The organism is Rhizobium sp. 9140 (genome assembly GCF_900067135.1).
Taxonomy (GTDB): Bacteria; Pseudomonadota; Alphaproteobacteria; order Rhizobiales; family Rhizobiaceae; genus Ferranicluibacter.
This window is the reverse complement of the sequence record NZ_FJUR01000001.1, coordinates 3,450,001-3,561,308: the sequence shown is the minus strand read 5'-3', so window position 1 is coordinate 3,561,308 and position 111,308 is coordinate 3,450,001. Positions and strand designations below refer to the sequence as shown.

Sequence of the window (111,308 nt, the reverse complement as noted above, 5' to 3'; positions counted from 1 at the left end):
CAAGGAAGGCTATGCGCTTTCCATTCCCGACACGCTCGACTTCGCCGCCACCGCGCCACTGCTCTGCGCCGGCATTACACTCTATTCGCCGCTGATGCACTGGAAGGCCGGCCCCGGCAAGAAGGTCGCCATCGTGGGGATGGGCGGTCTCGGCCATATGGGCGTAAAGATCGGTGCCGCACTCGGCGCCGAAATTACCGTGCTCAGCCAGTCGCTTTCCAAGAAGGAAGACGGCCTGAAGCTCGGCGCAACGCATTACTACGCGACCAACGATCCGAAGACATTCGAAACGCTGGCTGGTACGTTCGACCTGATCATCAGCACCGTCGGCGTGACGATGGATCTGAACCCCTACTTAAGCCTTCTCAAGCTCGATAGCTCCATGGTTGTGGTCGGCGTACCGGAAAAGCCGTCGCCGATCCACGCTTTCTCGCTGATCGCAGGGCGTCGCTCGCTGTCCGGCTCCATGATCGGCTCGATCAAGGAAACGCAGGAAATGCTCGACTTCTGCGGCAAGCACGGCATCGTTTCCGAAATCGAACTGATCCGCATGGATCAGGTCAACGAGGCCTATGAGCGCGTGCTGAAAAGCGACGTGCGCTACCGCTTCGTTATCGACGCCGCGACGATCTAATCGACGCCGCGACGATTTGAGGATCGGTGCCGCTAAAGGCACTACGAAGAAGGGGCGGCCGGCAGCGGCGGCCCCTTTTTTCATGAGGTGCGGTCTTTCAGAGCGAAAGGCGCTGGCGGATGTCGGCTTCGCGCTCGGGCCGTTGGATGACGACGCCGCACCAGCCGAGGCCGTCGTAATCCTCGTAGCCGAGCGTGGGGGCGAAGGCGACCAGCGTTCTGTCGCTCATGTAGTAGCTGCCGCGTTTCATGCCTTCCGGCGGCGTCAGGACGAAGCTGGTATAGACAAGGGCCGGGCGCGAGGCGGCGATCACCATGCCCTGTCCGTCGAGCAGCAGCACGGTCGTGCGGTCCACGTCGGCCGGCGCGATGTTGGCTTCCTTGTGGACGATGGACTGGCCCTGGTTCGCCCAGTCGAAATAAACGCCGAGCGCGCCGAGCAGCGGTGCCGTGGAGACGCCGCCCTGACGGATGCCAGTGGCGTAGACGAGCGCATCGGTATTGCCGTGCAGGGGGCTCGGCTTGACCACATCGACGATATAATCGTCGCCAGATCCTGTCTTCATCGCCGCCTTGACCCAGGGTTCGCCGGAGAGGTCGCGGCCCATGATCGTCTTCTGGAAATTCGGATTGGCCGAGGCGACTGCGCGGCCGGCCTTGTCGACCATCACGAGATCGAGATAGACCGTGTAGAACCGGTTGATGACCCCCAAGCGCTTGGCGGCGAAGGCCTGCCGGTCGCGATCGGGGTTTTCGAGCGCCTCCCAGAGCGCGGTGTCCGTCGCCCACCAGCGCACGTCTGCCGTCCGCTCGAACAGGTTTCGCACGATCAGCTGGATGAGCGTCTGGGCGAGATCGACGAGACGCACGCCCTCCATCTCGTGTACCAGCGCGTCCGACAGGGAGCGCCCGAGGTTGACGCGCTCGAGCACGTCCTGCTGGAATTTCGCGGCGATGGCGGCCGAGGCGCCGGCCAGCCGCTGCACTTCGTTCGCGACGACGGCAAAGCCCTTGCCGATATCTCCGGCGCGGGCGGCTTCGATGCTGGCATTGATGCCGAGCAGGCGGATGTGGCGGACGATATCGTCGTTCTCCCGCCGGAAGCTTTCCAGGTCGTTGCCGATACGCACGGTGACGGCACGCATGGCGCGTGGGGTCGCGCGCACGGCAGGTGCATCCGTCCTCTCAGCTTCCATCATCGCTCTGGCCCTCTATCTGGAACCAACCATAGTTCCGCACTATTAGTCGATTCTCATATGTATGACCGTGAAACTTGTGCGGGTATTGCGCGATGGCGCCGGGCGGGCGGCAAAGGCCGCTAAAGAAGCGGTAGAGGGCCGTCGTTCTTGATTTCTTCCATGACGGCGTAGGTTCGGGTCTCCTTGACGCCCTGCAACGTCCAGAGGAACTGGCCGAGGAAATTGCGGTAGGCGCTCATGTCCTCGAAGCGGGTTTTGACGAGATAGTCGAAGCCGCCGGCGACCATGTGGCACTCGATGACGGATGGCGCCTTGCGGATGGCATCGGCGAAGGTGTCGAAAACTTCCGGCGTCGTCTTGTCCAGCATGACCTCGATGAAGACGAGCAGGCCGAAGCCGAGGCGCTGGGGATCGAGGCGCGCGCCGAAGCCCGAGACATAGCCCTCCTTCAGCAGCCGGCGCATGCGTTCGCTGGTGGCAGTCGGCGACAGGCCGACGCGCTCGGACAGTTCCAGATTGGTGATCCGCCCGTCGGCCTGGAGAATGCTGAGGATCTTGCGGTCGATCCTGTCGATACCGCTCATCAGGCGCCCAGGCGGCTCTCGGCAAGGCGCACCCAGTAGGAGATGCCGTGGGGGATCGCCTCGTCGTTGAAGTCGTAGCCGGGGTTGTGCAGGCCGGCGCTGTCGCCATTGCCCATGAACACGAAGGCGCCGGGACGGGCGAGCAGCATGTAGGAGAAATCTTCACCGCCCATCATCGGATCGACATTGCCCACGACCTGTGCGGCGCCTGCGACGTCCGTTGCGGCTTCGAGCACATGGCCGGTTTCCGTGGCGTGGTTGACGGTGACGGGATAGTTGCGGGCGTAGCGGACGCGGGCGGTCGCGCCATAGGCGGCGGCCAGATGTGTGCAGATCTCGTTGATGCGGCGCTCGGCCATATCCCGGTTCTCGGCCATCAGCGTGCGCACGGTGCCGGCCAGCAGCGCCTGTTCGGGGATGACGTTGTGGGCGAAGCCCGCATTGAACTTGGTGACCGAGACGACGACGGCCGACAGCGGATCCGCGGTGCGCGAGGCGATGGTCTGCAATGCGGTGACGATCTGTGCGCCAAGCACGATGGGGTCGATGGTCTTGTGCGGCTGGGCCGCATGGCCGCCGCGCCCTTCGAGGGTGATCGAGAATTCATCGGTCGAGGCCATGATGGGACCGACGCGGGAGGCGAAATGCCCGACCGGCATGCCGGGCATATTGTGCAGGCCGTAGACCTCGGAGATGCCGAAGCGCTCCATCATGCCGTCCTTGACCATCTCGTTGCCGCCGCCGCCGCCCTCTTCGGCCGGCTGGAAGATGACGGCGACCGCGCCCTTGAAGTTGCGCGTTTCGGCCAGATACTTGGCGGCGCCGAGCAGCATGGCGGTGTGGCCGTCATGGCCGCAGGCATGCATCTTGCCGGGTGTGGTGGAGGCATAGGGCTTGCCGGTCGATTCCGTCATGGGCAGCGCATCCATGTCGGCGCGCAGGCCGATGGTGGTGCCATTGCCCAGGCTGCCGCGGATGAGACCGACGACGCCGGTGCGGCCGATGCCGGTCACGATCTCGTCAACGCCGAATTCCCGGAGTTTGTTTTCCACGAAGGATGCCGTATTTTCCACGGCGAACAGAAGTTCGGGCCGGCTGTGAATATGGCGGCGCCATGCTGTGACTTCGTCCTGGAGTTCGGCTGCACGGTTGAGAATCGGCATGATCTATCCTGTCGGTCGTGGTGGCGGCACGCGGTCGCCGGGCGATCTCATGGCAAAGGTCTTTGCCTTGCCCCTGCCATATAGGTTAAATAGCGCCTCGACACGAGGCAATGCCCGAAAATTTCGAGGTTGAACTGTGGTGACTATGAAGATTCGCATGTCCGGTTCCCAGCTATTCGTTGGGGCCATCGCCGGCGCGCTGGCGCTTACGGCCGCGGCACCCGCGCTCGCCAATCCCAAGCTGGTGGTGGATGTCGCGACGCTGAAGGTCTACGAGCAGGAGGATATCTTCCAGCGCTGGTATCCGGCGTCGCTGACCAAGCTGATGACGGCCTATACGACGTTTCGTGCGCTGAAAGCCGGACGGATGACGCTGGAAACGCCGATCGTCATGTCCAAGCATGCGGCCTCCGAGCAGCCGAGCAAGATGTACCTGAAGCCGGGCGCGTCGATGACGCTCGACAGCGCGCTGAAGATGATGCTGATCAAATCGGCAAATGACATCGCGGTCGCCATCGGCGAGGCGGTCGGCGGCTCGGAGCCTGGTTTCGTCGCCATGATGAATGCCGAGGCGAAGCGGATCGGCATGACCAACTCGAACTTCGTCAATCCCAACGGTCTTCCCGAGCCCGGACAATACACGACGGCACGGGATCTCGCCGTGCTCGCCATCACGATCAAGCGCGAGTTTCCGGAATATGCGGCCTATTTCGCCTATGAGGGCTTCACGACGGGCAAGAAGAGCTATCCGAACTACAATATGCTGATCGGCCGCTTCGACGGTGCCGATGGCATGAAGACCGGCTTCATCTGCGCCTCGGGGTTCAATCAGGTGTCGTCCGCCACGCGTAACGGTCGCAGTGTCGTGTCCGTCGTGCTCGGCGCCGACAGCCTCGGGGGACGGGCGGACGAATCCGCGCGGCTGATGCAGATGGCGCTGACGGCGAATCCCGCCGGCAAGCCGGGGCTCGGACAGATCGCGGCCTATGGCGAAACGCGCGATGTGACGGCTGATATCTCAAAGCAGATCTGCTCGGCGCAGGCCGCCAAGGTGCGCAGCGAAGGTCGCGACGAGGCGGGACGCCAGAAGCTGCTCTCGCCCTTCATCCACGAGATCAACCGGCCGCTCAACTTCGTCTCGGCACAGTTGATCCCGGGGCAGGGCGCGAAGGCTGCGGATGTCGACGGGCAGCCGGCCAGCGCGCAGGGCGATGTGGCCAATGTGCCGGTACCCGTGCCGCGGCCGGTCTTCTAGAGCATTTCCAGCCGAAGCGGGATCGCTTCGGCGTCGGACAATGCAGAGAAAACAAGAGGTTAGAGCATTACCGGTGAACCCGTGTTCACCGGTAATGCTCTAGGACATCCAATTTCCTCATGCAGCCCGTTTTGCGGGCGTGCCCTCGAAAGCGAACCTTATGATCACCCGTTTCGATCCGGTGCCGGTCTCGATCCTCACCGGCTTTCTCGGTGCCGGCAAGACGACGCTTCTCAACCGGCTTCTCAAGGATCCCGATCTTTCAGATACGGCGGTCATCATCAACGAGTTCGGCGACGTGTCGCTCGATCATCTGCTGGTGGAATCCTCCGGCGACGGCGTGATCGAGCTTGCGGACGGGTGCCTCTGCTGCACGGTGCGGGGTGAGCTTGTCGATACGCTGGCGGATCTGATGGACCGGATGCAGACGGGCAAGATACGACCGCTGAAGCGCGTCGTCATCGAAACCACGGGCCTTGCCGATCCGGCACCCGTCATGCAGTCCGTCATGGGACACCCGACGCTGCAACAAAGCTACAGACTCGATGGCATGGTGACCGTGGTGGATGCGGTCAACGGCCTTTCGACGCTCGACCATCACGTCGAAGCGGTGAAGCAGGTGGCGGTGGCCGACAGGCTGGTGCTGACCAAGGCGACGCTTGCCTCTCCCGAGACCGTGGCGACGCTCAAGGCACGGCTCGCCGAACTCAATCCGCGCGCGCCGGTCCTCGATGGCGATCTTGAGGAAACGGGCCGGTCTTCGCTCTTCGCTTGCGGGCTTTACGATCCCGCGACCAAGATCGCCGACGTCTGCCGATGGCTGCAGGACGAAGCGAAGCACGATCACGATGCGCATGATGCTCATGAGGAGCACCATGATCATGGCCACCACGCCCATGATCATCACGGACATCACCATCATCACGATACCAACCGGCACGGGGATGATATCCGCTCGTTCAGCATCGTGCATGACAAGCCGATCTCCACGATGGCGCTTGATATGTTCGTGGATCTCATCCGCTCGGCGCATGGTGAGAAGTTGCTGCGCATGAAGGCGATCGTCTGCACCGCGGAGCGGCCGGAGCGGCCGCTGGTGCTGCACGGCGTCCAGCAGATCTTTCACCCGCCGGAGCGGCTGGCCGCCTGGCCGGAGCCTGCCGATCGGCGCACGCGCATGGTGCTGATCACCAAGGGGCTGGAGGAAAGCTTCGTGCGCGACCTGTTCGACGCCTTCACCGGTAAGCCTGCCATCGACCGGCCGGACCGGCAGGCGCTTTCGGACAACCCGCTGGCCGTGCCGGGTTTCCGCATGTGAGCCGGGTTCCCGGTCGCGGACCGGGACATTGCGTCAGATAGCAGTGCCCTTGCGGATCAGAAAGCTGTGGCCACGATCCGTCGCGGTCTGACGTTCGAGATGGTGGCCGTCCTCGTTGCAGAAATGCGGAATATCGATGACGGCAAGGGGATCGGTGGTTTCCACCAGCACCAATGCGCCGGGGCCAAGAGCCGCCAATCGCTTGCGGGTGCGGATGACGGGCAACGGGCACTTCAGGCCCTTGAGGTCGAGGGGGAGCGCCTGTTCTTCAGGATCGTCACATGGCGGTGTCGGGCTCGCATCCGAGATCATCGGCGCGGTCCGCCCTACCAGAGCTTCCAGAACGGCTTCTTCTTGCCCTCGGGCTGCTGCTCGGCAACCGCCTGCGGGATCTGCATTTCACCCGAAGCCTGTGCGCCGGTCGTCTGATCGGCGGGTGCTGCTTGCGTCACGGCCTTCGGCTCCGCGCCCTGTTGGCCCGGCTTTACGGTCACCTTGCGCGTTTCCACATGGACGGGAACACCAGCCGTGATGTCGCGGCTCGTCTTGACGGATGCGGTCTGGCTTGCTGTCTGGCTCTGGCCCGTCGTGTCCGCGCTGGCGGTCTGTGGTTCGCCGAGAAGAGGACCGGCAGCCGGATCGGTGGCTGTAATAGGTGCGGGCTTTTTAAATAGGTTGCCCCAGAAGCCGGCCTGGCCGGGCGCCGGCGATGCGGATGCGATCTGCGCGACCGGGCGGGGCAGCGGGTTTTCCTGCGGGATCGGCACGCTTTTGCCGTTGCGGGTGCTGTGCTCCAAGGCCGCCGTCTGTATTTCAATGGCTTTCTTGGCCTCTTCGAGCTCGGCGCGGTGCGCCTCCTGCTTTTCGAGGTCGGCGACCTTCATCAGCTTGCCGGCATCGAGCGAGGTGCCCGTCGGGGCATAGGCCAGTTCGCGGCCGGCGCGCTGCTTGGCGACCACGGCCTTGCGCTCGGCTTCGCTCGGCTCGTACCAGACGAGGCCGTCGAGCTTCTTCAGGGCCTTTTCGTAGTCGGCGTCGTATTTCTTGTTGTAGTTCGCCAGCGCCATTTCCATGGAGGGTGGCGTGGAGAGCGCCGGGCACTGGCCCGTCGGGTTCATCTTGCCGGCAACGCTTTTGTTGAAAACGTATTTACGGTCGCAGATCGCAAATTCCGGCGGGCGCTTCGTAATCTCGAACTGGTCGTACCCTTCTTTCAGGTTCTTCCAGAAATCGTAATGCGGGCTGTTGCGATGCCGCGCCATGTTTTCCGCGGTCATGCGGAAGGGCAGCGCCTGCAGCTGGATGGTCGACTGGCCGCCCTTGAAGGCGTCGCGGGCGAGCGCGAAGATTTCCTGCATCTGCTCGTCGGTCATCGAGTAGCAACCCGACGACGAGCACGCGCCATGGATCATCAGGTTGGTGCCGAACCGGCCATTGGCGCGGTCGAACTGGTTGGGGAAGCCTGTATTGATGGCCAGGTAATAGCTGGAATTCGGGTTCAGCTGGCCGGGGGCGAGCGGATAATAACCCTCGGGCGCCTGCCGGTCGCCTTCCTTCACCTTGGGGCCGAGCTTGCCGGACCAGGCGCAGATCTTGTATTCGCGCAGCTTTTCGAAGCGATTGGCCGTATTGGCCTTCCAGACTTCGAGCGCGCCTTCCTCCTTGAAGATGCGCAGCATGATCGGCGAGGTCTTCGCCATGCTCATCGCCTGCATCTTCTGCACGATCTTGCCGGAAAGTTCGTAACCGGTTTTGCTGGTAACTTTCTTCAGATCGACATCGACGCTATCGACGACTTCTTCCGTGGTGCAGCCTGCAAGAAACAGGCCCATGACGGCGGCGGCGAGGATATGTGTCAGACGCATCGGCAAGAGCCCATCGGTAATGAAAGTCGGACGCGACTCTTCCCTAGCGGCCGAGTCTGACAGAATCAATACGGTTTTATGCTTCACAAATTGTTAACCGCACCGCTCTCTGGAGATCGCGCGCAGATGGCACCACCAAGGCCCGACAATCATGGCCGAGATGCGGCAGGGCGCAATCGTCTCGCATCCTGCCCTCAAACGCGGGGAAAGCCAGGTCGTTCTTAGAGCGAGCGGCCGATGCTCAGATACTTCTCGCGGCGCTCCTTGCGCAGATCGTCGCCCTTGCGGCTGGAGAGATCCTTCAGGGCGTCGGCGATAACGCCACCGGTGCGGTCGATGACGAGATCGGCATCGCGATGCGCGCCGCCGACGGGCTCCTCGATGATGCCGTCGATGATACCGAAGGCCTTCAGGTCCTCGGCCGTGATCTTCATGTTGGTTGCGGCTTCCTTGGCACGCGTCGAATCGCGCCAGAGGATGGAGGCGGCGCCTTCCGGCGAGATGACCGAATAGATCGCATGCTCCAGCATGTAGACGCGGTTGCCGGTGGCGATCGCGATCGCGCCGCCGGATCCGCCTTCGCCCAGCACGACGGAGATGATCGGAACCTTGAGGTTCAGACACATCTCGGTGGAGCGGGCGATGGCTTCAGCCTGGCCGCGTTCCTCGGCACCGATACCGGGATAGGCGCCTGCCGTGTCGATCAGCGTGATCAGCGGCAGACCGAAGCGGTCGGCCATTTCCATGACGCGGATGGCCTTGCGGTAGCCTTCCGGGCGGGCGCTGCCGAAATTGTGCTTGATGCGCGACTTCGTGTCGTTGCCCTTTTCCTGGCCGATGACGGCCACCGGAATGCCGCGGAAGCGGGCAAGCCCCGCCTGAATGGCGGCGTCCTCGGCAAACTTCCGGTCACCGGCGAGCGGCGTGAAATCGGTGAACAGGCCGGCGGCATATTCTTGGAAGTGCGGGCGCTGCGGGTGGCGCGCGACCTGCGTCTTCTGCCAGGGTGTGAGCTTGGAGTAGATCTCGACGGTCGCCTCTTTGGCGCGGACTTCGAGCCGCTCGACTTCGTCGCTCGTATCGATGCTCTCGTCCTCGCCGGCGATCTTCTTCAGCTCGTGAATCTTGCCTTCGAGATCCGAGATCGGCTTTTCGAAATCGAGATAGTGATGCATGAGATGCGGTTCCGATCGTTTCGACGCGGGTCTCCCGTGGCATTCCAGAACGGGAGGCGAGCGTCCTAATCCTGTTTTTTGGCCTGTTTGGCAAGAGGGTGATGGTTTTGCACAAGGTCGTGCAGCCTTTCCTCCAGCACATGCGTGTAGATTTGTGTGGTCGAAATGTCCGAATGGCCGAGCAGTTCCTGCACGGCGCGAAGATCCGCGCCATTGGCCAGGAGGTGGCTGGCGAAGGCATGACGCAGCACATGCGGCGAAATCGAGGCGACGCGGACGCCGGCCCGTCCGGCCAGGCCCTTCAGGTCGCGCGCAAAGACCTGACGGGGGAGATAGCCGGATTCCGAGTTGGAGGGAAAGAGCCAGGGGCTGTCTTCCCCGCCCTTTGCCGCCGTTTCCGCCTGCATCCGCGCGCCATAGCGCTGGAGGCTCGCGATGGCGCTGCGCGACAAGGGTACCATGCGCTCCTTGTTGCCCTTGCCGCGCACGATGAGGAAGCGGCCATCGCGGGCGAGCACCGAAGCGGGGAGGGAGACGAGTTCGCTGACGCGCATGCCGGTCGCGTAGAGAAGCTCGATCAGGGCGGCCATGCGCAGCTTGTCGAGACCCGGCTCGGCCATCGACTCTGCTTCGGCCTGGGTGATGAGGCGCGTCACATCGTCGACGCTCATGGTCTTGGGCAGCGGGCGGCCCTTCTTCGGCGCATCCAGCACGCCGGTCGGGTCGTCGGTGCGGATCCCCTCGGCATAGAGGAATTTGTAGAACTGGCGGAGCGCCGACAGGCGGCGGGCCTGCGAGGACGCCTTGAAGCCCTGCGCGGCGAAGTCGGCGAAATAGGCACGAAAATCGTCCGGCCCGGCTTCGGTCGCCTTCACGCCGCGCGCTTTCAGAAAAGACAGGATGTCTTCGAGATCGCGCTGGTAGGAGGAGAGCGTGTTGACGGCCGCGCCGCGCTCGACGCTCATCATCTCCAGGAAGGACTCGAGGTGGGCGGACGACAGATCCATTATTTCGGAGCCAATCTTTCGGGATCAAGCCGCTCGGGTGGTATGCGGATCGTCACGTCGCGCTCGGCCGGATCGACGAAGGTAACGAGGGCCAGCATGGTTCCATAGACGGCGCCGGTGATGATGAGACAGATGAAGAGAAATCGGACAAGGGTGGGCATGATCGTCTCCGAGGCGTCGATCTATATGAGGCCGGCTCTGTCTGATCGCAAGCACGGGCATGTTTGCGCGGGGATAGGAAAGAGGCGAGCGACCCTTGCGCGACTTGACGCTTCCGCCCGTTTTGTCGATAGAACAGGGAAATGGGGAAAGTCTTGCGGTGATGAGCGACGTGGTCGAGCCGGTTTCGGAAACGCTGGTCAAGCGGGCGAGAGCCGTGCTCGGCCGGCGCAACCTCGTCTTCGTCGGGCTGATGGGCGCCGGCAAGTCGGCCATCGGGCGCCTGACGGCGCAGGCGCTGTCGCTGCCTTTCGTCGATTCGGATCACGAAATCGAGCGCGTCTCGCGCATGACCGTCGCCGAACTCTTTGCCGCCTATGGCGAAACGGAGTTCCGGGCGCTGGAAACGCGGGTGATTAAGCGGCTGCTGCAGTCGGGTGCCCGGATCGTCTCCACCGGCGGCGGTGCGTACATCAACCCGCAGACGCGCCGGAACATTCAGAAAAGCGGCGTTTCCGTGTGGCTGAACGCCGAACTCGACGTCCTGTGGGACCGTGTCAACAAGCGCGAGGGACGACCTCTCCTGAAGACCGACAATCCCAAGGGTACGCTCGAAAAGCTGATGATCGAGCGATATCCGATCTATGCCGAGGCGGATGTGAGCGTGCTCTCGCGCGACGTCAAGAAGGAGCGCATCGTGGAAGAGGTGCTGGAAGCCATCGCCGCCATCCCTCCGAAAAAATAGGGCAGCCGAAGAAATAGCGCCGCCGAAGAAAAGTCGTCAGAGACCAGCCATAGAGTGAGCCAAGCGATGAGCGAAACCCCGACCGTGCGCAAGATCCATGTTCCGCTCGGCGAACGTGCCTATGACATCCTGATCGGGCCCGGACTGATCGGCTCGGCCGCGCAGGAGATTGCGGCGCGGCTGACCGGGCGACGGATGGCGGTGGTGACGGACGAGAACGTCGCGCCGCTCTATCTCAAGCCGTTGATGGACAGCCTGGCGCAGGCAGGGATCGAGGCGGTGTCGGCCATTCTTCCTGCGGGGGAGAAGACAAAGAGCTTCGAGCACCTCATTCCCGTCTGCGAGACGATCCTCGGCGCGCGCATCGAGCGCAACGATGCGGTCATCGCGCTCGGTGGTGGCGTCATCGGCGACCTTACGGGGTTTGCTGCCGGCATCGCCCGGCGGGGCTCCCGCTTCATCCAGATCCCGACCTCGCTTCTCGCGCAGGTCGACAGTTCCGTCGGTGGCAAGACCGGCATCAACTCGCCGCATGGCAAGAACCTGATCGGCGTCTTTCACCAGCCGGATCTGGTGCTCGCCGATACCGACGTGCTCGACACGCTGTCGCCGCGCGAATTTCGCGCCGGCTATGCCGAAGTCGCGAAATACGGCCTGATCGACAAGCCGGACTTCTTCGCCTGGCTGGAGGCCAACTGGCAGGCGGTCTTTGCCGGCGGTGCGGCGCGCATCGAGGCGATTGCACTGAGTTGCCAGGCGAAGGCCGATGTGGTCGTGGCCGACGAACGCGAGAACGGCCGCCGGGCGCTGCTCAATCTCGGCCATACCTTCGGCCACGCGCTGGAAGCCGCCACCGCCTATGACGGTACCCGTCTCGTGCATGGCGAGGGTGTGGCGATCGGCATGGTGCTCGCGCACGCGTTTTCCGCCCGGATGAACCTTGCCAGCCCCGACGTCACGGCCCGGGTGGAGGCGCATCTGCGCACTGTCGGCCTGCCGACGCGGATGAGCGAGATCCCCGGGCAGCTGCCGCCGCCGGAGGTTCTGATGGATGCCATCGCGCAGGACAAGAAGGTGAAGGGCGGCAAGCTCACCTTCATCCTCACCCGCGGCCTTGGCGAAGCCTTCGTCGCCGACGACGTGCCGACCTCGGCCGTGCTGTCGTTCCTTGCCGAAAACCATCCCGATCGCGCGGCATGACCATGGAGGCGCTGACGGCCATCCTCATCGCGCACGGGCCGGCCGTGCTGGCGATCCTCCTGATGATCGCGCTCGCAGCTTTCCTCTCGGGCGCGGAAACGGCGCTCACGGCGGTGTCGCGCACGCGCCTGCACACGCTCGACGTTCAGGGCGAGGCGCGCGCCGGCGTGGTCGATCGGCTCATCGAGCGGCGCGACCGGGTCATCGGCGCGCTGCTGCTCGGTAGCAATCTGGCGCGCGTTCTCGCGACCTCGGTCGCCACGGGCCTGTTTCTCTCAGGCTTCGGCGCGCCGGGCGTTGCCTATGCGACCATCGCGATGACGATCCTGCTCGTGGTGCTGGCCGACGTGCTGCCGCGCAGCTGGGCGAATGCGGGGCCGGAGCGCTTCGCGATCGGCGTCGCTCGGCCGGTGCGGCTGGTCGTGGCGGTCGTCGGGCCGCTGTCGAGCCTCGTGAATGCCATGGTGCGGGCCATCATGAAGGCGTTCGGCTTCAACCTTTCGCATGAGGCGCCGATGCTGACGGCGCATGAAGAGCTGCGCGGGGCCGTCGATTTTCTTCATCGGGAAGGCGCGGTCGTCAAGGCGGACCGCGACCGCGTCAGCGGCGTGCTCGATCTCGACGAGCTTGAAGTGTCCGACATCATGGTGCACCGGATGGCGATGCGGGCGCTGAATGCGGATGACCCGCCGGCCGTCAACGTAAAAGCCGTGCTGGACAGCCCCTATACGCGCATGCCGGTGTGGCGCGGCTCGGCCGACAACATCATCGGTGTGCTCCACGCGAAGGATCTTCTGCGGGCTCTGGCGGAGCCGGATGTCCAGCCGGACACGGTCGATATCGTCAGAATCGCGCAGAAACCCTGGTACGTGCCGGATGCGACGAACCTTGCAAACCAGCTCAGCGCCTTCCTGCGCCGCAAGAGCCATTTCGCCATCGTCGTCGACGAATATGGCGAGGTGCGCGGGCTGGTAACGCTGGAAGATATTCTGGAGGAGATCGTCGGGGATATCGCCGACGAGCACGATCCCGATGTCCGCGGCGTCTATCCTCAGGCGGACGGGTCACTCGTGGTGGATGGCGGGGTGCCGATCCGCGACCTGAACCGGGCGCTCGACTGGTCGCTGCCGGACGGCGAGGCGACGACCATTGCCGGTCTCGTGATCCATGAGTCCCGAACGATACCGGACGAACGGCAGGCATTTACCTTCTACGGCAAGCGCTTCATCGTCATGAAGCGCGTCAAGAACCGCATCACCAAACTGCGCATCCGCCCGGCCGAGAATACCGCCCCTACCTGAACGTCTGCGTCAGCTACCAGCGCGTCTCTTCGCCGGGAGCCGCGGGCTCGACGGCAAGGGCGTGGAGGCCGGCGTCGAGTTCCGACTTCAGGAGATCGTTGATCGCCCGGTGGCGGGCGATGCGGGACATGCCGGTAAAGGCATCCGCGACGATGCGTACGCGCATGTGGGTCTCGCCGGTGCCGTTGAAATCGGCGTGGTGGCCGGCATGGAGGTGGCTTTCGTTGATCACGGCAAGCCGGGAAGGCTTGAAGGCCTCGGTGAGCCTTGTGGTGATCCGTTGCTCTAACGACATGGTTTTGCCTCGTTTTTCTGGCTTGCGATACGAGGTGGACGCGGCGGTCGGACCTCTGTCGCTCAACATGCCCTGCTCCTGGCAAATCACCATCAAAAAGCCTGCAACATTCGCGTTTGTCAATTCTTGTTGTGACCCCTCCATCACACCATAATGTGTGCCATGAAGCTCGACTCAAAATACTTCGATACCATCCGGACGAAGCGACGCGGGACCACCCGGAAACCGGAGCCCGTGGCCCCGACGTGCCAGTGGGACGGCTGCGAGGAAAATGGCGGGCATCGCGCTCCGGTCGGGCGCAATGCCGAAAACCAGTATTTCATGTTCTGCTTCGAGCACGTGAAGGAATACAACAAGGGCTACAACTACTTCTCCGGCCTGTCGGACAACGAGATCGCGCGCTACCAGAAGGAGGCGCTGACAGGGCATCGGCCGACCTGGACGCTGGGCGTGAACCGCAGCGCGAAGAACGCGCCGGAGCAGGGCCAGACACGGTCCGGTTCGGCGGGCTCCAAGGCGCGGATGAGCGACCCGTTCGGCTTCCTGCACGAGGCCAGGGCGCGCCGGGCGCAGCCGGAGCCGCGCCAGCGCAAGCTGAAGACGCTGGAGACAAAAGCCTTCGATACTCTCGGCCTGCCGGCCACGGCGACCGCCACGGACATCAAGGCCGCCTACAAGGATCTCGTGAAAAAGCACCATCCCGACGCCAATGGCGGAGATCGCGGATCGGAAGACCGTTTTCGCGAGGTCATTCAGGCCTACCAATTGTTAAAACAGGCGGGCTTCTGCTAGGAAGTACCCCGTCACACTGCAATGCGATATGAGGCCCAGCGCGAAGCGCGGCCCCCGGCGACTTAATGAGCGGAGACATGATGAGCAAGGTAGACCTCGATATTTCCAATCTTCCCGATACGACCGTATCCGTCCGCGAGGTCTTCGGAATCGACAGCGACCTGCGCGTGCCGGCCTATTCCAAGGCCGATGCCTATGTGCCGGACAGCGATCCCGACTATCTCTTCGACCGTGAAACCACGCTTGCGATCCTCGCCGGCTTTGCGCACAACCGCCGCGTCATGGTGTCGGGCTATCACGGCACGGGCAAATCCACCCATATCGAACAGGTGGCCGCGCGGCTGAACTGGCCCTGCGTGCGCGTCAACCTCGACAGCCATGTCAGCCGTATCGACCTCGTCGGCAAGGATGCGATCGTCGTCAAGGACGGCATGCAGATCACCGAATTCAAGGACGGCATCCTGCCCTGGGCCTACCAGCACAATGTCGCGCTGGTCTTCGACGAATACGATGCCGGCCGCCCGGACGTGATGTTCGTCATCCAGCGCGTGCTCGAATCCTCCGGCCGCCTGACCCTGCTCGACCAGAGCCGCGTCATCAGGCCGCACCCCGCTTTCCGCCTGTTTGCGACCGCCAATACGGTCGGCCTCGGCGATACCACCGGCCTCTATCACGGCACGCAGCAGATCAACCAGGCGCAGATGGACCGCTGGTCGATCGTCACCACGCTCAACTACCTGCCGCATGACAACGAAGTCGATATCGTCGCCGCCAAGGTCAAGGGCTTCACCGCGAAGCGCGGCCGCGACACGGTGTCGAAGATGGTACGCGTCGCCGACCTGACCCGTGCCGCCTTCATCAATGGCGACCTGTCGACCGTCATGAGCCCGCGGACCGTTATCACCTGGGCCGAGAACGCGCATATCTTCGGCGATATCGCCTTTGCATTCCGGGTGACCTTCCTCAACAAGTGCGACGAACTGGAGCGGGCGCTGGTGGCCGAACATTACCAGCGGGCCTTCGGCGTGGAGCTGAAGGAAAGCGCCGCCAACATCGTCCTCGAAGCGACGGCCTGATCGCATGGCAGGGCGCGGCGACAATACGAGACCGAAACCCGGCGTCCAGGTGGATGTCGAACCGTTCCGCCGCGCGCTGACCGGCTGCATCCGCTCGATCGCCGGTGACGCGGAGATCGAGGTCGTGTTCGCCAATGAGCGCCCCGGCCTCACCGGCGACCGTATGCGCCTGCCGGACATTTCCCGCCGCCCGACGCGGCAAGAACTGTCGGTGACGCGCGGCATCGGCGACAGCATGGCGCTGCGCAAGGCGTGCCATGACGACCGTATCCACGCGACCATGTCGCCGCAGGGTGCGGATGCCCGCGTCATCTTCGACGCCGTGGAGCAGGCGCGCTGCGAGGCCATCGGCTCGATGCGCATGGATGGCGTGGCGGAGAACATCTCCTCCATGCTGGACGAGAAATATGCCCGCGCCAATTTCGGCACCATCGAGCGGCAGGCCGATGCCCCGATCGAGGAGGCCGTGGCGCTGATCGTGCGCGAGCGGCTGACCGGGCGCAAGCCGCCGGAATCAGCCGGCAAGGTGCTCGATCTCTGGCGCTCCTTCATCGAGGAGAAGGCCGGCCGCGAGATGGAAAACCTCTCGGGCGCCGTCAACGATCAGCAGGCCTTCGCCCGCGTCGTGCGCAACATGCTCGCCTCCATGGACGTGGCCGAGAAGTACACGGACGAGGAAGCCGAGCCGGACGACCAGGAAACGCAGACGGACGAGGACCAGCCGCGCAGCCAGGAGCAGGACGAATCCACGTCCGAAGAGGATGCCGGCTCGGATGCCGCGCCGTCCGAAGAGAACGAATCTGCCGAAGAGCAGATGGACGACGGCGAGATGGACGGCGCCGAGATTTCCGACGAGGAAATGTCGGATGACGGCGACGAGGACAGCGAGACGCCCGGCGAGGTCAAGCGGCCGAACAGCCCGTTCGACGACTTCAACGAGAAGGTCGATTATTCCGTCTTCACCGAGGAGTTCGACGAGACCATCACCTCCGAAGAGCTCTGCGACGAGGCGGAGCTCGACCGGCTGCGCGCCTTCCTCGACAAGCAGCTCTCGCATCTGCAAGGCGCTGTCGGCCGCCTCGCCAACAGGCTTCAGCGCCGCCTGATGGCGCAGCAGAACCGCTCGTGGGAATTCGATCTCGAAGAGGGCTATCTCGATCCGGCGCGCCTGACGCGCCTCATCATCGATCCGATGCAGCCGCTGTCCTTCAAGCGGGAGAAGGACACGAATTTCCGCGACACCGTGGTGACGCTGCTGATCGACAATTCGGGCTCCATGCGAGGCCGGCCCATCACGGTCGCTGCCACTTGCGCCGACATTCTGGCGCGGACGCTGGAGCGCTGCGGCGTCAAGGTCGAAATCCTCGGCTTCACCACGAAGGCGTGGAAGGGCGGTTTGGCGCGCGAGAAATGGCTTGCCAGCGGCAAACCGCAGGCGCCGGGCCGGCTGAACGATCTGCGCCATATCATCTACAAATCGGCCGACGCGCCTTGGCGCCGGGCGCGGCGCAATCTCGGCCTGATGATGCGCGAAGGTCTGCTGAAGGAAAACATCGACGGGGAAGCGCTGATCTGGGCGCATAACCGTCTGCTGGCGCGGCCCGAGCAGCGGCGCATCCTGATGATGATCTCGGACGGCGCGCCGGTTGATGACTCGACCCTGTCGGTCAATCCGGGAAATTATCTCGAGCGTCACCTGCGGGCCGTGATCGAGCAGATCGAGACCCGGTCGCCGGTCGAACTGCTGGCCATCGGCATCGGTCACGACGTGACGCGCTATTATCGCCGCGCGGTCACCATCGTGGATGCCGACGAACTGGCCGGCGCGATGACCGAACAGCTTGCCTCGCTGTTTGACGACGAGAACGGACGCGGACGACGCGCAGCCCGGCGTGCGGGCTGAGCCAACCAAGCGGGGCAGGCCCGTAAGCGGCGCGTGGTGTCGGCTCGTGGTCCTCGCGGGCTTTTGGGCGTGCGCCTCGCTTGCGCCGGCGCAGGCGGCAAACCCTGAGCCTGATCAGCCGGCCACCGAGGCAATGACGATCTTTGCAAAGAAGATCGAGACGTTTCGGTTCGGTTCCGATCAGCGCTTGTTCGGCAGGCTGGAGTTCATCGGCGGTCTCGACCTCACCTCGAACAATGCCTTGTTCGGCGCTTTTTCATCGATCCGTTTTCGCGCCGATGGCGAACATTTCGTCGGCGTGCTCGATACGGCGCACTGGCTGGAAGGCCGCATCGAGCGGGATCCCGGCGGCCGACTGTCGGGCCTTGGCGACGTTACCGTGATGTCTATGAAGGACCGGCAGGGTCGCACCGAGAGCGCCAAGGCACTCATGGACTCGGAAGGTGTCGCATTGCGTGACGGGCAGGTGCTCGTCAGCTTCGAAGGCGACGCGCGGGTGGACATCTATCCCGATCCCGGCTTCACGCAGTCGCGGCCGCTCAGAACCTTGCCGATTCTGCTTCCACGCGACAGGCTGAAGCGCAATCGCAGCCTCGAAATGGTGGCGGTATCGCCAAAGGAGAGCCCGCTTGCAGGCGCCCCCGTTATCGTCGCCGAGCTTTCCTTCGACAAGAATGATCACCTTCTCGCTGCCGTGCTCGAAGGGCCGCGCAAAGGCGTGTTCGGCGTGGTGCAGAAGGATCCCTTCGCTGTGACGGACGGTGCCTTCCTGCCGAATGGGGATCTTCTGCTGCTGGAGCGCCGTTTCAGCTTCGCCGCGGGTCTCGGCATGGAAATCCGGCGCATCAAGGCTGACGACATCCGCGCCGGTGCCGTTGTCGATGGCGAGGTGCTGATCTCCGCCGATCTCGGCTACCAGATCGACAATATGGAAGGCCTCGATGTGGTCGTCCAACCCAGTGGCGACACCCACCTCATCCTCGTCTCCGACGACAACCACTCGATTCTCGAGCGATCGCTGATGCTGGAGTTCAAGCTTCTGCCGTGAGGGCGGGGGTGTGGGGTATGGCGCTGCGCGCTGCCCCTCATCTGCCTGCCGGCATCTTCTCCCCGCGTGGCGGGGAGAAGAGACTCGTGGCGCCTTCGTCGTTCCCACCCACAACTGTCACGAAGAAGCGAGCGCTTCCCGCATGTTCCTTCTCCCCGCAAGCGGGGAGAAGGTGGCGGCAGCCGGATGAGGGGCTGCGACGTCCGACCAACCTCAGACGCGCGCTCCCGGCGCTCCCGGCATCGGCTTCAGGACGTTCATCAAGGCGCCGTAAGGCAGCAGCAGCACCAGGCCGACGAGGATTTTGACGACGAGATCGCCGAGCGTCCAGGAGATCCAGCGGGGCGCTTCCGTCGTGAGAAGGCCGAGGATCGGAGAGGACGCGAGAGCAAAGGGATCGTTCGGGCCGATGAAGGCGAAGATCGGGGCGAAGGCGAGGGAGAAGAATATGGCCGTGTCGAGCGCCGAACCGAACAGGGAGCCGGCGAGCGGCGCGCGCCACCAGCGTTGACGGCGCAGGCGGTTGAAGACCGAGATATCCAGAAGCTGCCCGAAGAGGAAGGCCGAGCCGGAGGCGATGGCGATGCGCGGCGTGGCGACCATGATGGAGATCACGACGGCGACCGCAAAGCCGCAAATGACGACACGCCGGGCGATCTTCGGCCCGAACTGGCGGTTGGTGAGGTCGGTCACCAGAAAGGCGGCGGGGTAGGTGAAGGCGCCCCAGGTGAGAAGATCACCCAGCTGCATGCCGGCAATGGAGCCGGGCAAGGGGAACTGCACCAGAAAGTTTGAGGCGACGACCACGAGGGTCATCAAGGCAACGTACGTCGCGAACAGGCGTGTGTTCAGCATTTTTTTATCCTGGGTGATGCCACCAGTTGGAGGAGAGGATCTGCTGCCCGAATGATGGCAGGTCCCTATGAAACGTTAGATGCGAAACCGTATCACATGCGCATGGAAACGGCCCGCCGATGACGGCAGGCCATGATCCGGAATGCTCAGGCTTCGTTGCTTATCAGGCAGCAACGGCTTCTGCGGTCTTCTTGACGATCTGGCGGCGCAGCAGGCGTGCGCGCTGTGACAGGTCTACTTCGCTTGCCTTGAGCAGGAAAGCATCGAGACCGCCACGATGCTCGACCGTGCGGAGAGCTGCAGCCGAAACGCGAAGGCGGAAGCGCTGGTTCAGCGAGTCCGAGATCAGCGTGACCTGGCACAGGTTCGGCAGGAACCGGCGCTTGGTCTTGTTGTTCGCGTGGCTCACATTGTTGCCCGACTGGACGCCCTTGCCGGTCAATTCGCAACTACGGGACATGGAATCACCTATTTCTTTTCGCCTGCGTTCAATGCGTTTGCGGGCCACAAGCCCAAGCAGCATTCCCACCGGTCATGATTGGAAAGTTGCGGTTCTATAGTCAGAGCCGCGGCGCACGTCAAGACAAAACACCGGAATTTCCCGCAAAGTCGGGGCAGGGCGGTGGAAAAGACGGCCGTATGCCGGTCGGTGCAGGCTCGGTAACACGGGCGTAGAAATGCCGCAAACGCTTCCTATCTCTCCTTCTTTCTCCCGATCTCTTTCGGAAAGGTTCTCGGCATGGCCCTGCGTGTCGGTCTTGCGGCTCTTGCCGCAATGTCCCTGGTGACGGTTCCCACGAATGCGGCGCGGCCGGCGGATGTCGTGCACGATACCGACTACACCATCTCGCTCGCCGGCCTTCCGATCGCCAAGGCCTCGTTCCATACCAAGCTTGATGATCGACGCTACACGATCTCGGGAACGCTGAGTTCGGCCGGTCTTGCGGATATCCTGTCGAGCACGAGCGGGCGCACGGAGGTCTCCGGGACGATCGAGACCGACAAGCTCGTCGCCACCGACTATTCCGTGCGCTACCAGACCGGCAAGAAGAAGCGCGCGATCGACGTTGCCTTCGACAACGGCAACGTGACCTCGGCGACCCTGACGCCGCAGCGCAAGAAGCCGCCGAAGAACTGGGTTCCGGTGACGAAGGAGGACATGCGCGGCGTGGTCGATCCCCTGTCGGGCCTGATCTTTCCGGCCGGTGCCAAGGTGTGCCCGAAGACGCTGCCGGTGTTCGATGGCGAATCGCGCATGGATCTGAAATTGAGCGCCAAGGGCACGAAGCCGTTCAAGACCGAAGGCTTCAGTGGCGACGTCATCGTCTGCGGCATCCAGTTCGTGCCAAAATCGGGCTACCGCAAGGGCCGCGAGGATGTGGATTACCTTCGCAAGCTCGACAGCATGGAGATCTGGTTTGCCAAGTCGGATACCGTGCAGGTATATGCTCCGGTCTATGTCCGGATCCCGACGAAGTACGGTCCGGTGACCGTGTGGGCCACGCGCTTCAAGGGGTGATCCGCTCAGGATCTTATCCCGACGCTGCCTGCTGACAGCGGAGAGTGGGCGGATGCAGACCAGAGCGACGTTGATCGGATTTTCCGCCATTCTGATGTGGGCGCTGCTGGCGCTCTTCACGGCCGCCTCCGGCACGATGCCGCCTTTCCAGCTTTCGGCGATCTGCTTTGCCATCGGTAGCCTTCCCGGTCTCGTCGTGCTGGCGCTCAAGCCGGAGCGGCTGGCGCTGCTGCGGCAACCCGCCCGGGTCTGGCTGGTCGGCATCGTCGGGCTCTTCGGTTATCATGCGCTCTACTTCACGGCGCTGCGCAGCGCGCCGGCGGTGGAGGCCGGGCTGATCGCCTATCTCTGGCCGTTGCTGATCGTGGTTGGCTCGGCCCTCCTGCCGGGCGAGCGGCTGCGGTGGTATCATGTCGCCGGCGCGCTCTGCGGCCTTGCCGGCACGGCGATGATCGTCGCCCGCAACGGCGTCGCTTTCGACAGCGCCTATACGCTCGGCTATGGCTCGGCGCTCTGCTGTGCTTTCACCTGGGCGATCTATTCGTTGCTGACGCGGCGTTTCGAGGCTGTGTCCACCGATGTCGTCACGGGCTTCTGCCTCGCAACCTCGGTCCTGTCGCTGTTCTGCCATCTCGCCCTGGAAACGACCGTGTGGCCGGACACCGGCATGCAGTGGCTGGCGGTCGTGGGCCTCGGGCTGCTGCCGGTCGGTGCGGCCTTCTACGCCTGGGATTACGGCGTGAAGAACGGCAATATCCAGCTTCTCGGGGTCGCGAGTTACTCGGCGCCGGTGCTCTCCACGTTGACGCTCATGCTGTTCGGATTTGCCGAGCCGTCGCTGAACATCGCGCTGGCCTGCCTGCTCGTGACGGGCGGAGCGGTTCTTGCCGCGCGCGACGTGATCTTCCCGTCGCGCAAGGTTCCGGTTCCGGCCGAAGAGCAGGCTCAGCCGGCGGCGTGAGGCGCCGGCGGCTCCCATCCGGGCGGTGCCATTTCGAACACACTGAAATCGAAGTCCGGCGCGACGGTGCAGCCGACGAGCGTCCAGGCGCCGCGTGATTCGGCCGACTGCCAGGTGCCGGCGGGAACCACGCCTTGCGGGCGTTCGCCCTTTTCGAGATCCGTGCCGAGGACGACGGTCGTGGTGGGTTCGCCCGGTGCGGCAAGCCGGAGGGTAAGGGCCGCGCCGGCGTAATGGTGCCAGACTTCCGCGGCATCGAGAACGCGGTGCCAGTGCGATCTTTCGCCGGCTTCCAAAAGGTAGTAGATCGCCGTGGAATGCCCGCGCGGGCCACCGGTCTCGTCGCGAAAGGTCTCGACGTACCAGCCGCCTTCGGGATGCCTGATCATGCCAAGCGCGGCGACGATCGAACTGGCGTCCTGCGTCTCTCCTTGTGCCGTCATCACGTGCGCCGTCATTAAAAGCTGTCCTTGCGTTTGCGGATTTCGGCGAAGATCTCGCCATCGCTGGCGGAGGGCATGTCCAGATGGGCGCGGATGCCGGGGTCGGCCGGGCGCAGGAAAGGGTTGGTGCGCTTTTCCAGGCCCAGCGTCGTCGGCGCGGTAAAGCCCCCACGCTCGCGCAAGGCCTCGATCTCGGCGGCGCGGGCCTTCAGTTCCGCGTTGCCGGGATCGACCGTCACGGCGAAACGCGCGTTCGAAAGCGTGTATTCGTGGCCGAAATAGACCTGCGTTTCGTCCGGCAGCGCCATCAGCTTCTGGAGCGAGGACCACATATCGGCCGGCGATCCCTCGAACAGGCGACCGCAACCCAGCGCAAACAGCGTGTCGGCGGCAAAGAGCAGGCGGTCGTCCGGCAGGTGGTAGCAGATATGGCCGGCGGTGTGGCCGGGCGTGCCGATCACGTGGACCTTGTGTCCGGCGAAGGTGAAATCCCCGCCGTCGCCGATGGTCATGTCGATGCCGGGGATGCGCGAGGCCTCGCGATCCGGGCCGATGATGGTGGCGTCGTAGCGGGTCTTCAGAGCGAGGTTCGCGTCCACATGGTCGGTGTGGTGATGCGTGGTGAAGATGTGCGTCAGCGTCCAGCCGCGCCGCTCCAGCGCGTCGAGGATCGGCTGTTCCTCAGGCGCATCGATGGAGGCCGTCTCGCCGCTTTCGGGATCGTGCAGGAGGACGCCGAAATTGTCGGTCCGGCAGAGGAACAGGTCGAGATCGAACGCTGGCATGATGAGATCCTCGGGGAGAACTGGAACGGGGGAATCGTCAGGGGAATGTAAAGGCGGCGAAGGGGAAGTCCAGCGATAGCCAGCCATCGAGATGGCTGGCGCGAAAGCCCCGGCGTGAAAATCGGCGTTATCAAGGTTTCCTTTCTCCGGGCCGCGCACTACCCTCTCCCGCATGCACGCCGATATCGTCGATCTTCGCCAGTTTTATCATTCGCGGCTCGGGCGCTTCACCGAGCAGGCGATCTCCATGGCGCTTGCCTCCATCTGGGCGCGGTTGCCGGAGGAGCGACTGGTGGGGCTCGGCTATGTCCTGCCCTATCTGGAGCGCTTCCGTGCCGATACGGAGCGGACCTTTGCCTTCATGCCGGCAGGGCAGGGGGCTGTGAACTGGCCAGTCGCCGAGCTGTCCTCGACGGCGCTCGTCTTCGATGAGGAGCTGCCGCTGCCCGACAGCTCGATTGATCGTATTCTCATGGTGCACGCGCTGGAATTTGCCGAAAATCCGCGCGAGACCATGAAGGAGCTCTGGCGGGTGCTGGCGCCCGGCGGGCGGCTCGTCATTGTGGTTCCCAACCGGCAGGGCGTCTGGGCGCGGATGGACCACACGCCCTTCGGTTCCGGCCGTCCCTATTCGCGCGGGCAGCTGACGGCACTCCTCCGGGAGACGAATTTCACGCCGGGCGCTTCCTGCGAGGCGCTGTTCTTCCCGCCATCGACCACGAAGACCGTGCTGAAGCTCGGGCGTGCCTTCGAGAAGATGGGGCGGGCGCTCTGGCCGGTGTTCTCGGGCGTGATTGTCGTGGAGGCGCAGAAGCGGCTTTATCAGGGGCTGCCGGTGGCAGCGCGCGCATCGCGGCGCGTGTTCGTGCCCGTGCTGGCGCCGCAGGGTGTGCCGACCACGCGCGACGGGCCGCCGCCCACGCGGTGAGGGGCTCGCCTAAGCCCTCGACACGCCTAAACCCTCGACAAGGCGGCGATGGAGCGATAATGGCAGAGCCATCCGTGACACCAGCGAAAGCCAGACCATGAGCTCCTTCCCGAACGCTCCGACCCCGCGCCCCGGCATTCTCGACATCGCCGCCTATGTGCCGGGCAAGGAACACGCTCCGGGCGTGGCCAAGGTCTACAAGCTCTCCTCCAACGAGACGCCGCTGGGTGCGAGCCCGAAGGCATTGGAGGCCTTTCGCGAGGCTGCTGGCCAGCTGGAGCGCTACCCGGACGGGCAGGCGATCGAGCTTCGCAATGCCATTGCCGAGGTCTACGCGCTCAACCCTGCGAACCTGATGTGCGGCAACGGCTCGGACGAGCTTCTGGGGCTGCTCGCCCACACCTATCTCGCGCCGGGCGATGAGGCTGTTATCACCGAGCACGGCTTCCTCGTTTACAGGATCCAGATCATGGCGGCCGGCGGTACGCCGGTGACGGTGAAGGAGCGGGATTGCCGCGTCGATGTCGATGCGATCCTCGCCGCCGTGACCGACAAGACGAAACTGGTGTTCATCGCCAACCCCGGCAATCCCACGGGCACCTTCGTGCCCGTCGAAGAGGTGCGCCGATTGCAGGCCGGCCTGCCGAAGCATGTGCTGCTCGTGCTAGATGCAGCCTATGCCGAATATGTGCGGCGCAACGACTACGAGGCGGGGATCGAACTGGTCTCCTCCAACCAGAACGTCGTGATGACGCGCACCTTCTCCAAGGTCTATGGTCTCGCGGCGCTTCGCGTCGGCTGGATCTATGCGCCCGCCGCCATCATCGATGCGCTGAACCGCAGCCGTGGGCCGTTCAACCTGAATGCGCCGGCCATCGCGGCCGGTGCCGCTGCCGTGCGCGATCAGGCCTTCACGGCCGCTGCCGTCGATTTCAACGCGGAATGGGTCGCCAAGGTGAGCGAGAGACTGACGGCGCTCGGCCTCGAGGTCACGCCATCGGTTGCGAATTTCGTGCTGATGCACTTCCCCGATGTCGATGGTCAACGGGCGGCGGATGCGGATGCGTTCCTGACGAGCCGCGGCTTCATCCTGCGGGCCGTGCGTGGCTACGGCTTCCCCAATTCGCTGCGCCTGTCGATCGGCACGGAGGAGGCGAACGAAGGCGTCCTTGCTGCCCTGACCGAATTCCTCGGGAAGAACTGAGACCGATATGGCCAAGCTCTTCGAAAGGGTCGCGCTGATCGGCATCGGCCTCATCGGCTCCTCCATCGCGCGGGAAATCCGCGACAAGGGTCTTGCAGCCTCCGTGACGATCTCGACCCGCAGCCGCGAGACGCTCGACCGGGCGGCGGTGCTCTGCCTCGGCGACCGCTACGTCCTGTCGCCCGGCGAGGCCGTGGAGGATGCGGATCTCGTCATCGTCTCGGTTCCCGTCGGCGCGTCCGGCGCTGTGGCGCAGGCGATCGCGCCGCATCTCAAAGCCGGGGCCATCGTGACGGATGTCGGCTCCACCAAGGGCTCCGTCATTGCGCAGATGGCGCCGCACCTGCCGGCGAGCGTCCACTTCATTCCCGGTCACCCGATTGCGGGCACGGAATATTCCGGCCCGGATGCAGGCTTCGTCGGCCTTTTCAAAAGCCGCTGGTGCATCCTGACGCCGCCGGCCGGCACCGACGAGACGGCCAAGAATCAGCTGCGTGCCTTCTGGGAAGCGCTTGGTTCGGATGTCGAGGAGATGGACCCGGAACACCACGACAAGGTGCTCGCCATCGTGTCCCACCTGCCGCATATCATCGCCTACAATATCGTGGGGACGGCGGACGATCTGGAGACTGTGACGGAGTCCGAGGTCATCAAGTATTCGGCGTCCGGTTTTCGCGATTTCACCCGTCTCGCTGCGTCCGACCCGACCATGTGGCGCGATGTCTGCCTGCACAACAAGGACGCGATCCTCGAGATGCTGTCACGGTTTTCCGAGGATCTTGCTTATTTGCAGCGAGCGATCCGCTGGGGCGACGGGGACAAGCTGTTCGATCTCTTTACCCGCACCCGCGCCATCCGCCGCTCGATCATCCAGGCCGGCCAGGATACCGACATGGTGGACTTCGGCCGCCATGCACTGGACGCAAAGACCTAAAGTCATCCGCCTCAGAGCTGCGGCAGAACGCCGATGGGGATGAAGGCGAGGAAGGCGGTGCCGTCGCGCACATTGAGCGTGACGGTGGTGTCATTGCCGCCGGCCGCAAGCGCCGTAAGCATGTTGGCGGCGTTGTCGAGCATGTTCTCGCTCTCGGGAAAAGCTTTCGCTAGCGCCGTACGCCATGCTTGCACGTCCTGCATCGTCACCTTGAACGCGCCGGAAATCAGCCCCTGATCATCGACCGTGAACGGGCCGTTTGCCGTCGTCACCATGCCGTTGCCAAGATCGATCGTGAGATTGCGCACCTCGCCCGTGCTGTTGCGCAGGGCATGGCGCGAGAGGCCGCCGCGGTCGAGCACCGTGGCGCGGTCCTTGACCGTGAGATCGATGGCGGCGTTCATCAGCGGCAAGAGGCTTTCGCCGTTGTGGGGCTTCAGGTCGAGCCCGGTGATGGAGACGGCGGCATCGAGATCGGCCGTGTTCTGGCGAAGATGCAGTTCCGTATGAATGGTGGCAAAGCCGAGAGCATCTTCGCCCAGCGTGGGCACCAGCGTGCCGGTCAGGCGTTCGGAAACGACCGATGTGCGGCTGAGGCCCGATAACGTCGCCTGTATGCTCGCCTTCATCGCCTGCCAATCCATCGACGTCGCGATGCCGGGCGAAAAGCGTAACTCGGCCGGACCGTCCATTTCGATGACGGCATGGCCGGGCCAGTAGACCTGTGCTGCGGACCTGAGTGCACCCGCGGAGCCGGAAGCGCCGAGCTTGGTATCGTCCACCTTCACGGAATCGCAGAAGAGCCCGATGCGGAAAGGGAAGCCGCGAACGGTGAGGCCATCGCACCGGGCGCTGACGCTGCCGGAGCGGCTGGTGAGGAAGCTTGCGAGCCGTGTCTCGATCTGGTGCGCGGCCAGAAACCAGATGCCGCTATAGACCGCGAGGAAGATCACGATGCCGATGCCGAGACGCTTGATGCGTGTGCCTGCGGCCGGCGGTGCTGTCTGTGTCATGCGGGTCTCCGGTCGGCGGTCTGGATGCGATGCGGGATCGGCGCGGCGGACGGCGCTTGCGCGGGCCGCGGACACCCTCCGAAAAGGCTGCATCGTGCGGGTCTTCTAACGCATAACATCGGCGATCGGAATGCGTCTGGGAAAATCGGCCGAATGCGGGATTGCGCGCGTCTCGCAGCCTCTAAAATACAGTCGAAGCATGTCCTGCGCGTTCCGCTTGCCGGTATTATGCAGTAGGAGGGCAGGACCGGCTGATATGTCCGGCATGTGACGATGGAATGGACCTTCTTGTGACGGACCTTGTGGTGACGGATTCAGATGATCTGTGGGTGTTCGGCTACGGCTCGCTGATGTGGAATCCGGGCTTCGCCTTCGTCGAGCAGACCCGCGCGCGCGTCTTCGGTTACCGTCGGGCGCTCTGTGTGCGCTCTCATGTCCATCGTGGCACCGCAGAGAGCCCCGGCCTCGTGCTCGGGCTCGACCTTGGCGGCTCCTGCCTCGGCATGGCGTTCCGTATCGCACCGGAGGACTGCGAGGCTGTGATCACCTATCTGCGCGAGCGCGAACTGGTGACGCATGTTTACAAGGAGCGCATGCTGCCGCTGCGGCTCGCCGACGGGCGGACGGTCATGGCTCTCGCCTACGTCATCGACCGCGCTCACCTGCAATATGCCGGCGCGCTGCAGGCCGACGAGGCGGCGCTGATCGTGGCGCATGCGCGCGGGCGCTCGGGCGAGAATGTCGACTATGTCATGAACACGCTCGAACATCTGCGCGAGATGGGCATTCGCGATCACTGGTTGGAAGAGGTTGGTCGCGGCGTGCAGGTTCTGCGCGCCAGGCGCTAGGTCTTCGCCGGCACGGTCACGCCGAGTTCGGCAAGCCGTGTTCGCGCGGTGTCCGGCAGGGGGAGGTGCGGGTTGTTGCGGACGGTCTCCACCAGCAGTTCGTCGCTCGCAGTTTCGGTCACAGAAATCAGCGTCTTCAGGAAGGTATCGCTGTCCAGCCCGGGTCCGATGGGTGGCAGAATGCGGACCTTGAAGTGGCCGGGGAAGCGAAGCGTCGTGCTGCGGGGCCAGAAGAGGCCGGGATGCATCGCCACCGGCACGACGGGAACCTGCAGATCGCGATAGAGACGGGCAATGCCGTATTTATAATCCGGCGGTGCGCCGGGCGAACGCCTTGTGCCTTCGGGATAGATGATCAGCTGCCGCCCGGTGGCGATCTCCGCCTTCGCACGCTGCATGACGGCCGCCATGGCGCGGCCGCGCGCGCTGCGATCCACCGGCACCATGCGCTGCTTGGCGACATACCAGCCGAACAGCGGGATGCGCATCAGCTCGCGCTTGAGGATGAAGAATGGGTCCGACAGCCATGGCAGCAGGGCATAGACGTCCCAGAAGGACTGGTGCTTCGGCGCCAGGATATAGACGCCGTCCTTCGGAATATTGTCCAGCCCCTCGATCTCGAAGGTCGTGCCGACGATCACCCGCATGAGCCAATGATTGCTGCGCGCCCAGTTCTTCGGCACGAACCACGATGTCTTGCGCGACACGAGAAAATAGACCGGCGTCTGCACGATCATGCGCATGATGAGATTGGCGTAGAAGACGACGTTGAAGAGGACCGAGCGAAGGCGAATCATGGGCGGCTTTCGAAGAGCGAGCGGCAGCGCGGATCGAGCGTGCCCTGCCGGGTGCCTACACGAATAAAGCGGCGACGAAAACCGGGATCTCGCGCAGGACAGCGTATAGGCCCGAGGCTGCTGTTTTTGCCGCATTGTCCGACGCCGGAGCGATTCCGCTCCGGCTGGAATTGCGTTATTGCGTGGTCTGGGCGCGCTCCGTCCGTAAGCCGCTATCCGTCGGCGTACCCAGCAGATCGCGCAACGAGGCGACCGTCAGCTTGGCATATTCGGTCAGGATCGATTTCAGAACCATCGGGTTGGCCATCCAGTTCGTGCTTTTCAGGTCAGAATTGACGACCGGATAGGGTACGAAGGCGATACCGGGATTGGCGCGGCGCAGCTCCAGCAGGCTGCGGGGCATGTGGTAATTGTTGGTGACGACGAGGATGCTTTTGTAGCCGTTGTTGCGGATCCAGTTTGCGGTTTCGTGCGCGTTCCCGATCGTGTCGATGGCGTCGTGGCCGATATCGACGCAGCAGCGGAAGAGATCGGCGGAACTCTGTGTGTTGCGGCGAATCTGGCCGCTTGTCGTGGTCGGGTGCACGCCGGAAATCAGCAGCCGCTGGCCGGCGCCGGCCTTCAGGAGATCGACCGCCTGATCGATGCGCTGGAAACCGCCTGTCAGCACGACGATGGCATCGGCTTTGGGATTGGCGGGTGGCTGAAGCGAGGCGACCTGATCGGCGAAATAGAGAAGGCTTGCGGTCGCGCAGCCGGCAACCACCAGCATGACATAGAAGGTCAGGCGGACGAGCTGCCGGCGGAAGCTGACATGCCGGCGCGTTCGCCGCGCAAGGCGCTTGCGCTCGGTTTCGCCGGAAGTCTCCGCTTCGGAGGTTTCGTCCGCCATCATGATGTTCTTCCACCGCCGCGCCGGATGTCTGCGGTTTGACGGGACGGGTGTTGCGATGCTGCGCGACCGGTGGACCAGCTTTGCGCCTTAACGATGGCTTGAGCCGTTGAGGGAGTGAAAACGGGACGGAGGGAGGGAAGGCGCATCGGGATCTCACGAATTCGGGATGAGATCGGCCCGTGCGGGGTCGGAGCGGATGCGGTCGATTTCGTAGATGGTGCGCATGACTGTGAAGCGCGCCGTCAGCGTGGTGAGGAGCGCGATGACGAGCATGATGGCGGCGATGCCGAGATAGCCCGTATATCCAATGGTAAAGGTGCCGAACAGCGCCGTCGCCTGATCGCTCTGGGGCGTGGCGAGCGAGCGGGACTGCCACCAGCCGGCCACAGCAAACGACAAGGCCGCCAGCAGACCGCCCGCGCCCGCGCCCTTGAAGCTGATCTTCAGGAAATGCTTCTGGAATTCGGAGGCGACGAAGCCTGCCTCCGCGCCCACGAAGTGCAGCACCTCGACGATATGGCGGTTGCCCGAGAGCGTGCCGCGCGTGGCGAAGATGACGGTGAGGACCATGGCGGAGAAGACGAGGGTCAGCACGCCGGTGCCGATGAGCGCCGTCGTGTGCGCCATCGCCACAAGCCGGTCCACCCATGTGCGGTGATCATCGAGCGTCGCCTGCGGGATTTCCCCCGTCAGGCGCGTGCGCATTCCAGCGAAGTCGGGCGGGTTGCGCTCGTCTATGGTGATGATGACGAGGCGGGGCACGGGCAGTTCGTCGATATCGAGGCCTTCGCCGAGCCAGGGTTCCAGCAGGCGAGCGGTCGCGGTGCGATCGACGATACTGCCGTTGACGGTGCCGTCGAAGGTCAGCGCGATGTCGCGGGCATCACGCAGCGCCTTTTCCATGTCGAGCCCTTCCTCGGGCCGGATCTGGATCGTCACCTCACGGGAGATCTCGCTCTGCCAGCTCTCCGCCGTCGACCGCACCATGGAGACCGCGCCGAGCGTGAGGCAGGCGAGGAAGGACATGATGGCGATGACCAGCATCAGCGCATTGCCCGAGACGTTGACCGGGGGAACGATGGGCGCCATCGGGCGAACGCGCATCGGGGCTTTCCGCCCTTCCGTTTCCGGCGCGGTCGTTCGGGCGGAACTCTTCGTCAAGCCGGACGGCTTCTTGCGGGCGTCAGTCATAGATGTCGAGCCGCCCTTGCGACAGGATCATGCGGCGCGCTTCCACCTGATCCATCAGCGAAAGATCGTGCGTCGCGATGACGACGGCGGTGCCGAGGCGGTTCAGCTCCATGAAGAGGTTGAGCAGGCGGCGGGCCATCGGCGGATCGACATTGCCGGTGGGCTCGTCGGCAAGCAGGATCTCGGGCCGGTCGATCAGGGCGCGAGCGATGGCGGCGCGCTGTTTTTCACCGCCCGAGAGAACCGGTGGCAGGACGTTGATTCGCTCGCCAAGGCCGACCCAACCAAGAAGCTCCAGCACGTCGGAGCGATAGGACGATTCGTCCTTGCCCCGAACGCGCAGCGGCAACGCGACGTTCTCATAGGTCGTCAGATGATCGAGCAGGCGAAAATCCTGAAAGACGATGCCGACGCGGCGGCGCAGCATGGGCAGTTCGTCGCGCGGGATGGCGGTGATGTTGCGGTCGAACATGCGGATCAGGCCGCGCGTCGGCTGCAGCGACAGGAACAGAAGGCGCAGCAGCGTCGTCTTGCCGGCTCCAGAGGGGCCGGTGAGGAACTGGAAGGATTTGCGTGGAATATCGAAGGTCAGGTCGCGGAGAATTTCCGGTCCCATGCCGTAGCGCAATCCGACGTTTTCGAAATGGATCAACTTCCAGCCTCTGAGATGGACGCTCTACCGCCAAGTGCGGGCGCGATCCGACCAGCATGGTTAAACACTGGTTAATATTCCCTTTAACGTCACATGCAAAAACGTCGCTTTAAGGGCCGTGGCGGCGTCATGACCTTTCGCAAGGGCGTTGTGCGGCTTCATTTCCGTTCTGTTAACCCTTCGCCTTTACCTTTCGGAAAGGATTTTCGTCGTCTTCGGACGAACACATGGCGGAGGACGATGCATGGCCGGCTTTTCAAGCGCTTCGCGAGGGATCGATCTCCTGCCGCCGGAACGGACACGCATGACGCGTCCCGCATCGCGCGTGCTGCGCCAGACCGACGCGGTTGATGCCGTTTTCGAGGTAATGCCGCTTTCCCGCGCCGCCGCACCGCGTTCGCCAATTCCGGCCCGGCCCGTGGAGCATCGGCCTGGTTTCCTGAGGTCGTTCGAGCGGACATTGCAAGCGGTCTCGCCGCGCGCTTTCGCAGGCCTGACGATCGGGCTTTGCGCGGCCGCCTTCAGCCTTGCCATCACGCTTGCGCCGACTGCGCCGCAGGCCGCACCGGCGCTCGGCTTCGGCGATGTGCGCACGGACCTTCAGGATGCGAGCGGCCTGAAGGTCGTCGCCGTGTACGGCACGGTGGTCAACGCGACATCCGCACCCCACGAGATTCCGGATATCAAGGTCGATGTCGCAGCCTCCGGCCAACGCATGACGGCCGAGGGGCAGCTTGCTGGCAGCCGCATGCTGGCTCCGGGTGAAAGCCGCGCCTTCTCCGCACGCCTGCCGCATGCCGGGGGATCGGCGCCGATCGTGCAAATTTCCTTCGGCCCAGCGGGTGCTTCGCCGCGTTGACTGTGCTAACGCCAAGCCTTGAAGGACGCCGGACGGCGTCCCGTCGCCTGGAGCCATTGCCATGCCCGTCGTTCGCGGAAAGATGATCGAGACGCTGTTTTCGCCGGACGTGATTGCCACGCGCAACACAGAGATGGCGGCTGAAATCGTCAAGGGCCGAAATGACGACCTGCTGGTCATCTCGGTGCTCAAAGGCTCGTTCATCTTCGCAGCCGACCTCATCCGCGCCATGCATCATGCCGGCCTTGCGCCGGAAGTCGAGTTCATCACCCTGTCGAGCTATGGCACCGGCACCGTGTCGCGTGGCGTCAAGATCATCAAGGATATCGACAGCGATCCGCGTGACCGGGATGTGCTGCTGATCGACGATATTCTGGAGTCCGGCCGGACGCTCCGCTTCGCCCGCGACCTGATGCTGGAGCGCGGTGCGAAGTCCGTGTCGATTGCTGTTCTTCTCGACAAGAAGGTGAAGCGCGAGGTCGATTTCGAGGCGGATTTCGTCGGCTTCGAGTGCCCCGATTATTTCGTCGTCGGCTACGGCATGGATGTCGCCTACGCCTTCCGCGAGTTGCCTTTTGTGGGTGTCGTGACCGGAGACGCAGACAAGATCTGAAAGAGCTTCTCTGTTTCGAAGCATATCCTCTTTACGGTTTTCAAAGGAAACTCTGCGCTTTGTAGGCTTCCGAACCGTAGGAGGCCATGATGGCAAAGATCCTGATCACCGAGGACGAGGATTCTCTTCGCCGCTTCGTTGCGCGCGCGTTGCAGATGGATGGGCATGACGTCGTGCAGGCCGGCGATGGCGCCGAAGGCCTCGAGCACCTGCACGGCGCCCCGTTCGACCTCCTGCTCTCTGACATCCGCATGCCCGTCATGGACGGCATCGCCCTTGCGCACGAAGCTGCCGCCGCTTTTCCCAAGCTGAAGATCCTGCTGATGACCGGCTATGCCGAACAGCGCGAACGCGCCGACGACCTTGCCGACAAAATCATCGATGTCGTGGCGAAGCCCTTCAGCCTGCCGGATATTCGCAAGGCCGTTGCGGGGGCTCTGGCGGCTTGAGGCTGTTCGAATTTGAGGTTGCGGCGGCCCCTCATCCGGCTGCCGCCACCTTCTCCCCGCGCGCGGGGAGAAGGGACTTGTGGTGACCGTCTGATCTTCACCAGGTTCTGCTTTAACGCGCGTGAGTGCCGCATCGCCCTTCGCCCCGCTGGCGGGGAGAAGGTGGCGGCAGCCGGATGAGGGGCTGACCCAGCCCCAAACGCCTCACCGAATATCCAGCAACCGCTCCAGATACTGCCGCTCCACCTCCGGCGAGACATTGTTGCCGAGCCGGCGGCGGATTTCGTCGAGGATTTCGCGGGCGCGCTGGGTGTCGATCTCGTCGGGTACCTTCACCTGATCGCCGAAATCCGGGCCGGGGTTCTGCTGGCGGCGCCCCAGAGGGTCGCGGCCGTTCTGGCCGTATTGGGGGATGCCCTGGCCGGGACCTTGCCCTTGGCCCTGACCCTGGCTCATCTGGTTCATCATGTCCTGCGCGCCTTCACGCAGCGCCTGCAGCGCGCGGCCCTGGCTGCCGACGGCCTGTTCGCCCTGACCTTCGCCCAGCTGGCCTGCCGCGCCCTTCATCTCGCGACCGGCCTGGCCAAAGCCCTTGCCGGGCTTGATGCCCATGCCCTCTAGGCCCTTCTGAAGCTCGCCGAGCTGCTTTTCCAGAGCCTGTTGCTGGCCCTGAAGATCCTTCAGCGCCTGACGCAGTTGCTCCTCTGTCATCTGCCCGGTCGCGTCGCCGCCCTGTTGTTCCTGCTGTTGTTGACCCTGCTGCTGGTTCTGCTCTCCGGGCTGCTGCTCGAACAGGTTCTCGTCCGTCAACGGATCGCCCATCTGCATACGGTTGCGCAGGGCCTGATCATGCTTGAACGTCTGTTCCATCAGCCGCTGCTGCTCCTGCATCAGCTGGCCGAGCTTGTCCATCTGCTGGCGCATCTCGCTGTTGTCCTGGCCCTGCTGCATATCCTGCGGCGAGCGGCCAGCCTGGAGATTGTTCATCATCCGCTGCATTTCCGACAGCATCTGGCGCGCCTGATCCTTCGAGCCGGATTTCGCGAGGTTCTCGATCTGGTCCATCATCTTGTCCAGATCCTTGCTGCTCAGCATGTTCTCCATGTTGGGGCGCGCCGCCATTTGCGGGTTTTTCATTGCCTGTTCGGCGAGAGCCTGCATGAATTCCTTCATCGCCTCGCGCAGTTCCTGCATCGCCTTGGCGATTTCCTCGTCGGAGGCGTTGCGCTCCAGCGCGTCCGACAGCTTCTGCTGGGCTTCGCGCAGATTGCGTTCGGCAAGTGACAGATTGCCGTCCTCAATGCCGAGCGCGACTTCCCAGAGATAGTCGGCGGTGCCGCGCATCATCTCCTCGTCGCGCGCAAGCTCCATGCGGCCCTTGGCGGACTGGAGCAGGAGAAAGTGGGTGAGGTTGGGGATATTGTCTTCCGGGCGGATGTTCAGCGCGTCGTTGAGCTCGATGGCGCGGGGCAGGTCCTTGCTGTTCAGCGCCATCACCTGACGCTCCTCCGCCACGGCACCGGCGAGCGGCTGAGTGAAGCGGCGGGCGGGCAGGATCATCTCCTGCGGTACGCTGCGGCCTTCCTGTCCGGCCGCATCGCGTGCGACCAGCGTGATGCGCACGCGCTTGCCGGCCAGCGGATGCTCCGACAGGTTCCGGCTGGCGGTCGCCTTGGCGTCCTTGGCGTTGCGGCGGGGCAGGTCCAGGCGATATTCGGGCGCGGGATAGAGCGGCGTCGCTTCTGCCGGTGCTGCTTCGGTCGGCACGATCTCGGCGAAGGCTTCGCTGAGGCCGTAATCGTCCCTGGCGAGGAAGGGGATCTCCAGCGCGGCGTTGACCGTGGCGCGCGGGGTGCCATCGAAGGCGATGTCCGGGACGGCATCGGGAATGACGGCGAACTGCCATGTCTCCTTGCCGACCGTTAGCGTGCCGTCGCGGGTTATCTTGTAGAGATGGGTGCTGTTGTCGACCGGCGCGTTTGCCGCGGCTTCGGGAGCTGGCGCCGCATTGCCGGCCGCAGCCTCCTGACCGGGCGCCTTTTCCGGCTTTTGCGGGGTGATCGGCGTTGCTGCTGTCGCACCCTTGTCGAGGAAGGTCACAGTGGTGTCGGTGGCCGTACCCGCGCTCGTGACGCGCACGGTGACGTCGCTGAACTGCGGGATACGGAACAGGCTCGCCTCGGTGCCCTGAAGCTCCGTGCCTGCCGGCGGCTGGTCCTGCCGGCCTGTAAGGAAGACCGGCGCTCGGCCGGTATAGGCGGGCGGCGTGACCCAGGCGTCGATGCGCACATCCGGCGGCGCAACGATGTTTTCGGGAATGCGGAACGCATCGGATACGAGCCCGGCGCGGTTGGAATAGGAATAGGCGAAGGCGATGGCGACGAGGAGGACCGGCAGGGCGCGCAGGCCGAGGCTGTCATGGCGCGCGATATCAGGGCGCGGCAGGCCGGCTTCGAGCGCGCCGATCATCCGGGCCATGCGGCTCTGGTGCTCGAGCCAGAGCGCCTGCCCGAAGGCGCCGCCGGTCGCCGGTCTGTCGTGCTGAACGCCGATAGCCTGATGCGGCAGGGCGTTGCGCTCTTCGAGAAGTCGATCCGCCTCGTGCGTATCGGGCAGGCGGACGCGGAAGACGGGTACGAGAGCCGCGATGAAGGCAAGGACGAAGGCGAGCAGCAGGCCGGCATGCACCAGCGGCGGCACGGTGCGGAAGAGGCCGAACCAGGCTGCGGACAGGAACAGGAAGGCGACGGCAATGGGCGGAAGGGCGCGCGGTGCCAAACGCTCGGCAATGATGACGAAGCGCGCAAAGCCGCGCTTCCGGGCCAGCGCGCGCGCCATGCCGGACGTGCGGTCTTTGCCGTCTGAATTCGTCTGCCGCCGGAATTCTGCCATCCGTACCGTCCTGCTTATGTTTCAGAGCCTCTCGTCACGCGATTCCCGCGCGCCCAAGGCCCGTTTGCAGGCCAAGGATACCATTGTTTGTGGCGAAGACGAGGGCGAGAACGCAATCGTGAACGTGCTCCCCGTCGCTCGCCGGCTCGCTCAGTCTTGCGAAAGCCAATCCGGCAGGCTGTCGAGGCCGATCAGGTCTTCGATGGTGGTGCGGGGCCGCACGACGTGGAAGCGGTTGCCCTTGACGAGCACCTCCGGCACCAGCAGCCGCGAATTGTAGGTGCCCGCCTGCACGGCGCCATAGGCGCCGGCCGTGCTGACGGCGAACAGATCGCCGGCACGCGGCATGGCCATCTCACGGTCGAGCCCCAGATAATCGCCGGTCTCGCAGACCGGGCCGACCACGTCCGCCCGGATACGCGGCGCATTGGCGGCAGAGATCCGCACAGGGCGGATCTCGTGATAGGCCTCATAGAGGGTCGGGCGGATGAGGTCGTTCATCGCGGCATCGACGATGACGAAAGTCTTCGACCCGCCATCCTTCACATAGATCGTCTCGGTGACCAGAATACCGGCATTGCCGACGATCAGGCGGCCGGGCTCCATGACGATGCGGCAGCCGAGGCCGGCGAGCTGGTCCTTGACGATCGCCGCATAAGCATCGGGCAAGGGCGGTGGATTGTTGTCTTCCTTGTAGGGTACGCCGAGGCCGCCGCCGACATCGACATGGTCGATGACGTGGCCATCGGCCCGCAACGTTTCCACGAGATCGCGCAGCACCTTGAAGGCATCCTCGAACGGTTGCAGATCGGTGATCTGGCTGCCGATATGCATGTCGATGCCGGTGACCTTGATGCCGGGAAGCGTCGCTGCATGGGCGTAGACCGCGCGGGCGCGCTCATAGCCGATGCCGAATTTGTTTTCCTTCTTGCCGGTCGAGATCTTCGCGTGGGTCTTCGCGTCCACATCCGGATTGATGCGGAAGGAGACGTGCGCCTGACGGTTCAGCCGTACGGCGCGGGCGTTGAGGACTTCGAGCTCCGGCTCGGACTCGACGTTGAAGCAGTAGATGCCGGCGGCCAGCGCCAGATCCATCTCGCCCGCCGTCTTGCCGACGCCGGAGAACATGATGCGCTCGGCCGGAATGCCCGCCGCCAGCGCGCGGGCGAGCTCGCCGCCGGAGACCACGTCGATGCCGGCGCCGAGGCGGCCGAGCGTCTTGAGGACGGCCTGGTTGGAATTCGCCTTCATCGCATAACAGACGAGCGCGTCGATGCCGTCGAAGGCCTTTGCGAAGACGGCGTAGTGCCGCTCCAGCGTCGCGGTGGAATAGCAATAGAAGGGCGTGCCGACGGCGCGGGCGATGTCGGTGACCGGCACGTCTTCCGCATGCAGAACGCCGTCGCGATATTCGAAATGATTCACGGGATGGGCCTTGAGATGGCTGTCAGAGCAGCGGATCGAGGAGGAAGGGGCGCTCGGGAACGTCGGTCTGGTCGCCGGTGCGGCCGCTGCGGGCGGCTGCGTTGTCCGATCCGGGAACGACGTTCATCTGCGTGACGGCCGTCGTCTGGCTGGATGCGTTGCCGGTCACGGCGGAGCTGGCCGGTGCGGCGCCGCTTGCCGGGCGCACAAGCCCGGACGGGGCGGCGGATGGCGTACGGGTCGTGTTCCCCGCCTCCTTCGCAGCCTGCTCGCGGGCGACGCTCGGACGTTCGAGATCTCCCTTGCGGCCGCAGCCGGAGGCCGTCAGCACCGTTGCCGTCAGAAGCAGCGCCGTCAGGGCGGCAGTCCGGAATGTCATCGTCGCGGGTCCTTTGCGAAGGCGGGCGGTTCCTCTTAGCTGTTTTTCCAGGACCGCGCACGTTCGAAATTCTGATGGATCGCCCGGGGAAAATGATGGGTTTCCCCGGGGATCGATGTCGGCTCGAGACGGGGTTGCCTCAGTTGCGCGCGCGCCACCAGGCGATCTGGCGGCGGACTTCGGCCGGGGCCGTTCCGCCGAAGGAGGTGCGGCTGGCGACGGAGGCCTCGACGGTCAGGACATCGAAGACCTTGTCGGTGATCGCATCGTGAATGGCCTGGAGGTCTTCGAGGCTGAGTTCGCCAAGGTCGCAACCCTTGCCTTCGGCCAGCGCCACGGCGCGGCCGGTGACGTGGTGCGCGTCGCGGAAGGGCAGGCCGGCTTCGCGGACCAGCCAGTCGGCAAGGTCGGTCGCGGTGGAGAAGCCGGAGCCTGCTGCCTTTTTCATCCGGTCGGTGTTGATGGTCATGTCGCGGACCATGCCGGTCATGGCGGCAAGGCCCAGCTCCAGGCTCTCCGCGCTGTCGAAGACCTGTTCCTTGTCTTCCTGCATGTCCTTGGAATAGGCGAGCGGCAGGCCCTTCATGATGGTGAGAAGCGCGATCAGCGAGCCGTTGATGCGGCCGGTCTTGGCGCGCACCAGTTCGGCGGCATCCGGGTTCTTCTTCTGCGGCATGATGGAAGAGCCGGTGGAGAAGGCATCCGAAAGGCGCACAAAACCGAATTGCGGCGTCGACCAGATGACGATCTCTTCGGCAAGGCGCGACAGATGGGTGGCGGAGATCGCCGCGATCGACAGGAACTCCAGCGCGAAATCCCGGTCGGAGACCGTGTCGATGGAATTGCGTGTCGGGCCGGAGAAGCCGAGCGCCTTCGCCGTCATGTGCCGGTCGATCGGAAAGCCGGTGCCGGCGAGTGCGGCCGCACCGATCGGGCTTTCGTCCATGTGCTCGATGGCATGCCGCACGCGGGCACGGTCGCGGCCGAACATCTCGACATAGGCCATGCAGTGATGGCCGAAGGTCACCGGCTGGGCCGTCTGCAGATGGGTGAAGCCCGGCATGACCGTATCGGCATGTTCCTCGGCGCGGTCGAGGAAGGCGGCGATCAGGCGCGTCAGCGCGGTCTCGACCTTCTGCAACTCTTCCTTGACCCAGAGGCGGAAGTCGAGCGCGACCTGATCGTTGCGCGAGCGCGCGGTGTGCAGCCGGCCGGCAGCAGGGCCGATCAGCGTCGCCAGCCGCGATTCGACGTTCATGTGGATGTCTTCGAGGCGGCGGGAGAATTCGAAGGTTCCGGCTTCGATGTCCGACAGGATCGTGTCGAGGCCACCGAGAATGGCATCCTTGTCGGTGCCGGAAATGATGCCCTGATGGGCCAGCATCTCGGCATGGACCTTCGAGCCTCTGATATCCTGCGCATAGAGCTTCTTGTCGAAGCCGATGGAGGCGTTTATCTCCTCCATGATGGCATCGGGTCCGGACGCGAAACGACCGCCCCACATCTGGTTGGAGGTTTTCGTCTCGGAAGCGCCGTCAGCCATCGCAGATATCCGTTCCTCAAAAGGATCAAGTCTTGAAAACCGACATGACAGACCCGGGAAAACCCCGCTCCGCCCTGCGGCTCGTGGCGCTTGCAGCCCTTCTGGGCCTGATCGCCGGTGCGGCTGCGGTATACGTCAGGCAAAGCGGGTCTGGCAATGCTCCGGAGGTCGCTTCCCTGGGGGATGCGGGGCAATGTGCTGCGGCGTCCGACAATATTGCAGGGCTGACGCCGCTGATGAAGGGGCAGGTCGCCGCCATGGCGCCGGCGGACCGGCCGCGGCTTCTGGAGGGACTGACCTTCAAGGACGGCGCGGGCAAAGACATCACGCTCGCCGATTTCAAGGGTCGCACCGTGCTTCTCAATCTCTGGGCGACATGGTGCGTGCCTTGCCGCGAGGAGATGCCCGCGCTGGACAGGCTGGAGGCGGCCGAGGGGAGCGACCGCTTCGAGGTGGTCGCCGTCAATATCGACACCGGCAACGACGAGAAGCCGAAAGCGTTTCTTTCGGAGACGGGCGTGAAGGCGCTGAAACCCTACCGCGATGCCTCCATGGGCGTCTTCAATGCCCTGAAGAAGGAGGGGCTCGCCTTCGGTCTGCCGGTGACCGTGTTGCTGGACGACAAGGGTTGCCTGCTGTCCGCTATGAACGGGCCGGCGGCCTGGGATGGCGAGGAGGGGCGGGCGCTGGTGCGGGCCGCCACGTCGGCGGGCGGCTCCTGAGGCCATCGCCGACGACGAGATGGGCGCGCCGTCGTTCTACCGCGTCGGAACCGGGGTTTCCCCGCGATAGTCGTAGAAGCCGCGGCCGGACTTTCGGCCGAGCCAGCCGGCCTCGACATATTTCACCAGAAGCGGGCAGGGGCGGTACTTGCTGTCGGCGAGGCCGTCATGGAGGACCTGCATGATCGACAGGCAGGTGTCGAGGCCGATGAAGTCTGCAAGCTGAAGCGGCCCCATGGGGTGGTTCGCGCCGAGCTTCATGGCGGTGTCGATGGCATCGACGGTGCCGACGCCTTCGTACAGCGTATAGATCGCCTCGTTGATCATCGGCAGGAGGATGCGGTTGACGATGAAGGCGGGAAAATCCTCTGCAACCGTAATGGTCTTGTCGAGGGCGGTGACGAACTGGCGGGCCGAGGCGAACGTGCCTTCCTCGGTTGCAATGCCGCGCACCAGTTCCACGAGCTTCATGACCGGAACCGGGTTCATGAAGTGGATGCCCATGAAGCGCTCCGGCCGGTCCGTGGCGGAGGCGAGGCGTGTGATCGAAAGGGACGAGGTGTTGGTGGCAAGGATCGCGTCCGGCTTGAGGACCGGACAGACGGCGACGTAGATCTTGCGCTTGATCGCTTCGTCTTCGGTGGCGGCCTCGATCACGAGGTCGGCCGGCGACAGATCCGTGAGGTCGGAGGAGCCCTTGATCAGCGTCAGCGCCTTCTTGCGCTCATCCTCGGTCAGTTTTCCGGAGGAGACCTGGCGGGCCATGTTGCCGTTGATCGTGGCAAGGCCGGCCTCGATGCGGTCGGGCGCGATGTCGTAGAGGTGTACCTTGTAGCCTGCCATGGCGGCGACCTGCGCAATGCCGCAGCCCATTTGTCCCGCACCGACGATTCCGACATTCTTGATCATCAAGCCGTTGTTCCCCAATCGCAGCCGACGTTCAGGACCGCTGAAGGCCTGTATGGAAGTGATACCGGCTGGCCGTCGTTTTTGCCAGTGCTTTCCGTCGTTCTCCGCACGTCTTCGAATGCAAAACGGCCGCATCGGGGGGATGCGGCCGTTCAATTATCGGTGTGTCCGGCTCACAGCGCTTTTTCGAGTTCCGGCAGCAGCGTGAAGATGTCGCCGACGAGGCCGTAATCCGCGACCTGGAAGATCGGGGCGTCCTCGTCCTTGTTGATGGCGACGATGACCTTGGAGTCCTTCATGCCGGCGAGGTGCTGGATGGCGCCGGAAATGCCGCAGGCGATATAGAGTTGCGGGGCGACGACCTTGCCGGTCTGGCCGACCTGCCAGTCGTTCGGGGCATATCCGGCATCGACGGCGGCGCGCGATGCGCCGACGGCGGCACCCAGCTTGTCGGCGAGCGGCAGGATGACCTCCTGGAACTTTTCCGCCGAGCCGAGCGCGCGGCCGCCGGAAACGATGATCTTCGCCGACGTCAGTTCCGGACGGTCGGAGGAGGACAGGGCATCGCCGACGAAGGTGGACAGGCCCGGATCGGCCGCGGCAGGCACGGGCTCGACCGATGCCGAACCGCCGGCGGCGGCGGGCGCGAATGTCGAGGTGCGCACGGTGATGACCTTTTTGGCATCGCCCGACTGCACCGTCTGGATGGCGTTTCCGGCATAGATCGGCCGTTTGAACGTGTCGGCCGAGACGACCTCGGTGATTTCCGAGATCTGGGCGACATCGAGCAGGGCTGCCACGCGGGGCATGACGTTCTTGCCGACGGAGGTGGCCGGCGCGATCAGCACATCGTAGCTGCCGGCAAGCGACACGAGCAGGGCTGCCAGCGGCTCGGCAAGGTTGTTGGCAAGGCCCGCATCGTTGGCGAGCAGGACCTTGGAGACGCCGGCAAGAGCTGCAGCGCTTGCTGCCGAGGCATCCGCACCGTCGCCGGCGACCAGAACGTGAATGTCGCCGCCGATGGCGGTTGCGGCGCTGATGGTGCGGGCGGTGGCGTCGGAAACGGTCTGACCGTCATGATCCGCCAGAAGAAGAATGGCCATGTCGTATGTTCTCCTCAAAGTCTCAATCTGTCTTGGCTGCGGTCTCTTGCCTGTCTATCTCGACGGGCATCCGGCAGCACATCACGTGCAAGGGCGTTTGGCTGGGAGCCGCCGCGCGGTCCCTCAGGGCCGGCGGCGGACCTTTGTCCAGGGCGCCTAGAGCACGCCGGCTTCGTTCTTCAGCTTGTCGACGAGTTCGGCGACCGAGCCGACCTTGATGCCTGCCTTGCGGCTGGCGGGCTCCTCTGTCTTCAGAACGGTCAGGCGCGGTGCTGTATCGACACCGAAATCGGCAGGTGTCTTCTTGTCGAGCGGCTTCTTCTTCGCCTTCATGATGTTGGGCAGCGAGGCGTAGCGCGGCTCGTTGAGGCGCAGGTCCGTCGTGACGACGGCGGGAAGCTTGATGTCGATCGTCTGGAGACCGCCATCCACTTCGCGGGTCACGGTCGCCTTGTCGGCGCCGAGTTCGACCTTGGAGGCGAACGTACCCTGGCTCCAGCCGAGCAGTGCCGACAGCATCTGGCCCGTCTGGTTGCTGTCGTCGTCGATGGCCTGCTTGCCGACGATAACGAGCGAGGGCTGTTCGGCCTCCACGACGCCCTTCAGGATCTTGGCGACGGCCAGCGGCTCGACGGCAGCGTCGGTCTCGACGAGGATGGCGCGGTCCGCGCCCATGGCGAGGGCGGTGCGCAACGTTTCCTCGGCCTTGGCCGGGCCGATCGAGACGACGACCACTTCGCTTGCCTTGCCCGCTTCCTTCAGCCGCAGCGCTTCTTCCACGGAGATTTCGTCGAAGGGGTTCATCGACATCTTCACATTGGCAAGCTCGACGCCGGAACCGTCCGGCTTGACGCGGATCTTGACGTTGTAGTCAACGACGCGCTTCACGGTGACAAGAATTTTCATGGAGCCTTCCTTCATCGAATCTCGGCAGTTCATCTCAGCAGTGAAGCCGGGCCAAACGCCCCGGCGAAGATCTGACGCGCTGTTACCCGGCTGCGTGTGGCAGCACCAGCACGTGTGGTTTCCGTGTGGCGCCTCTCGACACCGATCCTGAAGCCGCAGGCTTTTCAGGCATATGCATCATGGGATCGCATATTCCCGCGCCGCCCCGTCAGTCGATTGGCGACATCGATACGCGTTTTTTCCACAATTACAATCTTGCCTGAACTCGCTCCCGGTCCCGAGGCGTAAATTACTGACCTTTACGTGCACGTCAATAGTTCTCGTAAAGATTCTCGGGGAGATCTGTGTGGTTTCTGCTCACGGGCGCGTGCCCCATGGGCCTGCTCTCTCCTGCTGTGGCGGGTGGTCGCGTGGCCCGGCGTCGGCGAGACGCACCGCCTTGGGTACGATAACGACCCGGTCGAACAGGGGAACGCCCTTTCGGCGCATGACAAGGACCAAGAGAAGGCCAGCGATAATGCCGCCGACATGCGCGCCCCATGAGACGTCGGCCGAGGGATCGACCGCCAGCATGTAAAACTGCTGGGCAATCCACAGTGCCAGCGGGATGAAGGCCGGCAATGGCAGGGGAATACGGAAGAGGACGAGCACCCAGACGCGGACTTTGGGATGCAGCAGGAAATAGGCCGCGACAACACCCGAGACCGCGCCGGACGCGCCGATCAGCGGAGCCTGCGAAAAGGGTACCACCAGTCCGTGGACGAGTGCACCGGCCGCCGCGCAGGCAAGGTAGAAGACCAGGAAGCGCAGGTGGCCCAGCGCGTCCTCCACATTGTCGCCGAACACCCAAAGGAACAGCATGTTGGTGCCGAGGTGGTAGAGATCGGCATGCAGGAAGGCATAGGTGATGTGGGTTGCGGCTTCCGGCACGACGGCGATACCGGGCGCCAATGTCGCATCGCCGAAGATCAGCGCCGGGATATAGCCGAAGGAGAGAAGATCGGCATTGACGGTCGAGGCTTCCACGAAGAGTGGGCCGGTGAGGAAGAAGACGAGCACGTTCGCCACGATCAGCCCGATCGTCACGACCTGCAGGCGGATATGCTTCAGGTTGTTGCGATCGTGAAGCGGTATGAACATGCTGTCTCCTGCGGCGCCGACGGACTCAATCTGATGCCGGCCCTTACCGAGTAAGACCGGGCTTACCTTGTGAGCCCGGGCACCCAGAGCACGTCGCCGCGACCGCGATCGTTCAGCCAGCGGGCCGCGACGAAGAGGAAGTCGGAGAGCCGGTTGACATATTCGAGCGCCGCCGGGCTGACCGTCTCGCCTTCCGTGTGGGAGAGGGCGACCATGGCGCGCTCGGCACGGCGCGCGATGGTGCGGGCGAGGTGCAGGTGGGCTGCGGCCGGGGTGCCGCCGTTGAGCACGAAGGAGCGCAGCGGCTCCAGATCGGCGTTCAGACGGTCGATCTCGCTTTCCAGACGCGCGACCTGACCGGCAACGATGCGCAGCGGCTCATAGGGCAGGGTCTCGCCGGTATCCGGCGTCGAAAGGTCAGCGCCAAGGTCGAAAAGATCGTTCTGGATGCGCTTCAGCATCTCGTCGACCTCCGGCTCGCTCGACGTCGTCAGGCGCGCCATGCCGATCGCGGCATTCGCCTCGTCGATCGTGCCGTAGCATTCAATCCGCAGGTCGTTCTTGAGGCGGCGCGGGCCGGCGGCAAGGCCTGTCGTGCCGTCGTCGCCGGTGCGGGTGTAGATTTTGTTGAGCTTGACCATGTCAGCGCCCTCCGCCGGTGATCCAGAGTGTCAGCATGATCAGGCCGATGGCGACGGCCTGCAGCAGGACGCGGGCCTGCATCAGCTTGTTGGAGGCGTTGCCGCTGCCGCCCTTGGCCATGGTGATCAGGCCGCGGATCAGCACGATGACGACGAGGCCCATGACGAGCAAGGTGAGGCCGGTAAGGAAGGAACTCATGCGCAGTCTTTCTGACGGCCGCTGCCGTCCCACCAGAGAGGATCCGGCCGCTCAGCCGAGGCGCCCAATAATGCGATAGAACAGGCCCGCCGGAAGCCATTTTTTCAGCCGTGCGCCCTGTTTGGCCGGTTGAGTCACAATATAGTGCGGTCGCGGGCGTTTTGCCGTCAAAGCTTTCACAAGAACGGCATAGACCGCCTCCGGCCCGAGCTTGCCACGCGACGGGCCGCTTTCGCCGGTCAGCCGACGCATCTGCCGGGCATATTCCTCGCGGTGAACGGAACCTTCGAGATCGATGTGACGGCGGATATGCGTGACCGCAGTGGCGGTAAAGCGCGACTCGATGGGGCCGGGCTCGATGAGGCTGACCTCGATGCCGGTGCCGGCAAGCTCCATGCGCAGGGTCAGAGACAGGCCCTCGATGGCGAACTTCGAGGCATTATAGGCGCCGCGCCACCTGTAGGGCACGATGCCGAGGATAGAAGAACACTGCACGATGCGACCGCGGCCCTGCGCCCGCATGACGGGAATGACGCGGCGGGTGAGGTCGTGCCAGCCGATGACATTGGTTTCGAGCTGCTGGCGAAGCGCTTCCGTCGGAAGATCCTCCACCGCACCGGCCTGCCCGTATGCGCCGTTGTTGAACAGCGCATCCAGCCGCCCGCCGGTGCGCGCCAGAACCGCCTCGACCAGTGCCGCGATCGTTTCCGTGCGGGTGTAGTCCATCAGAAAGGTCTCGATGCCATCGGCTTCAAGGCTTTCCCGGTCTTCCTCCCGGCGCACGGTCGCGAAGACGCGCCAGCCGTCTCGGGTGAGCGCTCTTGCGGCATAGGCGCCGATGCCGGAGGAGCATCCCGTGACGATGATGGTGGGCCGGTGGGGGCTGTCTGTCATGGGGCTCTTGTCGATCTGAACGTTGCTCGCGGGCATGTGCACGTGACATGTGGACTTGGAGCGCTGGTTTCCCATATTCGCAGGCAGGTGACAATGTGGCGGCACCTGCGAGAATGGCTGGGTGAACGCCCGGGTGCGTGAACGTACATGAAACCAAATCGCGGCGTGTTTCGTATCCCGGAGAAAGGGACGTCGCGTCCTTGAGAACGGAGACCGGATGCCGTTGTTCCTGCGTATGGCCTGGAAGGTCACATTCGACGCGTTGTGGCATTTCAGCGACGATGACGGCTGGGCGATGGCCAGTCACGTCGCACTGTCGTCACTGCTCGCGATCTTTCCGTTCCTGATCTTCGGCACCGCGCTCGGCAGCTTTCTCGGAGCCGACCAGTTCGCCACCACTGCCGTCCACCTGATCTTCGACACATGGCCGCCATCGATCGCAAAGCCGATCGCCGACGAGATCGTGCAGGTGCTGACGACGCCGCGCGGCGGTTTGCTCACCGTTTCGGTGCTGGCTGCGGCCTATTTCGCGTCCAATGGCGTCGAGGCGCTGCGCATCTCGCTCAACCGCGCCTACCGCGTGGCGGAAAGCCGGCCGTGGTACGTGACGCGCCTCGCCAGTCTCGGCTTCGTGATGGCGGGCGTCGTCATCCTCGCCTTCGTCAGCCTGCTGCTCGTCGCCGTTCCCCTGGCGCTTCGCTATGCCGACCGCTGGCTGCCTTGGCTGGACGAGCTTCTGTCCATGGTGGACAACTGGGGACTGGCGCTCGCGCTCCTGATCCTCACCTGCGGGCTGATTGTCTCGCATCTCTGGCTGCCCGATGGCCGGCGAAAGATCATGGATGTCCTGCCCGGCATTCTCATCACGCTCATTGCCTGGACGATCGGCGCCTTCGGTTTCGCGTCATACCTCTCGAATTTCGCGAACTACGTCTCGACCTATGCGGGCCTTGCCTCGATCATGATCGTGCTCGTCTTCCTGTATATGCTCGGCGCGATCTTCATCATCGGCGCCGAGATCAATGCCGCGATCATGAAGTACAAGGTCAAGCGCATGGTCATCCGCCATTTCCGCGGCATGCCGGCGGTCGAGGCGACGGGCACGCGTGACATCGCGCTTCCAGAGGAGGCAGCACCGGCGTCAGAGGACAAGCGCGCGGACATCCGCCGCTGAGAGGCCGCTTTCCCGCAGGGCGGCAAGGCCCGTGTCCCGATGGCTCTTCGACAGCTTGCGCCCATCCGGCCCGAGGATGAGGCGGTGGTGGTGGTAGACGGGTTCCGGCAGGTCGAGAAGGGTTTGGAGCAGGCGGTGCACCGCCGTCGCATGGAAGAGGTCCTGCCCGCGCACGACATGTGTCACGCCCTGCAACGCGTCGTCCACCGTCACCGACAGGTGATAGCTGGAGGGCGCATCCGGCCGCGACAGAATGACGTCGCCCCAGGCTTCCGGTCGCGCTTCGACCGTTCCTGCCATGCTTTCCGGATTGCCTGTTTCTCCCTGCGGACGGACACCGGTCTCGCGCCATGCGAGCAGCCTGTCGATGCTGTTGCAAGCTTTCTGCATGTCCAGGCGCCAGGCGTAAGGTCGTCCGGTCGCCGCTGCTGCGGCAACCGCATCCTCTCTCTGCCGGATATCCCATGTTCGCTCAGGGCCGGGATAGAGCGGCGCACCGTCGGGATCGCGCGGCCAGGTGCCGCCGCCGACCTCGATGGCTGCGACATGAGCGCGGATCTCGCCACGGGTCAGGAAAGCGGGGTAGACGAGGCCGTGGGACCGGAGGCGGTCGAGCGCGGTCTCGTAGTCGGCAAAGTGTTCGGACTGGCGCCGCACAGGCTCCTCGAACGAGAATCCGAGCCAGTCGAGATCCTCGAAGATCGCGTGTTCGAATTCCAGCCGGCAGCGTGCGCGGTCGATGTCCTCCAGCCTCAGCAGAAGCCGGCCACCTGCCGCGCTCGCAAAATCCGCGTTGAGCAGGGCCGACAGAGCATGGCCGAGATGAAGCGCGCCGTTCGGGCTGGGCGCGAAGCGATACACCGGGGGCTTTGGCGGGCTGTTCGGCATGCTCCTGTTCTGCCATCAATGCGCCGACGAGCCAAGACGGTCGAGCCGAGACGGTGGGAGGACCCTCGCAATGCGGATTTCAAGCGACGACGATGTCACTTTCGGCCTGGCGGCGCTGGGCGCCCTCGATCCCCGGCTCGCGTACACTATCGCCATTGCCGGCCCGGTGCCGCTGCGACGGTCCGAGCCTGGCTTTTCCGGTCTGGCCGCGATCATCGTGTCGCAGATGATCTCCAAGGCGAGCGCGGCTGCGATCTGGAACCGGATGCTCCTGCGGCTCGGCACGGTCGAGGCGCAGGCCTTCCTGGCGCTGGACGATGAGGATTGCCGCGCCATCGGGCTATCGGGTGCGAAGATCAAGGCGCTGCGGGGTTCGGCCGTGGCGGCTGAGACCGGCGTGCTCAACCTTGAGGCAATCTGCGATATGGAAGCGGAAGCCGCGATTTCAGCTTTGTGTGCGCTGCCGGGCATCGGTCGCTGGACGGCGGAGGTCTATCTCGTCTTCTGCGCGGGTCACAGAGATGTGTTTCCGGTCGGGGACATCGCCCTGCAGAGCGCCGTTGCGCATGCGCTTCACTTGCCGGCGCGTCCATCCGCTCGGGCATTGGAGGCGATCAGTGTCGCGTGGAGCCCATGGCGCAGCGTCGCGGCACGGTTGTTCTGGGCTTACTATGCAAGCTGCATGCGTCGCGATGCGACGCCTGTCGTGACCTGATGCGCGCCGCGGCGCGTGGCGCGTAACCATCTGAAATGAATCTTTTGTTCCCGATTTCCTTTCGGCTTCACAATCCTGACGTAACGGGCCTAATATAGAAGTGCAGATGCCGAATCGATCAGGAGTCACTGGACTTGACGATTGCAGTCTCACCTCAGGCCTTGCCTGCGCTCGTGTTGAACGCGGACTACCGGCCTCTTAGTTATTACCCTTTGTCGCTCTGGTCCTGGCAGGACGCGATCAAGGCGGTCTTCCTTGACCGTGTCGTTATTCTCGCGGAATACGACCACCAGGTTTCTTCGCCCAGCTTTTCGATGAAGCTTCCAAGCGTCGTCTGCCTGAAGAGCTATGTGCAGCCCTCGCGTCACCCGGCCTTCACCCGTTTCAACGTCTTCCTGCGCGACCGGTTCGAGTGCCAGTATTGCGGCTCGCCAGACGACCTGACCTTCGATCACGTCATTCCGCGCTGCCATGGCGGGCAGACGACGTGGGAGAACGTGGTGGCCGCATGCTCGCCCTGCAACCTGCGCAAGGGCGGCAAGATGCCGCGCAATGCCGGCATGTTCCCGCACCAGAAGCCCTATCACCCGACGGTGCAGGACTTGCACAATAACGGCCGGCTGTTCCCGCCGAACTTCCTGCACGAAAGCTGGATGGACTATCTCTACTGGGATGTCGAACTGCAGCCATAAGGCTTGGCTGTGGCGGACCGCCGACGGGTTTGCGGGTGCCTGAACGGGCGCCCGTTTCGCGTTACCGCGCCTTGATGGCGCCGCGGATGGCAAGGGCCGCGAGCACAAGGCTAGCCAGCACGTTCCAGCCGGCGAACGACAAGCCGAGCACGCGGAGCGCCGCATCCATGCAGGACGGGCCGTGCTTGCTGTCTAGATCGCTTAGGAGATCGCCGACATTCGCCGAGACGCCCTGCGCCGAGGTTGCGCAGCTTGAAGGTCCCTCCCAGAAATGCCACTCGACGCCTGCGTGGTAGATGCCGATGCCGGCGCCGACCAGCATCATAATCGCCACGACCGCCAGCAGAAGCCGGGGCAGCCAGGCCGGCATGGGGAAGGCGGCGCTGATGATCGCGAGCACGCCGACGGGAATGCCGTAATAGTATGGCTCGCGCTGCATCAGGCAGAGCGCGCAGGGGATATAGCCGCCGAGATGCTCGAAGCCGAGCGCGGTTCCCACCGTGACGATCATGCCGAGCGTGACGAGGACGGCGGAGGACAGGGCAGGGGAGCGTTGGATGGCTGTCACGGTCTACGGGCTCCGGAAGGCGGGTTCGCTGTGCGGGTCACGAAGCCCTTACAGCATATCGTTGGGGAGCGAAATCTGTTTTGCGGCGGCGGCTTCGCGTGAAGTGTCAGGGTGTGACGATCTCGGGATTGTGCAGGAAGAAGCGGTAGGCGACGAAAAGGACGATCAGCGCGGCGGCGGCGACCGCCGAAATCAGGCCGAGGCGCTTCTCGATGAAATGCCGGATCTCCTCGCCATAGCGGCGCAGCAGCCAGGCCAGGAGAAAGAATCGCGCGCCGCGCGCGATGATGGCGCAGACGATGAACAGGCCGAGGTGAATGCCCGCGACGCCGGACAGGATCGTCACGACCTTGATGGGCGGCAGATGTGCGAGGCCCGAGGTGATCAGCAGCAGCACCAGCATCTCGTTGCTGAAGGACGCCCGCATCGTCTCGAAGGCTTCGAGCTTGCCGTAGAATTCGAGCACCGGCCGCGCCAGCGCCTCGAAGGCGTAATGCCCGAGATACCAGCCGGCGATACCGCCGAGCACGGAGGCAACGGTCGCGACCGCCGCGTAGCGCCAGGCGCGCTCCGGCCGTGCCAGCGCCATCGGCAGGAACAGGACATCGGCCGGCACGAGAAAGATGGAGCTCTCCACGAAGGCGATGACGGCAAGCCAGACCTCGGCCGACTTGCGCGCGGCAAGCGACATGGTCCAGTCGTAAAGGCTGCGGAGCATCGGCAATTCCTCGTTCACGTAACAAGACGGGGCAACGCCCCGGACGAGGCATCCATCAGCTTCTATGCAGGAATACAGCCCCTGTAAATCACCACGGCGCGCCTGATGCTGCTCCGCACCATCGTTTCCCAATCCCGCCTTCTGCCGATGGACCGTCTTGCCCATTCTCTCGCGCAATTGCCACGCAGACCGCGAAATCCCGGTTGACCAAGCCCGCCCCACCCGTATAAATCCCGAACTTGCCTCTCCGTGCCCCATTGGCGGAATTGGTAGACGCGCTCGACTCAAAATCGAGTTCCGAAAGGAGTGCTGGTTCGACTCCGGCATGGGGCACCACATATTTTCTATGCCGTTGAAATCGCTTACTGTTTCGCGATTTTCCCGCACTAGAACTTAGGTGCGGGGAAATTTCGATCTCAATTTGTTCTGCAACCATCTTCGAAGCCTTGATCCCAAGGCGCTTGCGGTCGGCTTTTTTCGTGTAGGTTTCGGCCTGGCGCGATGTTGCCCAGCCGAACTGCGCCATAAGTTCATGCGATGACGCGCCAGCATTCGCCGCCAGAGTAGCGGATAGTTTGCGGACGCCGTGGGCGCTCTTGTCGATGCCGGCAGCGTTGCAATGTTTCCGGAACCAATTGCCAAAGCTCTCGACGGTAAATGGGCGCCCGGTCTCGCCGACTATGAAGGCGAGATCTCCGGTCTGTGTCTGCGCCAGCACGTCGATAAGTCTTGCCGGAAACTCGATTGTGATCTCAGCGCCAGTCTTTTTCGTGCGCATGGAAAAGGTGTTGCCGGTCATGTGCTGCCGGCCGGCCTTCACGATGTCTGATCGGCGAAGGCCTGAGCATAGCAGAAGCTCGAACGCGAGGCGCTGGCGAGTTCCGACCTGCCATTTGACGCAGAACCTATGAACGTCGTCGATTGTCCACGGCTCAAAGCCATCGGACTTGTAGCGGACGGGCTCAACCCCGCGGGTCGGGTCGAATATTGCAATATCGCTCTTAATGGCCCATGCGAACAGTCCACGCACGGCCTTCAATAGGCAGTTTGCCTGAGCTGGGGTCTTCGCCCTCGCATCGAGCGCCATCTCCATGTCCTGCTTTGACATGTCTGTGAAATGGTCTTCGCCGATCGCCTCCACCATCTGCTTGAAGAGGTTGCCGCGCGCGCGCCGGGTCGACATCGATAGCTCGGCCCACTGCCGGCTCTCCATGTAGCGCTCAACCAGCCACCGCACCGAACGGCTGTCAGATCGCGTGCGCCGCACTTGATCTGGGGTGTCCATCACTGCAGCCTTGTAAGCTGCATTGAACTCAGGGCTACCTGGCTCGCCGCGCAAGCGTGTCCTGGTGCCTTTCCCTACGCGGTAATAAAATACCCACGTCCCGTGACGGTTCTTTTCCTTGATGACGTTCAGGGGCAATTTGCGTGGCATGTCCTCCATCAGAAGCGGAGTCCGCCCTTGGGCGCAAGCGGAGATTTCTCCGGTGCTGCGGCGTGAACCGGTGACACCCTGATCGTGCGGCCTCCCTCGACGATCTCGACGGTGACATTCCGCTCGTTTGCGACGTCTGCCATGCGCTGAAGATCTGATTTTTTGACGACGGCAACCGATGTCATTTCTCGCTCCCGTTGTTCTGGGATGCTGGCGCTGGCAGAGGTAGCACCTCTCCCGTCGCTCGGCCGTCTTCATCGAGTACGGGATAATGGCCATCCGGGATCACGAAGGTTCGCCGCGTGCCATCGTTCGGCTTCGGTTTGGAAGATGGGTTTTCATTTTTGATCATGCCGGCCTCCAGTGCGGTTGCGACGAAGCTCGCTTGCCTTGTGCTCGATGCGAGCCATCGTCATAAGCACCGGCTTCAACTCATCAGGGGCTGTGTCGTAAGCCATGACGCGTGTCGCCCGGCCGCCATTGAGCCGCGGCAAAACACCACGCGAGATCGGAAGCCAATTCGACGGATCGGTATTAAGCCTGTTGCCGTCCAAGCATTTGAGGCATTGGCCTTCGGGAACTGGTCCATTGGCTTTTTCCCATAGGTGGAGGTGCTTCAGCACATAGCGACGCTCGTAGCCGGTATGCGGGTTCTCTTCGTCGATACTGATCTCGACATATCCGTCCTTCGAAACGCGCTTATGGCCGAGGAATTTGGTATTGTGCGGCAGTTGCCCGGTCTTGAAATGGGAGCGCTGCGCGTTCGGATGCCGTCCGCCTTTGCCGGGTTCACACGGAACACCCTTGTTTAGCGGAACGCTGCCTTTGGCGAAGTGCCCAGTGCGGCCTGTCTTCCATCCTTTGCGTTTGCGAAGGGCATGTAGATTGCCTGCGGAAACATCGTTGCGTGAGAACTCTCGGCAAAATGCTGCATGGTATTCGGCGATCGGCAACAGCCGATTGGCCTCAAGCCACTCCATTTCGCCAGCGCTGTACTGGATCCATGAGCCTTTCATTTCTCGGCTCCGTCCGTGATGGCTTTGCCTTCAAGAGTATCTGCGGCTCTGAAAATCGTGGGAAGCATCGGCTTAAAACGATCGCCGTGATTGGCAACGAGCGTTGCCGCCTTGAGGGCAAGCTCAGAATTGCGAATGAGCTGTTCGCTCACATCAACAATTGCATCGGTGCGCTTCACCTCGGTTTCGATTTGCTCGCTCGTTAGCGTCTCATCGCTGAGACGCTCAAGCTGGGAGAACAGATGGTTGTTAAGGTCGATGAGCCTGTTTTTCATGGTGGCGATCCTCAGAATTCGCTGTCTGGCACGTCCGGCTCACCGCAATGGGAGCACAGCAGGACGTAGGTCGGATTGGCGCAGAAGGGGCACGACGCGGGCGTACGGCCGATAGCGCCGTGAATGGCGCGCACCTCGTCGTTGGTCGGACGACGATTGAGGGACAGAAAGACGACCTGGTCGTTCTCAGGATCGCGGCCGATACCGGCAGCGCGGAGATGCTGCCTTGGCAAATCGGTTGGGGTGGCGCCGGTGCCACGCCCACGGAGAGCACGGCGAACTCCTCGCCCGTCGCTTTGCGGTACCGGCGCTGAAGCTCAACCCGGAAGTCTTCCCACAGACGCGGGGGCAGGCGATCGACGGGTCCACCCGTGAGCGCGTTCGTGCCGTGCAAGGCCATGCCGATGTGGGCGCGGTCGGCCATCCTTTTCAGGTCCTCGTAGCTCATGACCGGTCCTCCGTGGCGGAAGCTGGATAGAATGACTTGAGAGCGGCGGTGCAAAATTAGACCACGGTAGCGGCGGGATTGTCCCGCTTCGGGCGGCGTAAAAGTCGGCCACCTATTTCTCTTCTGCAATGAGCGCAGGAGGGCCTGGGGATCTATACCGTGGAATTATATCTGAAGGTTCGACTGGCTTGCTCGGAAGGCATGAGCCGGCGTCAGGCTGCAAAGCATTTCAACATATCGCGCGACAGCGTTTCCAAGATGCTGTCCTATTCGACGCCACCTGGCTATCAGCGACAATCACCGATCCGGCGGCCCAAGCTGGATGCGTTTGTCTCGACGATCGATCACTGGCTGGACGAAGACAGACAAGTGCCGCGCAAGCAGCGCCATACGGCCAAGCGGGTGTTTGACCGGCTTCGAGACGAATGCGGGTTCACTGGCGGCTATACGATCATCAAGGATTACATGCGCGAGCGGGATCAGCGCCGCCAGGAAGTGTTCGTGCCGCTGTCGCATCCGCCCGGCCATGCGCAGGCCGATTTCGGTGAGGCGATGGTGGTCATCGGCGGTGTCGAGCAGAAGGCGCATTTCTTCGTGCTCGACCTTCCGCACAGCGACGGCTGCTACGTGCGGGCCTATCCGGCGGCAGTGGCCGAGGCCTGGGTCGATGGCCATGTCCATGCGTTCGCTTTCTTCGGCGCCGTGCCGCAATCGATCGTCTACGACAACGACCGTTGCCTGGTGGCGAAGATTTTGCCTGACGGCACCCGCAAGCGCGCGACGTTGTTCAGCGGCTTCCTGTCCCACTACCTTATCCGGGATCGCTATGGCCGTCCCGGCAAGGGCAACGACAAGGGGAACGTCGAGGGTCTCGTCGGCTATGCCCGGCGCAACTTCATGGTACCGATCCCGCAGTTTGCGACATGGGAGGCGTTCAACACCTTTCTGGAGGAGCAGTGCCGGAAGCGCCAGCGCGACAGGCTGCGCGGCGAGAGCGAGACGATCGGCGAGCGCTTGCGGCGCGATCTGGCTGCCATGCGCGCCTTGCCAGCCTCGCCATTTGATGCCTGCGACCAGGCAAGTGCCAAGGTGACGGCGCAGTCGCTGGTGCGCTACAAGACCAACGACTATTCCGTCCCGGTCGCCTATGGCCATCAGGATGTGTGGGTGCGCGGCTATGTCAACGAAGTGGTCATTGGTGGCCGTGGCGAGATCATCGCCCGCCATCCTCGGTGCTGGGAACGGGAAGACGTCGTCTTCGATCCTGTCCATTACCTGCCGCTGATCGAGCAGAAGATCAATTCGCTGGATCAGGCAGCGCCCCTCCAGGGCTGGGACTTGCCGCAAGAGTTCGCTACGCTGCGCCGGTTGATGGAAGGCCGCATGGCCAAACACGGCCGGCGTGAGTACGTGCAGGTCCTCCGCCTGCTGGAGAGCTTCGAACTCGCCGATCTGCATGCGGCGGTGAAGCAGGCGATCCAGCTTGGCGCCATTGGCTTTGACGCCGTCAAGCATCTGATCCTGTGCCGGGTGGAACGCCGGCCGCCCAGACTGGACCTGTCCATCTACCCGTATTTGCCGAGGGCGACGGTCGAGACGACATCGGCGAAGGCGTATATGCGTCTCCTGTCGTCGGATGCGGGAGAAGTCGCATGAACACCCAAGCACCCGAGATCCTTCTCACCCATTATCTCAAAACCCTGAAGCTGCCGAGTTTCCAGCGCGAGTACCAGAAGCTGGCCCGGCTGTGCGCCACCGAAGGCGTCGATCATGTCGGATACCTCACCCGGCTTGCCGAGCGGGAGATGATCGAACGGGACCGTCGCAAGGTCGAGCGTCGCATCAAGGCGGCCAGGTTCCCGGTCGTCAAAAGCCTCGACAGTTTCGACTTCGCCGCCATCCCAAAGCTGAACAGGATGCAGGTGCTGGAACTGGCGCGCTGCGAATGGATCGAGCGCAGGGAGAACGTTATCGCTCTCGGCCCCAGCGGCACGGGCAAGACCCATGTGGCGCTCGGCCTCGGCCTGGCCGCCTGCCAGAAGGGCCTGTCCGTTGGGTTCACGACAGCGGCCGCACTGGTCAGCGAGATGATGGAGGCGCGCGACGAGCGGCGTCTCATCCGGTTCCAGAAGCAGATGGCCGCCTACCAGCTGTTGATCATCGATGAACTGGGCTTCGTGCCGCTGTCAAAGACCGGCGCGGAATTGCTGTTCGAGCTGATCTCGCAACGATACGAGCGAGGCGCGACCCTGATCACCAGCAACCTTCCTTTTGACGAATGGACGGAAACCTTGGGGTCCGAGCGCCTGACCGGCGCTTTGCTCGACCGCATCACCCATCACGTCAGCATCCTCGAGATGAACGGCGACAGCTATCGTCTCGCCCAAAGCCGCGCCCGAAAGGCCGGCTGACGCCCTTCGAAAATCGCAACGCGCGCATGAGACCCCCGCTCGGGCCTAAGCCCTCCCGGCGGTCTCATGCGCGCGCCACAAGTGGCCGACTTTTGCGCCGCCGCGTGGCAGGATTTTACTCCGCCGTTGACAGATGGCGCGACGTGAAGAGATTGATCGCCTACGTGCCGCGCAGGCGGGTGGCGCATTTTCCAGCGACCTCAACGCTCGCCTCGGTGTGAACGGCTACGGCACCTCAGCGCGGGGATCAGCGGCGGTTTTTGAAGAAGCTGCGCGCGATGCCGACCGATACGCACAAAAGGCGGCATCGCTACGTGCTCAACTCGATCCGGTTGGGGCTTCTCAGGCTCGTCTGAATTCTGAGCTGGCCGAATATGCGATGCTGGCAGATCGCGCGGAAATCAGCACTGCGGAACTTGCCCAGGCTCAGATGATGGCGAAGGCCCGGCACGAGCAGTATGCAGCAAGCGTCAACCGGTCTGGGGCCAACGATAATCGTCCTGAGGGCCGCGCCTTCAACACATCGAACCTTGCTGCGCAGGGATTTGATGTATTAGCAACGGCCGGATCTATGCCGTTCTACACCGTTGCTCTTCAGCAGGGGCCGCAGGTCGCGGCTGTCTTCAATGACATTCGCGCAAGCGGCCAAGCGATTGGTCCGGCTGTAGCTGGGGCGTTTGCTCAGATACTAAACCCGGTGTCATTGCTGACAATTGGTGTCATTGGCGCAACGGCTGCGGCAGCCAGTTATTTCAGCAGTGTGGAGTGGGGCGGCGGGAAGTCCGAAGAGACCTTGAAAAAAGAGGCAGCGCTCATTGCCGCTGTCGCTCAAAAGTGGGGTGAGGCTCTTCCTGCGCTGAAGGCTTACAACGAGGCTCGCGAAAGCGCTGCGACCGGCAAGGAAATCAAAGAGGCGGCGGATAAGGCCGCTGACGATCAGTGGACGACCCTCCGCAAGCAAATCACTGACGTGAATATAGCGATGACGGATACCGCGTCGCAGCTTCAGCAGCTTGGCAGAGATGAGGGGCAGGTAGGAAATCTGCAGCGCGATTTTGCGGCGCTTGAAAAGGCGATCGGCAACGGCACGGCAACGTCAGAGATGGCGCGCGGCGTCCAGAGGGATCTTGCGAGCCTAATCAAAGACGGATCAACGCCTGCCATTGATGCCTTCGTGAAGTCGCTCGACTTTTTGCCGGCTGCTCTCGACAAAGCTGCAGTAAGTGCTTCTGGGTTCAAGACCGAAGCGGCTGTCCTGGTTGATCTTGTCAAGCAGCTCGGCCCCTTAGGTCAACTCGGTCCCATTATCAGCGGTGACGGTCGGTTCATGACCAATCCGAATGAGATCCAGACCTACAATGCAGAGCAGGCTGCACTTCGTGAAGCAAACGAAAATCCAACAGTCACCAACCCTCAAGGGGTGACGGTGGGCGTTCCGATCCCGACCCGGAAGCCTATCCAGCTCGGTGATGATCTGGCGAAGTCGGAAAAAGATGCCGACCGCGTGCGCGAGTCCTACGACCGTATGATCCGCACTGCGAATGATCGCATTGAGCAGATCCAGGCGGAATCTGCAATGGTAGGGCAGGCTGGAGTTGCTGTCGCAGCCTATCGCTTTCAGTTGGATCTTCTCAATCGCGTCGAGCAGCAGGGAGCTAAGGCGACGCCGGCTCAGCGCGCGGAGATTGAGAAGCTTGGTCAGGCTTACAAGGTTGCCGCAACAGAAGCTGCAAACCTCAAGCTCGCTGCAGACCTGAAGTTCGAGACGGAGCAGGAATATCGGAACCGGACGGACCAAGATATCGCATCTCGTCAGCGCGGAGCGGGGCTCGACGTCGATCTAAATAGTGAGTTCGCCAACGGCGTTCGAGAACTTGAGCGCATTAAACAGGCTCGCGCTGATCTCGGTGGCTTTTTCACAGATCTTCGGGACGGCCTCATGCAGGGGGATTCGATTGGTGAAGCTTTCGGGAACGCTTTCTTGAAATCGCTGATGAACGTCACAGGACGCATTACGGATAATCTGATCAACAGCCTTCTCAATAGCGTACTCGGTCAACCCGGAACCGCCTCGACGGCCGGCACTGGCCTTCTCAATCTCATTACGGGCTCTGCTGCACCGGCAGCCACATCCGGCGCCGGCATCGCGGGACCCGTCGCTGCGTCGGCAGCGCCTGTCATGGCAGTGACGCGCTCTGCGATACCGGCAACCGATATCTCGTCCTACATCACTGAGGCCGCGACCAAGCGAGGCATTGACGCAGGTATTGCGCTTCGCGTGGCGCAGTCGGAGGGCGGGCTGAATAGCTGGAACCTTCAGTCGGGTTTCGTCAAGAACGGCGTCCGCGAAGCCTCCTATGGCCCGTTCCAACTCTACAAGGGCGGTGGTCTGGGCAATGAGTTCCAGCGGGCAACCGGTATGGACCCTGCACTTGCATCGAGCGGGCCGGCCGGCGTCGATTTCGCGCTTGATCACGCGAAGAAGAACGGCTGGGGCGCCTGGTATGGCGCAAAGCGCGTTGGCATCGATAAATGGGAAGGCATCGGGCAGGGGGCAAATACCCAGAACGACACCGCGGCGGCCGCTGTCGAGCGCATGGCTGCCAACAGCAACGAAGCGGCGACCAACCTTGGCGGCCTGACGAGCGCAACCTCGACGGCCATGCAGGGGGTCGGGGACTTCGGCGCTGGCCTCGGCCAGTTCAGCCAGCAGCTCATGAATGCTGCTTCCGGCGCCAACAGCCCGAGCAGCCTTCTGGGTGGCCTTGGGAGCCTGCTTGGCGGCATCAGCCCCACCAGTCCATTCTGGGCGCCCAACACGACGCTGGGCAGCTTTCTGACCACCGGCAAGGCTGGCGGCGGCTACACCGGACCGGGCGGCATCAACGAGCCGGCTGGGATTACCCACAAGGGCGAAATCGTCTGGTCGCAAATGGACATCGCGCGCGCAGGCGGTGTGGGGACGGTCGAAGGCATGCGTCTTGGCTGGCAGGGGTATGCAAGTGGTGGCTTGGTTGGTGGTCCTGCATCTGCGCCGCAGCGCCGATCGACAATTCAGGATGCTGCGAACGACAGCGCTCCTGCGGGTAGGAAAGCTGGTGACACCGGTTCAATCACGATCCGTGGCGGCGATGTGATCGTGCAGGGCGACGTCTCGGAGAAGAACCTGAAGGCGATCCAGGACGCGATAGAGGAGAACAACCGGTTCCTGCCTGACAGGATCGAGGAGCATCGGCGTCATCCACGCAAGAGGATGGCCGGATGACCGTCACCTATCCGTATTCCCTTGCCACTTTCGCCGACCAGCTCGCGATCTCGTCTGTCGTCTGGGATATCCAGCGAAACGACGAGATGTCGGCTGCCGGCGACGGGCGGTTTTGGCAGGCAGAGCTATCGAGCCCGCTATGGACCGGGACTGTCGAGCTGATCATGCTGTCTAACGATCGCGCCAAGCAGATCGCCGCGCAGATCCGCAAGCTGCACGGCACGCAGGAATCCTTCTACCTGTGCGATCCGCTGTCGCTCTACCCCCAGGCAGATCGGACCGGCGCCGTGCTCGGCAACGCTGCGGTGAAGGTGCTAACCATCGCGACGGATCGTGCGTCGCTGTCCTTCACCGGCCTGCCTGCGGGTTACGTGCTGACGCTCGGCGACAAGTTCACGATCCTCTACGGCAGCAACCCGGAGCGCGTTGGCTTCTTCGAGATATCGGAGACTGTCGCTGCGAACGGGGCGGGCGTCACCGGCATGGTCGGCGTCTTCCCGCATCTCCCGTCCGGTATCGGTAACGGGCTGAGCATTCGGCTCGCCAAGCCTTACTGCAAATGCAGCATCCTCCCCGGTACGCACAACCCCGGCACGGGCCGGAAGCTGCACACCGAGGGGGCTGGCTTCAAGGTGATGCAGAAGAAATGAGAGACGTTCATCCGGACTTCTACGCCGCGCTGGCCAATGCGCGCGAACGCGGGATCGTGCCTCGCAAGCTGGTGAGCATTACCGGCCGATCTCACACGACGGGCGCGATCGTCGCGCCGGTCAGCTTCTGGTCGGAAAGCGACGAGGAAAACATCACCGTCACGAGCGGCCTGACGGGCGAGACAGCAACGCGGCTGTTCTTCGGCGGAATCAATCTCGTGGTGGGGACCATTCCTCGCGTCGCCAATCTGACGATCCAGACGGTCACGGTGACCGCGAGCCAGATCGCTCCTGCGGTGCAGGAAGCCGTGCGCGGCATTAATCTCCGCCAAGCGAAGGTCGAGATATGGGATGCGCTGCTCGACCCGACTTCACGGCTTCTTGTGTCTCCGCCAGCACTCGTCTGGCTCGGCGAGGTCGATGGAACGCCGATCGAGACGCCTGGGGTCGGCGAAAACGGAAGCGTGAAGATCAACACGATTTCAGACGCGATCTCGATGCTGACGCGCAAGAACTCGGCCAAGTCGTCGGCGGAGGAGCAGAAGCGCCGGCAGGGCGACGAGTGGAACAAGTACGCCGGCGCTGTGAAGAACTGGAAGCCGAATTGGGGGCAGGAATGATCGAACTCAAGCGCCGCCCACTCTGGGTCGGCCCATTCAATGACGTGATCGACGACATGCGGCGCCAGCCTTTCGACTGGAAGACGAACGACTGCGCCTGCAAGTTTGCTGGCCGGATCGTCGAGGTTCTGACGGGTGAGAACCTCTACGCCGAATTTGAAGGGGCCTATGACGACGCAGCGTCTGCCTACCGCGTGATGCGCGCCGCCGGCTTCACGGATCTGGCCGACATGGTCGCGGCCTATCTGCCGGAATACGAACACCCCTCCGAAGCGCAGATCGGCGACATTATGGCGATCCCGACGACGTCACCCTTCGGTCATGGCCTCGGCGTCCTGAACGGCGAGCGCATCTTCACCCTCGGCGAAACCGGCATCAATCATCTTGACCGGTCCGTCGCCACGCGTGCCTTCCGGGTCGGATAGTCCATGAAGCTTTTCATTCTGCTCCTGAACGTCGCATGGTTCGTGCTGACGGCGGCGGAGCCTGCGCATGCGGAACTGATCAGCGGGATCATCTCTGTCATCTCGGCTGCTGTTGCGTCAGCCGGGGCGATCGGGAAAATCGTTCTCGGCATTGTGCTCAACGTTGCCGTCTCGCTCTTGCAGAAGGCGCTCACAAAGCAGCCCGAACAAAAGGCTGTGGGCGTCAAGCTGGACATCGAGATCGGGGACGACATCCCCGTATCCACGGTCATTGGCTACTATCCGACCGCTGGGAAGCGCAAGTATGTGCAGACGTGGGGGGAGTTCAGAAAAACCCCGAATGCGATGATTTCGCAGGTCATTGAACTCGGCAACCTGCCGATGTCGAAGACGCGCTTGGAAGATATGGAATTGTGGATTGATGACCAGAAGGTCACGATCCTCACGGCCGAAACGCCAGACGAGAACGGCTACCCGATCAAGGAATTCCGAGACGACGACGATCGGGACGGCGACGTTGGCAGCGGGATTGATGATTACGCTTGGATCAAGTTCTATAGCGGGACCCAGACCGCAGCGGACCCCTTCCTCATCGAGAAATTCGGCGACTTGGAAGATCGCCCTTGGCTTGAAAGCATGATTGGGCGCGGCGTTCCCTACGCCGTCATGACGTACCGCTACCGTCCCAAGTATTTCAACACGGTTCCCAACACGCTTTTCGTGTCGCGCGGCATCCCGCTCTACGACATCCGCAAGGATTCGACGAACGGCGGCAATGGTCAGCAGCTTTGGAGCGATCAGTCGGTCTGGGAGCCTTCAGTCAATCCTATCGTGCAGATCTACAATGTCATCCGTGGGCTGCGGTACCAGGACGACTGGTTCTACGGTGGTCAGAATTTGGCAGCCATACGCCTGCCGGCGTCCAACTGGATTGCCGCCGCCAATGAATCTGGTCGCCTCATCGAGATCCCGGGGACGCAAACGGAGCCACAGTTTCGCGCTGGACTTGAGATCACCGGCGACATGGAACCGCTTGACGTGATCGACCAGCTGCGTGCCGCAGCGAATGCGCGCATTGCAGAGGTCGGAGGGGTTTTCAAGATACAGGTGGGCGCCTTCGGTGCGGCTGTCTTCGACTTCAGTGATGCCGATATCATCATCACCAAGGGGCAGACGTTCGAGCCATTCCCGACGCTCGACGAGACCGTCAACCAGATCAACATCAGCTTCCCGAACCCCGATGAGAAATGGGTGTCGAAAGATGCTCCCGTGCTGTCGGCCAAGGACGTCATCGACGAGGTAACCGGCAAGACGCTGTTTGAGATCGACGGCAACCGCGTTTTGCCGGTTGATGTCCAGCTTCCGGCTGTACCTTTCCCGCGTCAGGCTCAACGCATCCGCCGCGCGATGATCAAGGAAGAGCGCCGCTTCCGCACGCACCGCTTTTGGCTTCCACCTGAGGCGTGGGTGCTGGAGCCGAACGACGTCATTGCGTGGACGTCGCCGCGCAATGGCTACGTCAACAAGAAATTCCTGATCGTCGACATCCAGGGCGAAGTCACTATGAACCAGCTGGTGACGATCCGTGAGATCGACCCGGCCGACTATGACTGGTCGCCATCGTTCGAATTGCCGTTCGCCTCCGGGTACCTCGGCACGATGCCGGTCCCGGTGCAGCCCATGGAAGGCTGGACGGTCACCGCGACGACCATCCTTGACGCAAGCGGCCTTGCGCGCCGGCCTGCGATCCTCGTGACGGCTGCTTCCAACCTAGACGACGTCCGGAACGTCTGGGTGAAAGTCCGACTGAAAGAGACAGGCGCCATCGTCTTCGACAGTGACCAGCAGCCCTACGCCGCGCCCTATTCGTGGGTTCTCTCAGGCGCGTGGCTTCTGCCCGCGACGGAGTATGAAGCGCAAGGCAGGCTCATCCGTAACTCGATTTCCGTCGAAACAGATTTCAGCGCGTGGCTGCCGGTCACGACGGATGACATTCGGTTTTCGGCACAAGATCTCCACCTGCAGGAAATCTCGCAGGCCATCGGCAACGAGCTTGCCCTGCTGGAGGACTGGGTCTGGCGTGACACCAATATCCGCAAGCTGATCGAGGATCGCAAGGCACTCGCTCTTGGGATCTCCGCGCAGGATCTCGCCAACTACTCCGACAAAAAGCAGATCAGGCGCGAGATCTTCAGTCAGACCGGTAAGCTGCGCGCACGCTTTGACGAGAAAATCGATGTCGCAACGTCCGAAACGTCTGCGCTCGCTCAGCGGGTAACGACCTTCGAAGCGGAGCTTGAGAATAAGGCGTCGGCATCGGTCGTTGAAACAACGATCGCTCGCGTCACGGCGACAGAGGGCAACGTTTCCAGCCTGTCGGCGGATATGACGACGCTGGCAACATCCCTTTCCGACAAGATCGGCTCAACCGTATTCTCATCTCTGGCCTCGGAAGTCTCGCAGATCGGGGATGTCATCACGCTTCAGGGAGACATCATCAACGAGATCGAGCTGGAGCTCGACGACAAAGCATCGTTCGAAGCCCTCTCCACCCTGTCGGGGACCGTGACACAACAGGGCGATCAGATCACCAGTCAGGGGGAGGCTATTCTCGGCATTCGGAGCACATTCGGCTCAGCGATTGCACAGTCGCGCATGAGGTTCGAGACGGTCAATGCAAACGGCTCTGGCTATGCGCTTGCCGCCATTCAGACGCGTTTCGGATCGGCGGACGATTACAAATCGGCCGGCATATTTTTTAAGACCTATTCAGATCCGAACAAGCCTCCAGAGGTGATCGTCAACGCTGGGCTCTTCGCGGTTGCTGTTGGGAACGACGAGACCGGAACCAAGATCTTTGCTGTCGACGCCGGCGGCCTCTACATCGACGCCGGCTATATCCGCAACATCACGACGGACAAGATCACGTTTCTCGACGGGAGCGTTCTAACTGCCGCGCTCGCTCAGGAAGCTGCCATGTCGATGCCAACATTCAGCATGGCCAATAGCTTTGCGCATACGACCGGCACGTCGCAAATCGGCTTCCTGTCCGTCACCAAGACTGCGCGGGATATCGTTCGCGTCGGCGGGGATGTCCGCGTTCGGGTGACGGACCTTGCTGGCAACCTCAAGATCAATGTCACCGTTGAAATCTACTGGGGCTCTCTGTTCCTGGGCGACGCGACTGTTTCGTTCGACGAGATGACAACGCTGGGCAAGACGATCGCCTTCGGCGGCACGATCATTTCGGGATCTGGAACGCAGAACCTGCAGGTCTTGATCAGCAGCGACCGACCGAGCGCGCTTCAGATTGGACGTCGGACGATGACGGCGATCGTCGGCAAAAAGGTCCTGCCTGCCGCCGCCTGAGCGGCCATCACACTGATGTTTCAACACGAGCCGGTTTTGGCCGGAAGGACGCTTCATGACCGACGCGATGACTATCAGCGCCGCTGCGCAACTGCGCGAGGCGGAAAACCAGCTTGCCTATTTTCGTGGGCGCGTCGCGGCGCTGGCCCAACACATCATCGACCGCGACCAGCTCCTGCAAGACGCCAAGCAGGCCGTCGATGAGGCCAGTATGCGTGAGATCGAACTGAACGCGCAGGTCGCTGAACTGCAGGACAAGCTGCGCATCGCGACTGCAAAGAAGACGACGGGCAAGGATGCTGCACATGGCGAATGACGACTTAATCCGCGGCGGCACGGCGTCCGTAGCCAACGGCTCCAAGGCGGTCACAGGGCAGAATGTCAGCTGGACGCGCGTGCTTTCAGGCGACTTCTTCGGCGCCCATATTGGTCTGGCTATTCCGATCGAGGCCATCAGTGGCACGAGCATCACGCTCGCCTACGCTTGGCCCGGTCCTTCGCAGACGGGCGCCCCTTATGCTATCCAGCAGAAGGGCGACGTCACGCGGTTTCAAGAGCGCATCAGGCTCCTGGTGGAAGGGCTGTCGACGATCGACGCCGCCGTTGCCGCTGCTGCGGCCGAGGCTATTGAGGATCTGATCGGCGCGGCACCCGATCTCCTGAACTCGCTTGCCGACCTTGCCGCTGCGATTGGCAATGACCCTAACTTCGCGGCCACGATGCTGACGGCGCTCAACCTGCGCCTTCGCGTCGATGTCGAGCAGAACCTCACACCGACGCAGAAGGCTCGCGGAAAATCGAACCTGGGGCTCGATAAGGTTCAAAATCTTACGCCTGCGGAAATGCCTGTTTCCACGTTGCAGGCCGCTGCAATCTCGTCGGCAGTTGCGTCCATCGTTGCAAGCTCACCGGCGGCACTTGATACGCTGAAGGAATTGGCCACAGCGCTTGGTAATGATCCAAACTTCGCATCCACCATCCTGACCCTCGTTGGCACCATCAGGGATGAGGTGGTTGCGGGGCGTGGCACTTCCACCTCGCTCGCAGCGCGTATTGCAGCCGTCCTCCAGGCGGCATCAGATGGTATCGCAGCGGAAGCGGCTTTCCGGCAGTCTTCGGACAACACGCTAACGCAAGGCGTGAACCTCGTGACGTCGGAGGTCGTGGCAGCGCGCGGAACTTCCTCTTCGCTTGCCGCCCGGATCGCAGCCGTCCTCCAAGCGGCTGCTGACGCCGTTGCGAACGAGGCAACACTTCGCCAGTCTTCCGACAATACCCTCACGACGGCTCAGAATCTCATTCTTGAGCGTCTTGACCGCGTGGCCGATCGTCAGGTTATCGGCATTGCAGAAACGCCTGTCACTGGCACGACGGCCACCGATCAGACCTTCGTTCTCCCACAGCCGGTCACGCGCGATGGCTACCTCGGCGGCTTGTTCCTGTTCGCCAAGGCTGCCGGCGTCGTGAAGGTCCGCCGTTATAAAAAGACCGGCGACAACTTCATTTCCGTCTCTCAGGACTACCTGGTACCGGTTTCTCTCGGTCTGAACCTATCGACGGTCGATAACCTTGGGACGATCCCGGTCTTTGCCGGCGACTATCTCGGCATCTACGGCAGCGGCATTCTCTGCTACCTGCTCGGGGCAAACAGCGGGTTTTACGGCGCAGCCGGTGATCAACCGTCCTTCGCGGATAACACGATCGATACGTCAGCCAAGCTTCAGGTGCAGTTCGTCGTCAACGCCGGAGCGGCGCCGGCTGCACGCGGCTTTGTGTCGGACGCCGTCTCAGGATCTATTCAGACCATCGGCATCCGGAAGGCAGGCGTTACAGGCGATAGCCTGCCGCGCAACACCTGGGTGTTTAGCGAGTCCGTCGCCCGTGACAGCAAGCTGTCGGCCTTACGTGCGTATGCGCATAGCGAAATCGTCGTGAAGCTTAAGCGCTTCGTGAAAGCCGGCAATTCGTTCAACCAGGTGGGCAAGGACTATCCGGTTCGTCTGCTCGGTGGGCCGAACATCCTCATCGAAGATGAAGTTGGTGCGATGGCTCTCAAAGCGGGGGAGTACATCGGGTTCTCCAACGATGGCGCGGGCTCGGATCTGGCCTTCCTCGTTGGCGCCGGCGTCGAGGCAGGATATTTCACGCCGCTGGTTGACGGCACGAACACGACGTTCCTGACAGATACGACGGCCGACTATGGCGCCCGCATCCAGATCGGCTTCGACCTTAAGGCCGACCCGATGAAGTTGGCGCAGCTGCCGGCTTCGGCTCCTCTGGCACTCGAGGAAACGATCCTCGACGCATCGATCTCCGCTGTCGTCGCCTCCGGGTTGGTCATCACCTGCCGTGCGCTTGTTGGCCGGTCCGGCATGGGGCTCTGGACGCCGTCTCAGACGATCGCGCTGGCGGCCACGGCATCGACGAACATCCGGTTCGATCTGCTCTACTACGATGTCTCCACCAAGCAGCTCGGCATCATTCAGGGCACGGAGCGTGCGGGCGATCCGGACGCCTTCATGCCGAAGCGTACTTCGCTCCGCCAACTGCCGATCGCGATGCTGCGCGTCTATCAGGCGACCGTGCAGTGGACGATGCTCTATGAGCTGGTCGATGGCGTCATGCCGCAGGCCAAGGCATGGCGGGACCAGATCCGCAGCGAGAACCGTCGTCGTGCAAAACCTCTGACGGCGCGTGCTGCCAGCCGGCAGGCGATCAAGCTGATCAGCTTCGGCGACAGCATCAACGCCCAGCAGTCGGCCGTGCCGTCGTCCACGGCCCCGAATGGAGCGATGCGCGACAGGGCCACGGCCGTCTACCTCGCTGAGGGCTACGGCTCCGACGTTCTGGCGACGATCCAGCTTTACACGGCTGTGCAGCTCGGCCGGGCCGACGATGGCGCAGGCGCCGTTCACACACGCGTGGGGATGGTTTGGGAAGTCGTGTCGGCGCTTGAAAAGCAGGGCTACGTGCTCGGGCAGGATCTCGTCTACGACAACTGGTCTGTTGCCGGGTCCTCCTCGGCCGACGCGGTGTCCGGGTCCACGCCGACGTCTTCGCTGACCAGTGCCGCCGCGTCCGGCGCCCACGGGGTCCTCGTGACGTACGGCATGAACGAACTGGGTGATCCTGCCGCTGAAGCCCGTCTAATGATCGCCGGGCAGACGTTTCTTAGCGCAGGATCGTTGCCGATCTTCGTCGGAGTGCCCCGTCCGCGCACACTGGCAATCCACAACTGGGCATTCACGAATAGACTGATCAAGCGTGTCGCGGATGCGCTCGATGTCCCCTTTGTGCCGGTCGATCACCTGTATGACGATCGCTTCATCGCAGCGTTGGGTGGCCTGACGACGCTCGATGTCTGCCCTTCCAACAAGATCAACCATCCGGGCCTCATCGAACTGCCGGCGATTGGCCGGGAGATCGTGGCAAACCTGCATCTCGGCACAGACGTGGTCGGATTGGGCGCCATGTCGGGCTCTACCTTGATCGGTCGCTCTCTGTTGAGAAGTGCTAGCCAGTCCGCTGCACGAACGGCCTTGGGTCTTGCCCCTGTTGCCTCATCGGGTTCTGCGGCTGATCTCACGGGGACAATCCCTGACGCTCAGCTACCTGACAGGCTTCGCTCCACAATCGTCAGTGTAACCAATTGGGACTTGGCGATTGAGCCCGGTTTTTATACCGGGCTGGACACTGCGCTTAACTCGCCTGTGGCGCAATTTTGTTTTGGGATCGTTAAAGCGCGCGGCACGGCTCATTGTGAGCAGATACTCACAGAGATCGGCGGGACACTGACGGACAGCAAGACATACCGTCGAACGCGATCAAACAGCGGCGCTTTTTCGGTTTGGCAGCGAGTTCGCCAGACCGAGGAAGAACTGAACGCGCTCTATGCCCGCTTATCCGCTGCAGTGTTCACTGGCCCGCCTCAACTGCCCCCTTACACCGTGGCAACACTCCCTGCCGCCAGCGCCACACCCCGTGGCAAGGCTTGGGCATCCAATGGCCGAGCATTCACCGGTCTCGGCATGCAGGAAGCGTCGGGTGCTGGAACCGGTGTCGAGGTCATCTCCAACGGGTCCGCATGGAAGATCAGCGGCACCAACGTCACCGTATCAGCCTAAGGAGTGCGATCATGGAAGTTTATGTGCATGAGTTTCTCTACCGAGGGCGCGCCTCCGATGAAAAGGAGCCATCTGCATTCCACGTCATTCTTGGAATGCGCTCTCCCAACCCGCATCGGCCGAGCGAAATGGTCACGAGTTTCAGCGACGCCTTGACTGCTGAGCAGGCAGAAGAGCTGGGCTTCCCGGCGTCGGTCCTTGTGAAGGGTGTGAACGATGCCGCCTTGGCGGAGGTAGCCGTTGCGCATGAGGCGGTGCAGGCTGCGATCGCCGATGCCAACGCCGAGCGCCAGGCACGCATAGCCGCTGAGGATCAGATCGCGGAGTTGCAGGCCGAGCTTGCGGCGCTGAATAATGCGGTCGTTTCTGACAGAGGCTTCTCAGTAGGCCCGGTCTTAGACGGCTCATGGGCCTAGAGAAGGAGAGCAGAATGAGCAAAACGAGAGACGAACGCATAATGCAAATGGCGGCGAGATTTATCGATGACGAAGCCGTCCGCAGGCAGTCTTCCAGTCCATGCCCGGAGTGCGCATCACGACGGGCGCGGGGGTATCTGCCACGGCTTCGCGACCTATGGAGGCAGATAATGCCTTCCAGCCGACCAACCACACAAACTGAAATCTAACGAAAGGGATTTTCCAAATGAGCAATGTCAACGAAACTATGATGCGCGCAGCCCAGAGCCTCGATCGCGAGGCCGAACAGTATGAGACCTATCTGGCGCATCTCAATTCCGAGTTGGAAACGACGCAGGCGAAGCTGAAACAGGCACGAGAGGACGCAGCCTCGATCCGCGAGGGGATTGAGGCGCCCTCGGCCTGATCCTGCGAAGCGATCCTAGGGCGGCAATGTCGACACATCAGCCGCGAACGATCGCGGCTGATGCACCAAGTGCAGGAGGCGAGTAGGCTTCAGCTAAATGAGAAATCTAATTGCCCTTGTCCGCTCAGCTGATCCCTCTTCTACTTGTCGATCCCGAAGACATCGATCGCAGCGGTCTTAAGTCCGCCTTCAAGAAGGCAATTCGAGGTGCCAATAATTAGTATTTTCAAAATAAATCCAGTCAAAGTGCGAACTGATTGCTCATTCCTGGGCGTGTATTTTTCTTCGCCCAGCCGTCGGCGAGGGAGCCGATGTCTAGAGCGACCCCACCGAATTCTTTAATCTTGTTCACGTAGAACTTACCAAGGATGCCGCCCGCGACCAAAAATAACTTGCCATCATGTGGAGTGGAGAGTCTTTCCATGATTTCGTGATAGGCATTCGGGTAATGGGTGCCTGCGCTAGCTGCTTCACCAAGTACCGAGGATGACCCCTTCTCACCCGGTATTTTGTAGAAATCAACAGAGCTGATCTCAAATCGAGTTTTAATCAAGTCAGGAAGTTCACTGAGGCAGGATATCAAAGCGATTTTATCGGCTTGCTTTATAAGTTTGCCGATAAAATCGCCGTTCTGAAGATCCATATGGATCAATTGAGAACAAATTTTAGTATTTAGGCTGGCGTTCCGGATGCACCTCAAGATATTCACAAGAGAAGGTATGCCTCTAGTGCTTGAAATATTGTACTCATGCTCTATCCAGCTTTCGTATGGAATTCCTATAATATCTGTTTGTGCTAGAACGTCTGGGAGTGACCTCGATAGAGCTTGAAACCCATTCTGCTCTGAAGGGAAATCTTTCCCGAACCACATTTCAGTTAGTTCCCTCCTGTTAGCAGCATACAAAGCCGCATACTCCATCTCATCGACATCGCCGAGCGAAAGACAGCTACCTTCGCCATCCCCGAGCCTTATCAAACTGAAGGGTGAACGATCATAGATTGCCCTTGAGATTTCGGAATAGACTGCCTGTGTCGATAACTCTTCATACTTCGAGCAGACCTCGTCACGCAAAATCAGAGACGCTGATTTAGGAAAATTTTGCATGTATTGACTGAAGTCTGAAAAAAGTTGGCGCGCATCTTGCACGGGGCCGCCACTAGCGTTCTGCATATCAAGAACCCCTAAGCCCTGGCTGTGAGCGCCTGTAGCGAACATCATGTGAGCTAAAAATTGCCGGATACGTTCGTTGTTAGGCTGTATAGTAAATGCTTTTGCTAGCAACCTTGCAGCCCTAGTGTGATCGCCGGTCAATCTGTATGCAAATGCTGCTTCATAATGAAAGGACGTCTCCTGCGTCCATGCCAAAGAGGCCTTGTTGAATAACCTTGCGGCTAGATGGGGCATGCCTCCGTCTCGGAGTTTAAAACCTGCATCTAGCAATTCAGCTGCAATTTCCTTGCTAAAGTCCGCTTCGTCTATAATGCGCTGGATAGCCTCATCTCTCGGGTTGTTTTGAACGGCCTCAAGGAAGAAAGTAAATTCTGACAATTTTCACCTATAGATTATTCACTGTTGTTGGGGTGATCAATGTAAGTGCAATTTCGAAATTGCACTTTTAACTGAGGAATCTCTTTCCATTTCAACTATGTTCCCATCTCGGAAAAGAGTAAGAACGCATTCTGGGTCGCCGCGATTGAGACGCACGCTTATCGGAAGCTTGCAGTCAATCATAATGTCGAGCAATTCTTCCGTTACTGTAGATCTCTCAATCAGAGAGAACGCGAACTTATCCCCGTCGTCATAGAGCATATCGATCTCGACTTCAGCGTTCTCGTGCCCGTAACCTATCGTAATCCAAGCGATGGAATCCTCCAATTTTTTTGTGCCGCGACCATGCAGACTGGCTATGACGGCTACTTATTAGTGTCAACCAGGATGACTGTGGGGGCGAGGGTAGGCGCAACTTGGTTTTCAACTTCCGGAATTTGCCATAATCTGCAATTTTTGCTCGCAGTTCGCAGTCGGAGGCAACCGGTAAGCGTTGTCCAGCAATTCCAACGAGAGATCTGAGGCTGGTGCCAACAAGGCAGTAGACGCAGCACAAGCCGCCGCGACTATTAGAGACAGCGATACTCTGGATGGTCTTCAGCTAAGATCTAGCGCGATCTTCAATAGGGCTGCGAAGGCTGCACAGGCTGCCACGAACGTCATGCCGACGGCAACGCTCTGGATAATCTTCAGCTGCCGTGTCCGCTTTCCATCCCAGTCATACGTCATCGGCCATCCAGTTGATATCGTCTGAAGCCACGCCAGCCTCCTGATTGTCAGAGAGCCAGTCTACTCGCGTTTGTTGAAGCGAAGCTTGCGCACAACCACAAGGAAATCACTATGACAACCACCACGACGCTGGATCTCCAGCGGCGCCTGCTTGCGCTTGGCTATGACGTCGGAAAGAGCGGCGCGGACGGCCAGTATGGCGGCGATACACGCCGGGCACTGGACGCTGCGCTTCTGCAGCTTGCGACCTTTCGCGGGGCGGCGGAAGTCATTCCTCCTGCTGTGGCCAGCATTAACCGGGACGTGCTCTTCGACAGCATCCGTCGGCAGGGTTTGTTCAATGGGGTGCTGAATTTGTCTCAGGTCGAGGGCATCGAGACGATCCTCGACGGCTGGGATCGCTCGGACCTCACGGATCGCCGCTGGCTCGCTTACATGCTGGCGACCGCCTATCACGAGACCGGTCGCACCATGCAGCCGGTGCGCGAGACGTTCGCTGCGAATGACAACGAAGCGATCAAGATCCTCGATCGCAACTTAGCCGCAGGCAAGCTGTCGTGGGTGAAGACGCCATACTGGCGGAAGGACGCGAACGGCAAGAGCTGGCTCGGCCGTGGCCTGGTGCAGCTGACGCACGAGGCGAACTATCGGACAATGTCCGCGATCCTTGGCGTCGATCTCGTAGGCAACCCGACCTATGCGATGAACCCGGAAATCGCCGTCGAGATCATGATCGAGGGGATGACGCACGGCGCATCATCCAAGGGCGATTTCACCGGCAAGAGTCTCGAAACCTACTTCAATGCTACGACGGAAGACTGGGTCAACGCGCGCCGGATCATCAACGGGATCGAGAGCGCAGACATCGTCGCCGGCTATGGCCGCAAGTTCCATGCAGCCCTGAAGGCTGCCTAACCCCCGAAAGGAAACATCATGGAAAAATACTCGAAGGCCATCGGTGCTGCGCTTGGCGGTGTTGCCACCGGAACCGTTGGCATCCCGTTCATGCCCGATGGCACGCCTTGGTACGGCTACCTTGCGCTCTACGCGCTGACGATCGGGCTTCCGGCCCTCCTGACCTACATCGCGCCGAAGAACGCAGCCTGAGAGCAACCCATCATGTCTGAAACCCATCCCGAACGTCTTATAGAACTCCCTGAAGGGACGCGGGCCTGGCTTGCCGGCCTTCGCCCGAACGAACTCGAAACCCTTCAGGTGGTCGTGACCATGCCAGCAGAAGACGTCGAGGATGGGTTCAAGATGGTGCGTGAGCTGCGCACCGTCACGCGGTTCTTCAAATACCTGATCATCGGCGCCGTCGCGATCTTCATCGCCACGGTCGGTCTTTACGAGAACGTCTTGAAGGTCATTGGCTGGATCAAAGGAGGGCCAACATCATGAAGCGCACACTCTATGGATTCGCCGCCGGCGCGCTCTCCGTTTTCGTGGCGGTGACGTCCTTCAACATGGCGGTGATGGTTGTCGATCGAGAGCCGCCTATCACCTATCAGGGCGCGCACGCTTTGGCGGATCAAGTCGACCAGGGCGGGACGATCGAGGTCGAATACAAAGTCTTTCGCAGCCGCATCTGCCCGGTCGCGGCGAAGCGCTGGCTGTACGACGCCGCAGGGCAGCGGCATTCCGTGCCGCAGTACACCGTCGGCGCGGATGTGACGGCGGGGCGGGAGACGTACCGACGGACGATCACGATCCCGCCTTCGGCCGCGATCGGCCCGGCTTGGTATGAGGTCGTTCTCGACTACACATGCAATCCACTGCAAAGGCTCATCGGCGGGCCTCAGGTCACGTCGCCGCCCGTCCGGTTCTCGATCGTGCCTGGGCGAGCGCCGTAGCGCTTTTCTCTGGACATCCGGCGCCTATGTCTCTGGTCATGAACTCCTACGAAAGCCAGTTCCGCGCCATCGTTGGCGAAGATTACGACCCCTCGCAAGACCTCGGGGCGGAGCAGGCGCGCAAGCTATCGGCATTGATTTTCGGCATGCCCGAAGTGCAAATCACCCGGGATCGTTTTTTCATCGAGTACGAGGGCTGGAGCCTCGATCAGAACGTCTATCTCTCAGTGATGGTGACGGATGACCACAAGGCCGGTGCGAAAGCGATCTGCGAGCCGCATAACCGGATAGGCGAGACCTGAGACACCCCGCACGCGTTTTCTGCGCGGTGGGAGCGGCGTCAGTGCCGGTCTGTCTTGATGAGGTAGCGGTAGCCCTCAATCCCTGCCGCGATCGTATCGCGATCCAGTGGCGCCTCCGTCGACAAGATGACATGACTGCCATGTCGCAGCATGATCCTGCGGTTCGGCGTCCAGTGCAGGATAGCGAAGAAGGCCGCTCGCGCTGCATAGATATTGCTCGCACCGGCCATGCGCTCCGTACGCTTGCCATAGGCGTCCACCATGTCGATAGCGTGCACGAACTGGTCCCCGAAAAAGTTCTCTCGATTGGCTTCGGGCATGTCTTCCACCTGATCGGCGTAGCAGACTTCACAGAAGAATTGCCCGTCCGGCTCGACAAGCCATGCGTCCACAGGCCGTCCATCGATCTTACCACGCGCCTTGAAGCAGATGCGCCAGGTCTCCTTGTACCGGACAAGCTTCAGATGTGAAGGGTAGGGGATCTGCCTTGGTCGCGGGTAGGCCATCGGCCGGGCCTCAGTAGCTCATCTTCCGCTCGCCGTTCTCATCGCGAGGGACATGGGGGTAGCACCACCACTCCGTCACGCCACGGCCCCGGTCATATCCGAATGAACCCCAGGCACGGCACCCCGGCTCGACGCAGTAGTGCTCGTACATCTCCATCTTGCCGGTAGATGCCGTTCTGTTTTCGTCGCTCATGGTGGGACTCGCTGCCTGAATACTGAGTTTTCGTTCTCAGTATGTTCTCACGGCAATCTGAGTCAAGCTGCATGGCTGATAGGCGCATCTGTAGCGGCTGAGTGAAACGCCGCCTTGAAAAGGCTCAGGGTTCTTGAAGCTTCCCAAGCTGAATACGGCCGTGCCGACGATTGACTTGCCGAAGAATAATTCTCACGGTCATCCTTCTAAAATGTGGGGGTGAGAATGGACTCGCTAGATCAGTATTACGAGTTGCTCAAGCAGGCGCCTGTGGCGCTTCCGAGCCTATTATTCGGCACCGTAGGTGTGACGTGGGCGGTCTGCCACTTCGTCTACAAGAGCCGTCTGGAGAGCAAGGACGAGCGAATCCAGCGGCACCTCGACACCATTCGTGATCTTGAACGAAAGCTGGTTGGGCAGCCGTCAAAGGCGGATGACTTCGACGTGATTGATGGTGGGACCTTTTGACCTGATGCCCTAATCAGGACCGATTGCGGACCGCTTCATTGGACAGATCAAGAACAGGTGAGAACGAACCGTATCCAATATTGCCGGAAATGCTGGGTTTGCGCGAAGCCGACGCCGTTCGGGACGGGGCTTCTCAGAGATCCGTGTCGAACTGGTAGAGGTTGTGCCGGTCGGCCACTACCCGGCCGGAGTTCCGCGGGTTGGCATACGTGCCGAGAAACACGTTGATGCTGCGCCAGCCGCCGGCATCCATCGCGGACTTGATATCTATCCCCATGGCGAGGGTGTTATTCGCAAAAGCGTGCCGGCCGCATGTATGTGACGGCTTATAGGAAATCCCTGCGCGAGCGCAGACGGCGGCAATGCGCTCGTTGACGGAATGCCGGTTGGTGTAGCGAAACACTCTTCCGTCGGGCGATGCATTCGGCGACGCTGCATAGAGCCGGGCGACGAGCTGGTCTGTCAGATGGCGCGTCGAGTTGTGATCCGTCTTGGTCTTGACCAGCAGCGCAGTGCGCCCCGCAAGGTCGACGTTCCGCCATTGAAGCGCGACGGCCTCCGATACGCGAGCGCCTGTCTGGCTCATGAAGAGCACGAGGTTGGCAAGGTGCTCCAGGCGATCAAGCGAGCACTGGCGAACGAATGCGTGCAGCCACGCCTGCGACGCTGCCTTCTTCCTTTTCGGCCTATCCTCTTTCATGTTTTTGATTCGGACGATGTCACCCCAGCCGCGATCATAGGCGTGATTGAGCACGGCGCGGATTGGTGTGATGACGCATCTATTCCGGGTCGAGTTGCGCTGCGTTGGCAGAAGCTGTTTCGCCAGCTCGCGCACATCGAACGGATAAATCGAGCTTAAGGCGGCCGAGCCGATGTGCTGTGAAATGGCATCGAGGTACTTTGCTTCGCCGCCATGCTCGATGTAGCTGGCGGCGGCTTCCGAAAATGTCTTCGGTGTGGAGAGGGCACGCTGAACGAACGGCTGCTGGGTTGTCCGGAACATTTCATTCATGAATTTTTCCGTACCTGTTTGGCCATGACGCACCAAAAGGTGCGGGCGGTTGTGCAAAACGGATAGTCTTTTCAATGGGAGTAGATGACTAGGTGCGGGGTCATTATCTAATTGTAATCGTTGCAAGATTTCACGACGGCATGGGGCACCATTCCACCTGAAATTTCGGATCCAAGCTCGCTCATGTCCTCGCCTAGGACCGACGTTCGCACGCTCTTTCCGTCTCTTGAACTTCCGACGTATTGCTTCATCTCTTACCCTGTAGGGCGGGAGAAGCCAGGATGGTCGAGGCGCGGTATGGGGTGCGGCAGGAGCGGAGCGGGGGTTGGACGGTCATCGATGAGGTAACCGGGCTGCCGGCGGCGTCGGATGGGCGGGATTTGACGGGGCTTGAGCGGGAGGATGCGCGCGATATTGCGGATGTTCTGAACCGGGACGATCGATCGCGGCGGCAGAGTTCGTTGGTCTAGCGCTGGGGTTTTAGCACGGAGTACAGGCGCTGCAGCTTTGCCTGTGGATGTGAGATCACGTTTATGAGATGGCGGTTCGTTCTGCATCTGTCGGATATCGCGGTGCGACAGGATGCGTTAGGTTGAACCGCCGACGCCGAGCACGCGGGCCTTGGGAGTGAAAATGCAAACGCCGGATTTCATACCTCGCCAATTGCTGCCGGATCCTGTTGAGGAAAGCGCCAACCGGCTTGCAGAACACGTGGCCGGCGTTCACATGGAAACCGGTGAGTTCAGCATTATGACCATCACGGTCGAGGACGTCGTGATCGACGGGGTCGATATGGGCGACTACGAGGTCGTCGTTCGCCAGGTCAAGGCGCCGGAATTTTTGGATCTCGATGCCGAGGAGTGATCGGCCAGTCCGTGTCTTCGGTATCGCGGGCCTGATATTTCCCAAATGATACGCGGCGCCATTGCAAGCGGGCGCCACTGCAAGCGTCGGCGACGAGTCTATGCCCTTCATCTCTCGAGTGCGCGCGAGCGGACGAATGTCCAGGTCGTGCTTTACCAGAGGCGATGAAAATCAGGGGAAAGGGTGCGCGGACGCTCTACAAACCGCGCGTGGCCAGACAATCGCACGGCAATCCTGAAGGCTTGGTAAAGATTGCTGGGCCTTCTGCGCTTCCGGCGCACGCTTCTCTCAAGCTTTTTATTTTTAAGGTCTTTTTTTGCTGAAGCACCGGCGCGGCCATGTCGTCCCCTCAGGAAATCGGGATGATCGTCTCATGTCGAGACACAAGCGGAAGCTTCTTAACCGGCCTGATGCAAGGCGTTTGTCGGAAGGGGACAGGGCGTGTCATTCTGAACCCGAACCTTACATATCGGGAGACGCTTCCTTGGCGCAGGCATGCATGACAGTTTTCCCGCAGAGGGCACCCGAAAGAGGCCCGGAACGCGAAGTCGATATCGTCACGAGCGCGGTCTTTGCATGGTGTGCCGAGAGGCGGATCGGTTTGCGGACACAGGCCGGCGTCAGTGCAGCGAGCGCTGCCATCGAGCTTTTCGAGCGCGGCTACCGGACGCCGGATGCGCTCTTTCATGCGCTGCATGGCCTGAGCGGTACGGAGATGGCGCACTACGGCTGAGGCATGACCGGATCCCGTGGGCATGCTGTCTCAACGCTGGTCGTCGCGTGGCGGCGGTTGATTGATCTGCCGGCCGGGGCGGTGATAGGGTTAGAGGCTGCCGCCTTGTCGGCATCTTCTTCCCAAGGCGGTTCATGCTCCCGACGTCTCCCACCTATGAAGCCCTGATCCGGGCGTTTGCCTGGGACATTCCGCACCGGTTCAACATCGGCGTGGCCGTGAGCGATGCCTGGGCTGCACAGACGCCGGAACGGGTCTGCCTCCAGCATTTCAGCCCCGACGGCGATCACGAGGCACTGACCTACGGGGCCTTTGCCGCACGATCCTCTTCGCTTGCCGTCGGGCTTCTGGCGCGTGGCGTTCGCCCGGGTGAGCGTATCGCCATTCTGCTGCCGCAGGGTTTCGAGGCAGCAATCGCGCATGCGGCGATCTACAAGCTCGGCGGCATCGCCCTGCCGCTGGCGCTGCTCTTCGGCGTGGAGGCTTTGGAATACCGGCTGAGGGATGCCGGCGCCTGCGTCGTGGTTACGGATCGTTCCGGGGCTTTGCGGCTTCAAGACATCAGGGCGCGATTGCCGGATCTGCGGCTGATCGTCTGCACGGACGAGGGAGAGGGGGCAGGCGACACGATCGGGTTCGATGTGCTGGCGGCAACCGACGCAAGCGGCTTCGTTGCGGCGGAGACCGGGCCGGACGATCCGGCCCTGATGATCTACACCTCCGGCACGACCGGGCCGCCCAAGGGGGCGCTGCATGGACACCGCGTCCTGCTCGGCCATCTCCCCGGCTTCCAGTTTCACCATGCCGGCCTGCCGCAGGCGGGCGATCGCATGTGGACGCCGGCCGACTGGGCCTGGGCGGGTGGGCTCCTCAATGCGCTTCTGCCGTCGTTGATGCTCGGCGTTCCCGTCGTATCCTCGCCCGCGCAAAAGTTCGATCCGCATATGGCGTTCCGCATCCTGTCGGAGATGAAGGTACGCAATGCCTTCATTCCGCCGACGGCCCTGCGGTTGATGAAGGCGGTGGAGAACCCCAAGGCGCAGTACGCTTTCGATCTGCGAACGGTAGGGGCGGCGGGAGAGGCGCTGGGGCGCAAGACCTTCGAGCAGGCGTCCAAAGCGCTTGGCGTCGAGATCGCCGAGTTCTACGGGCAGACGGAATGCAACATCGTCATTTCCTCCAGTGCTGCCTATGGCGTTCTGAAGGCGGGATCGATGGGCAAGGCGGCGCCGGGCCATGTGATCGGGATCATCGACGATGACGGGCAGGTTCTGCCGCGGGGCGAGGTGGGGCAGGTTGCCGTGCGGCGGCCCGATCCGGTGATGTTCCTCGGCTATTGGGGAAACGCTGCGGCGACGCAGGCGAAATTCATCGGCGACTGGATGACGACCGGGGACCAGGCCGTGATGGACGAGGAGGGCTATATCAGCTTCTTCGGGCGGGACGACGATGTCATCACGTCGTCCGGATTTCGGATCGGGCCGGGCGAGGTCGAGGATTGCCTGATCGGCCATCCCGCCGTCAGCATGGCCGCCGTCATCGGCAAGCCGGATCCGGTTCGCACGGAAATCGTGAAAGCCTATGTGGTGCTAGCCGAGGGGTATATCGCCTCGGACGTCCTAGTGGCTGCGCTTTCCGACTGGGTGAAGACGCGGCTGTCGATGCATGAATATCCGCGCGAGGTGGCCTTTGTGGATGCGCTGCCGCTGACGACGTCGGGCAAGATCGTTCGGCGGCTGCTTAGGGACGCTGATGTCCCGGAGCAATTGGCTCGGGAGGAAGGCTCCGCGTCGTAAGCGCTGCTCTCGTCTTACCGAAAGGTTTTCGGCGTCAGCGCGCGCATCTTCTCGCGCAGCAGGCGGGCCATGTTGCGGGTGTTGCGGTAGAGGTGGAGCTGGGTCGCGACCTGGCGCACGTCGCGATCACGATTGGCGCGCAAGCCGATGACCAGTGTTCCCATCTCCTCGCGCTCTTTCCAGAACCGGCTCATGATCGGGTGATCGGGCACCGCACAGCTGTCGGACTTGAGGATGTTCGCATCGTCGAGATGCCACTCCGTCAGTTCGCGCAGCAGCAGCTTGCCGGGAGAGTAGCGGGCGTAGGTCTCGTCATAGCCGGTTTTCCACGTATAGGCTTCGCCACCCATCATGAAGACGACCATCGATGCGATGGCCACGCCATCAAGGTCGATGGTATGGATGCGCACGGCATCGGCTTCGGCAAGATTGGTGATCGCTTCCCGGGCGAACGCTGCGCGGTAGCGGTCCATGACGATCGCGCTGCGCTGGCGGCCCTTCCAGCCGGAGGCTTCCAGCGCGAGGAACTCCTCCATGCGCAGACGGATGTCTTCCGGCTGGCGTGCGACGGAATGGGTGACGGTGCCGAGGCGCGACAGAAGGGTCCACTGGCGGCGCAGCTCGCGCAAATGTGCAGGGCTGATGGCGCCGCGCAGATAGGTATCGCCATCCAGCAGGCTGTCGAGGACGGGCCGGCTGAACGTGTCAGTGACGGTGAGCGGCAAGTTGCGGCTGATGGCGACGGCGCGGGCGAGACGCGCCAGAGGCCCCTTCAGGCGGATATCGGGCAGCACCAGGATCGGCGGCAGGCCGGCATCGGGATTGGCCAGCGCGTCGAACAGGTTGTCGAGCGTTTCCGCAGCTTCCTCCGTATCCAAGAGCGGCGTGCCGAGCGGACCGAAGGGATTGGACCAGGCACGGATAATCGGCGAGCCGATGGCAAAGCCCGGCCTTTCCACGGAAAACGGCATCAGGAAACGCAGACGGCTACGCGTCTCGCTGCGGTCGCGGATGACGGCGAGCCGCACCACGCGATCCTCGAGCCGGGGCATGGCCGGTGCCAGGAAGCGGCCGGAAAAGAACACGTTGGGTTCGATGGCGCGGTTGGACAGGAAATCGAGTTCTTCCTGAAGGTCGTAGCCGGCGCGGGCAGGGTAGACACAGAATTCCCGACCCGGACGCCCGGTCCGCACCAGCGTCTCGGCCGGGACGTGGTCGTTGCCCAGTTGCCCGCGGCGGGGCAGCTGCGAGGGACGGCTGTTGGCGTCTGTCGGGAACTGGGGCGTGACGCTCATGGTCGGCTGGCCTCTGCATCCATCGGTCTGGTCGTCGTCTGGTCCATATCGAGAAGTCCCCTATCAGGAAGGCCCCTATCAGGAAGTGTAGTATCGACGGGTCCGGACTGGGGAGCGGCAAAGGCGAAGAGCCGGATGCCGAAGGTGTGACGCACGGCAAGGTGCAGCAATGTCGCTTCGACCATCATGGCGCCGGCTGTTGCCATGGCGGCACCCGTCAGCCCGAAGACGGGAATGAGGGTGACGTTGAGCGCGAGATTGGCGGCAAGGGCTGCGGCGTAGAGTTTGACGCAGAGCGCCTGCTGGCCTCCCATGGTGAGCAGCGCCTCCGCCGGGCCGATGAGCGCCTTGGCCATGATGCCCGCAAAGAGGATCGCCATCAGCGGGTAACCGGAGAGGAAGGCCGGCCCGAACAGCGAGAGAAGGAAACTGCCGGACGCCAGGACGCAGCCCCCGACGAACAGCGACGGCCAGAAGCACCATCTGGCGCTTTCGATGGCGATGGCAGACAGTTGCTGCCTATCGGGCCTGCCCATGCCCGACTTTCCCATCGCAGCGGAGAAACGCGGCGCGGCGGCAGCCTTGACGGCGAACATCACGAAATGAACGAGCGCCATCGTCTTTGCGGCGGCAAAATAGATCGCGACGCTTTCCGGATCGAGCGCGATGCCGACCAGCACGACATCCGAATTCGTCAGCATGAAGCCGAAGCCCTCGATGAGAAAGATCGGCAAGGCGACGCGAAGCCAGGTGCGGAATTCGAGGCGCAGCGGGCCGGCGAGATAGCGCCTGCGCAGGCGCCATGTGAGAATGAAGAACTGCCCGACGCTCGTGACATAGGTGGCCACCATGGCGGCGATCATCGCGGTCCGTGCGGTGGACGGCTCGCCGGCCCAGACGGCGCCGACCATGAAGGCAAGGATGAGGACGGGCCGGACGATGTAGGTGGGGCTGAGGGCCGAGACTGCCCAGCTGTGCGCCCGCGAGGTGCCGTCCATCACGTCGCCGAGCGCGATCATCGGCAGGGCGAAGATGCCGAGATACAGCGGAACGAGATAATAGCCGTTGACGAGATCTCCGAAGACGACCAGCCCGCCGATGCCGACGACCGCAAGCACGGTGGCCGACAGGAGGGCGAAGATGCGCACCGTCGCCGTCATGCCGCGGATTTCGTCCAGCGCGTTGACGGCGTGATATTGCGGCACGAAGCGGATGATGGCGGTGTGGAAGCCAAGGCAGGAGAGGTTTCCGAAGAGCACGACCAGCACCCAGACGAAAACGAAGATGCCGTATTCGAACTCGCCCATCATGCGCGCCATGATGATCTGCGAAACGAAGGCGATGCCAGCGCTGATCACGCGGATGGCGAAGGCGACGAGCGCCATGCGCTGGGCGAGGTGCTTCGGGTCATCGCTGGTGAGCAGCGGCTCCAGCCGGCGTATATGCGGCAGAAGCCGGTCTTTCAGACCCGGCGGCAGAATTCGTTCTGCCGTTTGACACGCTGCCATGAACACGAAACGCTACCCGACCTGTACGCAGTACGACAAGGCGGGATGATGCGGTATCGGCGTTAATATTCCGTTGGGATGGACGCTCGAATAGCAGGGATTACGCCCGGCTCAACGCCACGTTGAGGCCGAGCCCGACGAGGATCGTGCCGCCGATCTTCTGCATCAGGCGCTCGGCTCGACCCGAGGTGCGCAGCCGCGCGAGAACCGCTTCGGCAAGCAGAACGCAGACGATATCCGCCAGCGAAAACATCATGTTGACGATGGTGCCGAGCACGGCGAACTGCACCCAGACGGGAATCGCGGCTGAGGGATCCACGAATTGCGGCAGGAAGGCGAGGAAGAAGATGGCCGTCTTCGGGTTCAGCACCTCGACCATCATGCTCTCGACGAAAGCGCGTCGGGCAGATTTCGGAGCATGGCCGGGCGCGGCGCTCACGTCGCTTTCGCTGCGGGCCGGTGTGCGGAACAGGACGATGCCGAGATAGACGAGGTAGGCAGCGCCCGCGAGCTTCACGGCCAGATAAGCGGTCGGCACGGCCTGGAAGAGCATGGACAGGCCAGCCGCTGCGGCGATCACGTGGACGTAGCAGCCGAGATGGATGCCAAGCGTTGCCATGAGGCCGGCGCGCCTGTTGGCCGCGACGGTACGGGCGGCGACGTAGAGCATGGCAGGGCCGGGCAGGAACGCAAACAGGCCTGCGGTGATGAGGAACGGAAGAAAGAGATCCAGCGATGTCATCGTCCGCTCCATCCGGCGCATCGAAAAAGTAGAATGGACTATGGCAGGTCGTGGACAGCCTGCAAAGTGTCTTTAAGCAGCGTTCGATGGAGGAGGAGCTGGACGGCCTTCCCTAAAAACAATAACGCCACGCTCGTCATCGAAGCGTGGCGTTGTCGTGGTTGGTAAAAAAAGCTTGCCTCAGGCCTCTGTGGCCTCAAACGCACCGTGGCAGTGCTTGTACTTCTTGCCGGAGCCGCAGGGGCAGGCCTCGTTGCGGGAGACGCGGCCCCAGGTGGCCGGGTTGGTCGGGTCGCGATGTTCCGGGGCCACCACGGCGAGGTTGCGCTCGTCGGAGAATTCGTCTTCGCCCGTCTGTGCATCGATGTGGTGGCCGAACATTTCCGGCGGCTCGGGCTGCGGCGCCTGTGCAGCATCACGCACGAGCTCCACACGCATAAGCTGTGCGGTGACACCCTGGCGCAGGTTGGTCAGGAGCGCCTGGAACAGCTCGAAGGCCTCGCCCTTGTACTCCTGTAGCGGATCGCGCTGGGCATAGCCGCGGAAGCCGATGACCGAGCGCAGGTGGTCAAGATTGACGATATGCTCGCGCCAGAGATGGTCGAGCGTTTGCAGCACGACGGAACGCTCGACATAGCGCATGATCTCCGGGCCGAAGCGTTCGGCACGCTCGGCATTGGCCTGATCGGCCGCCGCCAGAATGCGCTCGCGGATATCGTTCTCGTCGATACCTTCCTCGGCCGCCCATGCGGCGATGGGCAGGTCGAGGTTGAGCGTTTCGCGCACGTCGGTGTTCAAGCCGTCGACATCCCACTGTTCGGCATAGGCTTTTTCCGGGATGCGCTTGGCGACGATGTCTTCGATGACCTCGTGGCGCATGTCGGCCACGGTCTCCGACACGTCCTCGCTGTCCATCATCTCGATGCGCTGCTCGAAAATAACCTTGCGCTGATCGTTCAGAACGTCGTCATATTTCAGCAGGTTCTTGCGCGTGTCGAAGTTGCGCGCCTCGACCTTCTTCTGCGCGCGTTCCAGAGCCTTGTTGATCCAGGGATGGACGATGGCCTCGCCTTCCTTCAGGCCGAGCTTCTGCAGCATCGAGTCCATGCGCTCGGAGCCGAAGATGCGCATCAGGTCGTCCTGCAGCGACAGGTAGAACTTCGAGCGGCCCGGGTCGCCCTGACGGCCGGAACGGCCGCGCAGCTGGTTGTCGATGCGGCGGCTTTCGTGTCGCTCGGTCGCGAGAACGTAGAGACCGCCGGCGGCCAGCGCCTTCTGCTTCAGCACCTGAACCTCGGCCTTGATGGCGGCTTCGCGCTGGTCTCGCTCGGGGCCTGGCTCCACGTCGTGAAGCTCGGCTTCGATGCGCATGTCGAGGTTACCGCCGAGCTGGATGTCGGTCCCGCGGCCAGCCATGTTGGTGGCGATCGTCACGGCACCGGGAACGCCGGCCTGGGAGACGATATAGGCTTCCTGCTCGTGATAGCGGGCGTTCAGGACCTGAAACCCGGTAAAGCCCTCGCGCTTGAGAAGAGCGGCCAGAAGCTCGGACTTTTCGATCGACGTCGTGCCGACGAGCACGGGCTGGTCGCGTTCCTTCGCTTGGCGGATTTCCTCGACGATCGCCTTGAACTTCTCTTCCGTCGTCCGGTAGACCTCGTCATGGTCGTCGATACGCTGGATCGGCAGGTTGGTGGGAACTTCCACGACTTCAAGGCCGTAGATGTTGCCGAATTCTTCGGCTTCCGTCGAGGCCGTGCCGGTCATGCCGCCGAGCTTCTCGTACATGCGGAAGTAATTCTGGAAGGTGATGGAGGCGAGCGTCTGGTTCTCGGGCTGGATCGTCACCTTTTCCTTCGCTTCGAGCGCCTGGTGCTGGCCTTCGGAATAGCGACGGCCCGGCATCATGCGGCCCGTGAACTCGTCGATGATGACGATCTCGTCGCCGCGAACGATGTAGTCCTTGTCGCGCTGGAAGAGCTTGTGGGCCTTCAGCGCGTTGTTGACGTGGTGGACGATCGCGACGTTCTCGACGTCATAGAGCGTCTCGCCCTTCAGCAGCCCGGCATCGCGCAGCAGGTTTTCCAGCTTCTCGGTGCCGTCTTCGGAGAAGTTGGCCGAACGCTGCTTCTCATCGATCTCGTAGTCGGCCTCGTCCAGCATGGGGATGAAGGCATCGATGGTCGTGTAGAGTTCCGAGCGGTCGTCGAGCGGGCCGGAAATGATCAGCGGCGTGCGGGCTTCATCGACGAGGATCGAGTCTACTTCGTCGACGATGGCGAAGAAATGGCCGCGCTGGACCATCTGGACACGCTCGTACTTCATGTTGTCGCGCAGATAGTCGAAGCCGAGTTCGTTGTTGGTCGCATAGGTGATATCGCAGGCATAAGCCGCCTTGCGCTGGTCGTCGGTCAGGCCGTGGACGATGACGCCCGTGGACAGGCCGAGAAAGCCGTAGATGCGGGCCATGGTGGCCGAGTCGCGGCTGGCGAGGTAGTCGTTGACCGTGACGACGTGCACGCCCTTGCCGGCGAGCGCGTTGAGATAAACGGGGAGCGTCGCGACCAGCGTCTTACCTTCGCCGGTCTTCATTTCGGCAATGGACTTTTCATGCAGGATCATGCCGCCGATCAGCTGCACGTCGAAGGGGCGCAGGCCGAGCACGCGGCGGGCCGCCTCCCGGGCGACGGCAAAGGCCGGCACCAGAAGGTCGTCCAGCGTCTTCCCGGCGGCGATCTGCTCCCGGAACTCGACGGTCTTGGCCGCGAGGGCTTCGTCGCTCAGCGCCTGCATTTCGGGCTCGAGCGCGGTGATTGCGGCAACACGGGTGTTGTAGCCCTTGACGCGGCGATCGTTGGAGGACCCGAAGAGTTTGCGGGCGAGGCCGCCGAGACTGACCATGGGAGATGGTCCTTTCATGTGACGTCGGCGTTCCGCGCGTGGGTCTGAATTCCCGTCAACTGCGCCAAAACGCCCGGATCTTGTTCTGGACGCGAGGTTGCGTGACAGATAAGAGGGGGGTCGAATGATGTCAACGGGAGTTGCTGACCGACGTTTCGCTGAAAATGCCGGTTTTGCAAGGCTACACAACGGCCACATTCTGGTGATTGTGAGGTCGGCAAGCCGGGCGCGAAGGGCGGATCCGGTACCCCATCGGGAAAGGTTTACGGAATGTTGAAATCCAGATTGCTCGCTGCCGTGGCGCTTGGCGCCGTGATCGCGATCCATGGGCCGGTGTTCGCCCAGGATGCCGCCGATCCGGTCGTCGCCAAGGTCGGGACCGCCGAGATCCACCAGTCGGAGCTTGACCTGGCGCTCGCGTCCCTCGATCCGCAGCTGGCCCAGCTTCCCGACGAGCAGAAGCGTGCCGCCGCCCTTTCGGGCCTCGTGGACGTGAAGCTGCTGGCAAAGGACGCCGAAGCCGAAGGCGTGCAGAACAGCGAAGACTTCAAGAAGCGTCTCGCCTACCTGACCGATCGCGAACTGCACAATGCCTACTTCAAGAAGCACGTCGTCGATGCCGTCACGGCCGACGAGGTCAAGGCGCGCTACGACAAGGAAATCGGCGCGATCAAGCCGCAGGAAGAGGTGAAAGCCCGCCATATCCTCGTGAAGACCGAGGACGAAGCCAAGGCCGTGATCAAGGAACTCGACGCGGGCAAGGACTTCGCGACGCTTGCCAAGGAAAAGTCCACCGATCCGAACAAGGACGACGGGGGCGATCTCGGCTACTTCACCAAGGAGCGTATGGTGCCGGAATTCTCCGAAGCCGCCTTCGCGCTGGAGAAGGGCGCCTACACGAAGACGCCGGTCAAGTCGCAGTTCGGCTTTCACGTGATCCTGCTCGAGGACAAGCGTCTGCAGCCGCCGCCGCCGCTCGATCAGGTTGAGCCGCAGGTCAAGCAGCTCGTCATGCGCGACAAGTATCTGGCGCTTCTGGCCGATGCCAAGAAGGATGCCGGCGTCGAGATCAGCGATCCCGCGCTCAAGAAGGCCTATGACGAAGCCAACAAGGCCGAGGACGCCGGCGCGACCGAAGGCGACGCCGTCGAAGGCGCCAACTAAGCCGGAGCCGAGGCTTGGGGCGGTCGGGTCCTCTCCGTGAGGATCGTGATCGCTTTGCCGCCTCACGCTTCCTGTGCACCGGTCTGTCACGCTGCTGTGACAACCGTCCATCATGAGTGAAAATCCCGAAGGCGATCCTTCGGGATTTTCGTTTGCCGAACCTGCCCTGTGCCGTCTCCTCATCCCGTCAGCCCTCTCAGCGAAGGTCCTTTCATGCCCGGTTCCGTTTCCCCGCTTGCCCCGAAAACCTTCGCCGAAATGCCGCCTGTGCGCGGCGTTCGCATGGCGACGGCCGAAGCCGGCATCAAGTACAAGAATCGGACCGATGTGCTGATGATGGTGTTCGATGCGCCGGCCTCCGTCGCCGGCGTGTTCACCCGCTCGCTCTGCCCGTCCGCTCCCGTCGATTTCTGCCGGCAGAACCTTTCCGGCGGCGTCGCCCGCGCCGTCGTCGTCAATTCCGGCAATGCCAATGCATTTACCGGCGTCAAGGGCCGCGCCGCGACGGAACTCACCGCGCAGTCTGCGGCCGCGGCCGTGGGCTGCTCGATGGGCGAGGTGTTCCTCGCCTCGACCGGAGTGATCGGCGAGCCGCTGGACGCGACGAAATTCGCCGGCGTTCTCGGCGACATGAAGGACCGGGGTAGCGAAGATTTCTGGTTCGAGGCCGCAAAGGCGATCATGACCACGGACACCTATCCGAAGGTCGCGACCCGCTCGGCGAGCATCGGCGGCGTCACGGTAACGATCAACGGCATCGCCAAGGGTGCCGGCATGATTGCGCCCGACATGGCGACGATGCTGTCCTTCGTCGTTACCGATGCCGATATCGCGCCGCAGGCGCTTCAGGCGCTCCTGTCGGAGGGCGTGGGGCCGTCGTTCAATTCCGTCACCGTCGACAGCGATACCTCGACCTCGGACACGCTGATGCTATTTGCAACGGGGGCCGCCGCTGAAGACGGGCAGGCCCGGATCGAGGATGCCTCCGATGCGGCGCTCGGCGATTTCCGCGCGGCGCTGAATGCCGTGCTGTTCGATCTCGCGCTGCAAGTGGTGCGGGACGGCGAGGGCGCGCGCAAGATGGTGGCTGTCACCGTGGAAGGCGCGGAAAGCGATGCCGCCGCCAAGCGCATCGCGCTGTCGATCGCGAACTCGCCGCTCGTCAAGACGGCTGTGGCCGGTGAGGATGCGAACTGGGGCCGTGTCGTCATGGCCGTTGGCAAGGCCGGCGAGAAGGCCGACCGCGACCTGCTCGCCATCTGGTTCGGCGGCATCCGCGTTGCCGTCAACGGCGAGCGCGACCCGGCCTATTCCGAGGCCGCCGCTTCCGCCGTCATGAAGGAACAGGACATCGCCATCAAGGTCGAGATCGGGCTCGGCTCGGGAACCGCGACGGTCCATACCTGCGACCTGACCAAGGAATATATCGAGATCAATGGCGACTACCGGAGCTGATCGCGAGATCGGTTCCCGACATTGCCGACCGGATATGCCCATGCTGGATGAGACGACACGATTGAGGCTGCCACTGGTGCGGCGGCTCGAGGCCATCGGCTTTCGGGCCTGGCCTGCCGCAACTGCGCAGTATGACGGCAGCTGGCTGGTGCGGATGACGCCCGGACACGGTTCGCGCCGCCTGAACTCGATCAACCCGCTCGACCCGCATGACGGCAGCGACATGGCGGGCCGGTTGGAGCGGGCGGCGCGGCAGTTTCGCGATGCCGGCCTCGTGCCGACCGTGCGCCAGACGCCTCTGACGCCGCCTGGCCTCGTCGCCCATCTCGATGGGGAAGGCTGGACGCGCTTTTCCGAAACCATCGTCATGACGGCGGATATTCCGCCGAATTCGGCGAGCGACGAGTTGGGCCATGTGCCGCTGCGCGACGTCGCCCGCTTCGTGGAGGCGCGGATGGCGATTGCCGGCGACCCGCCGGAGAGCAAGACGGCGCTGACCTCCGTGATCGAGGCGATCCGGGCGGAATGCGGGCTCTTCCTGTTCGAGGATGTGGGTCAAGGGCCGACGGCCGTTTCCCTGGCGGTGCAGGATTACGATCTTGCAGGGCTGCTGCTGGTCGCCGTCCGGCCCGACCGGCGCGGCGAGGGCATCGGCCGCGATATCGTCGGCGCCAGCCTGCGCTGGGCGCGGCTGAAGGGCGCGCGCAAAGCGTGGCTTGCCGTCGAGGCCGAAAACGCGCCGGCGCTGGCGCTCTATCGCGGGCTCGGCTTCACCGAGGCCTATCGTTATCTCTATCGAACGCCACGGGGAGAATGACCATGGATACCGCCCAGCCTCGCCGGCTGCTGCTCGTCGCCGCCTGCGCCCTCATCGACGGCGATGGCCGCATTCTGCTCGCGCAGCGGCCGGAGGGCAAATCCATGGCGGGTCTGTGGGAGTTTCCCGGCGGCAAGGTCGAGACGGGCGAGACGCCCGAGGAGACGCTGATCCGTGAGCTTGAGGAAGAACTGGGCATTCGCACCAAAGTCGCCTGCCTCGCGCCGCTGACCTTCGCCAGCCATGCCTATGAGGACTTCCATTTGCTGATGCCGCTCTATGTCTGCCGCCGCTATGAGGGCGTGCCACAGGGGCGGGAGGGGCAGGCGCTGAAATGGGTGCGGGCGAAGGCGCTGCGCGACTATCCGATGCCGCCGGCCGATGAACCGATCATTCCCTATCTCATCGATCTTCTGTAGCGGCCTGCCGTTTGCGCGTAAGACCGCCTTATCCAAAAAACCTTTCCAACTTCTCCCTAAATGCGGGGAAGGAAAGGCATTTTCGGGCCGGTCCTCTCTGTGCGTTAATGGAACGTTTATCTCCAACCGGCACAATGGCCAGCACGTGATGCCGAGTCGCGCCGCCCTTCGGGAGGATGGGACCGGCGCGCGGCGATCGAGGACGGAACCGAGCATTCCGCCGCGTCGGAAAGGCAAGAGGCAGGCCATGGTGGACGATGATTTCTGGAGAACGGTTCAGGACAAAGACCTGACGAAGGGTGAGTACCGGCGCACCGGCGTGCTCAATCTCGCACTGCTGTTCGGGACAGCCGTCATCGCGCTGACGCTGATCCTCACCCCGATGATGGCCAGCAAGAATACCACCAAGGTTCTCGCGAACGCGCCGATCGACTACGATACCATCTCGACCGGCTCCATTCCCGATGACAAGGCGACCAAGCGCTATACTGTGCGCCGCAGCGTCCTGCAGGAAATGCCGGGCGCCGTCTGCATCGTCAATGGCGATGGCGGCAAGAGCGGATGCTGATGAAAGCCGGTCTGGAGAGGACGTCCGTAGCCACCATGTTCCAGCGATTTCTCTCCGACCGCAGCGGCGCAACCGCCATTGAATACGGCCTGATCGCCGGCATCATCACCATTGCCATCGTCGCCGGTTTCGGTGCGCTGACGCAGCAGCTTACGAATGTCTTCAACGCGGCCAAGGACGCTCTGACGACGCCGTGACGCGGCCACGCTACGGCACGGCCCATGCCGCCTGCCTCAGCTGTCGCCCTTGATCCCGTCAACGCCGGATTTTTCCACTTTCAACGCATCCGCCAGGCGCATCTTCGCCGAGCCCGGCGCAAGCGGCTTCTGCTGGCTCTCGTGCGGCGCCCAGCCGGAGAGATAGATGACCGAAAACGTTGCGCGAATGCGGCCGTCGGGATCTGCGAAACGCTCGGCATACAGCTCCGCGGCGCGCAGGAAGACCGCACGCGACAGAGGCTTGCGGCTGCGGGCAACCAGCGTGTTGGTCATGCCCATGGCACGCAGATCCCTCATCAGCGCAAACAGCGAGGCATAGCGGACCGTATAGGTTTCCGTATCCGTGACGGGGAGCGCGAAGCCCGCGCGCTGCAACAGGGCGCCGATGTCGCGCACGTCCGCAAAGGGAATGACGCGCGGGCTGGCACCGCCGGTGCTTTCGCTTTCGGCAGCCAGCAATACCTCCCGCAGTTCCTGCAATGTGCCGTTGCCGGGGATGGCCGCGAGGAACAGGCCGTCCGGCGCCAGCGCCCGCCGCACCTGTATGAACACGCCGGGTGTGTCGTTCGTCAGGTGCAGGGAGAGCGGGGAGACCACGAGGTTCGCGCTGGCGGGCGGAACCGGCACCGTTTCCAGGGGCGCAACGATGAGGTCGGCCGATCCGCCAAAGGCATGGTCCGTCTCGACACGCTTCAGCGTCCCGATCTTGCCGGTGGCCATCAGGGTGCGCGCCGTCACGCCGGTATAGCCATGAAGCTCGACGGCCGTTTCGAACCGGCGCTCCACGACCGCAAGCCTCTCGGCGAGATCCTCTGCCACGATGTCGAGCAGGAATTGCGCCTTTTCATCCCCGGCCTTCAGCGCCCGCAGGCGCCGGGCTTCCACAAGAGGCTGGTCAAATACGATATCCACGGTAGTCTCCTAAGTCTCGGCCACTATCATCGCCGGCGCACGGCTGCGCAAGGGCGAGCATTCCTCTTCTAACGGTCGAGAGGGCGGAAGGACGCATTGGTCTATGGATGGCGCGTGGCAACCCGTTGAGACGACGAACCGGGCGGTTCCAAGCCCGGGGGCGCCCGTCGGCATCGCTTTCGATGCAGGCTATCCGCTGCCGGGCAAGGACAAGCCCTTTCGGGAGCGTCTGGTTGCGCGCCTCCTCTCAGTGGGACGGGGTGCGGCCGATCTTCTCTATCCGCCCGTCTGTCGCGGCTGCGGCCGGTTCGTGCAGCGGCAAGCTGCCGTGTGCCCGGCGTGCTGGGCAAGCCTTCGCCTGATCGAGCGTCCGTTCTGCGAGGTGCTCGGCGTACCCTTCTCGCACGATCTCGGACGCGGCATTCTTTCGGCGGATGCCATCGCCAACCCGCCGCCGTTCACGCGCCTGCGGTCGGTCGCGATCCATACGGGTATCGCACGAGATCTCGTACATGCGCTGAAATATACCGACCGGACGGACCTTGCGCCGATGATGGCGGCGTGGATGCTGCGGGCAGGCGAAGGGGTTGTCGAGGCGGCGGACGCGATCGTTCCGGTGCCGCTCCACAAGTACCGCCTCTGGTCGCGTCGGTTCAACCAGTCGGCGGAGCTGGCGCGGGCGCTTGCGCACCTCTCCGGCCGGCCGATGCTGGCGACAGCGCTGGTTCGGCGCCGGCGCACGGTGCGGCAGGTGGGGCTGGGCGCGACGCAGCGGCAGGACAATGTGCGCGGCGCCTTCGCGGTGACCGAGGCCGGCCAGTCGCTCGTTTTCGGCCGGCATATCGTGCTTGTCGACGACGTCTATACCACGGGCGCGACGGTCGCCGCGGCGACACGGGCGCTGACGCGAGCCGGGGCAAGCGAGGTGACGGTTTTGACCTTTGCAAGAGCCGTGACCGTGCTTATATGACCTGACGACGACAGGCGGCGGGGCCATGACGGTTTCCTGCTGGACGTGTCGGATATCGCAGCGCACCGGCGCTCTGCCGGTCCGAAAACAGGTGTCGCAGATGGCTTCCGTCGTACTTTATACCCGTCAGGCCTGTGGCTATTGTGCCGCCGCCAAGAAGCTTCTTTCCAGCAAGGGCGTCTCGTTCGAGGAACATGACGCGACCTATTCGCCCGATCTTCGCCAGGAGATGATCGCGAAATCGAACGGTGGATCGACGTTCCCGCAGATCTTCATCAACGGAACCCATGTCGGTGGCTGCGACGATCTGCATGCGCTCGACAAGGCCGGCAAGCTCGACCCCATGCTGGCGGCCTGAGGATATCGGCGCCATGACCTTCCGCGTCGCCGCCGTCCAGATGTGCTCCGGCACAGCGCCCGGGAAAAACGCCGCTGCCATGGCGGACCTCGTTCGCGATGCCGCAGCGAGCGGCGCTACCTATGTGCAGACGCCGGAAATGACCGGGGCGCTGCAACGCGACCGTGCGGCGCTGCGGGCTTCTCTGCGGGGCGAAGACGACGACGTGATCGTGCGCACGGCGCGCGATCTGGCCGCCGAGCTTGGCATCCACCTGCATATCGGCTCGACCGCTATCGGTCTCGATGACGGGAAGATCGCCAATCGCGGCTTTCTGTTCGGGCCGGATGGCGCGAAAATCTGCCATTACGACAAGATCCACATGTTCGACGTCGATCTCGACAATGGCGAAAGCTGGCGCGAAAGCTCCGCCTATACGCCGGGCGAGACGGCGCAGGTTGCCGATCTGCCGTTCGGTCAGCTGGGTTTTTCGATCTGCTACGATGTGCGATTCCCGGAGCTTTTCCGCCGGCAGGCGGTGGCCGGGGCGCAGATCATGACCGTTCCCGCAGCCTTCACACGCCAGACCGGCGAGGCGCACTGGGAAATCCTGCTGCGGGCGCGTGCCATCGAAAACGGCTTTTTCCTCATCGCTGCGGCGCAGGGCGGCGTGCATGAGGATGGGCGCGAGACGTTCGGGCATTCGATGATCGTCGATCCCTGGGGCCGCATCCTTGCCGAAGCCGGCCCGAGCGGCGAAGCCGTGATCACGGCGGATATCGATATATCCGCGGTTGCCGCCGCGCGCGGCAAGATCCCGAACCTGAAGAACGCCCGTGACTTTTCGGTCGCGCCCGTGGGTGCCTCTGCTCCGGTGAGTGGGGGCTTCGCCGCGTGATCCGGTATGCGCTGACCTGCGACAAGGGCCACGGCTTCGAGGGCTGGTTCGGGTCGAGCGCCGACTTCGAGGCGCAGTCCGAAAGCGGGCTGGTGACCTGTCCTGTCTGCGGCACCGCCTCGGTCAGCCGCGCGCTGATGGCGCCGGCGCTCTCGACCGGGCGGCGCAAGGAGAAGCAGCGCGGCCTGATGATGGACCAGGCGCAGCAGGCGGCGATCTCCAAGATCCGCGAAATGGTGTCCAACATACGCGCCAATGCGGAGGATGTCGGCGAGAAGTTTCCGGAAGAAGCCCGCAAGATCCACTATGGCGAAGCCGACGCTCGCGGATTGATCGGGCGCGCTACGGTGGAAGAGGCACGGGCGCTGATCGAAGAAGGCATAGACGTCGCGCCGCTGCCCATCCTTCCCGACGAGGTAAACTGACGAGCGCGTCGTCTTTCCGCGTGATCAGTCGCGCGGGCGCTTGGCGATCATCATGTAATTGACGTCCATGTCGCGTGACAGGTTCCACTGGTTCGTGAAAGGGCTGAAGAAGACGCCGGTGCGCTCCGTGATCGTGAGGCCCGATGCCGAGAGCGGCTTCTCGATCTCTTCCGGACGGACCAGCTTTTCATATTGATGCGTGCCGCGCGGCAGCCAGCGCAGGACGTTTTCGGCGGCGAAGATGGCGAGCGCTGCGGCCTTCATCGTACGGTTGATCGTGGCGATCACCATCATTCCGCCCGGGCGGACCATCGAGGCGCATGTGGAGAGGAAGAAATCGACGTCGGAGACATGCTCCACGACTTCCATGTTGAGTACGATATCAAAGGTCTCGCCGGCTTCGGCCAGCGCTTCGGCGGTGACCGCGCGGTAATCGACGGTGACGCCGCTGCCGGCCGCGTGCGTCTCGGCGATGCGGATGTTCTTCTCGGAGGCGTCGGCACCGACCACATTCGCGCCCATGCGCGCCATCGGCTCGGAGAGGAGGCCGCCACCGCAGCCGATATCGAGGAGGCGAAGGCCTTCCAGCGGACGCGGTGCCTTCGGGTCGCGGCCGAAGGTTTCGGCAGCGCGATCGCGGATATAGCCGAGCCGGACCGGATTGAACTTGTGCAGCGGCTTGAACTTGCCATGCGGGTTCCACCATTCCGCCGCCAGCGCCGAGAAGCGATCGACTTCGGACTGGTCGATGGTCGTGCGGGCCGCGTCGGTCATGATGTCGTCTCCGGAAAACTCAAGCGTTATTGGTGAAGTCGTCCGGCACCCGGCTCTTGTCAAGGGCTGCGACACGTCCTCGCTCTCGGTCGCTCGGGCATCCCAGCCACATCCCTCGCTGGCCATTGCGCGTTTCCGGCAACTTCGCTAAGGAAGCCGCCAACTTCGGCAGGCGCGCGGCGCGCGCAATCTCTGGTACCGGTAGAGGCAGATGGCACGCATCGTGATGAAATTCGGCGGAACCTCCGTCGCGGACATGGAACGCATCCGGGTCGTCGCCCGTCATGTGAAACGCGAGGTGGATGCCGGACACGAGGTGGCCGTCGTCGTTTCCGCCATGTCGGGGAAGACCAACGAGCTCGTCGGCTGGACGCGCGACGCCTCGCCCATGCACGATGCCCGCGAGTATGACGCCGTCGTCGCCTCGGGCGAGCAGGTGACCTCGGGGCTGCTGGCGATCGCGCTCCAGCACATCGGCATCAACGCCCGCTCCTGGCAGGGCTGGCAGATCCCGATCCGCACCGACAACGCCCATGGTGCCGCGCGAATCATGGATATCGACGGCTCCGACCTCATTCGCCGCTTCGGCGAGGGGCAGGTCGCCGTCATCGCCGGCTTTCAGGGCATCGGCCCCGATAACCGGATCGCGACGCTCGGCCGCGGCGGCTCGGATACGAGCGCGGTCGCCATCGCGGCTGCGGTGAAGGCCGATCGTTGCGACATCTACACCGACGTGGACGGCGTCTACACGACAGACCCGCGCATCGTGCCGAAGGCGCGCCGCCTGAAGAAGATCGCTTTCGAGGAAATGCTCGAAATGGCGTCGCTCGGCGCCAAGGTCCTCCAGGTCCGCTCGGTCGAGCTTGCCATGGTGCACAAGGTCCGCACCTTCGTGCGCTCCAGTTTCGAAGACCCGGACGCGCCCGGCATGGGCGATCTTTTGAACCCGCCGGGAACGCTGATTTGTGATGAGGAAGAGATCGTGGAACAGGAAGTCGTAACCGGCATCGCCTATGCCAAGGATGAGGCGCAAATTTCGCTGCGGCGTCTGGCCGATCGCCCGGGTGTCTCCGCCGCGATCTTCGGCCCTCTCGCCGAAGCCCACATCAATGTCGATATGATCGTTCAGAATATTTCGGAGGACGGATCGAAGACCGACATGACCTTTACGGTGCCGGCCGGCGATGTGGACAAGGCGCTGCGCGTGCTCGACGCGGAGAAGGACAAGATCGGGTTCGACGTCATCCAGAACGAATCGGGTCTCGCCAAGGTGTCGGTCATCGGCATCGGCATGCGCAGTCATGCGGGCGTTGCTGCGTCCGCTTTCCGCGCGCTGGCCGAAAAGGGCATCAACATCAAGGCGATCACCACCTCGGAAATCAAGATTTCCATCCTGATCGACGGTGCGTACGCCGAATTGGCCGTTCGGACTTTGCATTCCGTCTACGGGCTGGATAAGACTTAAGCGAAGCGGCCGACGTGCTGCCGGCCCGGGGTGCCTGCACCCCCACTCTTTGATCGGGGAGACGTTGCGCGATGAGAGACCTGTCCGGTCCACGCGTTCTTCTCAAGCGGCTGCGCGAACTCATGGCGGAGCCGCTCGAGCCGCAGGAGCGGCTTGACCGGATCGTGCGCCAGATCGCGCAGAACATGGTCGCGGAAGTCTGCTCGGTCTATGTGCTGCGCTCCGACGGCGTGCTCGAACTCTACGCCACAGAGGGCCTGAACAAGGATGCCGTGCATCTGGCCCAGCTTCAGATGGGGCAGGGCCTCGTCGGTACGATTGCCGCCAGCGCGCGTCCGCTCAATCTCTCCGACGCACAGTCGCACCCCGCCTTCACCTACCTGCCGGAAACAGGCGAGGAGGTCTATCACTCCTTCCTCGGCGTGCCGATCCTGCGCACCGGGCGGTCGCTTGGCGTTCTCGTGGTGCAGAACAAGGCGAGCCGTACCTATCGCGACGACGAGGTGGAAGCGCTCGAGACCACCGCCATGGTGCTGGCCGAAATGGTGGCGACCGGCGAACTCAAGAAGATTACCCGGCCGGGCCTCGAACTCGACCTGTCGCGTCCGGTCACTATCGAGGGCTCCGGGTTCAACGAGGGCGTGGGCCTCGGCTATGTCGTGCTCCACGAACCGCGTATCGTCGTTACCAATCTGCTGAACGACGATACGGACAAGGAGCTTTCTCGGCTCGGCGAAAGCCTGGGCTCGTTGCGCATCTCCATCGACGACATGCTTTCGCGTCGCGACGTCTCCATGGAGGGCGAGCACCGGGCGGTGCTTGAGGCCTACCGCATGTTTGCGCATGACCGGGGCTGGGTGCGCAAGCTCGAAGAGGCCATTCGCAACGGCCTGACGGCGGAAGCGGCCGTCGAGCGTGTGCAGAGCGAGACCAAGGCGCGCATGATGCGCCTGACGGATCCGTATCTGCGCGAACGCATGCACGATTTCGACGATCTGGCGAACCGTTTGCTGCGGCAGCTGACAGGCTATGGCGCGCGGGTCTCGGACAAGGATTTCCCGGTCGATGCCGTGGTCGTCGCGCGGGCGATGGGGGCGGCCGAACTGCTCGACTATCCCCGCGAGAATATTCGCGGTCTCGTCCTTGAGGACGGTGCGGTGACGAGCCATGTGGTCATCGTCGCCCGTGCCATGGGCATTCCGGTCGTCGGCCAGGCGGCGGGCGCCGTCGCGCTGGCCGAAAACGGCGATGCGATGATCATCGACGGCGACGATGCCAAGGTGCATCTGCGCCCGATGGCCGACCTTCAGCGGGCCTATGAAGAGAAGGTTCGCCTGCGCGCGCGGCGTCAGGAGCAGTTTCGTGCGCTGCGCGGTGTCGAGCCGATCACCAGGGACGGCAGCCGCATCAGGTTGCAGATGAATGCCGGCCTGATGGTGGATCTGCCGCAGCTGGATGAATCGGGTGCGGAGGGCATCGGCCTGTTCCGCACCGAACTTCAGTTCATGATCGCCTCGACCATGCCGCGCATGGAGGAGCAGGAGGCCTTCTACCGCAACGTTCTGAAACAGGCAGCCGGCAAGCCGGTGACTTTCCGCACGCTCGATATCGGCGGCGACAAGGTCGTGCCCTATTTCCGGGCTGCGGAAGAGGAAAATCCGGCGCTCGGCTGGCGGGCGATCCGCCTGTCGCTCGACCGGCCCGGCCTCTTGCGCACGCAGCTGCGCGCGATGCTGCGGGCGTCTGCCGGTCAGGAACTGCGCATCATGCTGCCGATGGTGACGGAGGTTTTCGAGCTGAAGGCGGTGCGCGAGCTGCTGCAAAAGGAAATCCAGCGCCAGTCGAAGGTGGGCGAGCAACTGCCGCGCAAGTTGCAGTTCGGCGCGATGCTGGAAGTTCCAGCCCTTCTCTATCAGCTGGACGAGCTGATGAGCGAGGTCGATTTCGTTTCGGTCGGCTCCAACGACCTGTTCCAGTTCGCCATGGCGGTGGATCGCGGCAATTCGCGCGTTTCGGATCGCTTCGACGTGTTGAGCCGGCCCTTCCTGCGCATGCTGCGCGATATCGTGCGCGCCGGCGAGCGCAACACCACGTCCGTCACGCTCTGTGGCGAGATGGCGTCGAAGCCGCTCTCGGCCTTAGCGCTGCTCGCGATCGGTTTCCGCTCCCTGTCGATGTCCCCGACGGCCGTCGGGCCGGTCAAGGCGATGCTGCTGGCGACGGACCTGGCAAGGCTTTCGCCGGAGCTGAACGCCTTGCTGGACGATACGAAGGGAACGCGCACGCCGCGGGAACTGTTGAAGGCGTTTGCGGCGGAGAATGAGATTCCATTGTAGGGCCGGGGCTTTGGGGTGGCTAAGGAAGGCCCTCTCTGCCCTGCCGGGCATCTCCCCCACAAGGGGGGGGAAGACTAGTGACACGCGCTCGTGTTCCCGCCTGTTCACTGGAAGCGGACCTCAAGTATGAACGGCTGAAGCTGGGCGAGGGGCAGCCCCAAGTCTTTTCCCCCCCCCCTTGTGGGGGAGATGCCCGTCAGGGCAGAGAGGGTCTTTCTTGTTTTGCTAGGTCGCCGCCAACGAGGCTTCCGGCGTTCTGGCATTCGATCATTTGCCGCGTAGCGGCCTGGAGTAAGCATTGGCCACATTACCTGTCGAGAAAATGCGGGAGCTGGAGCGGCGGTTCGGGGAGATCGAGGCGCGTATGTCGGCCGGACCGGCGGCTGATGTCTATGTGAAGCTGGCATCCGAATATTCCGAGCTCCAGCCTGTTGTTGCCAAGATCCGCGAGTATGAGAAGGCCGGCGCTGAGCTTGCCGATATCGAAGCGCTGCTGTCCGATAAGGCGACCGACCGTGAGATGCGCGACCTCGCTGAAATGGAGAAGCCGGAGATCGAGGCGCGGCTGGAAACGCTCGCCAGCGAGATGCAGATCCTGCTTCTGCCGAGGGATGCCGCCGACGAGAAGAGTGCGATCCTCGAAATCCGCGCAGGAACCGGCGGCTCGGAGGCCGCACTTTTCGCCGGCGATCTCTTCCGCATGTATGAGCGCTATGCCGCCGACAAGGGCTGGAAGGTCGAGGTGCTCAGCGCCAGCGACGGCGATGCCGGCGGGTTCAAGGAAATCATCGCAACGGTGACCGGGCGCGGTGTTTTCTCCAAGCTGAAGTTCGAATCGGGCGTGCATCGCGTCCAGCGCGTGCCGGATACGGAAACGCAGGGGCGCATCCACACCTCCGCCGCCACCGTCGCCGTGCTGCCGGAGGCGGAGGATATCGACATCGAGATTCGCGCCGAGGACATTCGCATCGATACGATGCGCTCGTCGGGTGCGGGCGGCCAGCACGTCAACACGACGGATAGTGCGGTGCGCATCACGCATATGCCGTCCGGCATCGTGGTCACGAGTTCGGAAAAATCGCAGCACCAGAACAAGGCGAAAGCCATGCAGGTCCTGCGCTCGCGCCTTTATGACATGGAGCGGCAGAAGGCGGACAGCGAGCGTTCTGCCTCCCGCAAGAGCCAGGTCGGTTCCGGCGACCGGTCCGAACGCATTCGGACCTATAATTTTCCGCAAGGGCGGGTGACCGATCATCGTATCAACCTGACGCTCTACAAAATCGACCGGATGATGATGGGCGAGATCGACGAGGTGGTGGATGCGCTGCTGGCAGACTATCAGGCCGACCAGCTCGCCCGTCTCGGCGAACAGCAGGGCTGACCGGTGACCGACACGATCGACAGCCTGCTCGCCGAGATGCGGACGGCGCTGCGGCAGGCCGATTTCGACGATCCGGCGCAGGAAGCGCGCATTCTGGTCGGCGGTTTGCTCGGCCTGACGCCGACAGGGCTGATGAGCCGGGGCGGGGACGTCGTGGCGGCGGACAAGGTGGCTTTGATCCGGGCCGGGATCGGGCGGCGGTTGGCCCGCGAACCGCTGCACCGCATTCTCGGCACGCGGGATTTCTACGGGCTGACCTTGTCGCTCTCGCCGGAAACGCTGGAGCCGCGGCCGGATACGGAAACGCTTGTCGAGGCCATGCTGCCGCATGTGCGGGCCACGGTTGCGCGGGTCGGGCAGTGTCGAATCCTCGACCTCGGCACAGGCACGGGGGCGATCTGCCTTGTACTTCTGAGCGAGGTTGCCGAGGCCACGGGTGTCGGTGTCGATCTTTCCGAGGATGCCCTTTCGACCGCCGCCGCCAATGCGCAGGTTCACGGTCTCTCCGATCGTTTCCGGACCGTGCGGAGCGACTGGTTCGAGACGATCGACGGGCGTTATCATCTCATCGTCTCGAACCCGCCTTACATCCGTTCGGATATCATCGACGGGCTGGACCCCGAGGTCCGGCTTTTCGATCCTATGCTGGCGCTCGACGGGGGCGCGGACGGGCTGGATGCTTACCGTATGATCGCCGTGCACGCGGCCGCCTTCCTCGAAGATGAGGGCATGGTCGGGCTGGAAATCGGCTTCGACCAGAAGGACAGCGTGACGCAGATCTTTGACGTAGAAGGTTTCGAGAGAACGGCTTTCCTGCGCGATCTCGGTGGAAACGACCGGGTGCTTGTCTTTCGCCGTGCCAATGCTGGCAAGCCATACGCTGCAGGCCTTCCAGCCTGTTGAAAACAGGCCGTTTACTGCCTTGGTAATGCGATGTTCTTTTCGCAGACGCAAAGAAAAGGCTTGGAATTGGCCGGGAAGACGGATAGGTTGCCGCCACGCACTGAGCAGACGGTCAAGGATGTCAGGATTCGTTCCGGTCGGACCTCTCCGCAGGGAATGCTCTTCTGACACAAGAGCTTGGGTCGACAGTGCCTGGTGCGGGTACCTGTTAATTTGACGCCAACCAGCGAGATGCCTTTTCAGGCTGCTGGGTCGCGGCGTGCCTTCTCGTTCCGACTCCCCTTATGTCGGGAGCTGCGAGGAGGTGTTTACCACGATGGCCGGAGCCATGAGGCCGGACGCCATATGAACCATCATGATCAAGAGATTTCGGGTGACGATAGGATGAGGCCAGGACAGCAGAACAAGCGCGGCCGTGGGCGTAACAACAATAATAACAACAATAACAATGGCGGCGGCGGCGGCGGTAATAACAATCATAACCGGAAGGGGCAGAACCCGCTCACCCGGACATATGACAGCTCCGGCCCTGACGTGAAGATCCGCGGCACCGCGCAGCATATCGCCGAGAAGTACACGACGCTCGCGCGCGATGCGCAGAGCTCCGGCGACCGGGTCATCGCCGAAAACTATCTTCAGCATGCCGAGCACTACAACCGCATCATCGCAGCCGCACAGGCGCAGATGCAGGAACGTTTCCAGCGTGACGATCGCCCGTCTTATGAAGGCAACGACATGGACGGTAACGACCGTGACGGCATGATGGACGACGATCAGGATCAGGGCTACGACGATCAGCCGGTCATGCAGCAGCCGACACCCCGCCGCGAGCAGCCACGCCAGCAGCAGCCACAGCCGCAGCAGCGGACGGAGCGCAACGAACGGCCAGACCGTCAGGACCGCGCCGAGCGCAATGAGCGTCCGGTTCAGGCGGATCGCCCCGAGCGAACGGAACGTGCGGACCGCAGCGAGCAGACGGAACGGCCCGAGCGGACGGAGCAGCGTGCTGAACGGCCCGAACGCGCTGAACGTCCGGAGCGTCCCGAACGTGCACCGCGTGCCGAGCGTCAGCCCCGGGCCGAGCGCCCTGTCGCTGTCGAGCATCCCGTTGCCGCAACGCCGGAAACTGTCATCGACGGCACCGGTCCGCAGCCGGACATTGAAGGCACGCCCGCCGAAGTCGCCATCGAAGAGGAGGCCGCAGGCCGCGCGCCACGCCGTCGGGCTGCCCCGCGCGCCCGCCGCCCGCGTCGCACCGAAGGTACCGCGGAAGAGGGTGCCGCCGGCGAACAACCGGAAGCGCCGGCTTTGGCTGACTCCGAATAATCGGTCGCAAGACCAACAGGCATGGAAAGGGCGGCGGCAACGGCGCCCTTTTTCGTGGGCGGTTCTACTTCCGCAAATAGCTCTTTTTGCCGCTGTCGGAGAGGCAGAACCGGCCGCCGCGTGGGCCGGTGCAGAATGTGCCGCTGCGACAGTCGCATGTCATCGTGCCTGTTGCCGGTGCTGGGTGGGATGATGCCCGTGGAGCCCGAGCGGTCGATGGGTGGCCGAGCAGGATCCCTTGCTGGCGCTGATCGAGCCGTCGCGGCAGATGAAGCGCTCTCCCTGACAGTGATCGACGCCGCTTTTCCTGCCACTGCACGGGGTGTTTCCGGCCGCGAATGCTTGGCCCGCGACGAGGCTGAAGAGCACAAGGGCCAAGAGCATAGTCCGAAACGAGGCCGGCAGGTGCGCGAGTGGCATAGATAGGGGTTCCGGGATCGTCGGATTGCCTTGGGTCAGGCTCTCTTCGACCTTGGGTCTTCCGAAACGTTTGTCAATTCTTACAGATGGGATGCATGCTGTGTGAAACGTCGTCACGGCGACGCGAATGGGGATATGGTCACGCATCATCGTAAGGGGAGGGGGCCAGCCATGGCTGGGAATGACGAGACCTGGAAGATCCTGCATTCGCGGTCTCTGCTCCGCGATCGGCATATCGATGTCCGTGCGGATGCCTGTGAGACTCCGTTCGGGTTGCGCGTCGATCCTTATTATGTGCTGACCTATCCCGACTGGGTGGCCGTCGTCGCGATCACACCGGACGGGCAGATGGTGCTGGTCCGCCAGTATCGGCATGCTGCGGGAAAGGTTTTGCTGGAAGCGCCGGCCGGCAGCATGGAAGCGAGCGATGTCGATCCAGAGGCGGCGGCGAGGCGGGAGCTTCTGGAGGAAACCGGCTATCGCTGCGAGCGGATGGAATGGCTGAGTTCGCTCTATCCCAATCCTTCGATGCAGACGAACCGCGTGCATGCGTTTCTTGCGCGCGACGTCGTCCGCGTGGGCGAGCAACAGCTCGATCCGGAAGAAAATGGGTTGACGGTCGAGCTTCTGCCGATCGAAACAGTGCTTGCTGGTTTGGGCACCGGACTGATTGGTCAGTCGATGCATGTCGCTGCGATCCTTCAGGCGATGACCGTGTTGCCTGTGTTGAAGCCGGCGATGAAACATGAGGCGGCTTCTCGCTCCGGCGGATCGCCTATGCCGCCGCTTTTCCAGGTTGCAAGGCTCGGGGACCGGGAGACCATGCCGGGCGGCGATGGGATGAGGGTTTTTGGTGTGGATTTCACCTCCGCTCCCTCGCGGCAAAAGCCGATCACCTGCGTCGAATGCCGGCTGGATGGCGGGACGTTGCGGTTCGCAGAGATGCATCGCTGGACGAATTTCGACGGCTTCACTGGCTTTCTCGCCGCGTCGGGTCCCTGGATTGCCGGGCTCGACTTTCCCTTCGGGCAGTCTCGCCGATTCATCGAGACGGTCGGCTGGCCTTTGTCGTGGGAAGCTTATGTCGGTCACGTCGCCAGCCTGTCGCGTGCGCAGTTCTACGCGGCGCTCACGCAGTACCGTTTGCCTCGCGCGCCCGGCGACAAAGAGCACCAGCGGTTCATCGATAAAAGCACAGGCGGGATCAGCCCGCAGAAGCTCCATGGGGTGCCGGTCGGTTTGATGTTTTATGAGGGTGCGCGCCGGCTGCTCGAATCCGATGTGCATCTGCCGCTTCTTCGGGCGGGCGACCCGAGCCGTGTCGTGGTGGAGGCCTATCCCGGCGTCATGGCGCGGCGGCTGATCGGGCGGCGATCCTACAAGAACGATACGCGCAGTCTGCAGACGGCGGAGCATCTGTTGGCCCGCCTCGATCTGTTCGATATCCTTTGCGATGCCAAGTCGGACCGATCCTTGTCCGGCCTGCGGATCGAGGCACCGCGCTCGCTTGCCGAAGATCCGAGCGGGGACGCGCTGGATGCGCTCCTTTGTGCGGTTCAGGCGGGCTGGGCTTATGGGCAGAGAGAGGCCGGTTTCGGCATTCCGCCGCATGCCGATCCGCTGGAAGGCTGGATCGTCGATCCGGTCCTTTTGCAAGCGTCCGATCAAGATGGAACAATCTCGCCGCAAATCGAAATGACGTGAATTCTGCTCTTTAATTCGGCAAAAACGCCTCCCATATCTCAGGTCGAAGCGGGAGGGCGAGGCGATCCGCAGCGTCCTCACCGCGAACCCGGGCTTGCCGATTTCGGGAGCCCGATCCCAACCGCCGGGGCGTGCCGCATGGGCGTTCCGGTTCCAAGGAGGTAGACGATGGATATCGAGAAATATTCCGAACGCGTGCGCGGTTTCCTGCAATCGGCGCAGACCTATGCGCTGTCAGTGGGCCATCCCCAGTTCACACCCGAGCATGTGCTGAAAGTGCTGCTCGATGACGACCAGGGCATGGCGGCGTCGCTGATCGAGCGTGCGGGCGGTCGTGCAAAGGACGCCAGGCTTGCCAATGATGCAGCACTGGCCAAGCTGCCGAAGGTTTCCGGCGGGAATGGCGGCATCGCTTTATCGCAGCCACTGGCCAAGGTCTTCACGACCGCCGAAGAAGCCTCCAAGAAGGCGGGCGACAGTTTCGTGACCGTCGAGCGCCTGTTGCTGGCACTGGCGGTGGAAACGTCCGCTTCGACCGCGCAGACGCTTTCGAAGACGGGCGTGACCGCAGCACGGCTGAACCAGGCGATCAACGAGATCCGCAAGGGCCGCACCGCCGACAGCGCCAATGCCGAGGCCGGTTTCGATGCGCTGAAGAAATATGCGCGCGACCTGACGGCCGATGCGCGTGATGGCAAGCTCGACCCGGTGATTGGCCGTGACGATGAAATCCGCCGCACGATCCAGGTGCTTTCGCGCCGCACGAAGAACAATCCGGTGCTGATCGGCGAACCCGGCGTCGGCAAGACAGCGATCGCCGAAGGTCTTGCCTTGCGCATCGTCAATGGCGATGTGCCGGAAAGCCTGAAGGACAAGCGGCTGATGGCGCTCGACATGGGCGCGCTCATCGCCGGTGCGAAGTTCCGGGGTGAGTTCGAGGAGCGGCTGAAGGCCATCTTGTCGGAAGTGCAGGCAGATGCCGGCGAAATCATCCTGTTCATCGACGAGATGCACACGCTGGTGGGTGCCGGCAAGGCCGATGGCGCGATGGACGCCTCCAACCTTCTGAAGCCGGCTTTGGCACGCGGCGAGCTGCACTGCGTCGGTGCGACAACGCTCGATGAGTACCGCAAGCATGTTGAGAAGGATGCGGCGCTCGCCCGCCGGTTCCAGCCGGTCATGGTCAACGAGCCGGATGTCGAGGACACGATCTCGATCCTGCGTGGCCTGAAGGAAAAGTACGAGCAGCATCACAAGGTGCGGATTTCCGACGCGGCCCTCGTCGCGGCGGCAACCCTGTCGAACCGCTACATCACCGACCGCTTCCTGCCCGACAAGGCCATCGACCTGATGGACGAGGCCGCATCGCGCCTGCGGATGCAAGTGGATAGCAAGCCGGAGGAACTGGACGAACTCGACCGCCGCATCATGCAGCTGAAGATCGAGCGCGAGGCCCTCAAGAAGGAAAACGACCGCGCTTCCAAGGACCGGCTGGAGAAGCTGGAACTGGATCTGACCGGGCTCGAAGAGCAGGCCGACGCGCTGACCGCGCGCTGGCAGTCGGAAAAGTCGAAGCTTGGGCTTGCCGCCGATCTCAAGCGCCAACTGGACGAAGCACGCAACGAACTGGCCATCGCCCAGCGCAAGGGCGAGTTTCAGCGGGCGGGCGAGCTTGCTTATGGCGAGATCCCGAAGCTCGAAAAGGAGCTGGAGGAGTCCGAAGCGCAGGATGGTTCGGCTGCATCCATGGTGCAGGAAGTGGTGACGCCCGATAATATCGCGCACATCGTTTCCCGCTGGACCGGCATTCCGGTGGACAAGATGCTGGAAGGCGAGCGTGACAAGCTGCTTCGGATGGAAGACGAACTGGCAAAATGGGTCGTGGGGCAGGGTGATGCGGTGCAGGCCGTTTCCCGCGCCGTCCGGCGCTCGCGTGCCGGGCTTCAGGATCCGAACCGGCCGATCGGCTCGTTCATCTTCCTCGGTCCGACCGGCGTCGGCAAGACGGAACTGACCAAGGCGCTCGCACGCTTCCTCTTCGATGACGATACCGCGCTCGTGCGCATGGATATGTCGGAATATATGGAGAAACACTCCGTTGCCCGGCTGATCGGCGCACCTCCGGGTTATGTCGGTTATGAGGAAGGCGGTTCGCTGACGGAGGCCGTGCGCCGCAAGCCCTATCAGGTCGTGCTGTTCGACGAGATCGAGAAAGCCCATCCCGATGTCTTCAACGTGCTGCTGCAGGTTCTGGATGACGGCCGGCTGACCGACGGGCAGGGCCGGACGGTGGACTTCCGCAACACGATGATCATCATGACGTCGAATCTCGGTGCGGAATACCTGACGGGACTTGCCGAAGGCGAGGATACCGACAGCGTGCGCGAGCAGGTGATGGGCGTGGTGCGCTCGGCCTTCCGGCCGGAGTTCCTCAACCGCGTCGATGAGATCATCCTGTTCCATCGCCTGAAGCGCGGCGAAATGGGGGCGATCGTCGATATTCAGCTCGAACGGCTGAAGACGCTGCTGGCCGATCGCAAGATCACGCTGGAACTCGACGGCGACGCCCGGCATTGGCTGGCGGAACGCGGTTACGATCCGGTCTATGGCGCACGCCCGCTGAAGCGGACGATCCAGCGCTATGTGCAGGATCCGCTCGCCGAAAAGATCCTGTCCGGCGACATTCCGGATGGCTCCGTGATCAAGGTGCTGGAAGGGTCCGACCGGCTGAATTTCAAGTTGCTCGGCACAAGCGAAGACCGCGTTGCGGCTTGATCGACTTGCCTGATCCTCAATATCTGGCCTTCCCGGGAAACCGGGGAGGCCTTTTGCGTGCAATGCCTTTAATCAACCGGTAAGCCGGATCGGTGACAAATGTGCCGAGGCGAGCAGAGGCGTGGATATGGTGGAGATGAAGCGAGCGGGTGTCGTGGTCGTGGTCACGGCAGGCGGGCGCAATCCGCAGATCCTGATCAATGCGCTTGCCCGTCGCTTTTCCGAGGTTGTCGTTCTCCTGGAGCCGGGGGAATCGAAGTCCGTCTTCGTCAGGCGACGCGCGCGCAAGCTCGGATGGCCGGTGGCTCTCGGTCAGCTCGCAACCATGATCGCCTCCAAATTTGGCAAGCGTTTTACCGAAGGCCGTGCGCGGGAGCTTCTGGAGACTTATGGCGTCTCGGATGTGCCGAATGCCGACGTCAGAACGGTGCCGATACCATCGATCAACACGCCGGAGGCGCTGCAGTCGCTGACCAAGCTTTCGCCGGATGTCGTCTTCCTCGTCTCGTGCCGCATGCTGTCTGCCACAACGTTGTCGGCGATATCCTGTCCGGTCATCAATTTCCATGCGGGCATCAATCCCCGATATCGCGGCCTGATGGGCGGATACTGGGCGCGGGTGAACCGGGACGAGGAGAATTTCGGTGCGACGGTACATCTGGTCGATACGGGCGTCGATACGGGCGATATTCTCTATCAGACGCGCATGACGCCCGGCAAAGGCGATACGATGCACACCTATCCGCTGCTGCAGACGGCCGCTTCGACCGGAATCGCCATCCGAGCGGTCGAGGATGCGCTGGCGGGGACGCTTCGGCCGATGACCGTCGCGGGTCCATCGCGGCAATGGTATCACCCGCCCGTCTGGACATGGATCCGGAATGGGTTGTCGCGTGGCATCTGGTAGGACGTATCGGGGCACGTCGCTTTCACTGTCGCGGCGTGTCGTGCAAGGATGCGCGGCGGGTCGAAAAGACGCGCAAGCATTTGCCGGATGACGGCTATGACGACGACCACGACAATGGGCACGACGGGACCGATACAAGGCGGATACATATGACGAAACCTTCGCCCTCCGATCTCGCTCCTGCGCCCAAGCCTGACAAGGGCAATGCGCAGGCCGGCCGTAAGGCTGCGATCGGCGCCTATACGCCCGCCAAAGTCTCGCCCAACCGGCGTGGCCAGCGCAGCTTTGCGATCCGTCTCTGGTCGGTGCGCCATTCCCGGTTGCTGGAATGGGTCTATCACCGCTTCGCGTCGGTGTTTCTGGCACTGCACCCGCTCTGGCGGGCGATCGGCTATGCGAGAGCCGAGGCGCCGGTGACCGTGGTCGAGCGCGGGGTGAAGGGGCTGCTCTTCGACTGTCGCATGTGCGGCCAATGCATCCTGTCGTCCACCGGCATGTCCTGCCCGATGAACTGCCCGAAGCAATTGCGCAACGGACCCTGCGGCGGCGTGCGCGCCAATGGAAACTGCGAAGTGGAACCCGATATGCCCTGCGTCTGGGTCAAAGCCTGGGAAGGTTCGCGGCAGATGGAGAACGGCGATGCGATCCTTGCCGTACAGCCGCCAGTGAACCAGTCGTTGCGCAAAACCTCGTCTTGGCTGCGGGTGACGGCAGCCGAGGCGCAGGCGCGGGATAACCGTGCTGCAACGTCTGGACGCCCGACATGAGGGGTTTCCCAAACGCTTCTGGCGATCTCCTGCCCGGCCATTCCTCGCGCGGGCGGCTGGAGCAGGTGCTTCGGCGCGGCGAGTTCGCCGTGACGGCCGAGCTGAACCCGCCCGACAGTGCCGATCCGGAAGAGGTCTATGCCCGGGCCGCCGTATTCGAGGGCTGGGTAGACGGCATCAACGCGGTCGATGCGTCGGGCGCCAATTGCCATATGTCCTCGGTCGGCATCTGTGCGCTTCTGACCCGCATGGGTTACGCGCCGATCATGCAGATCTCCTGCCGCGACCGGAACCGGATCGCCATTCAGGGCGATGTGCTGGGTGCCGCCGCCATGGGCGTGGCGAATATTCTGTGCCTCACCGGTGACGGTGTGCAGGCCGGCGACCAGCCGGGGGCAAAGCCCGTCTTCGATCTCGACTGCATGTCGCTCTTGGAAACGGTGCGGATCATGCGGGATCACGCCAAGTTTCTCTCCGGGCGCAAGCTGACCGCACCGCCGCGCGTCTTTCTCGGCGCCGCCATCAATCCATTCGCGCCGCCATATGATTTCCGTCCGTACCGGCTTGCCAAGAAGATCGAGGCGGGCGCGCAGTTCGTGCAGAGCCAGTATTGTTTCGATGTGCCGATGTTTCGTGCCTACATGGAAAAAGTGCGCGATCTCGGCCTGCACGAGCACTGCCATATCCTCGTCGGCGTCGGCCCCATGGCATCCGCCCGCACCGCGCGCTGGATACGCTCCAACGTGCCGGGCGTCCACATTCCCGATGCGATCATCGCCCGGCTGGAAGGTGCTGCCGACCAGAAGAAGGAAGGCAAGCAGATCTGCATCGACATCATCAACGAGGTGAAGGAGATCGCGGGCGTCTCCGGCATTCACGTGATGGCCTATCGGCAGGAAGAATATGTGGCCGAGATTGTTCATGAATCCGGCGTCCTGAAAGGCCGCAGACCGTGGCGGCGCGAGCAGGACCCGGCGGACGCCGGCGTTGCCGAGCGTCTGGATGCCGCGCGCGAGGGGGACATTCAGGATCAGGAGAGCCTTGCAGAAACGGCGGCAAAGCGGCCGCACTGATTCCGTTTCTGCAGGAGCGGCAGGCGCGCCATCATCGCTACCACGCTGTTATACGGTTTCCGGCTGATCGCTTCGCGAACCGGAAACAAGAACCATCGAAAATCTCTGGCCGGAAGGCCTGATTTTCAATGGACGGAATACGGCTTCCGGTCTGATCAACCGGAAGCCGTATTACTGCGTGGCGGCGACTTCGCTGCCATTGTCCTTGGCCAGCAGTTCGTCGATGCGCTGCCGCTCTTCCTCGAACTGGGCGAGCGCCGGGCCGTCCAGCGATTTGCCGCCGGGGAGGCGGATGCGCAGCGGATCGACGCGGTTGCCGTTGACGATCAGCTCGTAATGCAGATGCGGACCGGTCGACAGGCCCGTCGTTCCGATCCAGCCGATGACCTGACCCTGCGCCACCCGTGCGCCGGGCTTGACGTTCTTGGCGATCGCGCTCTGGTGGTTATAGGACGAGACGTAACCGTTCGCATGACGGATGAGCGTCTGGTTGCCATACCCGCCGCTATCCCAGCCCGCCTTTTCCACGACGCCATTGCCCGCCGCGATGATCGGCGTGCCGCGCGGTGCGGCCCAGTCCACGCCGGTATGCATGCGCGAGAAGCCGAGGATCGGATGACGCCGCATGCCGAAGCCCGAGCGGAACGTGCCGTTGGGAACCGGGTTGCGCAGCAGGAACTGACGAATGCTCTTGCCCATCTCGTTATAGTAATCGACGGAATTGTCGTCGGGGTCCTGGAAACGATAGAACCGGGTCTGTGCGTCGCCGAACTTCGCATTGACGTAAAGCAGTTCCGACGTATCCGTCGCG

The 111,308-nt window shown here is 62.9% G+C and carries 111 protein-coding genes and 1 tRNA gene (2 of these 112 only partly in view); 66 read left to right on the top strand and 46 right to left on the bottom strand.

The window, feature by feature from the left end:
• Positions 1–634 carry the 3' portion of an NAD(P)-dependent alcohol dehydrogenase gene (locus GA0004734_RS16830; RefSeq protein WP_092935507.1) on the top strand. It extends 407 nt beyond the left edge of the window, so the window shows 634 of its 1,041 coding nt (coding positions 408–1,041); its start codon lies off the left edge, out of view; its stop codon occupies positions 632–634.
• Between the two features lie 97 nt (positions 635–731).
• Here GA0004734_RS16830 and GA0004734_RS16825 read toward each other — a convergent pair whose 3' ends face one another.
• From GA0004734_RS16825 to GA0004734_RS16815, 3 genes are all read right to left on the bottom strand, one after another.
• Complete coding sequence (locus GA0004734_RS16825; RefSeq protein WP_092935506.1) at positions 732–1,832, bottom strand: methyl-accepting chemotaxis protein; 1,101 nt, start codon at positions 1,830–1,832, stop codon at positions 732–734.
• A gap of 119 nt (positions 1,833–1,951) precedes the next feature.
• Entirely contained in the window at positions 1,952–2,416 is a 465-nt protein-coding gene (locus GA0004734_RS16820) for an Lrp/AsnC ligand binding domain-containing protein (protein WP_092935505.1), read from the bottom strand.
• On the bottom strand, positions 2,416–3,579 hold the full coding sequence (locus GA0004734_RS16815; RefSeq protein WP_092935504.1) for a M20 aminoacylase family protein: 1,164 nt from the start codon (positions 3,577–3,579) through the stop codon (positions 2,416–2,418). Before GA0004734_RS16815 ends, GA0004734_RS16820 begins: the two co-directional genes overlap by 1 nt.
• Positions 3,580–3,736: 157 nt before the next feature.
• Here GA0004734_RS16815 and GA0004734_RS16810 point away from each other — a divergent pair, with 157 nt between their 5' ends.
• Positions 3,737–4,834, top strand: coding sequence for a D-alanyl-D-alanine carboxypeptidase family protein (locus GA0004734_RS16810; protein WP_092936392.1), 1,098 nt, complete (start codon positions 3,737–3,739; stop codon positions 4,832–4,834).
• A 160-nt stretch (positions 4,835–4,994) separates the two neighbouring features.
• On the top strand, positions 4,995–6,152 hold the full coding sequence (locus tag GA0004734_RS16805; protein WP_092935503.1) for a CobW family GTP-binding protein: 1,158 nt from the start codon (positions 4,995–4,997) through the stop codon (positions 6,150–6,152).
• Between the two features lie 33 nt (positions 6,153–6,185).
• Here GA0004734_RS16805 and GA0004734_RS16800 read toward each other — a convergent pair whose 3' ends face one another.
• From GA0004734_RS16800 to GA0004734_RS26070, 5 genes are all read right to left on the bottom strand, one after another.
• Entirely contained in the window at positions 6,186–6,464 is a 279-nt protein-coding gene (locus GA0004734_RS16800) for a sulfurtransferase TusA family protein (protein ID WP_092935502.1), read from the bottom strand.
• A gap of 14 nt (positions 6,465–6,478) precedes the next feature.
• On the bottom strand, positions 6,479–8,017 hold the full coding sequence (locus tag GA0004734_RS16795) for a murein L,D-transpeptidase (protein WP_092935501.1): 1,539 nt from the start codon (positions 8,015–8,017) through the stop codon (positions 6,479–6,481).
• A gap of 221 nt (positions 8,018–8,238) precedes the next feature.
• Positions 8,239–9,192 (bottom strand): acetyl-CoA carboxylase carboxyltransferase subunit alpha, encoded by a 954-nt coding sequence (locus GA0004734_RS16790; RefSeq protein ID WP_092935500.1) that lies wholly within the window; start codon positions 9,190–9,192, stop codon positions 8,239–8,241.
• Positions 9,193–9,257: 65 nt separating this feature from the next.
• Positions 9,258–10,202, bottom strand: a complete 945-nt coding sequence (xerD, locus tag GA0004734_RS16785; protein ID WP_092935499.1) for a site-specific tyrosine recombinase XerD — start codon at positions 10,200–10,202, stop codon at positions 9,258–9,260.
• A complete protein-coding gene (locus GA0004734_RS26070) occupies positions 10,199–10,360 on the bottom strand; it encodes a hypothetical protein (RefSeq protein ID WP_092935498.1) in 162 nt (53 codons plus the stop codon). The genes xerD and GA0004734_RS26070 overlap by 4 nt, the downstream gene beginning before the upstream one ends.
• Before the next feature lie 161 nt (positions 10,361–10,521).
• Between GA0004734_RS26070 and GA0004734_RS26295 the strand changes: the two genes are divergently transcribed.
• The 3 genes from GA0004734_RS26295 (at position 10,522) to GA0004734_RS16770 (ending at position 13,604) form a co-directional block, all read left to right on the top strand.
• Positions 10,522–11,103 carry a shikimate kinase gene (locus GA0004734_RS26295; protein ID WP_092935497.1) on the top strand — a complete coding sequence of 194 codons (582 nt, stop codon included), beginning with the start codon at positions 10,522–10,524 and terminating at the stop codon, positions 11,101–11,103.
• A 66-nt stretch (positions 11,104–11,169) separates the two neighbouring features.
• Complete coding sequence (gene aroB, locus GA0004734_RS26290) at positions 11,170–12,303, top strand: 3-dehydroquinate synthase (RefSeq protein WP_092935496.1); 1,134 nt, start codon at positions 11,170–11,172, stop codon at positions 12,301–12,303.
• A complete protein-coding gene (locus tag GA0004734_RS16770) occupies positions 12,300–13,604 on the top strand; it encodes an HlyC/CorC family transporter (protein ID WP_092935495.1) in 1,305 nt (434 codons plus the stop codon). The genes aroB and GA0004734_RS16770 overlap by 4 nt, the downstream gene beginning before the upstream one ends.
• Positions 13,605–13,617: 13 nt before the next feature.
• Here GA0004734_RS16770 and GA0004734_RS16765 read toward each other — a convergent pair whose 3' ends face one another.
• Positions 13,618–13,899: a BolA family protein gene (locus GA0004734_RS16765; protein ID WP_092935494.1), complete on the bottom strand. Its 282-nt coding sequence runs from the start codon at positions 13,897–13,899 to the stop codon at positions 13,618–13,620.
• 153 nt (positions 13,900–14,052) lie between these two features.
• Here GA0004734_RS16765 and GA0004734_RS16760 point away from each other — a divergent pair, with 153 nt between their 5' ends.
• From GA0004734_RS16760 to GA0004734_RS16745, 4 genes are all read left to right on the top strand, one after another.
• On the top strand, positions 14,053–14,691 hold the full coding sequence (locus GA0004734_RS16760; RefSeq protein WP_092935493.1) for a J domain-containing protein: 639 nt from the start codon (positions 14,053–14,055) through the stop codon (positions 14,689–14,691).
• An 80-nt stretch (positions 14,692–14,771) separates the two neighbouring features.
• Complete coding sequence (gene cobS / locus GA0004734_RS16755) at positions 14,772–15,767, top strand: cobaltochelatase subunit CobS (protein ID WP_062595689.1); 996 nt, start codon at positions 14,772–14,774, stop codon at positions 15,765–15,767.
• A 4-nt stretch (positions 15,768–15,771) separates the two neighbouring features.
• Positions 15,772–17,670 (top strand): cobaltochelatase subunit CobT, encoded by a 1,899-nt coding sequence (gene cobT, locus GA0004734_RS16750; RefSeq protein ID WP_092935492.1) that lies wholly within the window; start codon positions 15,772–15,774, stop codon positions 17,668–17,670.
• A gap of 133 nt (positions 17,671–17,803) precedes the next feature.
• The gene (locus GA0004734_RS16745) at positions 17,804–18,718 is read left to right on the top strand and encodes an esterase-like activity of phytase family protein (RefSeq protein ID WP_092935491.1); all 915 of its coding nucleotides are present in this window, start codon (positions 17,804–17,806) and stop codon (positions 18,716–18,718) included.
• A gap of 213 nt (positions 18,719–18,931) precedes the next feature.
• Here GA0004734_RS16745 and GA0004734_RS16740 read toward each other — a convergent pair whose 3' ends face one another.
• Together GA0004734_RS16740 and rpmB are read right to left on the bottom strand one after the other, a co-directional pair.
• Complete coding sequence (locus tag GA0004734_RS16740; protein ID WP_092935490.1) at positions 18,932–19,573, bottom strand: queuosine precursor transporter; 642 nt, start codon at positions 19,571–19,573, stop codon at positions 18,932–18,934.
• Between the two features lie 163 nt (positions 19,574–19,736).
• Positions 19,737–20,033, bottom strand: a complete 297-nt coding sequence (rpmB, locus tag GA0004734_RS16735; RefSeq protein WP_092935489.1) for a 50S ribosomal protein L28 — start codon at positions 20,031–20,033, stop codon at positions 19,737–19,739.
• Between the two features lie 315 nt (positions 20,034–20,348).
• Here rpmB and GA0004734_RS16730 point away from each other — a divergent pair, with 315 nt between their 5' ends.
• Both GA0004734_RS16730 and GA0004734_RS16725 read left to right on the top strand, forming a co-directional pair.
• Positions 20,349–21,092 (top strand): DUF3108 domain-containing protein, encoded by a 744-nt coding sequence (locus GA0004734_RS16730; RefSeq protein WP_245292527.1) that lies wholly within the window; start codon positions 20,349–20,351, stop codon positions 21,090–21,092.
• Between the two features lie 52 nt (positions 21,093–21,144).
• Entirely contained in the window at positions 21,145–22,053 is a 909-nt protein-coding gene (locus tag GA0004734_RS16725; RefSeq protein ID WP_092935487.1) for an aromatic amino acid exporter YddG, read from the top strand.
• Here GA0004734_RS16725 and GA0004734_RS16720 read toward each other — a convergent pair.
• Positions 22,038–22,511, bottom strand: a complete 474-nt coding sequence (locus GA0004734_RS16720; protein ID WP_245292450.1) for a cupin domain-containing protein — start codon at positions 22,509–22,511, stop codon at positions 22,038–22,040. The two genes, GA0004734_RS16725 and GA0004734_RS16720, sit on opposite strands and share 16 nt — an antisense overlap.
• Positions 22,511–23,281, bottom strand: coding sequence for a hydroxyacylglutathione hydrolase (gene gloB, locus GA0004734_RS16715; protein ID WP_092935486.1), 771 nt, complete (start codon positions 23,279–23,281; stop codon positions 22,511–22,513). Before gloB ends, GA0004734_RS16720 begins: the two co-directional genes overlap by 1 nt.
• 172 nt (positions 23,282–23,453) lie before the next feature.
• Between gloB and GA0004734_RS16710 the strand changes: the two genes are divergently transcribed.
• From GA0004734_RS16710 to GA0004734_RS16700, 3 genes are all read left to right on the top strand, one after another.
• Positions 23,454–24,209 (top strand): class I SAM-dependent methyltransferase, encoded by a 756-nt coding sequence (locus GA0004734_RS16710; RefSeq protein ID WP_092935485.1) that lies wholly within the window; start codon positions 23,454–23,456, stop codon positions 24,207–24,209.
• A 97-nt stretch (positions 24,210–24,306) separates the two neighbouring features.
• A complete protein-coding gene (hisC, locus tag GA0004734_RS16705) occupies positions 24,307–25,413 on the top strand; it encodes a histidinol-phosphate transaminase (protein ID WP_092935484.1) in 1,107 nt (368 codons plus the stop codon).
• 7 nt (positions 25,414–25,420) lie between these two features.
• A complete protein-coding gene (locus tag GA0004734_RS16700) occupies positions 25,421–26,347 on the top strand; it encodes a prephenate/arogenate dehydrogenase family protein (RefSeq protein ID WP_092935483.1) in 927 nt (308 codons plus the stop codon).
• A gap of 11 nt (positions 26,348–26,358) precedes the next feature.
• On the opposite strand, the gene GA0004734_RS16695 is transcribed toward GA0004734_RS16700, so the two are convergent.
• Complete coding sequence (locus GA0004734_RS16695; protein ID WP_092935482.1) at positions 26,359–27,360, bottom strand: DUF2125 domain-containing protein; 1,002 nt, start codon at positions 27,358–27,360, stop codon at positions 26,359–26,361.
• A 302-nt stretch (positions 27,361–27,662) separates the two neighbouring features.
• Here GA0004734_RS16695 and GA0004734_RS16690 point away from each other — a divergent pair, with 302 nt between their 5' ends.
• Complete coding sequence (locus GA0004734_RS16690; RefSeq protein ID WP_092936388.1) at positions 27,663–28,208, top strand: gamma-glutamylcyclotransferase; 546 nt, start codon at positions 27,663–27,665, stop codon at positions 28,206–28,208.
• Here GA0004734_RS16690 and GA0004734_RS16685 read toward each other — a convergent pair.
• From GA0004734_RS16685 to ftsE, 4 genes are all read right to left on the bottom strand, one after another.
• Positions 28,205–29,005 carry a lysophospholipid acyltransferase family protein gene (locus GA0004734_RS16685; protein ID WP_092935481.1) on the bottom strand — a complete coding sequence of 267 codons (801 nt, stop codon included), beginning with the start codon at positions 29,003–29,005 and terminating at the stop codon, positions 28,205–28,207. The two genes, GA0004734_RS16690 and GA0004734_RS16685, sit on opposite strands and share 4 nt — an antisense overlap.
• 175 nt (positions 29,006–29,180) lie before the next feature.
• Positions 29,181–29,900 carry a YdcF family protein gene (locus GA0004734_RS16680; RefSeq protein WP_092935476.1) on the bottom strand — a complete coding sequence of 240 codons (720 nt, stop codon included), beginning with the start codon at positions 29,898–29,900 and terminating at the stop codon, positions 29,181–29,183.
• 153 nt (positions 29,901–30,053) lie between these two features.
• On the bottom strand, positions 30,054–31,004 hold the full coding sequence (locus tag GA0004734_RS16675) for a cell division protein FtsX (protein ID WP_092935474.1): 951 nt from the start codon (positions 31,002–31,004) through the stop codon (positions 30,054–30,056).
• Positions 31,005–31,083: 79 nt separating this feature from the next.
• Positions 31,084–31,743, bottom strand: a complete 660-nt coding sequence (ftsE, locus tag GA0004734_RS16670; protein WP_092935472.1) for a cell division ATP-binding protein FtsE — start codon at positions 31,741–31,743, stop codon at positions 31,084–31,086.
• 244 nt (positions 31,744–31,987) lie between these two features.
• On the opposite strand from ftsE, the gene GA0004734_RS16665 reads away from it, so the two are divergent.
• The 3 genes from GA0004734_RS16665 (at position 31,988) to GA0004734_RS16655 (ending at position 33,664) form a co-directional block, all read left to right on the top strand.
• Entirely contained in the window at positions 31,988–32,602 is a 615-nt protein-coding gene (locus GA0004734_RS16665; protein WP_092935470.1) for a hypothetical protein, read from the top strand.
• Between the two features lie 61 nt (positions 32,603–32,663).
• Positions 32,664–33,215 carry a hypoxanthine phosphoribosyltransferase gene (gene hpt, locus GA0004734_RS16660; RefSeq protein WP_092935468.1) on the top strand — a complete coding sequence of 184 codons (552 nt, stop codon included), beginning with the start codon at positions 32,664–32,666 and terminating at the stop codon, positions 33,213–33,215.
• Between the two features lie 89 nt (positions 33,216–33,304).
• Positions 33,305–33,664, top strand: coding sequence for a response regulator (locus GA0004734_RS16655; RefSeq protein ID WP_092935466.1), 360 nt, complete (start codon positions 33,305–33,307; stop codon positions 33,662–33,664).
• Positions 33,665–33,868: 204 nt separating this feature from the next.
• On the opposite strand, the gene GA0004734_RS16650 is transcribed toward GA0004734_RS16655, so the two are convergent.
• From GA0004734_RS16650 to argH, 4 genes are all read right to left on the bottom strand, one after another.
• Complete coding sequence (locus GA0004734_RS16650) at positions 33,869–36,556, bottom strand: TIGR02302 family protein (RefSeq protein ID WP_245292449.1); 2,688 nt, start codon at positions 36,554–36,556, stop codon at positions 33,869–33,871.
• Positions 36,557–36,706: 150 nt separating this feature from the next.
• Complete coding sequence (gene lysA / locus GA0004734_RS16645) at positions 36,707–37,981, bottom strand: diaminopimelate decarboxylase (protein ID WP_092935464.1); 1,275 nt, start codon at positions 37,979–37,981, stop codon at positions 36,707–36,709.
• Between the two features lie 22 nt (positions 37,982–38,003).
• A complete protein-coding gene (locus GA0004734_RS16640; protein ID WP_092935463.1) occupies positions 38,004–38,360 on the bottom strand; it encodes an LPS translocon maturation chaperone LptM in 357 nt (118 codons plus the stop codon).
• Positions 38,361–38,499: 139 nt separating this feature from the next.
• Positions 38,500–39,903, bottom strand: a complete 1,404-nt coding sequence (gene argH / locus GA0004734_RS16635) for an argininosuccinate lyase (RefSeq protein ID WP_092935461.1) — start codon at positions 39,901–39,903, stop codon at positions 38,500–38,502.
• A 44-nt stretch (positions 39,904–39,947) separates the two neighbouring features.
• Between argH and GA0004734_RS16630 the strand changes: the two genes are divergently transcribed.
• Positions 39,948–40,625, top strand: a complete 678-nt coding sequence (locus GA0004734_RS16630) for a thiol:disulfide interchange protein TlpA (RefSeq protein ID WP_092935459.1) — start codon at positions 39,948–39,950, stop codon at positions 40,623–40,625.
• 36 nt (positions 40,626–40,661) lie between these two features.
• Here GA0004734_RS16630 and GA0004734_RS16625 read toward each other — a convergent pair whose 3' ends face one another.
• The 7 genes from GA0004734_RS16625 to GA0004734_RS16595 form a co-directional block, all read right to left on the bottom strand.
• Positions 40,662–41,534, bottom strand: coding sequence for a 3-hydroxybutyryl-CoA dehydrogenase (locus tag GA0004734_RS16625; RefSeq protein WP_092935457.1), 873 nt, complete (start codon positions 41,532–41,534; stop codon positions 40,662–40,664).
• Between the two features lie 173 nt (positions 41,535–41,707).
• Entirely contained in the window at positions 41,708–42,637 is a 930-nt protein-coding gene (locus GA0004734_RS16620; protein WP_092935455.1) for an electron transfer flavoprotein subunit alpha/FixB family protein, read from the bottom strand.
• A 156-nt stretch (positions 42,638–42,793) separates the two neighbouring features.
• Positions 42,794–43,543: an electron transfer flavoprotein subunit beta/FixA family protein gene (locus GA0004734_RS16615; RefSeq protein ID WP_092936384.1), complete on the bottom strand. Its 750-nt coding sequence runs from the start codon at positions 43,541–43,543 to the stop codon at positions 42,794–42,796.
• A 357-nt stretch (positions 43,544–43,900) separates the two neighbouring features.
• A complete protein-coding gene (locus GA0004734_RS16610; protein WP_092935453.1) occupies positions 43,901–44,683 on the bottom strand; it encodes a rhomboid family intramembrane serine protease in 783 nt (260 codons plus the stop codon).
• Between the two features lie 62 nt (positions 44,684–44,745).
• Positions 44,746–45,324: a cob(I)yrinic acid a,c-diamide adenosyltransferase gene (locus GA0004734_RS16605; RefSeq protein WP_092935451.1), complete on the bottom strand. Its 579-nt coding sequence runs from the start codon at positions 45,322–45,324 to the stop codon at positions 44,746–44,748.
• A 1-nt stretch (position 45,325) separates the two neighbouring features.
• Positions 45,326–45,523, bottom strand: a complete 198-nt coding sequence (locus GA0004734_RS16600) for a twin transmembrane helix small protein (protein ID WP_092935449.1) — start codon at positions 45,521–45,523, stop codon at positions 45,326–45,328.
• 51 nt (positions 45,524–45,574) lie between these two features.
• Positions 45,575–46,417, bottom strand: a complete 843-nt coding sequence (locus tag GA0004734_RS16595) for an SDR family oxidoreductase (RefSeq protein WP_092936382.1) — start codon at positions 46,415–46,417, stop codon at positions 45,575–45,577.
• Positions 46,418–46,634: 217 nt separating this feature from the next.
• On the opposite strand from GA0004734_RS16595, the gene GA0004734_RS16590 reads away from it, so the two are divergent.
• Entirely contained in the window at positions 46,635–47,591 is a 957-nt protein-coding gene (locus GA0004734_RS16590) for a YihY/virulence factor BrkB family protein (RefSeq protein WP_092935447.1), read from the top strand.
• On the opposite strand, the gene gluQRS is transcribed toward GA0004734_RS16590, so the two are convergent.
• On the bottom strand, positions 47,559–48,479 hold the full coding sequence (gluQRS, locus tag GA0004734_RS16585; protein WP_092935445.1) for a tRNA glutamyl-Q(34) synthetase GluQRS: 921 nt from the start codon (positions 48,477–48,479) through the stop codon (positions 47,559–47,561). The genes GA0004734_RS16590 and gluQRS overlap by 33 nt on opposite strands.
• Before the next feature lie 70 nt (positions 48,480–48,549).
• On the opposite strand from gluQRS, the gene GA0004734_RS16580 reads away from it, so the two are divergent.
• Entirely contained in the window at positions 48,550–49,194 is a 645-nt protein-coding gene (locus GA0004734_RS16580) for a DNA-3-methyladenine glycosylase family protein (protein WP_092935443.1), read from the top strand.
• 134 nt (positions 49,195–49,328) lie between these two features.
• Positions 49,329–49,886, top strand: coding sequence for an HNH endonuclease (locus GA0004734_RS16575; RefSeq protein ID WP_092935441.1), 558 nt, complete (start codon positions 49,329–49,331; stop codon positions 49,884–49,886).
• 61 nt (positions 49,887–49,947) lie between these two features.
• Here the strand turns inward: GA0004734_RS16575 and GA0004734_RS16570 are convergent, their stop codons facing one another.
• Together GA0004734_RS16570 and GA0004734_RS16565 are read right to left on the bottom strand one after the other, a co-directional pair.
• Positions 49,948–50,454, bottom strand: coding sequence for a disulfide bond formation protein B (locus tag GA0004734_RS16570; protein ID WP_280949509.1), 507 nt, complete (start codon positions 50,452–50,454; stop codon positions 49,948–49,950).
• 106 nt (positions 50,455–50,560) lie between these two features.
• Positions 50,561–51,172, bottom strand: coding sequence for a YqaA family protein (locus tag GA0004734_RS16565; RefSeq protein WP_092935439.1), 612 nt, complete (start codon positions 51,170–51,172; stop codon positions 50,561–50,563).
• A gap of 251 nt (positions 51,173–51,423) precedes the next feature.
• Here GA0004734_RS16565 and GA0004734_RS16560 point away from each other — a divergent pair.
• Positions 51,424–51,508: transfer RNA gene (locus GA0004734_RS16560), tRNA-Leu, on the top strand.
• A 250-nt stretch (positions 51,509–51,758) separates the two neighbouring features.
• Entirely contained in the window at positions 51,759–52,001 is a 243-nt protein-coding gene (locus tag GA0004734_RS26430; protein WP_245292448.1) for a hypothetical protein, read from the top strand.
• Between the two features lie 614 nt (positions 52,002–52,615).
• On the opposite strand, the gene GA0004734_RS26060 is transcribed toward GA0004734_RS26430, so the two are convergent.
• From GA0004734_RS26060 to GA0004734_RS16545, 3 genes are all read right to left on the bottom strand, one after another.
• Complete coding sequence (locus tag GA0004734_RS26060) at positions 52,616–52,792, bottom strand: hypothetical protein (RefSeq protein WP_175386432.1); 177 nt, start codon at positions 52,790–52,792, stop codon at positions 52,616–52,618.
• 153 nt (positions 52,793–52,945) lie between these two features.
• The gene (locus GA0004734_RS16550; protein WP_092935437.1) at positions 52,946–53,623 is read right to left on the bottom strand and encodes an HNH endonuclease; all 678 of its coding nucleotides are present in this window, start codon (positions 53,621–53,623) and stop codon (positions 52,946–52,948) included.
• On the bottom strand, positions 53,620–53,898 hold the full coding sequence (locus GA0004734_RS16545) for a hypothetical protein (protein ID WP_092935435.1): 279 nt from the start codon (positions 53,896–53,898) through the stop codon (positions 53,620–53,622). Before GA0004734_RS16545 ends, GA0004734_RS16550 begins: the two co-directional genes overlap by 4 nt.
• Before the next feature lie 226 nt (positions 53,899–54,124).
• Here GA0004734_RS16545 and GA0004734_RS16540 point away from each other — a divergent pair, with 226 nt between their 5' ends.
• The 12 genes from GA0004734_RS16540 (at position 54,125) to GA0004734_RS16485 (ending at position 70,032) form a co-directional block, all read left to right on the top strand.
• A complete protein-coding gene (locus GA0004734_RS16540; RefSeq protein WP_139056291.1) occupies positions 54,125–54,376 on the top strand; it encodes a hypothetical protein in 252 nt (83 codons plus the stop codon).
• A gap of 129 nt (positions 54,377–54,505) precedes the next feature.
• On the top strand, positions 54,506–56,002 hold the full coding sequence (gene istA, locus GA0004734_RS16535; RefSeq protein ID WP_139056207.1) for an IS21 family transposase: 1,497 nt from the start codon (positions 54,506–54,508) through the stop codon (positions 56,000–56,002).
• On the top strand, positions 55,999–56,757 hold the full coding sequence (gene istB, locus GA0004734_RS16530) for an IS21-like element helper ATPase IstB (protein ID WP_092930036.1): 759 nt from the start codon (positions 55,999–56,001) through the stop codon (positions 56,755–56,757). The genes istA and istB overlap by 4 nt, the downstream gene beginning before the upstream one ends.
• A 133-nt stretch (positions 56,758–56,890) precedes the next feature.
• Positions 56,891–60,022, top strand: coding sequence for a hypothetical protein (locus tag GA0004734_RS16525; protein ID WP_092935431.1), 3,132 nt, complete (start codon positions 56,891–56,893; stop codon positions 60,020–60,022).
• Complete coding sequence (locus GA0004734_RS16520; protein WP_092935429.1) at positions 60,019–60,672, top strand: hypothetical protein; 654 nt, start codon at positions 60,019–60,021, stop codon at positions 60,670–60,672. The genes GA0004734_RS16525 and GA0004734_RS16520 overlap by 4 nt, the downstream gene beginning before the upstream one ends.
• Entirely contained in the window at positions 60,669–61,292 is a 624-nt protein-coding gene (locus tag GA0004734_RS16515; RefSeq protein WP_092935427.1) for a hypothetical protein, read from the top strand. The genes GA0004734_RS16520 and GA0004734_RS16515 overlap by 4 nt, the downstream gene beginning before the upstream one ends.
• Positions 61,289–61,717, top strand: a complete 429-nt coding sequence (locus tag GA0004734_RS16510) for a DUF6950 family protein (protein ID WP_092935425.1) — start codon at positions 61,289–61,291, stop codon at positions 61,715–61,717. Before GA0004734_RS16515 ends, GA0004734_RS16510 begins: the two co-directional genes overlap by 4 nt.
• Positions 61,718–61,720: 3 nt before the next feature.
• Positions 61,721–65,086, top strand: a complete 3,366-nt coding sequence (locus GA0004734_RS16505; protein WP_092935423.1) for a phage tail protein — start codon at positions 61,721–61,723, stop codon at positions 65,084–65,086.
• 55 nt (positions 65,087–65,141) lie between these two features.
• Entirely contained in the window at positions 65,142–65,402 is a 261-nt protein-coding gene (locus tag GA0004734_RS16500; protein WP_092935421.1) for a hypothetical protein, read from the top strand.
• Positions 65,392–69,210, top strand: coding sequence for a pyocin knob domain-containing protein (locus GA0004734_RS26055; RefSeq protein WP_092935419.1), 3,819 nt, complete (start codon positions 65,392–65,394; stop codon positions 69,208–69,210). The genes GA0004734_RS16500 and GA0004734_RS26055 overlap by 11 nt, the downstream gene beginning before the upstream one ends.
• An 11-nt stretch (positions 69,211–69,221) precedes the next feature.
• The gene (locus GA0004734_RS16490) at positions 69,222–69,626 is read left to right on the top strand and encodes a hypothetical protein (protein WP_092935417.1); all 405 of its coding nucleotides are present in this window, start codon (positions 69,222–69,224) and stop codon (positions 69,624–69,626) included.
• Between the two features lie 226 nt (positions 69,627–69,852).
• The gene (locus GA0004734_RS16485; protein ID WP_092935415.1) at positions 69,853–70,032 is read left to right on the top strand and encodes a hypothetical protein; all 180 of its coding nucleotides are present in this window, start codon (positions 69,853–69,855) and stop codon (positions 70,030–70,032) included.
• A 241-nt stretch (positions 70,033–70,273) separates the two neighbouring features.
• Here GA0004734_RS16485 and GA0004734_RS16480 read toward each other — a convergent pair whose 3' ends face one another.
• On the bottom strand, positions 70,274–71,581 hold the full coding sequence (locus tag GA0004734_RS16480; RefSeq protein WP_092935413.1) for a GT-D fold domain-containing protein: 1,308 nt from the start codon (positions 71,579–71,581) through the stop codon (positions 70,274–70,276).
• Positions 71,582–72,178: 597 nt separating this feature from the next.
• Positions 72,179–72,310: a hypothetical protein gene (locus GA0004734_RS26695; RefSeq protein WP_280949508.1), complete on the bottom strand. Its 132-nt coding sequence runs from the start codon at positions 72,308–72,310 to the stop codon at positions 72,179–72,181.
• Between the two features lie 111 nt (positions 72,311–72,421).
• On the opposite strand from GA0004734_RS26695, the gene GA0004734_RS16475 reads away from it, so the two are divergent.
• Genes GA0004734_RS16475 through GA0004734_RS16460 form a run of 5 tightly spaced genes read left to right on the top strand, consistent with a single transcriptional unit; the run spans position 72,422 to position 74,465 of the window.
• Complete coding sequence (locus GA0004734_RS16475) at positions 72,422–73,225, top strand: hypothetical protein (RefSeq protein ID WP_139056290.1); 804 nt, start codon at positions 72,422–72,424, stop codon at positions 73,223–73,225.
• Positions 73,226–73,243: 18 nt separating this feature from the next.
• Positions 73,244–73,417, top strand: a complete 174-nt coding sequence (locus GA0004734_RS26050; RefSeq protein ID WP_175386431.1) for a hypothetical protein — start codon at positions 73,244–73,246, stop codon at positions 73,415–73,417.
• A 12-nt stretch (positions 73,418–73,429) separates the two neighbouring features.
• Entirely contained in the window at positions 73,430–73,711 is a 282-nt protein-coding gene (locus GA0004734_RS16470; RefSeq protein ID WP_092935409.1) for a hypothetical protein, read from the top strand.
• Complete coding sequence (locus tag GA0004734_RS16465) at positions 73,708–74,163, top strand: hypothetical protein (RefSeq protein ID WP_092935407.1); 456 nt, start codon at positions 73,708–73,710, stop codon at positions 74,161–74,163. The genes GA0004734_RS16470 and GA0004734_RS16465 overlap by 4 nt, the downstream gene beginning before the upstream one ends.
• A 26-nt stretch (positions 74,164–74,189) precedes the next feature.
• Complete coding sequence (locus tag GA0004734_RS16460; protein WP_092935405.1) at positions 74,190–74,465, top strand: hypothetical protein; 276 nt, start codon at positions 74,190–74,192, stop codon at positions 74,463–74,465.
• Positions 74,466–74,503: 38 nt separating this feature from the next.
• On the opposite strand, the gene GA0004734_RS16455 is transcribed toward GA0004734_RS16460, so the two are convergent.
• Positions 74,504–74,971, bottom strand: a complete 468-nt coding sequence (locus GA0004734_RS16455; RefSeq protein ID WP_092935403.1) for a hypothetical protein — start codon at positions 74,969–74,971, stop codon at positions 74,504–74,506.
• Positions 74,972–75,389: 418 nt separating this feature from the next.
• Between GA0004734_RS16455 and GA0004734_RS16445 the strand changes: the two genes are divergently transcribed.
• Positions 75,390–75,632: a hypothetical protein gene (locus tag GA0004734_RS16445; protein WP_092935399.1), complete on the top strand. Its 243-nt coding sequence runs from the start codon at positions 75,390–75,392 to the stop codon at positions 75,630–75,632.
• Positions 75,633–75,765: 133 nt separating this feature from the next.
• Here GA0004734_RS16445 and GA0004734_RS16440 read toward each other — a convergent pair whose 3' ends face one another.
• A complete protein-coding gene (locus GA0004734_RS16440; RefSeq protein WP_139056289.1) occupies positions 75,766–76,701 on the bottom strand; it encodes a tyrosine-type recombinase/integrase in 936 nt (311 codons plus the stop codon).
• Positions 76,702–77,277: 576 nt separating this feature from the next.
• Between GA0004734_RS16440 and GA0004734_RS16430 the strand changes: the two genes are divergently transcribed.
• The 3 genes from GA0004734_RS16430 to GA0004734_RS16420 all read left to right on the top strand — a co-directional run bounded on the left by GA0004734_RS16430 (position 77,278) and on the right by GA0004734_RS16420 (position 80,037).
• Entirely contained in the window at positions 77,278–77,508 is a 231-nt protein-coding gene (locus GA0004734_RS16430; protein WP_110807777.1) for a hypothetical protein, read from the top strand.
• Positions 77,509–78,007: 499 nt separating this feature from the next.
• Positions 78,008–78,241: a hypothetical protein gene (locus GA0004734_RS16425; protein WP_092935391.1), complete on the top strand. Its 234-nt coding sequence runs from the start codon at positions 78,008–78,010 to the stop codon at positions 78,239–78,241.
• Positions 78,242–78,375: 134 nt separating this feature from the next.
• On the top strand, positions 78,376–80,037 hold the full coding sequence (locus GA0004734_RS16420) for an AMP-binding protein (protein ID WP_092935389.1): 1,662 nt from the start codon (positions 78,376–78,378) through the stop codon (positions 80,035–80,037).
• Between the two features lie 14 nt (positions 80,038–80,051).
• Here the strand turns inward: GA0004734_RS16420 and GA0004734_RS16415 are convergent, their stop codons facing one another.
• The 4 genes from GA0004734_RS16415 to secA all read right to left on the bottom strand — a co-directional run bounded on the left by GA0004734_RS16415 (position 80,052) and on the right by secA (position 86,483).
• The gene (locus GA0004734_RS16415; protein ID WP_092935387.1) at positions 80,052–81,332 is read right to left on the bottom strand and encodes a GNAT family N-acetyltransferase; all 1,281 of its coding nucleotides are present in this window, start codon (positions 81,330–81,332) and stop codon (positions 80,052–80,054) included.
• Positions 81,329–82,840 carry a lipopolysaccharide biosynthesis protein gene (locus GA0004734_RS16410; RefSeq protein ID WP_092935385.1) on the bottom strand — a complete coding sequence of 504 codons (1,512 nt, stop codon included), beginning with the start codon at positions 82,838–82,840 and terminating at the stop codon, positions 81,329–81,331. Before GA0004734_RS16410 ends, GA0004734_RS16415 begins: the two co-directional genes overlap by 4 nt.
• A gap of 100 nt (positions 82,841–82,940) precedes the next feature.
• Positions 82,941–83,582, bottom strand: a complete 642-nt coding sequence (locus tag GA0004734_RS16405; protein ID WP_092936376.1) for a LysE family translocator — start codon at positions 83,580–83,582, stop codon at positions 82,941–82,943.
• A 180-nt stretch (positions 83,583–83,762) separates the two neighbouring features.
• Entirely contained in the window at positions 83,763–86,483 is a 2,721-nt protein-coding gene (gene secA, locus GA0004734_RS16400; protein WP_092935383.1) for a preprotein translocase subunit SecA, read from the bottom strand.
• Positions 86,484–86,753: 270 nt separating this feature from the next.
• On the opposite strand from secA, the gene GA0004734_RS16395 reads away from it, so the two are divergent.
• The 6 genes from GA0004734_RS16395 (at position 86,754) to GA0004734_RS16370 (ending at position 91,103) form a co-directional block, all read left to right on the top strand.
• Positions 86,754–87,647 carry a peptidylprolyl isomerase gene (locus tag GA0004734_RS16395; protein WP_092935381.1) on the top strand — a complete coding sequence of 298 codons (894 nt, stop codon included), beginning with the start codon at positions 86,754–86,756 and terminating at the stop codon, positions 87,645–87,647.
• Positions 87,648–87,860: 213 nt separating this feature from the next.
• A complete protein-coding gene (gene argJ / locus GA0004734_RS16390; RefSeq protein WP_092935379.1) occupies positions 87,861–89,102 on the top strand; it encodes a bifunctional glutamate N-acetyltransferase/amino-acid acetyltransferase ArgJ in 1,242 nt (413 codons plus the stop codon).
• A 40-nt stretch (positions 89,103–89,142) separates the two neighbouring features.
• Entirely contained in the window at positions 89,143–89,919 is a 777-nt protein-coding gene (locus GA0004734_RS16385; RefSeq protein ID WP_245292447.1) for a GNAT family N-acetyltransferase, read from the top strand.
• 2 nt (positions 89,920–89,921) lie between these two features.
• On the top strand, positions 89,922–90,338 hold the full coding sequence (gene mutT, locus GA0004734_RS16380; protein ID WP_092935375.1) for an 8-oxo-dGTP diphosphatase MutT: 417 nt from the start codon (positions 89,922–89,924) through the stop codon (positions 90,336–90,338).
• A gap of 247 nt (positions 90,339–90,585) precedes the next feature.
• Complete coding sequence (locus GA0004734_RS16375) at positions 90,586–90,906, top strand: hypothetical protein (RefSeq protein WP_092935373.1); 321 nt, start codon at positions 90,586–90,588, stop codon at positions 90,904–90,906.
• On the top strand, positions 90,900–91,103 hold the full coding sequence (locus tag GA0004734_RS16370; RefSeq protein ID WP_245292446.1) for a Flp family type IVb pilin: 204 nt from the start codon (positions 90,900–90,902) through the stop codon (positions 91,101–91,103). Before GA0004734_RS16375 ends, GA0004734_RS16370 begins: the two co-directional genes overlap by 7 nt.
• 36 nt (positions 91,104–91,139) lie before the next feature.
• On the opposite strand, the gene GA0004734_RS16365 is transcribed toward GA0004734_RS16370, so the two are convergent.
• Positions 91,140–92,036: a class I SAM-dependent methyltransferase gene (locus GA0004734_RS16365; protein ID WP_092935371.1), complete on the bottom strand. Its 897-nt coding sequence runs from the start codon at positions 92,034–92,036 to the stop codon at positions 91,140–91,142.
• Between the two features lie 103 nt (positions 92,037–92,139).
• Between GA0004734_RS16365 and GA0004734_RS16360 the strand changes: the two genes are divergently transcribed.
• The 4 genes from GA0004734_RS16360 (at position 92,140) to GA0004734_RS16345 (ending at position 94,666) form a co-directional block, all read left to right on the top strand.
• Positions 92,140–93,006, top strand: a complete 867-nt coding sequence (locus GA0004734_RS16360) for a ComF family protein (protein WP_092935369.1) — start codon at positions 92,140–92,142, stop codon at positions 93,004–93,006.
• A gap of 100 nt (positions 93,007–93,106) precedes the next feature.
• Complete coding sequence (grxC, locus tag GA0004734_RS16355; RefSeq protein WP_092935367.1) at positions 93,107–93,364, top strand: glutaredoxin 3; 258 nt, start codon at positions 93,107–93,109, stop codon at positions 93,362–93,364.
• Between the two features lie 13 nt (positions 93,365–93,377).
• Positions 93,378–94,241, top strand: a complete 864-nt coding sequence (locus GA0004734_RS16350; RefSeq protein ID WP_092935365.1) for a carbon-nitrogen hydrolase family protein — start codon at positions 93,378–93,380, stop codon at positions 94,239–94,241.
• A complete protein-coding gene (locus GA0004734_RS16345) occupies positions 94,238–94,666 on the top strand; it encodes a DUF1178 family protein (RefSeq protein WP_092935363.1) in 429 nt (142 codons plus the stop codon). Before GA0004734_RS16350 ends, GA0004734_RS16345 begins: the two co-directional genes overlap by 4 nt.
• Before the next feature lie 24 nt (positions 94,667–94,690).
• On the opposite strand, the gene ubiG is transcribed toward GA0004734_RS16345, so the two are convergent.
• Positions 94,691–95,440, bottom strand: a complete 750-nt coding sequence (gene ubiG, locus GA0004734_RS16340; protein WP_092935361.1) for a bifunctional 2-polyprenyl-6-hydroxyphenol methylase/3-demethylubiquinol 3-O-methyltransferase UbiG — start codon at positions 95,438–95,440, stop codon at positions 94,691–94,693.
• Positions 95,441–95,651: 211 nt separating this feature from the next.
• Here ubiG and GA0004734_RS16335 point away from each other — a divergent pair, with 211 nt between their 5' ends.
• From GA0004734_RS16335 to GA0004734_RS16280, 10 genes are all read left to right on the top strand, one after another.
• Positions 95,652–96,905, top strand: a complete 1,254-nt coding sequence (locus GA0004734_RS16335) for an aspartate kinase (RefSeq protein WP_092935359.1) — start codon at positions 95,652–95,654, stop codon at positions 96,903–96,905.
• Positions 96,906–96,976: 71 nt separating this feature from the next.
• Positions 96,977–99,241, top strand: coding sequence for a phosphoenolpyruvate--protein phosphotransferase (gene ptsP / locus GA0004734_RS16330; RefSeq protein WP_092935357.1), 2,265 nt, complete (start codon positions 96,977–96,979; stop codon positions 99,239–99,241).
• 298 nt (positions 99,242–99,539) lie between these two features.
• Complete coding sequence (gene prfA, locus GA0004734_RS16325; protein ID WP_092935355.1) at positions 99,540–100,622, top strand: peptide chain release factor 1; 1,083 nt, start codon at positions 99,540–99,542, stop codon at positions 100,620–100,622.
• Between the two features lie 3 nt (positions 100,623–100,625).
• Positions 100,626–101,525: a peptide chain release factor N(5)-glutamine methyltransferase gene (gene prmC / locus GA0004734_RS16320; protein ID WP_092935353.1), complete on the top strand. Its 900-nt coding sequence runs from the start codon at positions 100,626–100,628 to the stop codon at positions 101,523–101,525.
• Between the two features lie 384 nt (positions 101,526–101,909).
• The gene (locus GA0004734_RS16315) at positions 101,910–102,851 is read left to right on the top strand and encodes a DUF4167 domain-containing protein (RefSeq protein WP_092935351.1); all 942 of its coding nucleotides are present in this window, start codon (positions 101,910–101,912) and stop codon (positions 102,849–102,851) included.
• Positions 102,852–103,442: 591 nt separating this feature from the next.
• Complete coding sequence (locus tag GA0004734_RS26425; protein ID WP_245292445.1) at positions 103,443–104,975, top strand: NUDIX hydrolase; 1,533 nt, start codon at positions 103,443–103,445, stop codon at positions 104,973–104,975.
• A gap of 168 nt (positions 104,976–105,143) precedes the next feature.
• Positions 105,144–107,750 (top strand): ATP-dependent chaperone ClpB, encoded by a 2,607-nt coding sequence (clpB, locus tag GA0004734_RS16295; protein WP_092935349.1) that lies wholly within the window; start codon positions 105,144–105,146, stop codon positions 107,748–107,750.
• Between the two features lie 136 nt (positions 107,751–107,886).
• Positions 107,887–108,657 (top strand): formyl transferase, encoded by a 771-nt coding sequence (locus GA0004734_RS16290; RefSeq protein WP_245292444.1) that lies wholly within the window; start codon positions 107,887–107,889, stop codon positions 108,655–108,657.
• A 149-nt stretch (positions 108,658–108,806) separates the two neighbouring features.
• Positions 108,807–109,424 carry a methylenetetrahydrofolate reductase C-terminal domain-containing protein gene (locus GA0004734_RS16285; RefSeq protein ID WP_092936370.1) on the top strand — a complete coding sequence of 206 codons (618 nt, stop codon included), beginning with the start codon at positions 108,807–108,809 and terminating at the stop codon, positions 109,422–109,424.
• A complete protein-coding gene (locus tag GA0004734_RS16280; RefSeq protein ID WP_092935345.1) occupies positions 109,421–110,497 on the top strand; it encodes a methylenetetrahydrofolate reductase in 1,077 nt (358 codons plus the stop codon). Before GA0004734_RS16285 ends, GA0004734_RS16280 begins: the two co-directional genes overlap by 4 nt.
• Positions 110,498–110,668: 171 nt before the next feature.
• Here the strand turns inward: GA0004734_RS16280 and GA0004734_RS16275 are convergent, their stop codons facing one another.
• Positions 110,669–111,308, bottom strand: partial view of a M23 family metallopeptidase gene (locus GA0004734_RS16275; RefSeq protein ID WP_092935343.1) — the 3' portion only. It continues 1,328 nt past the right edge of the window; 640 of the gene's 1,968 nt are visible here — the last part of the coding sequence; its start codon lies beyond the right edge, outside the window; the stop codon is at positions 110,669–110,671.

Coding starts and splice junctions, on each gene's coding strand:
- GA0004734_RS16825 (WP_092935506.1), bottom strand. CDS start 1,832: ATGATGGAAGCTGAGAGGACGGATGCACCTGCCGTGCGCGCGACCCCA.
- GA0004734_RS16820 (WP_092935505.1), bottom strand. CDS start 2,416: ATGAGCGGTATCGACAGGATCGACCGCAAGATCCTCAGCATTCTCCAG.
- GA0004734_RS16815 (WP_092935504.1), bottom strand. CDS start 3,579: ATGCCGATTCTCAACCGTGCAGCCGAACTCCAGGACGAAGTCACAGCA.
- GA0004734_RS16810 (WP_092936392.1), top strand. CDS start 3,737: ATGTCCGGTTCCCAGCTATTCGTTGGGGCCATCGCCGGCGCGCTGGCG.
- GA0004734_RS16805 (WP_092935503.1), top strand. CDS start 4,995: ATGATCACCCGTTTCGATCCGGTGCCGGTCTCGATCCTCACCGGCTTT.
- GA0004734_RS16800 (WP_092935502.1), bottom strand. CDS start 6,464: ATGATCTCGGATGCGAGCCCGACACCGCCATGTGACGATCCTGAAGAA.
- GA0004734_RS16795 (WP_092935501.1), bottom strand. CDS start 8,017: ATGCGTCTGACACATATCCTCGCCGCCGCCGTCATGGGCCTGTTTCTT.
- GA0004734_RS16790 (WP_092935500.1), bottom strand. CDS start 9,192: ATGCATCACTATCTCGATTTCGAAAAGCCGATCTCGGATCTCGAAGGC.
- GA0004734_RS26070 (WP_092935498.1), bottom strand. CDS start 10,360: ATGCCCACCCTTGTCCGATTTCTCTTCATCTGTCTCATCATCACCGGC.
- GA0004734_RS26295 (WP_092935497.1), top strand. CDS start 10,522: ATGAGCGACGTGGTCGAGCCGGTTTCGGAAACGCTGGTCAAGCGGGCG.
- aroB (WP_092935496.1), top strand. CDS start 11,170: ATGAGCGAAACCCCGACCGTGCGCAAGATCCATGTTCCGCTCGGCGAA.
- GA0004734_RS16770 (WP_092935495.1), top strand. CDS start 12,300: ATGACCATGGAGGCGCTGACGGCCATCCTCATCGCGCACGGGCCGGCC.
- GA0004734_RS16765 (WP_092935494.1), bottom strand. CDS start 13,899: ATGTCGTTAGAGCAACGGATCACCACAAGGCTCACCGAGGCCTTCAAG.
- GA0004734_RS16760 (WP_092935493.1), top strand. CDS start 14,053: ATGTGTGCCATGAAGCTCGACTCAAAATACTTCGATACCATCCGGACG.
- cobS (WP_062595689.1), top strand. CDS start 14,772: ATGAGCAAGGTAGACCTCGATATTTCCAATCTTCCCGATACGACCGTA.
- cobT (WP_092935492.1), top strand. CDS start 15,772: ATGGCAGGGCGCGGCGACAATACGAGACCGAAACCCGGCGTCCAGGTG.
- GA0004734_RS16745 (WP_092935491.1), top strand. CDS start 17,804: ATGACGATCTTTGCAAAGAAGATCGAGACGTTTCGGTTCGGTTCCGAT.
- GA0004734_RS16740 (WP_092935490.1), bottom strand. CDS start 19,573: ATGCTGAACACACGCCTGTTCGCGACGTACGTTGCCTTGATGACCCTC.
- rpmB (WP_092935489.1), bottom strand. CDS start 20,033: ATGTCCCGTAGTTGCGAATTGACCGGCAAGGGCGTCCAGTCGGGCAAC.
- GA0004734_RS16730 (WP_245292527.1), top strand. CDS start 20,349: ATGTCCCTGGTGACGGTTCCCACGAATGCGGCGCGGCCGGCGGATGTC.
- GA0004734_RS16725 (WP_092935487.1), top strand. CDS start 21,145: ATGCAGACCAGAGCGACGTTGATCGGATTTTCCGCCATTCTGATGTGG.
- GA0004734_RS16720 (WP_245292450.1), bottom strand. CDS start 22,511: ATGACGGCGCACGTGATGACGGCACAAGGAGAGACGCAGGACGCCAGT.
- gloB (WP_092935486.1), bottom strand. CDS start 23,281: ATGCCAGCGTTCGATCTCGACCTGTTCCTCTGCCGGACCGACAATTTC.
- GA0004734_RS16710 (WP_092935485.1), top strand. CDS start 23,454: ATGCACGCCGATATCGTCGATCTTCGCCAGTTTTATCATTCGCGGCTC.
- hisC (WP_092935484.1), top strand. CDS start 24,307: ATGAGCTCCTTCCCGAACGCTCCGACCCCGCGCCCCGGCATTCTCGAC.
- GA0004734_RS16700 (WP_092935483.1), top strand. CDS start 25,421: ATGGCCAAGCTCTTCGAAAGGGTCGCGCTGATCGGCATCGGCCTCATC.
- GA0004734_RS16695 (WP_092935482.1), bottom strand. CDS start 27,360: ATGACACAGACAGCACCGCCGGCCGCAGGCACACGCATCAAGCGTCTC.
- GA0004734_RS16685 (WP_092935481.1), bottom strand. CDS start 29,005: ATGATTCGCCTTCGCTCGGTCCTCTTCAACGTCGTCTTCTACGCCAAT.
- GA0004734_RS16680 (WP_092935476.1), bottom strand. CDS start 29,900: ATGATGGCGGACGAAACCTCCGAAGCGGAGACTTCCGGCGAAACCGAG.
- GA0004734_RS16675 (WP_092935474.1), bottom strand. CDS start 31,004: ATGCGCGTTCGCCCGATGGCGCCCATCGTTCCCCCGGTCAACGTCTCG.
- GA0004734_RS16665 (WP_092935470.1), top strand. CDS start 31,988: ATGGCCGGCTTTTCAAGCGCTTCGCGAGGGATCGATCTCCTGCCGCCG.
- hpt (WP_092935468.1), top strand. CDS start 32,664: ATGCCCGTCGTTCGCGGAAAGATGATCGAGACGCTGTTTTCGCCGGAC.
- GA0004734_RS16655 (WP_092935466.1), top strand. CDS start 33,305: ATGGCAAAGATCCTGATCACCGAGGACGAGGATTCTCTTCGCCGCTTC.
- GA0004734_RS16650 (WP_245292449.1), bottom strand. CDS start 36,556: ATGGCAGAATTCCGGCGGCAGACGAATTCAGACGGCAAAGACCGCACG.
- GA0004734_RS16640 (WP_092935463.1), bottom strand. CDS start 38,360: ATGACATTCCGGACTGCCGCCCTGACGGCGCTGCTTCTGACGGCAACG.
- argH (WP_092935461.1), bottom strand. CDS start 39,903: ATGGCTGACGGCGCTTCCGAGACGAAAACCTCCAACCAGATGTGGGGC.
- GA0004734_RS16630 (WP_092935459.1), top strand. CDS start 39,948: ATGACAGACCCGGGAAAACCCCGCTCCGCCCTGCGGCTCGTGGCGCTT.
- GA0004734_RS16625 (WP_092935457.1), bottom strand. CDS start 41,534: ATGATCAAGAATGTCGGAATCGTCGGTGCGGGACAAATGGGCTGCGGC.
- GA0004734_RS16620 (WP_092935455.1), bottom strand. CDS start 42,637: ATGGCCATTCTTCTTCTGGCGGATCATGACGGTCAGACCGTTTCCGAC.
- GA0004734_RS16615 (WP_092936384.1), bottom strand. CDS start 43,543: ATGAAAATTCTTGTCACCGTGAAGCGCGTCGTTGACTACAACGTCAAG.
- GA0004734_RS16610 (WP_092935453.1), bottom strand. CDS start 44,683: ATGTTCATACCGCTTCACGATCGCAACAACCTGAAGCATATCCGCCTG.
- GA0004734_RS16605 (WP_092935451.1), bottom strand. CDS start 45,324: ATGGTCAAGCTCAACAAAATCTACACCCGCACCGGCGACGACGGCACG.
- GA0004734_RS16600 (WP_092935449.1), bottom strand. CDS start 45,523: ATGAGTTCCTTCCTTACCGGCCTCACCTTGCTCGTCATGGGCCTCGTC.
- GA0004734_RS16595 (WP_092936382.1), bottom strand. CDS start 46,417: ATGACAGACAGCCCCCACCGGCCCACCATCATCGTCACGGGATGCTCC.
- GA0004734_RS16590 (WP_092935447.1), top strand. CDS start 46,635: ATGCCGTTGTTCCTGCGTATGGCCTGGAAGGTCACATTCGACGCGTTG.
- gluQRS (WP_092935445.1), bottom strand. CDS start 48,479: ATGCCGAACAGCCCGCCAAAGCCCCCGGTGTATCGCTTCGCGCCCAGC.
- GA0004734_RS16580 (WP_092935443.1), top strand. CDS start 48,550: ATGCGGATTTCAAGCGACGACGATGTCACTTTCGGCCTGGCGGCGCTG.
- GA0004734_RS16565 (WP_092935439.1), bottom strand. CDS start 51,172: ATGCTCCGCAGCCTTTACGACTGGACCATGTCGCTTGCCGCGCGCAAG.
- GA0004734_RS26060 (WP_175386432.1), bottom strand. CDS start 52,792: ATGACATCGGTTGCCGTCGTCAAAAAATCAGATCTTCAGCGCATGGCA.
- GA0004734_RS16550 (WP_092935437.1), bottom strand. CDS start 53,623: ATGAAAGGCTCATGGATCCAGTACAGCGCTGGCGAAATGGAGTGGCTT.
- GA0004734_RS16545 (WP_092935435.1), bottom strand. CDS start 53,898: ATGAAAAACAGGCTCATCGACCTTAACAACCATCTGTTCTCCCAGCTT.
- istB (WP_092930036.1), top strand. CDS start 55,999: ATGAACACCCAAGCACCCGAGATCCTTCTCACCCATTATCTCAAAACC.
- GA0004734_RS16525 (WP_092935431.1), top strand. CDS start 56,891: ATGGCGCGACGTGAAGAGATTGATCGCCTACGTGCCGCGCAGGCGGGT.
- GA0004734_RS16520 (WP_092935429.1), top strand. CDS start 60,019: ATGACCGTCACCTATCCGTATTCCCTTGCCACTTTCGCCGACCAGCTC.
- GA0004734_RS16515 (WP_092935427.1), top strand. CDS start 60,669: ATGAGAGACGTTCATCCGGACTTCTACGCCGCGCTGGCCAATGCGCGC.
- GA0004734_RS16510 (WP_092935425.1), top strand. CDS start 61,289: ATGATCGAACTCAAGCGCCGCCCACTCTGGGTCGGCCCATTCAATGAC.
- GA0004734_RS16505 (WP_092935423.1), top strand. CDS start 61,721: ATGAAGCTTTTCATTCTGCTCCTGAACGTCGCATGGTTCGTGCTGACG.
- GA0004734_RS16500 (WP_092935421.1), top strand. CDS start 65,142: ATGACCGACGCGATGACTATCAGCGCCGCTGCGCAACTGCGCGAGGCG.
- GA0004734_RS26055 (WP_092935419.1), top strand. CDS start 65,392: ATGGCGAATGACGACTTAATCCGCGGCGGCACGGCGTCCGTAGCCAAC.
- GA0004734_RS16490 (WP_092935417.1), top strand. CDS start 69,222: ATGGAAGTTTATGTGCATGAGTTTCTCTACCGAGGGCGCGCCTCCGAT.
- GA0004734_RS16485 (WP_092935415.1), top strand. CDS start 69,853: ATGAGCAATGTCAACGAAACTATGATGCGCGCAGCCCAGAGCCTCGAT.
- GA0004734_RS26695 (WP_280949508.1), bottom strand. CDS start 72,310: ATGACGTATGACTGGGATGGAAAGCGGACACGGCAGCTGAAGATTATC.
- GA0004734_RS16475 (WP_139056290.1), top strand. CDS start 72,422: ATGACAACCACCACGACGCTGGATCTCCAGCGGCGCCTGCTTGCGCTT.
- GA0004734_RS26050 (WP_175386431.1), top strand. CDS start 73,244: ATGGAAAAATACTCGAAGGCCATCGGTGCTGCGCTTGGCGGTGTTGCC.
- GA0004734_RS16470 (WP_092935409.1), top strand. CDS start 73,430: ATGTCTGAAACCCATCCCGAACGTCTTATAGAACTCCCTGAAGGGACG.
- GA0004734_RS16465 (WP_092935407.1), top strand. CDS start 73,708: ATGAAGCGCACACTCTATGGATTCGCCGCCGGCGCGCTCTCCGTTTTC.
- GA0004734_RS16460 (WP_092935405.1), top strand. CDS start 74,190: ATGTCTCTGGTCATGAACTCCTACGAAAGCCAGTTCCGCGCCATCGTT.
- GA0004734_RS16455 (WP_092935403.1), bottom strand. CDS start 74,971: ATGGCCTACCCGCGACCAAGGCAGATCCCCTACCCTTCACATCTGAAG.
- GA0004734_RS16445 (WP_092935399.1), top strand. CDS start 75,390: ATGGACTCGCTAGATCAGTATTACGAGTTGCTCAAGCAGGCGCCTGTG.
- GA0004734_RS16430 (WP_110807777.1), top strand. CDS start 77,278: ATGCAAACGCCGGATTTCATACCTCGCCAATTGCTGCCGGATCCTGTT.
- GA0004734_RS16425 (WP_092935391.1), top strand. CDS start 78,008: ATGACAGTTTTCCCGCAGAGGGCACCCGAAAGAGGCCCGGAACGCGAA.
- GA0004734_RS16420 (WP_092935389.1), top strand. CDS start 78,376: ATGCTCCCGACGTCTCCCACCTATGAAGCCCTGATCCGGGCGTTTGCC.
- GA0004734_RS16415 (WP_092935387.1), bottom strand. CDS start 81,332: ATGAGCGTCACGCCCCAGTTCCCGACAGACGCCAACAGCCGTCCCTCG.
- GA0004734_RS16410 (WP_092935385.1), bottom strand. CDS start 82,840: ATGGCAGCGTGTCAAACGGCAGAACGAATTCTGCCGCCGGGTCTGAAA.
- GA0004734_RS16405 (WP_092936376.1), bottom strand. CDS start 83,582: ATGACATCGCTGGATCTCTTTCTTCCGTTCCTCATCACCGCAGGCCTG.
- secA (WP_092935383.1), bottom strand. CDS start 86,483: ATGGTCAGTCTCGGCGGCCTCGCCCGCAAACTCTTCGGGTCCTCCAAC.
- GA0004734_RS16395 (WP_092935381.1), top strand. CDS start 86,754: ATGTTGAAATCCAGATTGCTCGCTGCCGTGGCGCTTGGCGCCGTGATC.
- argJ (WP_092935379.1), top strand. CDS start 87,861: ATGCCCGGTTCCGTTTCCCCGCTTGCCCCGAAAACCTTCGCCGAAATG.
- GA0004734_RS16385 (WP_245292447.1), top strand. CDS start 89,143: ATGCTGGATGAGACGACACGATTGAGGCTGCCACTGGTGCGGCGGCTC.
- mutT (WP_092935375.1), top strand. CDS start 89,922: ATGGATACCGCCCAGCCTCGCCGGCTGCTGCTCGTCGCCGCCTGCGCC.
- GA0004734_RS16375 (WP_092935373.1), top strand. CDS start 90,586: ATGGTGGACGATGATTTCTGGAGAACGGTTCAGGACAAAGACCTGACG.
- GA0004734_RS16370 (WP_245292446.1), top strand. CDS start 90,900: ATGCTGATGAAAGCCGGTCTGGAGAGGACGTCCGTAGCCACCATGTTC.
- GA0004734_RS16360 (WP_092935369.1), top strand. CDS start 92,140: ATGGATGGCGCGTGGCAACCCGTTGAGACGACGAACCGGGCGGTTCCA.
- grxC (WP_092935367.1), top strand. CDS start 93,107: ATGGCTTCCGTCGTACTTTATACCCGTCAGGCCTGTGGCTATTGTGCC.
- GA0004734_RS16350 (WP_092935365.1), top strand. CDS start 93,378: ATGACCTTCCGCGTCGCCGCCGTCCAGATGTGCTCCGGCACAGCGCCC.
- ubiG (WP_092935361.1), bottom strand. CDS start 95,440: ATGACCGACGCGGCCCGCACGACCATCGACCAGTCCGAAGTCGATCGC.
- GA0004734_RS16335 (WP_092935359.1), top strand. CDS start 95,652: ATGGCACGCATCGTGATGAAATTCGGCGGAACCTCCGTCGCGGACATG.
- ptsP (WP_092935357.1), top strand. CDS start 96,977: ATGAGAGACCTGTCCGGTCCACGCGTTCTTCTCAAGCGGCTGCGCGAA.
- GA0004734_RS16315 (WP_092935351.1), top strand. CDS start 101,910: ATGAGGCCAGGACAGCAGAACAAGCGCGGCCGTGGGCGTAACAACAAT.
- GA0004734_RS26425 (WP_245292445.1), top strand. CDS start 103,443: ATGGCTGGGAATGACGAGACCTGGAAGATCCTGCATTCGCGGTCTCTG.
- clpB (WP_092935349.1), top strand. CDS start 105,144: ATGGATATCGAGAAATATTCCGAACGCGTGCGCGGTTTCCTGCAATCG.
- GA0004734_RS16290 (WP_245292444.1), top strand. CDS start 107,887: ATGAAGCGAGCGGGTGTCGTGGTCGTGGTCACGGCAGGCGGGCGCAAT.
- GA0004734_RS16285 (WP_092936370.1), top strand. CDS start 108,807: ATGACGAAACCTTCGCCCTCCGATCTCGCTCCTGCGCCCAAGCCTGAC.
- GA0004734_RS16280 (WP_092935345.1), top strand. CDS start 109,421: ATGAGGGGTTTCCCAAACGCTTCTGGCGATCTCCTGCCCGGCCATTCC.